Source organism: Flavobacterium maritimum (assembly GCF_040049085.1).
Taxonomy (GTDB): Bacteria; Bacteroidota; Bacteroidia; order Flavobacteriales; family Flavobacteriaceae; genus Flavobacterium; species Flavobacterium maritimum.
The window spans coordinates 346,030-461,372 of the sequence record NZ_JBDLZY010000004.1; the positions used below are offsets into that span (position 1 = coordinate 346,030).

The following is a 115,343-nucleotide window of genomic DNA, read 5'->3' on the forward strand; positions in this document are numbered from 1 at the left end:
AATAGTGACTCCAAACCATTGGATGAATAATTAATTTCATTCAAATAATTTGGTGAAACAGTTGTCACTGCCCAAGCGCATTTCACTCCTGTTGCAAGGGAATTAATAGCATTTCCCCATTCTAAAATATTGATGTGTTCTAAATCAAACTCCGGCAAATAATACAATTTATCAAAACCAAATATACCTTGGTACAAGCCGCTATGGATTGTAATCACTGTTGGTGTGTTCCTTAATTTATCATATTTATATCCATAACGCATCAAAAAGGGTATCAAGCCTGTATGATGGTCATGACAATTGATGATATCAGGAATGTCTCTTCTTCCAATTATCCAATCTAAAGTGGCAATCTGAAACGACAAAAAACGTTCTATGTCATCCTCATAGCCATAAATTTCTTTTCGGTCAAATAATTCAAGGATTTCAACTACGTATAATTCAAATCCAAGCGAATCTGTTTTTTCTTTAAAAACACTAAACGGAAAATTAAATTTCCCCAATTTAACATAACCCCAGTGAACGCACTCAAAATCATTTTCGGTTATAAATTTCGTGTCATACTTTGGAATCACAACTCTTAGGTCATGACCTTCAGTACTTTGATATTTAGGCAATGCTCCTACTACATCTGCTAATCCACCAACTTTGGCAGCAGGATAACATTCTGCACTAATATGAAATATTTCCATTTATGAAATCTTAGCTTTTTTAAATTCTATACAATCTACTCTTTTAAGCAAATACTAATTAATCCGCTAAAAAATTATAAAAAATACTACTTTTATGTTTTCTAAATTTACTAAAAAAAAAACAACATATTAACGAAGATAAAAATTTATCTAAATGACAAAAAAAACAAGAAAATCCACACAATCGTTAAAAATTCCAAGGATTATTATCTTAATAAGTAAATTTTTCTCTTTTATTTCTCCAAAATTAGTTACGCTTTTTGCAGCAAAATTATTTACGTCCCCTATAAAACATAAAGTTCCAAAAAGAGAATTGGAAATGGATCATAAAAGCAAGCAAGTATTAATTCCTGTACCGGCAATTAATAAGCAAGTAATGGTTTACCAATATGGAGAAAGCAACAAAAAAGTGCTATTAGTCCACGGCTGGTCCGGTCGAGGAACGCAATTATTTAAAATTGCCGATGCATTTATAAAAGAAGGCTACTCGACTGTTAGTTTTGACGCTCCTGCCCACGGTAAATCACCAGGAAATAATTCAATAATGGTTGATTTTATAGCTAGTATTTTTGAAATTGAAAAGCAATTTGGACCGTTTGAAGCAGCTGTAGGGCATTCTTTGGGCGGCATGTCTGTTTTGAATGCTGTGAAGAGAGGTTTGAAAGTGGATCAAGCCGTAATTATTGGTAGTGGAGATGTTGTGCAAGATATTATGGACGATTTTATTTCGAAGTTAGAATTAAAACCAGATATTAGTACCAGACTGCGTTTGCATTTTGAAAAGAAATATGGTGAAAAAATGGATAATTATTCCGGTTACAAAGCGGCATCAGAGATATCCATTCCGATTTTAGTAATTCATGATAAAGATGATTTTGAAGTTCCTGTAAAAGCAGGTATTCATATTCACGAACATACAAAAAACGGTACGCTTATGTTAACTGAAGGATTGGGGCATCGGAAAATTTTGGGAGACCATAAAGTTGTCGAAAAAACAGTTCAATTTGTGGTAGGTAAATAATTAATTTACAACACATTGTGAATTATGATTCATTTGTAAAAACAGGATTGTTTGTACTATTATTTAATTAAAAATAAAGCAAGTAATGAAATATCTATTAGAAAAAACAGAACAAGAATGGCAAGAGCAACTAAGCTTGGAACGCTATAGAATCCTTCGCCAAAAAGGAACAGAATATCCGCATACGGGAAAGTATAATTTGCATTATGAAAAAGGAACCTATTGCTGTGGCGCATGTTCAGAGCCACTGTTTGAAAGCAATTCCAAATTTGATGCTCATTGTGGATGGCCTTCATTTGACGAATCTATTCCTGGAAAAGTAGCCTACATTGAGGATACCACTCACGGAATGAAACGTGTAGAGATTGTATGTGCCAATTGTGGAAGTCATTTGGGACATGTTTTTAACGATGGACCAACCCAAACGGGTCAACGGTATTGTGTAAACTCTTTATCTATTGATTTTAAATAATATTAGTATGGATTTATTTGGAAAATCAGACGATTGGGCTAAAAAATTAGAACCAATTTTAATCGAATACAAGGGCAGGAAACATCCCTTAGACTACCATAATTTATATCAACTTTTAGTAATGGTTGTGCTGTCCGCTCAAGATTCGGATGCGCACATTAATAAAATTGCACCTGTCCTATTCGAGGCTTATCCTGATATGGAAAGTCTTTCTGTGTCAAATGTGGAAGCATTAATTTCCTATATTAGTTCTGTCAGGAATTTTGGTACCAAAGCCAATTGGTTATTAGAAATCGCACAGACCATTAAAAAAGACGAAAATATTCCCCTTACTATGGAAGGTCTGACTGCGCTAAAAGGCATTGGAAGAAAATCAGCCAATGTAATTCTTCGTGAGGCTAAAATCCCTGCAGAAGGAATTATCGCAGACTTGCATGTCATCAGAGTTGCGCCCAGAATTGGATTAATTGAGGAAAGTAAGGATGGTAATAAAGTGGAAAAACAATTAATGCAGGTTCTCCCAAAAGCCATTTGGGGAGATATTGGCATGGCTATTTCTTTCCTTGGAAGAGAAATTTGCCGCCCAAAACCCAAATGTGATATCTGTCCGATTAATAGTGTTTGCAAGTATTATAAAACCACTTTTGGAGGTCTATAAATTATTTTGCGATTAAATCAATTCCTTAAAATACTGCAATAAAATCTTGTCATTGTCTAGTGTTGGCGTAAAAACTTCCAGAATACTTGGCTTGTCGTTTTGACCAAACAAAGTTGTAAGCGCATTATCTAAACTACTTTCATCATTGGCTATACTGTATTCCAAGCCGTACATTTTAGCCAGGTGTTCTGCAGTATGACAATGTGAGGTCTCAAAAAACGTATTGAATACGGGTGTTTCCTCATGTCCAGGTAAAATTCTGAAAATCCCCCCTCCTCCATTATTAATTAAAATAATTTTGAAATCTTTAGGTATGTAATTGTTCCAAAGCGCATTGCTATCGTACAAGAAACCAATATCACCAGTTATAAAAACGGTAGGCTTATTATTGGCTACAGCCGCACCAATCGCGGTTGATGTGCTTCCATCAATGCCACTAGTACCGCGGTTGCAATAAACTTCAATCGAAGGATCTATGTCTATTAATTGGGCATAACGAATCGCAGAACTATTACTGATTTGTAATTGGCTGTTTTTCGGTAAACGAGGAATTAGCTTTTCAAAAAATTTAAAATCGCAAAAAGGAATTTTAGATAAATAGTCCTCATGTTTCAATTTACGTAACTTTTTTACGGCGTCTAATTTTTCGAAATAATCACTTTTTGTCTGATTCGTTAAAGGCAAGAATTCATCAAAAAACACATTCGGATTTACTTCGAAATGTTGTGATAACGCACCAAAAGTATCGTAAGCCCTTAAAGTATCAATATGCCAATGATGCTTAGGTTTATACTTTCGTAAAAAAGCTTTTATTCGTTTAGAGACAACCATTCCACCAAAAGTGATTAAAATTTCGGGACGGAAAGTCTCAAAATCATCGGTAGTAAAAGGGGTAATTATGGTGTCGATATTATTGATAAAAGACGGATGATAGAAATTTGAAGTCGTTTCCGTTAAAACAACGACTGATTCATCTTTTGCAAACGCATCAATGGTTTCCTGATTAATCGTATCGGGTTCATTTACTCCCACCAGAATCATTTTTCGGGTAGAATTGTTCCAGATAGTTACAAACTCAGATACATTTTCGATAGAAGTCGTCTGTGTAGTATTTGCGGAAGCGGAAATTAAAGGAGAGACGGAAAGTTCCGTAACCGTTTCGTATAATGGCTCTTCAAAAGGGGCATTAATATGTACAGGCCCTTTTTTCAGTATAGCTGTGTTAATGGCTTCGTTGATTTTTAAATCATTTTCTTCCGAAACATCTTCATGCAAATTGGCATTGTATAATGAATGATTATGAAATACATTTTCCTGACGAATGGTTTGTCCGTCACCGATATCAATTTTGCTTTGCGGTCGGTCTGCAGAAATCACAATCAAAGGAATCTGACTGTAAAAGGCTTCTGCAAAAGCAGGATAATAATTTAGTAAAGCAGAACCCGAAGTACAGACTAATGCTACGGGTTGTTTGGTTTGTTGTGCGATTCCAAGTGCAAAAAAGGCTGCAGTCCGCTCATCAGCAATACTGTAACATTGAAAAGCAGGATTGCTGGCAAAACCAATTGTCAAAGGCGCATTTCGTGAGCCCGGAGAAATTATGATGGTGGTGATTCCTTTGGCTAAACAAATTTGGATGATGCTTTGCGCTAAAGGTATTTTGGGGTAAATCATTATATAAGTTTCAAAGTAGCAAAGATACAAAGTTGTGAAGGTTTTTCTCTATTCTTAGATAGATTTGTTATTTTTGAAAGAAAATTGATTCTCTATGGAAATTAAGATAAGACCAGCCATTTTTGCTGACATTGACACAATATTAGAAATCGTGAATCATCAAATTCTTCACAGTACCTCTAATTATGATTATGAGCCGCATGATTTTGAAGAACAAAAATTATGGTTTGAAGATAAAATGGCAAAGAATTTACCTGTAATTGTTGCTGAATTTGAAAATATGCCGATTGGATATGCTACTTATGGTACATTTAGAGAAAAAATAGGATATCAATATACTGTGGAGCATTCTGTTTATGTTGCCCAAGAATTTATAGGTCAGGGTGTCGGGAAATTATTATTGGGCGAACTTATTCAACTGGCAAAGAAACAGGGTTATCATGTTATGATTGGTGCTATTGATGCGGAGAATGAAGGAAGCATTACATTTCATGAGAAGTTTGGATTCAAAGTGGTAGGAACTATTCGTGAAGTTGGTTACAAATTTGACCATTGGCTGGATTTAGTTTTTATGCAGTTGATTTTAAAATAAAAAGGGATTATTGCTTTAGGTAAAGCATAACCGTGTAAAGAATAGTATATTTGCACGACTTTACATATCATGGACTACACCTTACTTTCATCGCCCTTACAAGGATTTACCGACTTTCGTTTCAGAAATGCACAAAATAAATATTTTGGAGGAATTGACACTTATTATTCTCCTTATATTCGTTTAAACGGAAAACTAATCATTAAAGCCTCTTATGAACGAGATTTACTTCCCGAAAATAATATTGGTTTAGAGGTGATTCCGCAAGTTATAACCAACGATGCCGATGAGTTTTTATTTGTTTCCAAATATGTTCAGGAATTGGGGTATAAAGAATTGAACTGGAATTTAGGCTGTCCCTATCCGATGGTCACCAAGTCCGGTATGGGTTCCGGTCTCATCAGTAATACCGAAAAAATCAATCACATTCTTGACAGAGCCCACTCTGAATCGGACATTATCGTCTCTATGAAAATGCGTTTGGGCTATGATAATACGGAAGAAATTCTGGATGTTCTACCTATTTTAGATACCTATCCTATCAAGAATATTGCAATACATGCGCGCATAGGGAAACAACTTTATAAAGGAGGCGTGCATTTGGATGCATTTCAACAATGTATAGAAAACACCAAACATAAACTGTATTACAATGGTGATATTATTTCGGTAGCTAAATTTCAGGAGATGCAGCAACGCTTTCCTACTATTGACCATTGGATGATTGGCAGAGGATTGATTGCCGATCCATTTTTGCCAAGTATGATAAAAAGCAATTCTTTAGAATATCCTGAAAACAAGATGGAATTATTCAGTGCTTTTCACGATACTCTTTACGAAGGTTATAGTGAGTCGCTTTCTGGATCAGCCCATATTTTATTGAAGATGCATCATCTGTGGGAATATTTCTCTGTGATATTCTCCAATCCACATAAGGTGTTGAAAAAAATAAACAAAACAAAGAGCATTCGGAATTATGAAGCGGCGGTTAAAGAAATTATAGCAGCGGAAAAATAGATTGAGTTGGTTTAAAACTTTTACATTTAGATTTTTATTTGAATTCTATAAGAAATGGAGGTTCATTTACGCTGAAAATTATAAAATTTCATTCATAAAAAAAGAGTTTGACTAGCAAACTCTTTTTTGTGCCACCGAATATTAAAAAATTATCCTTTAATCCAATTCACTACTTCAGGGTCAGTTGGTAATGTTTTTGGAGAAATTACTTTTTCTAACTCCCCTTTTTCATTGATAAGGTATTTTTGAAAATTCCATTCCACTTGTGAATCCTGCAAACCATTTTTGGCTTTTTGTGTTAAAAATTGGTACACCGCACACATATCGTCTCCTTTTACAGAAACTTTGTCCATCATAGGAAAAGTAACTCCATAATTCAATTGACAGAAAGCAGCAATTTCTTCGTTGGTGCCCGGTTCCTGTGAAGCAAAATTATTAGCCGGAAAGCCTACAATCACGAATCCTTTGTCTTTGTACTCTTTGTATAAAGCTTCTAAATCTTTGTATTGAGGTGTTAGTCCGCATTTTGAAGCGGTATTCACGATCATTATTTTTTTTCCTTTTAGAGTTGAAAAATCAAAAGTGTTTCCAGATAAATCTTCTACTTTAAATTGATAAATCGTTTCTTTGGCTATTGGTGTATTCATGTTTTTTTCTGTTTTTTTAGATTGTGCCTGATTTTGACAACTGAAAAGCATAATAGCACAACTGGCTATAAATAATAGATTTTTCATACGCAGATGATATTTGTTTTTATTTTTTATAAAAATAGAACAATTAATTGTTGGTTAAAAAAATATTTTGGTTAAACAGAAGTTAAAAACAAAAAAGCCTGACACACAAACAAACGTCAGGCTTTCAAACAAAGAAACAACAAAATTAAATGATCAATTAAAAACTATAGATTATTTTTCCCTTTATAAAGAAGGGTGTTCCCGGTGTAAAATGTATTTCCTCAACTGGTTTTGGTTCATTTTGTAATCTTGATTCAGTAGCAAACTGGGTTTCATTCCATTCTGTATTAAAAATATTTTCGATGGTTATACCGAAATTGATGTTTTTAAATTGATAATTGATATTCATATCTGATACAAAATAACCTTTGGCAACAATAGAATTGTCTTCATTTGCCGGACGATTTTTCAAATATCGGTAACGAATTCCTCCAGAAAAGCCGTTGGCTTTTTGGAAACTCAACCCTCCGGTGGTGGTGAAATCAGGTGCTAGTGGAATATAATCCTGACCTTTAGGTTCATCCATACTTCTCGCGTAGGTGTAGTTCGCATCAGCATCCAAATACAACCAATCGTATAATTGATAACGAAGTCCTAATTCGGCCCCCATTCGTTTTGATTTTCCGCTAGGCTCTACAATTCCGGCATCGCCCACATAAACAAACTCTTGTTCCAGAAATAAATACCATAAAGCAGTATTAAGAATCAGGTTCGGGAGTGGTTTCCATATAGTACCAACATCGGTTCCAATGGCCGCAGGTAGAATCTGTTTTCCACTATTTTGTACTACAACACGAGTATCATTCGAATGAAAACCCATGCCCGACTTTATGAAAAACTGTAATTTGTTATTCTGAGAATAGATAAAATTCAGTTTTGGAGATAATTTGACTTTTGATTCGGATTGTGTTTCGTATGATGCAGCTAATTTATCCTGATAATTGAATTTAAAATAATCCAAACGAATGCCAGTATTAATCATTAGTTTTCCAAAATTGAATTCCGAATTCAAATACGTAAATAGATTCGATTCATCAATATCGCCCAATTTTATTTGTTCTAAAGTGGTATTTCTGTTTAGAGTATGTGAAAGTTCCGTGTCTTTGGTGGCATCAGCACGGAAACCTAAACCGTATTGAAGCAAAACATCTATTTCATTAATCTTAGTTTTATGATTCAATTCGGCATCCATTCCAAAAATATCTCGATCTTCTTTCTGTCTGATTTGGTCGCCATTAATTGGGTCTTCCAGATAAAAAGTAAAATTTGAATACAATTCGAATCGATAGTTAGAATAAAATGCATTGGATTTCAGGAAAGTATTTTCGTTAATTGGTTTACTTAAGCTAGCGCTAAAATTGGTTCTGGAAGTGTTTCCTCCCTCGGTGTCATCCACAGCGCCAAATCTGGAAATCGTTCCATTGTCCACCAGACGTTGTGGAATCTGACCGGAAGCGTCCCATTTGCTTGAAAAGCGAGAAGCCAAAATTGATAATTTACTGTTATCCGTCAAAATTGCTGAATATTTCCCAAACAGATTCATTCGGTTGAAATTTTGAGGAGAATCAAACGGCCCATCCGTTAGAATATATTCCGTGGCAATGTAAGCGCTTTGTGTTTTTTGGTTCCCCAAAAGATTAAACAAACCTACAGTCCTTAAACTATTGAATTGTCCTATTTCTAAACCAATACTGCTTTTTTCTAATTTATCTTTGGTTTGAAATCCTACATAGCCTGCTGTAGCAAAATTGCCCTTGTTTGAATAATAGGGACCTTTCCCAAAATCAATTCGATCAACCGTTTCCGGAATCAAAAAATGCAAATCGGCATAACCTTGACCGTGAGCATGTGAAACCATATTTACAGGTAATCCATCCACTGAAATAGAAATATCTGTTCCATGATCAATATCAAAGCCCCTAAGGAATAATTGTTCTGCTTTACCTCCGCCGGCATGTTGTCCAATGAATAATCCAGGTACTTTTCGTAATATTTCTTGTGATGAATTTACTGGAGTCGTTTGTAAATCGATTTTAGAAATTATGTTCATGGCAGAAAGTTTTGGCTGAATCACTATTTCATTCAATCTGAAAATATCGTCTTCGAGAACAATTTTTTCATCTGAACCAGTGATGGAAAAATTGGTCTTTTTATAGCCCAAAGCATTTATTTTCAATAGATCACCTACTGCAGTTTTGTCTATACTAAACATTCCAAATTCATTGGTATGTGCATGACTTTGAGATTTTGTATTAACCAAATAAGCGTTTTCCACAGGAATTTCATCAAGATCAACTACTTTGCCTTTTATAACTTGACCATATGTGCAAAATCCTAAAAGGACAATTAGAATTCCTAAAATATTTTTCATTTAATCCTTATAATTGATTTATCTTTTTTTCAAAATTAGGCCCCAATTCGTATAAGCTGGAAAGCAACTCTTCTTTAATAGAGGCTGTTTTTTGGGTTAAATTATTCGATTTATAAATCATAGCAAGATGATATTGCACCTTAGGCTCAAAAGATTTTCCAACAACATATTTTTTAGCAATTTCTAATGATTTTTTATTTTCACCTAAATTGTAATAAGACCAAGCCAGTAAATCATAGGAATCAGCAGTCGGTCTATGGTCTACTTCTATTTTAGCAATTTCTAATGCTTTTGAGGCCGTTTTTTTGTCATCGGCATAAATCAAAGCATTGTATTTGTTGTACATCGCCCCGTAATTATTATTTTTCATCATTGAAAAATAAGCGCTCCTATTTTTTATTTCTTCTGTTTTATTTCCTTCAAATTGAGCAATTTGAGACTTTAATAGATAAAAATCAGGAGTATTGTGAGTACTGGCAATTGCATCAATAATTCTATTGGCCTCTTTTGTATTTCTTTCTTTTGAAAAAACAATCCAGGCAATTCCTTTTAAAGCATAAGAATAATTTGGATCTAAAGCCAATGTTTTCAAATAACAGTCATAAGATTCCTGAATTCTGCCTGCATGTCCGTAAAAATCCCCTAAATTGGAATAAGACCAAATTTTCAGTGTTTTATTATTTTCTTTTTCTGCAATGTCTCCAGCTTTTTCCATAAAAGTAATCGCAGTATCTAAATCCCCTTTATGATCATTCCATTTCGCCAAACGAATCAAATAATCAAAATTATTCATGTCTTTTATGGCATTCAAATTTTTTAGAGCTTCCTCATGATTTCCTAATTCCATCTGAACATCAAATAGTAATTTTTGGGTTTCTTTTTTGCCCTCGCCTATTGCTAATGCTTTGTTAGCTAGAATTAAAGCTTCTTTAAAACGGTGTTGTGAAATATAATTTCGTGCCAATGAGCGAACTGTAGAAACTCTGGAATAATTATATTCCTCGTTAGATTGGAATAATAACTCTTCGGTTTTATATAAAGTTTTTATATCACCAGTATATTCGAAAACTGTGGCATAATTTGCGGCAATTAGACTTAAATAACTGATTTGATTAGGAGCCGCATCGAATTTCTTTTGCCAAAAATCAATTTCTTTTTGAGCAAAAGTCAGTGACTTATTTTCTTTTACATCCAAATAGTTTTCATAATCTGCTTTTTGGGTAATCTGTTCTGGTTTAGAAGTACAAGCGACCATAGATAGGATTGCGAAAACCAAAAATGGAATCATTTTAAAAATTTTCATACTCTAATAATTTTGTTTGTTTGTTTGTTTGTTTGTTTGTTTCTAAAAAAAACAGGGAGCCTTAAATAAGTACGCCCTGTTTTTTAAGAAATATTACCAGGCTGCGGCCAAATATGGGAAAGCTGTTCCGAAAGCTTTATCGTTTGCATCAACATTATCTGAAGTAAGACCTGGATTTGAACCACCTGTAGGGCCTCCGAAAATTAATAACAATTCCACATCAATTACATCATCTGCCAAAGCTCTACCTGTCAAAACATTTGTTCCGTCAAAGAATGTAGTTGGTTTTACTTTAGACACTCCTAAAACATCTGTAGCCAAAATTCCTGTAAAAGCATCAGCATCCAGTCCTAAAGCATTAGTAGTATAGCCCGCATTTAAAGCCAATAATCTGGATTTGAAAATGGGTTGGTATTTTGCTCCCATGGCTGAAGGAATGGCAGCATTAAAATCATCTTTAGGTTGACCTGAAGCGATAAATACAGTATTAATTGCAGGTCTTGCCATTTGATCTTGTTGAACAAAAGTTCCTGAAAAATCCAGACTTGCCATGTTATCATTGTCTGAATCGTTATTATCACAATTTACCGAAACAACCGCAACTATAAGTGCCATTGTTATAATCTTGAATTTATTTGTTTTACTCATGATGTTTGTATTTAGTTTTAAAAAATAAATTAATTATTGTTTTTTCTTAGTTTCTGCCCAAAAATTTAAAGTCTCTGATGTTCCTAGCATTGATTTTGGAACTTCTACAACTAATGAAAGTACATTTGTTCCTGCAAAAGTGTCAGTGCCCGGATTATTAAATCCTGTAGCTGTACCGCCAAGGATGGCTTTAAATTGTCCCAAATCAAAAAAGAAAGGATCGTCTCTAGGTCCTGCAAAAAATTTCATTCCATTTTTTTCTGCTATCAATGCTGTTGATCCATAAGAAGAAATAGTTACACTTCCCGAAGCGGCGGCAGTTTTAACAGTACTTGAAGTTCCCGTTGTTCCAGGAGCTACTGGACCAAAGAAATACATCTTGTCATCTTTTTTAATTGCTTGAATTACTAAATCTTCAACATTGTCACCTGTGTTGTCGATATTTATTTCAATCATAACATTTTCATCAAATGCAGCAGCAGCAGTTGCGTTTGGACTTAACAATCCCTGTGTATTTACAGCAAATACTAAATTGTTTGAATCTTGTCCCTGAAAAGCAAATACATCAGTTATATCTGAAGCATTACCCATTACAGCCGGAGCATCAATATGATCGGCAGCTACTAAAATTAAGCCTGAAACCGCAACCAGCGATAGACCTAATATCATTTTTGTTTTTTTCATTTTGTTAATTATTAAAAGGTTATAAATGCATTTACGGGATTGGATTCGTTTTGGTTTTAAAAATTTTGAAAAAAAATTAAAAAAAACTTAATTTTTAAGTTAAACACCATATATACAGCTATTTAATTATTTAAAAAAAATATAAAATGTTTTGTTTTTAATTATTTTAAGGACGATTGTTATAAAATTTGCCAATTCTGATTAAGATTGTATAAGTTTGTAAAAGCTAAATAAAAAAGCATATGACCCAAGAGGAATTGTTAGTATTGATTTATAAGAAAGATGAAAAAGCTTTTACCTATCTGTATGATATGTATTCTAAAAGTTTGTTCGCGGTGATTAACGTTCTTGTAAAAAATAGAGAAGAATCGGAAGATGTGCTTCAGGAAGTTTTTGTCAAAATTTGGAAAAACATTGATTCTTACCATGAAAGTAAAGGCCGATTTTATACTTGGATTTTAAATATTGCTAGAAACACTTCTATAGATAAATTGCGTTCTAAAAATTTTAACAACAGTCAAAAAAACCTTTCTTATGATAATTTCGTACATCTATTTGACGACAGTAATAAACTGGTCAATAAGATTGATGCAATTGGAATTCAGGAATTTGTAAAAAAATTAAAACCAAAATGCATTCAAATAATAGATTTATTGTTTTTTAAAGGCTATACACAGCAAGAGGCATCCGAGGAATTAGAAATTCCTTTGGGAACTGTAAAAACACACAATCGAAACTGTATTAATGATTTAAGAAATTATTTGAAATTATAATGGATACAAAAGAATATATAGAATCAGGTATTTTGGAACTTTATGTCTACGGCTTATTGAGCGAAGACGAAAATGAGAAAGTGAGCCTTATCGCAAAAAATCACCCGGAAATTAACGATGAAATTATCGCTATAGAAAAGTCTATTGTTGCGTTGTCTTCTAGTTTTTCTCCATTTCATTCTGTAGCTAATTATGAGAAAATTAAGTCTAAGCTGGAACTCAAACATCCAGAAGTAATTGATTTTGAGCCTGGCAGAAATTGGATACAGTATGTTGGATGGGCTGCAGCAATTGTATTTTTTGCAGGTATTGCTTATCAGTACAATCTGTTGGATCAGACAAATACTCAGGTTACCAATGCAGAAATTGAAAAAGCAAAACTCAAAAAAGAATACAATGTTTTGAAGTTGCAAAATAAGGCAAATGAAACAAGCTTAGCAGTAGTCAGAGACAGCAGGAATACTGTTGTGGCTCTTGGCGGACAAACCGTAGCTCCAGAATCTTCTGCAAAAGTATATTGGAATAAAGAAACCCAAACGGTTTATGTTGATGCGTCAGGTTTACCAAAACCACCAAAAGGAATGGTGTATCAAGTGTGGGCGTTGAAATTGACTCCTTTGACTCCTACAAGTATTGGATTGTTAGAAAACTTTGATGCCAATAGTCAAAAAATGTTTGCTGTAAACAATATCGGAGAGGCGGAAGCTTTTGGTATAACACTTGAACCGGCCGGAGGAAGTTTAACCCCTACAATGGAGCAATTGTACACCTTAGGAAAAGTATAATAAACATTTTAAATTGAATGTTGCCCATTAAGATATAAGCGTCCTTAAGTTTTATAGAAATCAAAATAGTAAGATTAGATTTTAATAAGGGCTTAAAAATGAGATGATTTTATTCAGTAATAAAAAAGGTTCAACCGCAAAGTTGAACCTTTTTTATTAAAATAATTTAAACCTTATTTCTTATAATATTTTCTGTATTTTGGATAAGAAATCGCTCCAAATAACAATATTCCTCCCATCGAATACCAGATCCAGTTTAAGGAATGAGCCTCACCACTAGCATAGGAATGTAATCCTACTAAGTGAAAGTTTACGCCATAATAGGTAAATAAGATTGAAATAAAAGCAAACATACTCATCAAATTGAAAATCCATTTGCCTCGTAAAGAAGGTACAAATCGAGCATGAATCACAAAAGCATAAACCATGATACTAATTAAAGCCCAGGTTTCTTTTGGATCCCAACCCCAATAACGTCCCCAACTCTCGTTGGCCCATTGTCCACCTAAGAAGTTCCCGATGGTTAACATAATTAAACCAATGGTCAAAGACATTTCATTGATATAGCTTATTTCTTTAATATTCAAGTCCATTTTGGCTTTGTTTTTTTCATTGGTAAACAAAATCAAAAGTAAAGCAACAGCTCCTAAAATCATTCCCAAAGCAAAAGGTCCATAGCTCGCTACAATTACTGCTACGTGAATCATTAACCAATAAGAATTAAGTACAGGTTGTAAATTTGCAATTTCTGGATCAATCCAGTTCATATAAGCTGCCATCAAAATCATTGCGGTCACAAAGGCGGAAGAAGCAACTGTAAGTTTCGATTTTATATCGAAAGCCAAACCAAAAAACATCGTCGCCCAAGCTACATAAATGATCGACTCATAGGCATTACTCCAAGGAGCATGACCTGAGATGTACCAACGCGCTATAAGTCCGGCGGTATGTAAAGTAAATAGTAACGCAACAATAATATGCATTCCATTAACTAAATAGTTCAAAGCTTTTCTTTCCTTAAATATTTTAAGAATTGTAAATAATAGCATCAAAATAGCCGCCGTCAAGTACCAATACGGCAAGTTCTTGAACACATCGTATTTATTGTAAGCGATTTCTAAGGATATTTTTTCTTCACTCGGTCTTACTTTGGCACCAAATTTTTTCTGGAAACCATTTATACTTTCCAGTAATTCATCAGCCGATTTATAATCATTAGAGACAGAGGCATTGCTTAAAGTGCCGAAATACAATGGTAAAATACTTTTGGTGTAAGTAGAATCCATTCCTTTCATACCGGATTCATTCAGTTCCAGGTAGGAAATCCATTTGTCATTTTCATGATTTGGGATAGGAAAAATTTTCAAGATTCGACCGCTTAAAGCTGATTCCATCAAATTCACTTTTTTATCCGTTTCAATAAAATCTTTTTCGAATTGATTTGGATTGGCTGCTTTAAAAGCCTCTTCTAAATAAGAAGATAATTTGTAATTGCCTTTTTCATCAAAAAAGGCTACAAAAGGAGCGAATTCTGCCTCTTTGTCAATACCTATGATTTTACGGATACTGTCATTTCCGCTTTTTATATAAATAAGAGGAATCTCTATCCAAGCGCTGGCATATTGTGTCATAGACAAAAAGGCCTGATCAGAATTCATTCCGTTATAGGTATCAGAATGACTTACTTTTCGCAACAATTCTGATGAAAAAGTATTAATCGGTTTCATTCGTCCGCCGGCATCCTGAATAATCAAACGTCCAAATTTGGCAGCATGCGCTTCAGAAACTTTAAACTTATTCAACAACGAATCAAGTTGCTTTTGACTTAAAACTTGTTTAGTATGACTCGAATGATTTTCCTGGGCTGTTTCCGTTTCAGCGTGCGCATGTCCGTCGTGAGCGGAATGGTCATGTTCCTGAGCGAAACTGTTAAAACTGAATAGCAGCACTAAAATGGTCAACAATTTTGCTTTTTTGTTTTTCACTACTTCTAATTTTCGTTTTAAATCGGCAAAACGGGAATATTTAGTAAACATAATAGCCATCATACCAAAATACAACAGAAAATAACCAATATAGGTAAGCGTGGTTCCCCAAAAATCATGATTTACAGATAGTACTGTCCCCTTTTCATCCGGATCAAAACTAGATTGAAAAAAGCGGTAGCCTTCGTGATCCAAAACATTATTCATATATATTCTGGCATCAAAAGGTTTAACAGAATCCAAAACGGTAACCTGGCTTTCAAATGAGGAATAACTTTTTTCGGTTCCTGGATATTTTTGAGCGATAAAATCATTCAATTTTATCTTAAAAGGTAAAACATAGGCTTTACTACCGTAGAAAAAGCTATAATCTGTTTTTCCAATTCGTACTGTTTTCGGTTCTCCTATTTGACCTTTAGAACCCAAAATGGTAACTTCTTTTTCCTGTCCTTCAGCCGAAACCTTAACAGTCAAGGCGTCCTGATGATTTTTAGCTTTAAAGTCGTTATCAGACTCGTAAGCAATCACTCCTTTTACAGCCGGATTAGGGAAAACAAATCGTTTTTCACCAATAGTATATAAGGAACGCATCATTAATGGCTGTACAATATCTTTTGTCACCTGACCTTGTAATTTATCTGCCATACGCATGAAATTACCTTCAAATGGAGTTTGAATAGTGTATTCTTTACCTGTGGTGTTTATATTGATGGCGCCATCAGTTGGTTTATTTAAAGCAAATAAAACGTTGTGAATATTTTGAACTTCCCCTTCTTTCAGGAAATGCTCTTCACGGCCACCTTCTCCTGCTTCAACCAACTTTAGATACAAAGTACCTTTTTCATCAGCTTTGATGGTTTCTTTGGCCCCCATTACGAAGTCTTTATATTCCACTTCAAAAGGTGTTTGGTCAAACTGCCCCGAGATAGAAAAGTCATTGTTGGTAACTGGCGACATTAATAAAGGTTGTTCAAAAACTCGACGCTTCATTTCTCCCTTATATTCTCCGTCTACAAAGACAGTAAGAAAGGTTTTATCTGAATAGATTTGATTCTCGGCAGCTCCTTCGCGAATAGGCATCATACCTTCATAACTGATGTATCGAGTTACGAAAGCTCCCAAAAGAATAAAAATAAAAGACAAATGAAGTAATAAAGTAGCCCATTTTTCTTTTTTTAGCAATTGATAACGTTTAATATTACCTGCGAAATTAATCAAGAAGAAAACCATTATGGCTTCAAACCACCAGGAATTATAAACTAAAATTCGGGCAGTATCAGTATTGTATTTGCTTTCGATGAAAGTTCCTGCGCCCATTGCTATTGCAAAAGTTAAAAAAAGTAGGGCCATCAATCGTGTAGAGAACAAAATAGAAAATAATTTTTTATCCATTTGTAAGGAATTACGTTTTTTTAAAAGTGCAACAAAAGTACTTAAAATTGTTGACTTGTATGTGGGCACATTTGTTAATTTAATCCAAAAATAAGGACTTACCATTAGAAGGGATAAATTCTGTTTTCACTGGAATTATACTATAAAATCAATATAATTAATATCGAAACAATCTTCATTTTTTTGTTAATTTTGCCGTATGACTAAAGTAATTATTATTGGTTCCGGAAATGTTGCACAACACTTGATAAGCGCTTTCGCAAAAAGTACTGCGGTAGAACTGATACAAGTCTATTCGAGACAAAAAGAAGCTTTGTCCCACCTGCTCGATGCCGCTAAAATTGCTACTGATTTTAATCAATTATTGGAAGCCGATTTATATATTATTGCGGTATCGGATGATGCTATTGCAACAGTTTCGTCACAACTACCTTTCAAGGATCGCTTTGTGGTTCATACCTCTGGCAGTGTCGCTTTAGATGCTTTGGATACTAAAAACAGAAAAGGTGTTTTTTATCCGTTGCAGACATTTTCAAAAGATAAACCCGTAGATTTTAAAACGATTCCAATTTGTTTAGAAAGCGAAAATGCAACTGATTTTCAATTATTGGAAGAAGTCGCAAAGGATTTATCTGATAAGGTTTTTTCAATTAGTTCAGAACAACGAAAAGCACTTCATGTTGCCGCCGTTTTCGTTAATAATTTCGTTAATCATTTGTATCAAATTGGAAACGAAATCTGTAATGAAAACCAAATTCCTTTTGAGATTTTGAAACCTCTGATATTGGAAACGGCTCTAAAGATAAATACACTTTCTCCTGCAGAAGCCCAGACCGGACCGGCAAAACGAAATGATGTCAAAACAATTGAAGCCCATCAATTGTTTTTATCGAATGAAAAACAAGCAACTATTTATAAAATACTAACACAATCAATACAAGAGAATGGCAAAAAGTTATAAAGAAATAATGAATGAAATTACTACGTTTATTTTTGACGTAGATGGTGTACTTACGGATAGTTCCGTTTTTGTAACCAATGACGGAGATATTTTGAGAACTATGAATATCCGTGATGGTTATGCAATGAAAGCGGCGGTAGAAAGCGGGTATAATGTATGTATCATTTCAGGAGGTAGCAATGAAGGTGTTCGTGTACGTTTGAGAAATCTCGGAATAACAGATATCCATTTAGGAACTCCTAATAAAGTTGAAACATTTGACGAATATACCGATGTATATGGAATAAAACCGGAACAGGTTTTATATATGGGAGATGATATACCGGATTATCACGTTATGAAATTGGTAGGATTAGCGGCTTGTCCACAAGATGCAAGTCCTGAAATAAAAGCGATTTCTAATTATATTTCGCATAAAAAAGGAGGAAAAGGCGCTGCCCGTGATGTTATAGAGCAAGTAATGAAAGTGCAAGGAAAATGGATGGCTCATTTTGACGGGAAACACGATTAATAAAAGTATTACTGTTCGGTCTCAGTATTCAGTCCCCCCTTTATACTGAATATTGAGACTGAAAACTGAGACTGAAAACTAATAAAAACATGAAATACCTCAAACTCATACGTTACCAAAACCTACTCATGCTTGCGTTTATGCAGCTTATTTTTCGTTATGGTTTTTTGAAATTAGAAAATATCCCTTTGGCTTTGAATGATTGGCAGTACCTATTATTGGTGCTTTCTACTGTTTTGCTTGCCGCAGGCGGATACGTTATTAATAATATTTTTGATCAGGCTACAGACAATGACAACAAACCAGATCAAGTAATTATTGGCAGAGGTATTTCTGAAACCAATGCTTATAATATCTATGTAGCGTTAAATATTATTGGAGTTGGAATTGGGTTCTATTTATCAAATGTGATTGGAAAACCAGGTTTTGCTTCGATCTTTATCATGATTGCCGCGGCACTCTATTTTTATGCCACCAGCTTAAAGCAAATGGTACTTATAGGTAATATCATAGTAGCGGCTTTACTTTCAATTAGTGTTATTATCATCGGGATTTTTGACTTGTTTCCGGTGATTACTCCAGAAAACCAACCCATGATGGCAAACTTATTTTCGATACTTTTAGATTTTGCTGTTTTTGCATTTATGATTAACTTTATTAGGGAAATTGTTAAAGATTTAGAAGACGTAAATGGGGATTATAATCAAGGAATGAGTACATTACCTATTGTTTTAGGGATCTCCCGCACGGCAAAAATAACTTTTGGACTAAGCTTTATTCCAATTTTTGTGATTCTGATTTACATCAATACCTATCTGATTCCACTTTTATACGCAACATTGTATATGTTACTTTTTGTTTTGGGGCCTCTACTCTATTTTGTGGTGAAAATTTGGACAGCAAAAAAGCAAAAAGAATTTCGCAGCTTGAGTTTACTTTTAAAATGGATTCTCTTTTTTGGAATATTGTCTGTTCTTGTTATTAGCTTAAATATAAAATACAATGCTTAAAAATAAATTAGAAAAATACTCTTTAATTTTAGCTTCGGGTTCACCAAGACGTCAACAATTCTTCAAGGATTTAGACTTGGATTTTGAAATCAGACTTAAAGAAATTGAGGAAGTTTACCCATTGGAATTAAAAGCGGAGGAAATTACAAACTATTTGGCTGAATTGAAAGCCAGTGCTTTTGAAGGAGAATTGAAACCTCATGAAATCCTGATTACCAGTGATACTATTGTTTGGCATAACGAGAAAGCGTTAGGTAAACCAAAAGACGAAGAGGAAGCATTCACAATTCTTAAATCTTTATCGAATACCACACACGAGGTGATCACATCAGTTTGTTTTAAAACTACAGAGAAAACGGAAGTGGTTAATGAAATGACAAAAGTGACTTTCAATGAATTAAGCGATGAAGCCATTCGATATTATCTTGAAAATTACAAACCTTATGATAAAGCCGGTGCATATGGTATTCAGGAATGGATTGGTTTTATTGGTGTTTCAAAAATTGAAGGTTCTTATGCCAATGTTATGGGAATGCCTACAGATAAAGTTTACGAATATTTGAGTAAATTAGCATAAAACTACAAATGATGACTTTTTTCAATGATTTCACGCGGGAAATAATAGCGACCGGGATTCTATTTCTGTTCATTTTGGTGATGCGTGTGATGACTTCTAAATTAGTCAGACGTTATGCCAAATCAAGTCAGACAATAGAACGTCGTACGAATCTAGTTATCAAGTATATTCATTTATTGATTAATATATTAGCAGTAGCTGCATTGATTATTATTTGGGGGGTTGATACCAAAGATATCTTTATAACGCTTTCTTCAATAGCAACTGTCGTTGGTGTTGCCATGTTTGCGCAATGGTCTATTTTGAGTAATATAACTTCGGGAATTATTTTGTTTTTTTCTTTTCCGTTTAAAATTGGAGACACAATCAGAATTCATGATAAAGATTTTCCTATTTTAGGTGTAATTGAAGACATTAGTGCATTTCATGTTTATTTAAGTACCAAAGACGGTGAGAAGATTATCTACCCTAATAATTTGCTTTTGCAAAAAGGGATATCAATTTTGGGAAACCATTATGAACAAAAAGAATTTATGGATTAATTTAGTTTGACTCCCTGTGAAACTAAATTAATTCTCAAAGAAAAAGACTGGACATGATATTGTAGAGTAGTATCAAACACAATAAAAAAAGAAGATTAATATTTTAATTTTTAATTTTTTTGAGATGTTTCAAACGCAAAAACTGATTCTTTTTTTTCTGTTATTCAGTTGCTATCAGGTTTCTTTTTCGCAAATAGCCCAAATGAAATCAGAGCCTTCTGGAGAACGTGAAGATTTTCAGTTATATGGTACAAAAACATCGGATGAAAAAGAAAAGCCTGTCCGTAATAAATACAAAGAATTTGAAGGTAAGATTATTCGAAAAATAACGATCGAAACACTCGATCCTTTTGGATATTCAGAAATTGATTCTACCAAAAAACCTACTAAAAAGATTCTGGAAACGGGAAACAGAATGCATATTAGAACCAAGAAATATGTCATTCGGAATTTATTGATTATAAAAAGAAATACGCGCTTGGACTCCTTGTTGGTAAAAGAATCCGAACGTTTAATCCGAACCCAGAAATACATTCGAAGTGTTCATACTACCTTAACACTACCGAATGAGAAATCGGATTCAGTTGATGTTTATTTTCGGGTACTGGATTCTTGGAGCTTAATTCCAAAAACGGCTTTTTCAAGTTCAAAGGCTTCAATAGATTTCAATGAAAATAATTTCATGGGGATTGGCCATGAGTTTAACAATAAATACATAAATAATTACAGCGAAGGCAAAAACACCTATGCTTTGCTTTATATTATACCCAATATCAGAAATACTTTCATTAAGACATCTGTAAACTATGCTGTTGATTCAGACAATTATTATAGTAAAGGTTTAGATATAGACCGTCCTTTTTACTCTCCTTTTGCAAAATGGGCAGGTGGTATTACTTTCAGGCAACAATTTCTACAAGATACGCTTCAAGATTCCAATTTGATCTATGCCAAACAAAATTTCAAGTACAATTCACAGGATTACTGGGTTGGACTAGCTTTTAGAATCTTTAAAGGAAATACTGAGACCAAAAGAGTTAGTAATCTCATTGTGTCAGCTCGTTTTTTGGATATAAAATACCCGGAAAGCCCTACTGTAGAATATGATCCCATTGATTTTTATTCGAATGAGAAATTCATTCTTTCCGGTATTGGCATCACTTCTCGAAAATTTGTCCAAGACCGCTATATTTTCAGAAATGGAATTATTGAAGATGTCCCCATAGGAAGAATATATGGTATTACCGGCGGTTATCAATACAAAAACAATTTAGATCGCTACTATTTAGGTGGTCAGGTTTCTTTTGGAGATTATCATAAATGGGGATTTTTAAGTACCAATTTTGAAGTTGGTACTTTTTTTGAAAAATCAAAAACGATTCAGACAGCATTCACTTTACAGGCAAATTATTTTACGAATCTATTTGAATTTGGAAATTGGAAGTTAAGACAATTCGCTAAGCCGGAACTCATAATAGGGATAAATCGTTTAGATTCCAATGGAGATCAAATAACCATTAATGAAGGTTATGGGATTTCAGGTTTCAACAGTGCTTTATATGGTACTGAAAAAATGGCCCTAACATTACAGACACAAACTTATTCGCCTTGGAATTTATGGGGCTTTCGCCTGAATCCTTATTTGAATTATGCAATCGCTGTATTGGGAACTCCTGAAAATGGATTGTTTCAAAGCAGGGCCTATTCCAAAATTGGAATAGGATTTAGTTTTTCCAACGATGCTTTGGTTTTTAGTAATTTGCAAATATCCCTTTCTTACTACCCTTATATTCCCGGACTTGGTCATGACGTTTTTAAAACCAATTCTTTTGAATCCTCCGATTTTGGCTTTCAGCACTTTGAATTAGCCAAGCCAAGAACTGTAATATATAAATAAAGGCTACTATCTCTCGATGCCATTTTGTTTTCTAAAATTAGAGTTTTAACTCTAAAATAGATTAGGTGCTTAAATTGTTGAATATGTGAATTTTACAAGTTTTAGCAAGAAAAATGAAACAAAAGCAGTGCTATGTGTTTTTATCTTTACCCTAACAATAATGTTAGACTAAAAACCAAAAATAAGATGAAAAAACTAAGCTTATATTTAATGATGATGGTGTTGTCGTTAAGTATTTATCCGATGGAAATGATGGCTACTGAAAAAAATACAACGGCGATTTCAGATAATCCTAAAGAAGTTCCGGAGGAGGTTAAAGTATTGCTCAATCGCTTAAATGAAATTAAAGCAATGGACAAATCAGAACTAAAATCCTCAGAAAAAAAAGCATTGCGTAAAGAGGTTCGTGCCATTAATGCAGAATTAAGATCTACAGGAAACGGTGTTTATTTATCAGTAGGTGCCATTATCATTGTAATTCTTTTGCTGATTCTTTTATTATAAAATTATTTTTTTTGAGGCAGATAAAAACCTAAGCAATAGATATTTATCTTTTTATTCTTTTAAATATAGCAACTAAGTAAATTGGGAACATTTAGATTGGCACAGTTGTTGGTTTTAGAACCAAAGTTTTTCCCCAAAGACTACACATAAATTATTATTAATTAAAAACAAAAAAAATGAAAGCATTAAAATTAATAGCAGTAGGAGTAATTCTTTTAGTATCTAGTTCGATACATGCGCAAATTTCGGTAAATGTAAATATAGGAACACCACCAGCTTGGGGTCCAGTAGGATATGCAAATGTAGAATATTATTATTTGCCTGATGTCGAAGCCTATTACGATATTCGTGCAACCCAATTCATTTATTTTGGAGGAGGCAAATGGACTCGTTCAAGATACTTACCTGGTCACTACAGAAATTATGATTTATACAATGGGTATAAAGTTGTTTTAAATGATTATCACGGCTCAAGACCATACACCCATTATCATGACCATAAAAGAAAGTACTATAAGGGATATAAAGGGAAACCACAAAAAAATTATAGAGATGACCGTAACGATTATGATGATCATGATCATGACAACCATAAGAGTAAAGGAAATAATGGACACGGAAACGGGAATGGACACGGGAATGGACACGGAAAACACTAATTCCTTGTTTGTCTAAAGTAAAAAGAGAGTATTTAATCGATACTCTCTTTTTTTATGCCCTTTATTTTCGTCACAGATTTTTGTTCAGCCAATCAAAAACAATTCTGTAAACAGTAGCACGAACTGGCTTTTTTGAAAGGACCATATCGTGAACAGCTCCGTCTACCGAAATAATGTTTTTTTGAGGAGCTTCGATTTTAGTAGCTTTTTCTTGAATATCTTTTACATTCAAAATAGCATCACCAGTAAATATTTTTTCATCCCATCTATTAAGAAAAAATGATTTTTCGGAATGTAGTATCAAGATGGGTTTATTAATTTTTACCCCCTCATCTATTCTCAAATGACCTTGATGAATGGCATTAATCCAACCCGCAGTCAAATAAGGTGCTACATGAGGTTTCCAACTTAGATTATAATCCCATTCGCCATGATCATTTTTATGCAAACTTTTTCCATAAAATTCTGAAAAACCACCAGGTACAGGTAAATCAGGTAGCAATTTGCCTATAACGGATATTAAAGGAATAAGGATTTTTTTCTGATACAAAGGCTTGTTCATATCATAAAATGGACTGTTACAAAACAAAACATCAAATTGTTCTTCTCCTTTTCGATCCGCAGCATACAAACTAACTATCAATCCTCCGGTCGAATGTCCTGAAAGTACTATTTGTTCATTTCCCTCCTTTTTGAGAATTGAAAGAGCCTCATCCAAATCGGGATAATATTCCGATAAATCCCTCATCGTATTCATTTTCTGATGCGAAAGTATGGAGCGTCCGTATTTTCTCAAATCGATGGCATAAAAATTAAATCCATGTTGAATAAATTCTTCTGCCATTTCTTTTTGGAAGAAATAATCATTAAAACCATGTACATGAAGCACTGCTTTTGTAGTGGGACCCGAATTTCGTTTTCTAATAAGTGTTGCTATCACTTTACCTTCGTAATCATCAGGCTGAATGATAGTTGTTTGTTCAAAACCATTCTTTAAAACATCTTCAATATATTTTATTTCAGGCATAATCAAATAGTTATTTAGTATTGAAAACGATACAATACCAAATTTAGCATTCTACTTTTAGATTTTAATATTTTGGTCATGTTTTTTTGAACAATCAATGACTTACAAGACTTTCAGAAATCCAATGTAATTTTCCCGAATTACTCCCAAAATATTAACATAACCTTTTGAATATTGGTCTATTTTCCTATAATTTAATTAGTATTTTTGAAGCTAGTCCAAAAAAACACATACGGTATGCGAAAGATTCCTATAAAAATACTTTTCATTTTCTTATTTCCCTTCTCAATAGTTCTTGCGCAGCAACCTCCCAAACCCAATTCAGTTGAAATTTACAATCAAATCCGAAAGCTTAATTTTTTAGCTTCGGTCCTTTATATAGCAGCTCATCCAGATGATGAAAATACCCGATTAATTTCCTATTTGGCTAATGAGACCAAAGCTAGGACAGGTTATTTGTCTTTGACACGCGGCGATGGCGGTCAAAATCTTATAGGATCCCAATTACGGGAATTACTTGGGGTAATTCGAACGCAAGAGTTGATTGAAGCCAGAAAAATAGATGGTGGTGAACAGTTCTTCTCACGAGCCAATGACTTTGGTTATTCTAAGAATCCAAGTGAAACTTTGGAAATCTGGGAGAAAGAAAAAGTACTGGCAGATGTAGTTTGGGCCATTAGAAAATTTCAACCCGATGTGATTATCAATCGTTTCGACCATCGTTCACCAGGAACTACCCATGGTCATCATACCGCTTCTGCAATGCTTAGTGTAGAAAGTTTTAATTTAGCCAATAACCCAAACACCTATCCAGAGCAACTTAAGTTGGTACAACCTTGGCAGCCCAAACGTCAGTTCTTTAATACTTCATGGTGGTTTTACGGAAGTCAGGAAAAATTTAACAAAGCAGATAAAACCAATTTGATTGCGATGCAAACAGGAGTTTACTTTGCTTCGGTAGGGAAATCCAATCAGGAGATTGCCGCTCTAAGTCGCAGTCGTCATCAATCACAAGGTTTTGGAAGTACCGGAAGTCGTGGCGAAGAAACAGAATATTTAGAGTTTATCAATGGGGATCCTTTAAAAGATAAATCCTCACTTTTTGAAGGTATTGATACAAGTTGGAACCGAGTAAAAGGCGGAAAACCTGTCGGCGATTTGTTGGCAAAAATTGCTTCAGAATTTGACTTTAACAATCCATCGGCCAGTATTCCGAATTTGGCGAAAGCCTATACCATGATGCAGTCTTTAGGTGAAAATCATTGGACAACTTTAAAATCGGAAGAGATAAAAAAAATAATTGCCGCTTGTTCGGGATTATATCTTGAAGCGGTAGCTCAAAATCAGGAAGCAACTCCCGGAAGTATTGTAAAACTAAAACTGGAGGCTATCAATAGAAGTCCAATACCAATAGAATTGGTTCGTGTAACGACATTACCGGACGAAACATCAAGTATTCAGAATAAGACCTTAAAAAACAATATTGTAGAAAATATAAATCTTGATTTACAACTACATCCAGCTATAAACTACACACAGCCTTATTGGTTAGATGAAAAAGGAACTACTGGAATGTATACTGTAATCGATCAAAAAAATATTGGAATTCCGGATATTATCCGTCAAGCAAAAGTGTTGTTTTTTGTAAAAATCAACGGAATTGAAATACCGTATGAACGTACTGTTGTCTATAAATACAACGATGATGTAAAAGGGGAAGTATATAATTATTTGGATATTGTTCCGGACGTAACCTCTTCTATTTTAGACAAGGTTTTGCTTTTTAAAGATACGAAAAGCAAATCTGTAGGTGTAAGAATTAAATCAGGGAAAGATAATGTTAAAGGGGACTTACAATTAGAATTACCAAAGAATTGGATAGTTTTCCCAAAAGCAATTCCTTTTCAATTGGACAAAAAAGGAACAGAGCAAATCTTTTATTTTGATGTGACCCCTCCTAATAAATCGGATGAAGCTGTCGCCAAAAGCGTTGCCATTATTGATAACAGACGATACGATAAGGAACAGATTATTATTGAATACAGCCATATCACCAAACAGCAGGTGTTAAAATCTGCTGAAGCAAAATGTATCAAAATAGATCTGAATGTGAATGAAGAAAAAATTGGATACATTATGGGAGCTGGCGATGAAATCCCTAAAAGCCTGACACAAATGGGATATAAAGTAACGCTGTTAAAACCAGAAGAAATATCCGCTGAGAAACTTTCTAATCTGGATGTGGTTATCACAGGAATTCGTGCCTATAATACAGTACAGACATTGGCAAACAAGCAAACCATTCTTTTTGATTTTGTAAAAGAAGGAAAAACTATGCTGGTACAATACAATACACCTGACGATTTGGTGACACCTGCTATTGCTCCGTTTCCAATGAAAATTTCACGTGATCGTGTGACAGAAGAAAATGCAGAAGTACGATTCTTAGCTCCTGAACATCCTGTTTTGAACACACCGAACAAAATTACAGCTAAAGATTTTGAAGGATGGAAACAAGAGCAAGGTCTGTACTATCCGAATGAGTTTGATGCTGCCTTCACTCCTGTTTTATCATCTAATGACAAAGGGGAAAAACCTAAAAACGGTGCTTTATTGGTGGCTCCTTATGGGAAAGGATATTATATTTATACCGGTTTAAGTCTTTTTAGAGAATTGCCTGAAGGTGTTCCCGGGGCTTACCGACTATTGTCAAATATCATTTCCTTGAAATCCCCAGTTGTATTGCCTGCCCAAAATATAAAGCCTTAACACATTCAAAAAAAATGGAAACTAAAAAAATAAAAACCTGGAAAAGAAGCTACACTTGGGTTTTGGTAGCGAATGTTATTTATATTTTGATTTTTTGTCTCATTATGCAATTATACTCTTAACCTATGCAATTATTTGATTGGATCGTACTTATAGTCACACTACTGTTTATTGTTATTTATGGCTCTTGGAAAACCAAGGGAAGTAAAAATGTCGAGGACTTTATTTTAGGGAATAATGAAACGCCATGGTACACCGTAGGACTTTCTGTAATGGCAACACAAGCGAGTGCGATAACCTTTTTGTCTACACCGGGACAAGCCTATCATGACGGTATGGGGTTTGTGCAATTTTACTTCGGACTGCCTATTGCCATGGTGATTATTTGTGTCACTTTTATTCCGATTTATCATAAATACAAGGTTTTCACCGCTTACGAATACCTCGAAAAAAGATTCGATTTAAAAACACGTTCCTTAGCAGCCTTACTTTTCTTGTTTCAAAGAGGATTGGGAACCGGACTTACCATTTATGCGCCAGCCATCATTTTATCAGCGATATTGGGTTGGAACCTTACATATATGAATATTGTAATAGGTGTTTTGGTGATTATTTATACCTTTTCGGGAGGAACAAAGGCGGTAAATGTGACCCAAAAACAGCAAATGTTTGTCATAATGTCTGGAATGTTTATCACTTTTTTCCTGATTTTACATTACTTGCCAAACGATATGACCTTTAACAGCGCCTTACATATCGCTGGAGCAAATGACAAAATGAATGTCGTTGATTTTTCATTTGATCCTGAAGAAAAATATACGTTCTGGAGTGGTATTACGGGAGGTTTTTTCTTGGCCCTGGCATATTTTGGAACGGATCAATCTCAGGTGGGCCGATATTTATCCGGAAAGTCGGTTAAGGAAAGTCAGATGGGATTAATCATGAATGGCTTATTAAAAGTACCTATGCAATTCTTCATTTTGCTTACCGGAGTGATGGTTTTTGTTTTCTTTCAATTTAATCCTGTTCCTTTAAATTTTAATCCGAATAATAAACAGATTGTTGAAAAATCGGCATTCAAGGAAGAGTATCATGTTCTGGAAAAGAAATTGGAAGCATTATCGGAAGACAAAAAAGTGATTAACTTATTGTATATCGAACAGTTGAATCAAGATTATGACAATCCTATTCTTCGAAAAGAATTAGTGGCACTTTCTAATAAAGAGAAAGATTTGAGGGATCGTGCCAAAGAAATTATCTCAAAAGCGGATAGCAACAGTGAAACGAATGACAAGGATTATGTATTTTTTCACTTCATTCTAACTTACTTGCCGAAAGGACTTATCGGATTATTACTTGCTGTAATCATCTCTGCTGCGATGTCATCTACAGCATCCGGATTGAATGCCTTGGCGTCTACAACGGCTATTGATATTTACAAACGCAATCTCAAAGAGGAAAAATCAGAAAAGCATTATCTGAATGCGACCAAATTTTTCACCTTAGTTTGGGGAGTCATTGCTATACTCTTTGCATGTATTGGCACCTTGTTTGAAAATTTGATTCAATTGGTTAATATCATTGGTTCTATTTTCTATGGAACTGTTTTAGGGATATTTTTGGTTGGTTTTTATATGAAACAAGTACAATCCAAAGCGATTTTTTATAGTGCGGTTTTTAGCCAACTCACGATTTTTGTAATCTATTATTTTGCGATTTATATTTATCCAAGCGGGGAAGAAAAATTGGGTTATTTGTGGCTTAATTTTATTGGTGCGATGCTTACAGTGCTAATGTCATTGTTGTTGCAGTGGACAATTTTCAGGAATGAAAAAGAGTTGTCATAACTCTTTGATTTTTTAGTATTTCTATCTTTTTGGGATTTATTATTGGTAGAAAAATAGGACTCGTTGCTTTTTGTCCAGTAAAGGATTATTACATTTAACCTAATTGGTTTAGTTCCTTACGATAGAAATACCGACCCTATTTGATAGCATGGTATTGAAACCCTTGTAAAAAAAAAAATGGGGAATCGGACTCAGGAAGTTATTAATTTAATGGATAGTGTAAATAAAAAAATCCCGTCTCAAAATTTATTGAGACGGGATTTTTAGTATTAAAAAAAGACAAATTATTACTTACTCCATTCAGCAATACTCTCTTTATTCATTTTTACATAATCTTGATTTTTGGCTACTTCTGATGCTGCAAGGGATAATTTAGCAGTTTCGATAGCTCCTTTTTTGTCACCTTGTCTGGCCTGAATCAATGATTTCAAACGTAGATACCAGAAAGGTTTTTCAGTACTCATATCCAAAGCTTTGTTTACATATGTTAATGCTTTAGTATTATCACCATTTGATTGGTATGTAAATTGAGCTGCAGAAAAATAATCACCTGCTGTTGGGCCGGCTAATGCTTTCTCGATGTTTGCGATAGCTAATTGTTGCGTTGGAACTTCAAATTTTAAAGCTACATGAGAATTTTCCCAAGAAATTTCCAAAAAAGCATAATTAGCATCCAATCCGTTAATGCCGATAGTAAGTGTTTCCACTGGTTTTGGCAAAGCTTCTTCTTTTACTGTAGTTCGAAGAGCAACATTTGCTTCATTAAACTCCGGTGGTAATCCCCAATTATTAGTTTCTGTATAAAAAATTATTTCCCAGCTTTCAATTTTAGGAATAGTATACAAAGCATATTTTCCTTTTTTTAATGTTTTTCCGTCAATAACCACATCATCGCTGAAAGAGATAGTTGTGTTTTCATTGGCTCCGGTTCTCCATAATTTTCCAAAAGGAACCAAATTTCCAAAAACAGCTCTACCTCTGGCACCAGGTCTTGAATAGTTCACTTCAACATCTGTTAAACCTACCGTTTGAAATACTGTAGCTTTAGGACTGGCCTGCGGTGTTTTTACCTGTGCCTCAATAGTAAAGTTGGCAATAATAATGGCCAATGCGATAATTATTTTTCTCATAAAGTATATATTAAGTTATCTTTCAAATTTACAAATTCAGATAGTTCCAAATGTTAATTATTACTTAATTTAGAATCAATCTTTGCGACTTCCTCAAAACTCAATTCTGCAAAATGATTAATAACGATATCTGCTTCTGTTAAATCTTGATCTTTAGAGTGAAGACTGTTGTAACCCACACAAAAAATTCCTGCAGCTTTTGCAGCTTTCACTCCATTGGTACTGTCTTCAATCACAATGCAGTTCTCTTTTGGGGCAATTGACAATGAGGCGGCATGCTCAAAAATAGCTGGGTGTGGTTTCGATTTCGGGAAATCTTCGCCGCTCACAATGTGACTAAAATATTCATGCAGACCAAAACGGGTGAATACACGATCAATAGTAACCTTTGAAGCCGAAGAAGCCACAATTAATTGCATACCGTTGGCATGTAGGTCTTGGATTAAATTTTTAACGCCTTCCAATAAATCTAAATCTTCTTTACTGTCGAAAGCATCGTTAAAAATAGTTCTTTTTCTTTGAATCAAATCTTCCACTTCTTGTTCCAATTGAAAAGCTTCTTTCAATGTCTGAAAGGTGTTTCGGGTTGAAAATCCTGTAAATGAGGTATACATTTCATTAGGAACTGTAATATTCAATTCTTTAAATTGTTTGTAATAGGCATAATGGTGTACCGGCTCTGTGTCTACAATTACACCATCCATGTCGAAAATTACTGTTTGTATCATTTTTTTAGATTATGTGGGTCTAGGCATCGAAGCTTTTGAGTAGCTAAGATTCAAAATCACCAAGTTTTTTTTTAAATTATTATTATCATTTTTATCTGTTTACTGAGGCTGCAAACTCTGCATTCTTTTCTAATCACTGGCTGCCACAACTGAGACTGTAAACGGAGACTAAAAGCTAATTATTCTTTCTTAAGCAAATAACGGATTACAGTTTCTGCGGCATACAGGCCGAATAATCCAGGCATATAGCTGTTGGTACCGTAAAAAGATTTTTTGAAATTTTTCCCGTCTGTCATTCTAAGACTGCTTTCGTCTTGAATTTCAGAAGAAAAAACCACTTTCAATTTATCAATTTTCACTTCTTTTAATCGTCTTCTTATGGTTTTTGAAAAATAACAGTTAATGGTATTGGATATATCTGTTACTTTCACTTTTGAGGCTTCCATTTTACCACCGGCGCCCATACTGCTTATGATTTTAACTCTTTTTCGTTTGGCAGCGATAATCAAATTCAGTTTGGGTGTCACACTGTCAATACAATCCAAAACATAATCAAAATCTTCTGTGACGATATCAAAAGCACGCTCTGGTGAAAGGAATTCTTGTACACGTGTTAATTTCAATTCGGGATTAATATCCATTAATCGGTCACCAACGACCATCACTTTAGGCTGTCCAACTGTAGAATGCAAAGCAGGTAATTGTCTGTTAATATTAGTAATATCAACCACATCACCATCTACAATCGTCATATTCCCCACTCCTGCCCTTGCCAAAAATTCTGCAGCAAAGGAGCCTACACCGCCTAATCCTACCACTAATACGTTTGCATTTTGCAATTTGTTTAATCCTTCTTTTTTAAATAAAAGTTCGGCTCTCTCTGTCCACTCTGCCATAATAAAGTTTATTCGTTAATTTGGTTATCTCTTTATTTGTTTAAAAACAGTTTCAAAATTACTGTTTACTTGTTTTTGAATTGCTTCTATCGTAATTCCTTTATATTTTGCTGCTAAAGCGTATACTTCCTGAATTCCTTCTTCTACAGTATCTGTTTCCAGAAAAAAACGGTCGTCGGGCATGCTTTTAAAAACCGATTCCAATTCCGGATTAAGTAACAGGTACTTTCCAAAGGAAATATAAAATCCATTATCCAATAATTGCTTAGCCAATTGTTCCTTTTTTGAAAATCCATGAATCAATATAGGAACAGTAATTTGCAGCCTATTTACGGTATCAATCAGTTCCTGAAAAGCAGCCACACAATGGATAACGACAGGTTTTTGGTATTTCTCGGCCAAAAGTAATTGTTTTTCAAAAACAGATTGCTGCAATTCCATTGGGATATCGATTCGTTTGTCCAATCCACATTCTCCCGCAGCCAGACAATTCGGTTCCTGTAATTTACTTTCAATAATCTGTAAATCCGACTCCAGACGTTCCTCCACAATAAACCAGGGGTGAATCCCTATCGAATAAAAGGCTATCGATGCATCAAATTCCTGCGGATATTGATTAACTAATTCCAGTATATTGGGTTGGTTCGTAAAAACGTGTGTATGTAAGTTAAAAAACTCCATTAATCGTGAAATTTTTTGACACCTGCATTTATTTCGATATTCAAATCATTTTCTAAAGGTACTTTCGGACAGGAATATTTATGATTATACGCGCAATACGGATTGTATGAAGTATTAAAATCAATGGTAATCGTATCTCCTTTTGGAACTCTGGTGTCAATATATTTTCCTCCGATGTAACTTTCTTTTCCAGAACTCAAATCAGAAAATGGCAAAAACAGATAGTCTTTGTATTCTTCTTTTTTCGAAAGTTCAATATTTCTGTAAATATTCAGCTTAAAATCAGAACCATCGATCGTGAAATAGGCCTCTCCATATTTTACATACATAGGTTTCCTGTCGGTCGAAGTTGGCATTTCAAACGGTTTTTCATTTTCAGTTCTGACAAACTTAGCGGTCACAAAGAATTTTTCATTGATGGGATAATAATCCAAACCTTTAAAAGTAGCCAAGTCTTCTGCTGTTAACGGACTTGTTTTGGCATCAGCATATTCCGAATTCAATTCTTTTTGGAATTTTTCGACCAAAGCCATGTCAAATTTATCTTGGCTAAAGCCAAAATGAAATACCACCAAAAAAAACAAAAGGACTATCTTTCTCATTTTTTATATTTTACGCAAAAATAGTTTAAAAGTTGCAATGCCACAAAGACGCATAGCCACAAACTTGCTTACCTTTGCAAAAATTGAATTTTATACATGCTTAAAACCGCAATCCATCGCTACATAAACAACTTCAAAGGTTTTTCAAGAGAAGTTTGGATCCTGGCTATTATTACTTTTATCAATCGCGCCGGTACAATGGTTTTGCCTTTTTTATCTAAATATTTAAAGGAAGACTTAAATTTCACCTATAGTCAGGTGGGTTGGATTATGGTGGCATTTGGTATTGGCTCCATGCTTGGTTCTTGGTTAGGAGGTAAACTATCAGATAAGATAGGGTTTTATAAAATAATGATTTTCAGTCTTTTTACTAGTGGAGTTATGTTTTTTGGTATTCAATACATTACCAGTTTTTGGGGATTGTGTATCGGAATGTTTGCTATCATGACTATTGCAGATATGTTTCGTCCGGCTATGTTTGTTTCACTTGGAACCTATGCCAAACCCGAAAACAGAACAAAGGCATTGACATTAGTTCGTTTAGCAGTGAATCTCGGTTTTACGGCCGGCCCTGCACTGGGAGGTTTAGTTATTATGGGATTAGGTTATAAGGGTTTGTTTTGGGTAGATGGAACCACTTGTATCGTTTCGATTTTGATCTTTGCATTTTTGATAAAAGAGAAGAAAGGAACGGTGGAATACGAGCGTGAAAACGAAAAGAATGTCGAATATACTTCTGTTTTCAAAGATAAAATATTTTGGATATTTCTGTTTATATGCTTTGTAACAGCGGTCCTTTTTTTCCAGATTTTCACTACTCTGCCTTTGTACCACAACGAGAAATTTGGACTGACCGAATTTCAAAGCGGTCTTTTATTATCGTTGAACGGTCTGATTATTTTTCTTTTGGAAATGCCTATTGTAAGTATTGTTCAAAGAAAGAACATCAGTAAGCTTAAAGTTATTCTTTACGGATGTCTTTTGATGGCTATCAGTTTCTACATATTACTGATTAATATTTGGGCTGGAATTTTAATCGTAAGTATCATTTTTGTTACGTTTGGAGAAATGTTTATTTTTCCGTTTTCCAATTCGTTTGCGTTAAGCCGCGCGCCCAAAGGTCATGAAGGACGTTATATGGCTTTGTTTACCATGAGTTTTAGTTTGGCGCATATTGTGAGTTCCAAAACCGGAATGGATATCATCAGTCATTTTGGATATCAGATCAATTGGCTGCTCATGGGAACTTTGGGGCTTATTGCCTTGGCTTGTTGCATCTGGTTGCAAAAGTTATTGTTTGAGGAAAATAAGTAGTCCAATTTTTCACCTTTTTACCTTCCATTTTCCTTTCTAAAGAATGAATTTTTCTGATGAAACTTAAATTTTAGTTAAATAACTATATTTTTAGTTTGCAAACTATAAAAATAGTTGTAAGTTTGATTCAAATTTAGAAATCATGCAAAAACTAACTAATAAAGAAGAAGAAATCATGCACATCTTATGGAAGCTTAAAAAAGCATTCGTAAAAGAAGTCATGGCTGAAATCACTGAAGAACAACCACATTACAACACCCTTTCTACCATTGTACGCAATTTGGAAGAAAAAGGATATGTAGCGCACAATGCCTTTGGGAACACCCATCAATACTACCCTATCGTAAGTATTGAAGACTACAGAAAAAAATTCATGAATACAGCAATTGATAATTTTTTCAATAGTTCCTATAAGAATATGGTATCCTTTTTTGCCAAAGAAGAAAAGATTTCAGCTGCTGAATTGCGTGAGATTTTGGCAATGATTGAAACTCAAAAGCAAGAGAAATAATTCTTTTGTAAAAAATTAAACTTTAGTACAGCGTAAATAGTATAACCTTCGAAGAAACCACAGCTATGGAAGCATTGTTTATATATCTTATCAAATCAAGCGGATTAATTGGACTGTTTTATGTGGCCTATTTTTTTATGTTGCGAAAAGAGACCTTTTTCAATAGCAATCGTTGGTTTTTGTTGGCGGGCCTATTTACTTCGGTTATTTTGCCATTGGTTTTTATCACCAAAATAGTGTGGATAGAACCAGCGCCAACCGATATCGATTGGTCCAATGTTCCTATGAACACATATGCCGAAGAAAAATCATTTGAGGATTATTTGCCTATGATTACAGCGGCCGCTTACGGAATCGGGCTACTACTTTTATTGGCTAAATTTGCTTTCGATTTTTATAGTTTGAATTCCGTATTAAAAGGTAAAACTATTCAGCATCAAGCCGATTTTAAATTTGTAGATGTTAGAGAAAATTTGGCTCCTTTCTCTTATTTTAATACTATCGTTTACAATTCCACTTTATATAATGCTTCCGAATTAGAAAATATTTTAGAACACGAAAAAGTACACAGCGAACAAAATCACACGGCTGATGTATTAATTTCAAGATTGTTTTGTGTTGTTTTTTGGTTCAACCCATTCATCTGGTTGTATAAAAAAGCAATTCTTCAAAACCTTGAATTTATTGCTGATAGCGAAGCTTCCAAAAAAATATCAGATAAAAAAGCCTATCAAATCACGCTTTTAAAAATAACAACACAGGAAAATTGTGTTGCCATCACCAATCATTTTTATCAATCATTAATCAAAAAACGAATCGTTATGTTAAACAAAAATCAATCAAAAAAGAGAAATTTATGGAAATACGCCTTTGTATTACCGGTCTTAGTCGCCTTTGTGTTTTTATTCCAAATAAAAGTTATTGCAAAGGAAAGAGAGAGTCAGACTGTGTCAAAAACTGTATTGGATGTCGTTACCACTATTAGCAAGAATTTTTCAGATGAAGATTTAAAAAAGAAAGCTGAATTTTTCAAAAAAGAGTTTAATTGTGATTTAGTCTTTTCTGAAATTGAACGCAATTCCAAAAATGAAATCATTGGAATAACAGTAAACTATAGTGGAAGCGAGTACGGTAATGGTACTTATAAACAACATAGTTCGAATGCAATCAAAGATATTTACATCAAGCATGACGGATCAGGAAAAATCAATATCACTGATGCTGAAATCGATGCTAGAATTAAAAATAATGATGCTAAGATTGCACTTTCAGAAGCTCAAGAACTTGCTGTTGAAAAAGAAATCTTTATTAATGGAGAAAAAGTAAGTCAAAATGATTTGGATAAATTAGATCCGAATGAGATTACCACTATAAATGTCAATAAGAATGATGACAAACAGGAAATCCGAATCATTACGAATAAGTATGCTAAAATGGCTAATGAGAATGACATTTATATCAATGGTCAAAAAGTATCTCAAAATGAGTTAGATGTTTTAGATCAAAATACAATTGAGAGAATGGATGTGAATAACAATGAGAAAACCATCCGAATTGTAACCAGAAATGGAATACAACATCCTCAAGACAGAAATTTGCCAGTTCCCCCGACTCCTCCAACCCCACCAGTTTTAAATATTAAAACTCCTGCTCCGCCTGCGTTTCCAAAAGCGCCCAAAGCACCAAAAGGAGATCCAGTGAATGGTGATAAAAAAGCTTGGAAAGAGTTTGAAAAGAAAATGGAAGACTACGAAGCTAAGATGAAAAAATTAGAACCTCAGATGGAAGCTTTCGATAAAGAGATGGAAGAATTTGATAAGAAAATGGAGCCATTCAATAAAGAAATGGAGGCTTTTGAGAAAAAAATGAAAGTGTACGAACAACAAATGGAAGAATATCATTCTAATTTGGAACACGAAAGAAAAAAATAGAATTCTTATAAAAACCCAAAAAGACGGTCCCTCATCAAGACCGTCTTTTTTTATATCTTTGAAAAAAAAAATAACTATGTTTAAAATCCTGGCTCAAATCAACAAAATAATTCTACCCAGTTTTACCAAAAAAAGATTGGATGTCTCCAAAGCTAAGAAATGGCAATTGGCTATTATTGGCTACCGATATTATGTGACCTCTCGCGCTTTAGATTAAGGAAAATTAAGATGGATGATTAACGTCATGAAGCTTCGGAATTGGTTTCGGATTTAAAACGTCCTCTAATTTTATACAATCTTAATTTTGCACCACATTCTGAAAAACGTGGAATCGGTAATCTGATCACTGACCAGTTCTTAATAGGTAATCGCCGCAAAAATATCATTTCCTTTGATCTTTGCCCTACCATTTAGGAAAGCGAGCTCCATCAGGAAATTGCATTGTACGATTTCACCACCCAACCGTTCGACCAATTCGCAAACGGCCTTGGCTGTTCCTCCTGTTGCCAAAACATCATCATGAATCAGGATACGGTCTCCTTTTTGAATGGCATCCACATGAATCTCTAAGGTGTCAGTACCATATTCTAAATCATATGTGGCAGAAATGGTTTTATAGGGTAGTTTTTTAGGTTTTCGTACCGGAACAAAACCCACGTTCAGTTCCTGGGCGATTAGCATTCCGAAGAAAAAACCCCGACTTTCCACTCCTATTACCTTATCAATTTTTTTATCCTTGAGGGTAGAAACCAATAATTTTAGGCATTTATTTCTGGCTTCGGGATTAATTAATAAAGGAGTGATGTCTTTAAATAAAATTCCTTCTTTTGGAAAACCTTGAATATCACGTATATAATTTTCTATTGGCATATTTTTTTGATTTTATCTAAAATTTGACTTGCAAGTTACACAATTATCCCTATATTTGCACCCGCTAAGACGATCAATAACGACTGAATTAGCAATCATTAAGGCCTCGTGGCGCAACTGAATAGCGCATCTGATTACGGCTCAGAAGGTTACTGGTTTGAATCCAGTCGAGGTCACTCTTAAAAAAAGTTAAAACGAAAGTTTTAGCTTTTTTTTTGGCCTTTCCCTATCTATTTAACCAGTTAATACCACTAAAAAGAAATGGTTTGGGTGTCCTATAGAGTTGACCTTATTGGATTCAAACCGCTTCCAAAGCCTGTAAATATGATACTTGCAGAAATTCCTTGTCTTTATATTAACAATAATTTAGGTTTATAGAATCTGAGGAAGAAAAGGTCATAGGAAAATTACACCCTCAGAAGGCTCAAAAAAATGCTTAATGATGAAGGAATGAATGTTACTTTGGAATAAGCTGTAGAAATTTTGAGTTTCTTAAAAAACATGGCAAATGCTGTAGTAATAAAATTTTTAAATGAAAAAGACAAAGATTTGTAAACATGAATCACATAATAATTTACATAGCTGAATGGTCTATTTTTTTTTAGAATTAAAAGGACTGTAATGCAAAAACTGTTATAGACATGTTCAAATATAAAACTTGCTTCAGTAAAGTTATTTACTCTATATAAATAAAGCAGGATATTATTGAATGTGTTAGCTTAGCTTGTGCTCTGAATTTTGCTTGAAAATTCAGTTAGGAATTTTTATTTGTAATCTTTTATTATAAATTTACGCAACTGTCACAAAGGGCAAACCGTTAGTTAGAATTCAATAAAGAATCAAAAAAATATGAAATCAATTCAATCAATAACTTTTATTTTATTATTTATAACACAATTGGTTTTTGCACAAAGTAAGAAAGAAAAATTAGAACAACTTTTTGAATTTTACAATCAACAAAATCTATTTAACGGTTCTGTTTTTATTTCTGAAAAAGGAGAAACTTTGCTAAATAAAGGTTATGGACTATCAAATGTAGATTTAAAAAAGGAAAATAACGCTAACAGCATTTTTCAAATATATTCCATTACAAAAACTTTTACAGCAACGGTAATTTTAAAGTTAGTAGAAGAAAAAAAACTTTCATTACAGGATAAACTTTCAAAGTTCTATCCAGATTATCCCGATGCAAGTGCTATTTCAATTGAAAGTTTGTTAACCCATACCTCTGGAGTTTATGACTATACCAGAGGAAATGATATGAAAGACCAAACGGAAAAATCATTTATTGAATTTCAAAAAACAAAACCTTTGGATTTTCCAGTTGGAACTGATTGGAGTTATTCTAACTCGGGATATTATTTTCTAGGCTATGTAATTCAAAAAGTTACTGGAATGAGTTACGAAAAAGCAGTTGAAAAATACATATTTAAACCATTGAAAATGAAGCAAAGTGGTTTTGCTTTTAAAAATCTAAAAAGTGAAAATAAAGTCATTGGCTATGAGATTTTTTCTGAAAAAGAACAAAAACCATCGATTGTTTATGATCCACCTATGCCTTTTGCAGCTGGTGGAATATACTCAACTGTTGAAGATTTAAACAAATATTATAATGGACTAAAAAATTACAAAATTATCTCCAAACAAAGTTTAGAAAAAGCATATACACCTTTCAAAAAAAATTATGGTTATGGTTGGATTACAATGCCAATGTTTAAAAAAATGACAGTTGGTCATAGTGGTTATGGAGCCGGTTTTTGTAGCAATTTTGTCCAAATTCCCGAAGATGATATCTGCATTATACTGCTTACAAATACAGAAAGAGGTTTAAACACAGCCACTTATGCTATTATGAAAACTTTGTATAATTTATATGATAAAGATTACAAAATTCCAGTTGTAGCCAACATAAGCTCAGAAACTTTAAAGCAATATGAGGGAACTTATCAAGTAGAAAACAATTTTGTAATTTACCTTACAGTTGAAAACAATAAATTAAAATTGCAAAGTGGAAACGGACCCACAACTATTCTATATCCTGTAAAAGAAAATTTATTTTTCGCTGAAGAATTAATGGGTGATGTAATTTTTGAAAGAGACAAGACTTCACAAATAGAGTCATTAAGTTTTCATGTAGGAAATCAACTAAAAAAAGCAAAAAAAATATTTCCTTCTTGGGGAATTGTAGGAAGTGCCACAGAAAAAGGCTGGGAAGGTCCTGATGCAAAACTTTTTGAAACTGAAACAAAAGGAATTTGGACAATTAAAAATGTAGCTTTAAAAACAGGAGAGCTTAAATTTCGTTTTAATGACGATTGGACTTTAAATTTTGGAAAAGATATGAGCGACGGAATAATGCCAAAAGGAGATAGTATAGAAATTTTAACAGGCGTTTATGATATTATTTTGGACATAGCTGATTACGAAAAACCAAAATACAAAATTTTCAAGAAAAGTTAAAAAACAGCCTACAACAGCTAAGGGATTCGTTGCCGTGCGTAGCACGAACAATGATGGACTTGATACTATTTCTGCCACAAAAAGCTAAGGCGAATTAAGGACAAATATGTTGCAATTCTATACGTTTTTAACTTTCTTGACAAAATCATGGCACACAACTTAATAAATATTTATAAATGCAACTTAGTCATGGGGCAAATGCTTAGGTTTCGAATCATCCTCTCTACTCTAAACCTTAGCCATGGGTAAAAAAATAAAATTGTCATCAAATTTTGACTTGAATAGTTTAATGATAATAGTTTAATTTTACTTGATCAAGGTAAATTCTATGAAGCATTGCTTTTCCTCAAGTAGATGTTTTTTTACTTGACTTTATTTAATCAAAAATTTTAATTTTAACTTTTTTAACATTTAATCCCTACGATACATACAAACCTCTCTTGAATAAAAATTCAAAATAATTATCTTACAAATTCACTTGAAAATAGGCTAATTTCTTTAAATCGTTCATAAAATGGTTTGTAAATTGTTCAGTTAGGGTCACAAATTTAAAGCCCATTTCATTACGAAATGGGCTTTTTTTATGTTTTTTTTTTAATATTATACATTTTTAATTTTTAGAGATCAAGTTCAAAAGTTGGGGATTAAATAAAAAGATTGGAAGAGACTCGATTTCAAATCTGTGTTATCTGCGTGCCGATAAGTATAAGGGGGTGAACCGTAACTAATTAATATATCGATAAACAAACAAATAAATCTTTCACAGGTATCGTAATTTATAATTAAGAACAATATCTTATATTGCGGAGCCATAAAATCAGTCACGATGAAAGATCTAAAAAATTACAGTAATAAAATAAAAGCTGCTTTTGTTTTATTGGTTGTTATGCTTATTATCCTATTGAGTAATTTCAATACATTACACAATTCCAAAAAAGCAAATGAGGATATCAATACCATCTATAATGACCGATTAGTTGTAGCTCGTTATATCTTCCAGTATGCGAATGAACTTCATTTCATAAAAACAAACGCAGCACAATCAGAACTAAATGATTCCCAAAAAAAAGATAAGATTACGGCTGCCTTAAAAAACATTTACAGCATAGATAAATTATATCTAAAAACTGTTTTGACGCCAAAAGAAAAAATATCATTTGAGTCATTTTTGGCTTCATGTTTTGAGATTAATAAACAGACCCAAAATAAAAATTGGACTCAAGTTGCTGACTCAAGTAATCAGGCTCTACAAACGCTGGAGCTGCTATCACAAATTCAAATCGAGGAAGGTAGATCAAAATTGGCTAACTCCAATTCCTTGCACAAAGGGAATAATACTCTAGGCGAACTTCAGATCGCTTTACTGGTAGTTTTGGGTGGTATAACCTTATATTTATTAATAGCTAAGAAAAAGAAAATAACGGTCAAAATACCTCAATCTCCAAGTTTGAATTAATAGATAACCTTTGTCTAAAATAAGGTATTGAATAATTAATCTGTCTTTTCATTTTTCAATACCCTAACAATACAAGCTTACTTCATGAATCTTTAAACAATTTGCGTGCAATAACCAGTTTCATAATTTCATTTGTACCGGCATAAATGCGAGCAACGCGATTATCGGCATACATATGGGCTATTGGGTAGTCCCACATATATCCGTAGCCGCCAAATAACTGCAAACATTCATCAACCACCTTTCCGCACATCTCGGTTGCTGAATATTTAATCATGGAGGCACTTTCGGCAGTCAATTGATGAACTGTTACTAATTCGATACAACGATCTAAAAAAGCCTGATGAATTTGTAATTGTGTAGCACATTCGGCCAGTTTGAATTGAGTGTTTTGAAATCCAGAAATGGTGGTGTCAAAAGCGGTTCTTTCGGTAGTATAAGCAATGGTATTTTCGATGGCTCCTTGGGCAGTCCCCACTGCTGTAATCCCAACAGATAAGCGTTCACGGGCCAATTCCTGCATCATAATTTTAAAGCCTGCTTTTTCATCTCCCAATCTATTCTCTTTTGGCACTTTTACATTATCAAAAAACAACTCTGCGGTATCCTGAGATTTCATTCCAATTTTTTTAAGAGGAACGCCTTTATAGAAACCAGGCATTGACGATTCAATAATAAGTAAGGTGACGCCCTCCTCCGCTGTGTTGTGATTGGTTTTTACGGCTACTATCGCCATATCGCACATAAAACCATTGGTAATGAAGGTTTTTTGTCCGTTGACCAGATAATGATCTCCTTTGTCTTCGGCTGTGGTGCGAAGCGCTTTCAGGTCACTTCCACAATTAGGTTCGGTCATGCCAATAGCAGTTATAATCTCACCTCTGGCCATCAGCGGCAAATACTTTTGTTTCTGTGTCTCAGTGCCATATTTCAATAAATAAGGCGCCACAATATCAGAATGCAGTGAAAATCCGGGACCGGTTATCCCCTTTTTGGCAAACTCTTCAATCAACAAGGCATTAAAGGTAAAATCCAATCCTCCGCCTCCATAGATTTCAGGCATATCCAAACACAACAATCCTAATTCTCCGGCTCTTTGCCAAATGTCACGGGATACCATTCCGTTTTTCTCCCACTCTTCTAAATGATCGATAATCTCATGGGCAATGAATTCCTGAATCATGGTCTGCATCATCTTATGCTCTTCGGTCGCATATATTTTTCGCTCGATTAATAGATTTTGTAGCATTTTTTTATACATTTTTGGTTGAGAGAATGCTTGAGGTTCTGCAATCTGAATGGTTGATTATTAGCCATAATTGCTTTCTAAAGTTACATAATTTTCGTTTTAAAAAATCTGTCAGGAATACAAAATAAAAAGCAATCATCAAATTAACTGATAATTGCCTTTTCACTGGGGATATTATTTACTAAATTTAGTTTCTTCCGCTTCAAAAGGAAGTGGTAAATTTATATTTTTGAATGCTAGTAAACCGATAATCAATTGTATAAAATCAGCGCTACCTTTTTTTTCTTTATACTCCTCCTTGTTTGGGAGATGCCTGTTTTTGGGCAAGTGCAAAAGGATACCATTGCTCTTTCGGAAGTTATCCTTCAGGCCCCTCCTATTAAAACTTCCATTCAAAATACGGCAGCTGCTGTTTCGCTCATTGAAAGAAAGGATCTGAATGAAATAGATGGCGTGATATTGACCTCTGTCTTAAATAAAATCCCCGGCGTTTATATGCAGCAAGGTTCTTTGAATACTAACAGAATTACGATTCGAGGAATTGGCGCCCGAACACAATATGGAACCAATAAAATAAAAGCCTATTTTGAAAATATTCCATTGACAAATGGCGAAGGCGAAACCGTGATTGAAGATATTGATTTGGAAACCATTGGAAGTATCGAAATAATTAAAGGACCAAATTCCACCGGTTTTGGCGCAGGATTAGGAGGTGTTATTCATTTGTCAGCAAGAGAAACTCCTTTTCAGGAATCCTTTGGAAAAACAGTAAGTACTTATGGCAGTTTTGGTTTGATTAAACAAACGCTTTCTGCAGGTTATAGTGACGCCAAATCCAATCTGTTTTCCGGTTATACCCATTTGCAAAGTGATGGATTTAGAGACAATAGTGCTTATAACAGGAAATCGTTTAACTTTCAGGGAAATCAAAAAATAAGTATGGATGGAACTTTGTCTTTTATTGGGATTTATACACGTTTGAAAGCTTTTATACCCAGTTCAGTAAATGAAAAAACGTACAATGAACATCCCGAAAAAGCGGCAGCCAATTGGGAAGCAGCCCAAGGATATGAGTCTTATGACAAATGGCTTATGGGAATTGGGTACAATCATCATCTCTCGGAAAAATGGTCTCTTAACGCCAGTGTTTTTTCAAATTTGAAAACCGGAGAAGAAGCCAGACCCTTTGATATTATAGAAGAAGAAAATACCTCCATAGGAGTACGTGCCACGATAAATTACAAAGACGATTTGTTTTCGCTCCCTTTTGAAGCTAGTTTTGGAACAGAAGTATTACTGGATAAGTACGCCTTTTCCCTATTCGAAAATTTATATTTATCGCAGCCTGGTCAGGGAAGTATTGCCGGTGATGAATTCAGTAAAATAGAACAAAGTAGGGACTATAGCAATTATTTTGTTCAAATAGGACTGGAATTTTTGAAAAATCTTTATCTGGAAAGTGGCCTGGCATGGAATACAACCAATTATTCTTTAAAAGATGTTTTGCAACCCAATACGATCAACTCATCTGATACTTTCGGAACGGTTTGGTCACCCCGACTGGCACTTTCTTATAAAGTAAGAGAGGGCAAAAACATTTATGCTTCTGTTAGTAAAGGATTTTCAATACCATCGGTTGCGGAATCCCTGACTCCAGAAGGAACTATCAATACCAATTTAAAACCGGAAATAGGTTGGAATTATGAAGTGGGTTTCAAAGGGAATTGGCTGGATACCAATTTATATACAGAACTGACATTCTTTAGTACACAAATCAGCAATTTATTGGTGGCCAGACGTACTGCTGAGGACCAGTATGTTGGAACTAATGCAGGCGAAAGTAGTCATAAGGGCATAGAATTTTTTATGAATTATAAACTTCTTGAAACATCCCAATGGCAAGTTATTTCCTATTTATCTGGGGCTGTTAATAATTTTAAATTCAAAGATTTTGTGGATGGAGATAATGATTATTCTGGCAATTCACTGACGGGCGCTCCTGATTTGCAATGGAGTTTGGGATTAGACTTGAGTATAGCCGCAGACTTTAGTTTAAATACTTCGTACAGGACTGTAGGTGAAATTCCGATGAACGATGCAAATTCAAAATTTACAGATACTTATAGCTTATTGGATATTAAAGCAACCTATAGATTTAAAATCTTAAAAAGCATCTACACCGAATTATATTTTGGAGTTAACAATACCTTAGATACTCATTACGCGGCCAGTATTTTACCTAATGCGGTTGGTTTTGGTAGTGCATCGCCCAGATATTATTATCCAGGAAATCCAAGGAACTTTTATGGAGGTGTTTCACTTTCTTATCTGTTTCTATAAGGATTTAAAAATTAGTAAAGTAGCCTTAAGGTAAAGCTTTAACAATGATTTAATTAAGATAAAAATAAATTTCATAACTTTATAATGAATTGTAATTTAAATAGTTATGAGTTATAATGATATAAAAGAAATACTGGGAACAGAAGCAGAAAGTCTTCTTGATTTTAGAAATCCAAAAATATCGAAAGAATTACTACATGAACCTTCAGCTGAATTTATCGATGCTATTTTTGGATTGAGTAATCGTAATCCTCAGGTTTTACGGAGTTTAAGTAGCTTATACAACCATGGAAGGCTGGCAAATACAGGTTATTTGTCTATACTTCCGGTTGACCAGGGTATCGAACATACCGCAGGCAGCTCATTTTCTCCAAATCCACTCTATTTTGATCCAGAAAATATTATAAAATTGGCCATGGAAGGTGGCTGTAATGCCGTAGCTACCACATTTGGGAACTTGGCAATGATGTCCAGAAAATATGCGCATAAAATTCCTTTCATTGTCAAAATAAATCATAATGAACTCCTTACCTATCCTACAAAATACGATCAGATTATGTTTGGAAGTGTTTTGGACGCCTGGAATCTTGGAGCCACTGCTGTTGGTGCTACAATCTACTTTGGATCTGAAAATTCAAACCGGCAAATCATAGAGGTAGCTGAAGCTTTTGAAAGAGCTCATGAGTTAGGAATGGCTTGTATATTGTGGTGTTATACGCGAAACAATAATTTTACAAAGGATGGCACAAACTATGAAGTGGCCGCAGATATTACGGGTCAGGCCAATCATTTGGGTGTAACTATTCAGGCAGATATCATTAAACAAAAATTACCAGAAAATAATGGTGGATTTACAACGCTAAAATTCGCGAAGAGTAATCCCAAAATGTATACGGAACTTTCCTCAGACCATCCCATTGATTTATGCCGTTACCAAGTCCTTAATTGTTATGCCGGTCGCGCCGGATTAATAAATTCTGGTGGCGAATCAAAAGGTGCCTCCGATTTGGCCGAATCGATTAGAACGGCTGTAATCAATAAAAGAGCTGGCGGAACCGGACTTATATTAGGAAGAAAAGCTTTTCAACGCCCCTTTAGCGAAGGTGTTAAACTCCTTAATAGTGTTCAGGATGTCTATCTAACAAAGGAAATTGATGTAGTATAGGATTTTCGCTCAGATAAAGTCTGCCTGATTTACAGTTTATCCTATTTGTTTTTCTTTTGGAATTATTCTTTCAAAAGGATTTTTAAATTCATTTGAATTCGATACGCTTTCAGTTGCAAAATTTTGTTTCTTTGTGGCGATACCAAAATCTAAAATCCTTAAATGCCAGAATATTTTCTTGACATAACTTACGAAAACATAATTTACGATACGGAAGAAGTCAATTTTAAGGAATTTGAGAACTGTACTTTTAGCAATTGTAATTTTTCTGACTGCAACTTTATAGCGGTCACTTTTATCGATTGTATTTTTAATGATTGTATTTTCAGTAATGCAAAAATTAATCATGTCGCTTTTAGGACTGCAACTTTTAATCGTTGTGAAATTAAAGAAGTTAATTTCGCTATGTGTGATAAATTGATTTTTGAAATTGCTTTTAACGACTGTGTTTTAGACTTTTCAAAATTTTACGCTTTAAAAATAAAGGGAACGGTTTTCACCAATTGCAGCTTAATCGCATTAGATTTTATGGCAACGGATTTGACCGAAGTTGTTTTTGAAAATTGTGATCTGTACCGCTCCGAATTTGATAAAGCAATCGCCAATAAAACCAATTTCAAAACCAGTTACAACTACTCTATTAACCCAAAAACTACCAAATTGAAAAAGGCGATTTTTGCAGTAGAAGGATTAAAAGGCTTGCTTTATAAACATGATATCATTGTAAAGTAATAAATTAGAGCGGCTTTCTGATCACCTATTTTTTGAAACCAGTAACTATTGTTCCGCTAACATTTTGTCAAATCGTTTTTGCATTTCCTCAAAACTCATATCTTCTTGATGAGTGGTTATCATCCACTTATAGCCAAAAGGATCCATTACTTGCCCGACACGATCTCCATAAAACATATCTTCAACTGCCATTACAACAGTGGCACCTGCATCAATCGCTTGTTGATATACTGCGTCGGCATCTTTAACATACAATCCAAAAGACATAGGATTTCCACCAATGGTTAAAGGGCTTTTGTTACCCCATTCCAGATTCTCGTCAGCCATCATTAGTAAGGAGCCTTCAATCACTATTTCTGCGTGACCAATTAGTCCATTGGGCATCAATAAACGACCCCGTTCTGTGGCACTAAATGCTTTCTTGTAAAAGTCAATAGCGTCACTGCATCCTTTGATGGTTATGTATGCATTCAATGTGTACGCTCCTGGGTAAATGTGTGAAGTTTGCATAAATTCAATTTTTTAAGTTTAATTTTTAGTTCATAAACGGAACATTAAAATTACTCATTTTATTGAATTACAATATATTACGATAAGCAATTTAACAAAAACATAAGCTTGTTTTTCCATGTTTCAAAACAAAACGGCAAAAAAAAACCGAGGCTTATCGGTTTCGTTTTTTTTGCTTTTAAATATATACATTCGATATTGGTAGCTTCAATAATTACGAAACCAAATATTAGATAGAAATTCTTTAAAATCAAACTAACGATTTTTTCACCAAATCTTTTTTATTACGTGAAACAGGAATCCTAATTTGATCATAAAGCAGCAAAGTATATCCATCTTCTTTTAGCAGGCTTTTTACATGTTTTTTATTAACCAAATGCGATTGATGACAACGAATGAATCCATAAATACTTAACATTTCGTCATATTCGTAAAGAGGTACCGTAGAAATTATGGTTTCTCCTTCATCAGTAAAAAATAAAGTATAGCTATTTTCGCTTTCGCACCGAACTATATTTTTCACATATACAAAACGGGTTTCTTTTAGCGATGAAATGGCAATTCTGTGTTCCGAACTATTTTTACTTTCTTTTAAATGATGAAGCAAATTTTGCAATTGCAAATTTTGATTTTTATGTTTCAATCGATCGCTTGTTTTACTAACCGCTTTTTTTAACTCTTCAATATCAATAGGTTTCAAAAGATAATCAATAGCAGAAAATTTAATAGCCTGAATTCCATATTGACTAAAAGCTGTCACAAATATCACTTCAAAATCATACGAATTAAGATCTTGCAAAACCTGAAAGCCATCCTTTTCAGGCATTTGAATATCCAAAAAAACCAAATCGGGCTGACTGTTTTTAATTAATGCTATTCCTTCATTTGCTTCTGTCGAACAACCAACAATAATTACCTCTGGACAATATTTTTCCAACAATCGTTGGAGATTGATAACATTATGTGGTTCGTCGTCGATGATGACACCTTTAATCATTTTTAAGCCAGTTTTTATAATAAACAGTAATTTGTGTTCCTGATAAATTACTTTGGATCTTCATTTCAATTTTCATCTTTTTTGTAGATTGATTAAATAAAGTAATTCTGTCTTTTACCAGTTTTAAACCAAATCCTTTTTGCTCCGCTAATGTATCAAATCCTTTTCCGTTATCGGCTAATTCATAAATTAAGTCATCTCTTTTCTTTGAAATTGTAAGTGTTATTTCAGCGTTTTCTTTATTTGAAATTCCGTGTTTTATGGCATTTTCTATCAAAGGCTGAATCAAAAGAGGAAGCGTTTGTACTTCATGAACATTGATTTTTTCATCTATTGTTAAATGAAACCTAAAAGGATTTCGCAACTGTTCTAACTCAATGTAATTGTTGATGCCTTTTATTTCTACTTCAAGGCTATGTGTTTCTTTTTCACTAGAAGTAAGTGTATTTCTAAGAAGTGAACCAAAACCTACCAAATATTGATTTGCTTTTTCTATTTGATTATCGTTAAGTAAACCCTGAATAGAACCTAAAGCATTGAATACAAAATGCGGATTAAGTTGAGCATACAGCATTTTTATTTTTGATTTTTGTTCCAATCGTTTTCTTTTAGTTGTTTTCCTCATCCATAAAATATAAATGACAGAAAAAATCAAGAGAGAAAGTATTCCAACAGTAATCTTAAACCATAATGTTTGGTACCAATTTGGTTCGGTAGAAAATTTATAGACAGCGACATGCTGTGGATTGTCTTTGTAACGGACTTCAAGTTTGTACTGCGTTCCAGGTTCTTTCAAATCCAAGAAAATGATACCATTCGAGTTTATCCACTCACCGGTTTTTGAATTTATGCTAGTATGGTATTCAAAACTATCATAAGTTCTTTTTTTACCGTTAGGCTTTCTAAAAACCAAACAAAACTTTTCGTTTTTAAAATGTCTGTTTGTATTTCCTATAATTCTTGGAGCATAATCTTCAGGCCAATCATCATAAAAATTTGATTTATCTAAAAATCTATCTCTATGTAATTTGTCTATAGATTCTTGAATAAAATTTTCAAAACTTTTAGGATTTTTTAAATCTTCCGAAATTGTGCTTATAATGAAAGGTTTTCGAGCACTTTCTTTCTTCTCAAGGTGCAATTTTAAAAAAATTTCCTGTCCTTTTTTTCTAAATAAAATCAGAAGTTTATCACCGTTAACTAATGAATCCGTGTAAGGGAAATAGCCTTTTTCAAAATACTCTTTCCCGTTAAAAACATTACTTTCATTATAACTTTTTGTTTGAGTAACTAAAGCCCAATTTTTAATTATTTTATTATTTTTTAAAATCTGAATTTCCAGATTTTCAATTCTATATAAATCTTTATTTGCTTTGAGACTATCAAGGTATATAAGTCCTATAATATGTGACTTAAAATCAGTTATCTTAAGATTAATTTTTTCTCCTAATACCGTAAAATAAAATTCTCTATCTGATAAATTAGTAAAAGGTGCTAAATTATTATAAAGTCCTCTACCTTCATTAGGCGAGATATATTTATTAAGAATGAAATTATTTTCAAATCGAACAGATGTTTTGTTTAAAACAAAATAAGCACTAGTTGCAGGCTTCTCAATTACCTCTTTTGATTGGGCTAAACATAGCGAAGAAATGAACACCAATAAATAAAGGAAATTTTTCATGATTTTGATTTTTTAGTGAATAATACATTTTTTATAAAGCAAATGTAAATGCACTATTGCTAAGAAATCTGGAGTTCTTGAATTGGGTAATATTGGTCTTGAATCAAACAAAATAATAATAAATTAGAGCTTTTTCTCCATTCGGTAGTCTTCCATCAAATAGCCATTGCCGATATCAATATTTTCTTCAGCAACGATTTTAAAACCTATTTTTTGATAAAAAGTCAGTGCTTTATTAAAACGATTCACGTTTAAAGAAAGTGATACCGAATTATTTTCAGTTGCTAATTTTTGTACTTCGTCAATTAATAATTTACCAATTCCTTTGCCTTGAGTTTCCGGCAAAATATAAATTTTGTGAATTCGGGTTACTGCTTCATTCTTATAATGATGCTCGATTGCTATAAATCCAACAACTGAAGATTCGTCATAAGCAATATAAAACAATTGTGTTTTTTTTTGAATTTGACTGATTAAAGACTCTTCTGAATAAATCAGATCCATCATATAGTCTAATTGCTCTTTCGACAAAATTTCACCATATGTAATTGGCCAAGTTTTATTAGCAATTTCTTGAATGGTCTTGATATCAGCTATTGAAGCTTCTTTGATTGTAATCATTTTTAGAATATTGTATTTTTAGATAATAAGATGAGCAGAAACCTATATCAGAGGTATTTCTCTGAATACTGCTACTGAAATTGTAAACTGCAACAATTTAAACCTAGCCGTGAATCGTTTCGCTTTTTCCGTAATTTGCAATAACAGATTCTTCAAATTCCAACCATTCTCTCCAACGTTTTTCTACATCTATTCCCACACCATATTTTCTGGCATAGGTAATAAAAGTAGTATAATGACCTGCTTCGCTTTCCATTAAATCTCTGTAAAAAGCAGAAAGCTCTTCATCCTTTATGTTTTCGGAAAGTACTTTGAAACGTTCACAACTTCTGGCTTCGATCATGGCAGAAAACAACAAGCGTTCTACTAATCCCGAAACTCTGCTACCGTCGCCACTTTTTTTCATGTATAAGTACAATTCATTGACATAATCGTCTTTGCGTTCGCGACCCAGTTTCAGACCACGTTTGATGATAATATTGTGAACCTGCTCAAAATGATCGATTTCTTCCTTGGCCAAAGCCAATAAATCCTGAACCAAATCCTGATGTTCGGAATTGTTTGTGATAATTGTAATGGCATTAGTAGCCGCCTTTTGCTCACACCAGGCATGATCGGTAAGAATTTCTTCGATGTTTTTTTCTACAATGTTTACCCATCTCGGATCAGTTGGTAATTTTAATCTTAATACTGACATTACAAAATTTGTTTAAAGTTTAAAAATAGTTTAAGGTTCAAAGTCACGTTAAAAACGAAAAAAGTTTAAAGTTCAAAATTTTGTGATACTATTCGAAGCACAAAACTTTAAACTTTAAACCTTAAACCTTTAAACTAAAAAAATTAGTATACGAAAATAGCTCTTTCGCTCATCATTTCGTTTACTGCAGCTGCTACTTCTTCGATAACATCTTCATTAGTGTGATCCACTAAAACTTTATCGATTAAGGCAACAATAGTTTCCATATCTTCTTCAACTAATCCACGAGTGGTGATAGCTGCAGTTCCAACACGGATTCCTGAAGTTACAAATGGTGATTTGTCATCAAAAGGAACCATGTTTTTATTTACGGTGATTTCTGCTTTTACCAATGCATTTTCAGCATCTTTTCCAGAAATGTTTTTGTTTCTCAAGTCAATCAACATCATGTGATTGTCAGTTCCGCCAGAGATGATTTGGTACCCTCTTTTTACAAAAGCATCTGCCATAGCATTAGCATTTTTTTGTAATTGTAAAGCATAAGTGAAAAATTCATCTTTCAAAGCTTCACCGAAAGCTACCGCTTTAGCGGCAATGATGTGCATTAATGGACCACCTTGATTTCCAGGGAAAACAGCTAAATCCAATAAAGAAGACATCATTCTGATTTCTCCTTTTGGAGTAGTTAAACCAAATGGATTTTCGAAATCTTTACCCATCATGATCAAACCACCACGAGGCCCACGTAATGTTTTGTGAGTTGTTGTTGTTACAATATGACAATGAGGTAATGGATCATTCATCAATCCTTTTGCAATAAGACCAGCAGGATGAGAAATATCAGCCATTAATATTGCTCCTACGCTATCAGCAATAACTCTGAAACGCTCAAAATCCATATCACGAGAATAAGCCGAAGCTCCAGCGATGATTAATTTTGGTTGCTCTTTAGTAGCAATTTCTTGAATTTTATCATAATCTAATCTTCCAGTTTCTTTGTCTACACCGTAGAAAACCGGACTATATAAACGACCTGAGAAGTTTACTGGTGAACCGTGTGTCAAGTGACCTCCGTGTGATAAATCGAAACCTAAGATTTTATCACCTGGTTTAAGACAAGCGTGGTAAACAGCTGTATTAGCTTGTGAACCAGAGTGTGGTTGCACATTTGCGTAAGCAGCACCAAACAATTCTTTAGCTCTGTCAATAGCAATTTGTTCAATAACGTCAACTACTTCACAACCTCCGTAGTATCTTTTGCCAGGATATCCCTCAGCGTATTTATTGGTTAAAACAGATCCGGCAGCTTCCATTACTTCGTCACTTACAAAGTTCTCTGAGGCAATAAGTTCCAATCCGTGTATTTGTCTTTCTTGTTCTTCTAGAATAAGGTCAAAAATTTGTTCGTCGCGTTGCATTTCTTTGATTTTCGTTAATTTGATGCAAAAATACAAAAAAACGTTTGGTAAACAGTTAGATTATAATATATTTGATGAGTATTTTTTAACAAAATAATTAACATTCAAATGCCGATAACAGCCAACAATACTAATAGGAAGTCATGGTTAGAAGTTTCTGACAAAAGCGATTTCCCAATCCAAAATATTCCTTTTGGTGTTTTTCTTACGAAAGAAAACATAGTAACTGTAGGGACTAGAATTGGTGATTATGCCATCGATTTAGGAGCTTTACAGCAACTAAATTATTTTGAAGGTATTGAATTGACTGATGATATGTTCATGCAGGACACCTTAAATGATTTTATTTCTGATGGAAAAAAAACATGGAGATTGGTGCGCAACCGAATAGCAGATATCTTTGATGAAAAGAATCCAAAATTACGTGATTCTATGAAACATCGTGATATTGTTATTTTCAATATAGAAGATGTTGAAATGCAACTTCCTGTTTTAATAGGTGATTATACCGATTTCTATTCCAGTAAAGAACATGCTACTAATGTGGGTAAAATGTTCCGTGATCCGGCAAATGCTTTATTACCGAACTGGCTTCACATTCCGGTAGGGTACCATGGAAGAAGTTCTACCATTATTCCTTCAGGAATTCCTGTACACAGACCTATGGGACAAACTTTGCCAAATGGAGAAACTACTCCTGTTTTTGGTCCTTCCAGATCAGTAGATTTTGAGCTTGAAACAGCTTTCATTACAACTGATGCTAATATTATGGGTGAAAACATTCCTATAAGTGAAGTAGAAGATTATATTTTTGGAATGGTACTACTAAATGATTGGAGTGCGCGGGATATTCAAAAATGGGAATATGTTCCACTTGGTCCCTTTTTGGCAAAAAACTTTGCTTCTTCAATTTCACCTTGGATTGTAACGATGGATGCTTTGGAGCCATTCAGAACCAAAGGACCTAAACAAGTGCCAACACCTTTTCCTTATTTGCAACAAAAAGGGAAACATTCTTATGATATTAATTTAGAAGTAGCTATTCAGCCTGAAAATTCAGAACCTACTGTCGTTTCTAAAACCAATTTTAAATATTTATATTGGACTATGAACCAACAATTGGCACACCATACATCTAATGGTTGTCGTGTAAATTCAGGTGATATGATGGGATCCGGTACTATTTCCGGTCCAACTGAAGATAGTTTCGGTTCTATGCTGGAATTAACTTGGGGCGGAAAAAATCCAATTAAAATGGCAGATGGAACGGAACGTAAATTTATAAATGATGACGACACTGTTATTATGAAAGGTTTTTGTCAAAACGGACAATTACGAATTGGTTTCGGTGAAGTTTCCAGTAAATTGTTACCTCCTTTTGTAAGAAAATAATATTCTATTGATTAACTATATGAAAACCTAACATTTATTCTATTCGTGTTAGGTTTTTTTATAGTACTTTTTTAAAAATTAAATAAAAACCCAAATACCACTACCTACACTAAGCATATGAAAAAAATTACCTTATTATTAAGTCTTTTTGTCTTGATCTCATCCTGTGGCGTAAAGCAGACACAAAACCAATTGAGTTCGGGAAATTATGATGAAGCGATCAATACAGCTCTTTCAAACTTGCGTTCCAATAAAGATAAAAAAGGCAAACAGGATTACGTTTATTTACTTGAAGAGGCTTTTGCAAAAGCCAAAGATCGTGATTTGAATACTATAAATCTTTTGGTTAAAGAAGCTAGTCCAGCGCAATTGGAAAAAATATACACTACTTATTTGCAATTAAATGACCGTCAGGAAAGAATCAAGCCAGTTCTTCCTTTGAAATTATTAAAAGAAGGGAGAAATGCAATATTTCCATTTGATAATTATAATGACGAAATTATTGCATCTAAAACAGCCTTGTCTAATTATTTGTATACGAATGCTAAGGGGTTAATGAAAACTTCAAATAAATTGAATTTTCGTGCGGCATATGATGATTTAGTTTATTTAAATGAGATAAATCCAAATTACAAGGATGTTTCCAAATTGATGGATGAAGCGAAATTCAAAGGATCTGATTACGTTACGGTTTATACCAAAAACGAAACCAATATGATTATTCCTGTAGCCTTGCAAAACGATTTAATGGATTTTAGTACCTATGGATTGAACGACAAATGGACCGTTTACCACAATTCAAAACAAAAAGGAATTGATTACGATTACACGATGCTGATTAATTTTAGACAAATAAATATTTCACCGGAACAGGTTAAAGAAAAAGAGTTCATAAAAGAGCGTCAAATTAAAGATGGTCAGAAGAAGCTGATTGATGCCAACGGTAAAGAAGTTGTGGACGAAAAAGGAAAAGTGGTAATGGTTGACAATCTTAGAAATGCAACTGTTCAAATTTATGAATTCAGACAATTTAAAGCCTGTCAGATTACTGCAAAAGTGGATTACATCAACTATAAAACTAATCAATTGATACAAACCTTCCCTATTGCCAGTGAGTTTGTTTTTGAAAATGTTTACGCTACTTATAAAGGAGACAAACGCGCATCTGACGATAATTACTATTCTTATTTTGATAAAAAAGCAGTTCCGTTTCCTAGCAGTGAGCAAATGGTTTACGATACCGGAGAAGATTTAAAAGCTAAATTGAAGGATATATTGAATAAGAATCAGTTCAGAAAATAAAGTATTTGATGTTTATTATAATCAAAAAAGCAACCCGATTGGAGTTGCTTTTTTTGTATCAAACAAAAAGATTTAAACCTACGCATACCCATAAACTATATTAAATAATCTGTTTTGATCAACTGGCTATTGATACATTTCTGGGGTCAATGTGATGTTAAAAAGTTTTTTTTGGTTTCTATCTTTGTAGTTGTAAATCACAGTGGAATTATTATCTCTAAAAAGTTCAAGACTTGGATTCGTTTTAGAAATCGCCATTATTTCTTTTTCCACTTCCGTTTTCAAGGCTTTGACATCAATACTTTCTTTTTGAATGTGTACTAATGTAAAATCGTATTGAACTATATTATTTGGAAGCGAATTTACACTCTCCATGCGAATATCATTACTAATCATTATTGGGCAGGCTGTATTGTATTTAGTCACCAATGAAGTAATTATTTCAGCTGACTTATCCTTAATAAAATAATGTTGAGCGATACTAATCAAAATCACAACAATGATGATTTGGACTATTTTTCGAATGAGTAGTTTCTTTTTTCTTTCCATTTTTTAAATTTTAAATGGGTGATTTATATTGATTTACAAGTCCTAGTATTCGCTTCTGCCTGAGTGAGCAATAGACTATCTGTTACCTAAACCTTAACTGATTAATTAAGTCTATTATCGGATTGTTTTAGTAAAATGCTAATTCACTTCTTCAAATATATCTAATATAGTAATAAATCTTAAAATGACCTTTTATTTATTATGCTTTATTGGTTTTAAAAAGTCATAATTTCTCGCTTCTTAAATACTGTTGTGTATGTCCGCCACCCGTGCTTTAACGAACTGACGAAGTAAATGATTTTGAATATTTATTTTCTAATTTCTATTGACCTCCTTCTTGAAAAAGAAAAAATAAGATGAGAAAAGAGTATTTCAGGGATGTAATTTCTTTTTTATTACAAAAACAACCTGATTTGTTAAAAAATTGACTTTTACAAAAAAATTAGTATTTCGTTTCAAAAATAGTTGTACTTTTGCGGTCGATGAATAAAACTAGTTTACATATAACTTCTTTATCACGGATAAACACACTTTCGACTTCTCCCGAAGTACGGACACTATTCCTATAGTATCCAATAGAGTGTTTTATTTTTTTATTCATTTTTCATTTTACCGTTTTGAAAATACCTCAATTTTATATTGGATTTTCATATCCTAAAAATACTTATATTAACAGCTTACTTTTACTAACATTCGTTTGTGGTTCAATGAGTTATGCTTGTCAATTTGTGTTTGGTTTTTTAAAACTCATTTCTATTCTATTTTTTAACTTAAAATTCAACTCTTGAAATGAATATTTCTATTGTAGTAACTCAGGAAGAACATTATAAGTATGCGCAGGAAATATGCGATACCATAGAATCATCTGCCCTGTTGAGAGGTACTGGAATTGCCAAAAGAACGCCGGAATACATCCAAAAAAAGATGGAGAAAGGAGATGCTGTTATCGCTCTTAACGATGGGAAATTTGCTGGTTTTTGCTATATCGAAAGTTGGCAGCACGGTCAGTTTGTGGCACACTCTGGTTTAATTGTACATCCGGATTATAGAAATTTGGGACTTGCCAAAAAAATAAAATCGTTTGTCTTTGACTATTCATTACAAAAATATCCCGATGCAAAAGTGTTTGGAATCACAACTGGCTTGGCAGTTATGAAAATCAATTCTGATTTGGGGTACAAACCGGTTCCTTTTTCGGAACTCACAAACGATCCTAGTTTTTGGAAAGGCTGTCAGACGTGTACCAACTTTGAGATCTTGAAAAGCAAAGATTATAAAATGTGTTTGTGTACAGGGATGTTGTATGACCCGAAAGAAAAACCAAAAGATCCACCAAAACACCCTTTCAACGTTAGGATTTGGAATCGTCTAAAAGAAATCAAACAAGCACTTTTCTTGAAAAAGTAAACAACCAAAAGTTAAAAATATAATTATAAAATCGGAGTTTTTGAAGCTCCAAAAAACAATATAAAATGGGAAGTAAAAAAGTAGTATTAGCGTATAGTGGAGGATTAGACACATCATACTGTCTAAAATATTTAAAAAACGAAAAAGGATATGAAGTTCATACAGTATTAATCAATACAGGTGGATTTGATGATGAAGAACTAAATGCGATTGAAGAAAGAGCTTACGAATTGGGAAGTGCAAAACATGCTAATCTGACTATCGTTGACAAATATTATGATAAAGCCATCAAATATTTGATTTATGGAAATGTATTAAAAAACAATACTTACCCATTATCGGTAAGCGCAGAACGTGTTTTTCAAGCTATTGAAGCTATTAAATATGCAAAATCTGTTGGTGCAAGTGCAATTGCACACGGAAGTACAGGAGCTGGAAATGACCAAATTCGTTTTGATTTGATTTTCCAAACTATTGCTCCGGAAATTGAAATCATTACTCCTATCAGAGATTTGAAATTATCAAGACAGGAAGAAGTGGATTACTTATCAAAAAATGGCGTGCATTATTCTTGGGAAAAAGCGCAATACTCAATCAATAAAGGACTTTGGGGAACTAGCGTTGGAGGTAAAGAAACATTAACTTCTAACCAAGCGCTGCCAAGTGAGGCCTACCCTTCTCAATTGCAAAAAGAGGGTGAAGAAAAAGTGACTTTACAATTTGAAAAAGGAGAATTGGTTGGCGTTAATGACATCATGAATACTCCTCCAAAAAACATTGTTATTCTTGAAAAATTGGCTAATGCTTACGCTATTGGTAGAGATATCCATGTGGGTGATACGATCATTGGAATTAAAGGAAGAGTTGGTTTTGAAGCTGCTGCGCCATTGATTATTATCAAAGCACACCATTTATTAGAGAAACATACTCTTGGAAAATGGCAACAATACTGGAAAGAACAATTAGGAAACTGGTACGGAATGTTATTTCATGAAGGTCAATTTTTGGATCCTGTAATGAGAAATATTGAAACTTTCCTTGAAGATACTCAGAAAACAGTTAATGGTACTGTGATCGTATCTTTGAAACCATATCATTTTTCGCTTGACGGAATAGAATCTGAAAACGATTTGATGAATACCGGTTTTGGTCAGTATGGAGAAATGAACAACGCTTGGACATCTGATGATGCTAAAGGATTTATTAAGATTCTTGGAAATGCCCAAAACATATTTTCATCCGTAAACAAACTGAGCCATGATTAATATTGGAATAATTGGAGGTTCTGGTTATACAGCAGGCGAACTCATCAGAATATTGATGTTTCATCCAAATGCAAATATTGATTTTGTGTTTAGTACCACCAATGCGGGAAAACCACTTTCAATAGCACACCATGATTTGCTTGGTGACATTGAAATGAATTTTACTGATACAGTCAATCCAAATGTAAACGTTGTTTTCTTGTGTTTAGGTCACGGTAAATCAAAAGCATTTTTAGAAAATAATCAATTTGCCAGCCATACTAAAATTATTGATTTAGGAAATGATTTCAGATTGCTAAAAGATAAGGTTTTTGACGGGAAATCGTTCATTTACGGCTTACCGGAATTAAATAAAGCAAGTATCAAGAATGCGCAGTTTATTGCAAATCCAGGTTGTTTTGCAACAGCAATTCAATTGGCTTTATTGCCGTTAGCTAAAAATGAAATGCTTACGACTGATGTTCATATTAATGCTACAACCGGAAGTACCGGAGCCGGAGTAACACCTTCAGAAACCACACATTTCAGTTGGAGATCCAATAATATGTCGCATTATAAAGCGTTTGATCATCAGCATTTGGGCGAAATAAACCAAAGTGTTAATCAATTGCAAGCGAGTTATACAGACGAATTGATTTTTGTACCTAATAGAGGTGATTTTGCCAGAGGAATTTTCGCAACATTATACACGACTATCGAGGAAAGTTTAGAAGATGTGGTTGCGAAATATGAGGCTTTTTATAAAGATCAACCATTCGTAACTGTTACTACCACCGCTATCAACATGAAACAGGTTGTACAAACGAATAAATGCATCATTAGTTTATTAAAAAAAGGAAACCGGCTTTTGATCACTTCTGTTATTGATAATTTAACCAAAGGCGCCTCAGGACAAGCCATTCAAAACATGAATTTGATGTTTGGATTGGAAGAAACCACAGGATTGCATTTGAAACCAAGTGGATTTTAAAAAAGTTGATTCGGTTAATCGGTTATTTGTTTAATCGATTAACCAAATCAACGACTAACCGATTAAACAATAAAAAAAAATGAACTTATTTGACGTTTACCCTTTATATGATATTACTCCAGTAAAAGCTGTTGATTGTACAATTATTGACAAAGATGGTGTAGAATATTTAGACTTATATAGCGGTCATGGTGTAATTTCCATTGGCCACACCCAACCAGATTATGTAGCCAAATTAAAAAATCAATTGGATAACATTGGGTTTTATTCGAATGCGATTCAGAATCCATTGCAAGTCGAATTGGCTGAAAAATTAGGCAAATTGTCAGGATGCGAAGAGTACAGCTTATTCTTGTGCAGTTCTGGGGCTGAAGCCAATGAAAATGCTTTGAAACTGGCTTCTTTCCACAACGGAAAATCAAGAGTAATTGCTTTTGACAACTCCTTTCATGGAAGAACATCTGCAGCGGTTGCAGTGACTGATAACAAAAAAATTGTTGCTCCAATCAATGCGCAACAAGTCGTTACTTTTTTGCCTTTAAACAACATTGATTTGGTGGAAACAGAATTGAAAAAAGGGGACGTTTGTTCAGTAATTATCGAAGGAATTCAAGGTGTTGGAGGATTAGACGAAGGAACAACCGAATTTTTCCAAGGATTAGAGAAACTTTGTAAACAATACGATGTAGTTTTAATTTTAGATGAAGTACAATCAGGTTACGGAAGAAGCGGGAAGTTTTTTGCCTTTCAACACCATAACATCAAACCAGATATTATTTGTCTTGCTAAAGGAATGGGGAACGGTTTCCCAATTGGAGGTATTATAATTTCACCAAAATTCACTGCCAGCCATGGATTACTGGGGACTACCTTTGGAGGAAGTCATCTTGCCTGTGCTGCTGGAATTGCTGTTTTGGATGTGATTGAGAATCAAAAACTAATAGACAATGTCAATGACGTTTATGCCTATTTCCTAGAAGCGATCCAACAAATTCCTGAAATTATCAAAGTGAAAGGAAAGGGATTAATGCTAGGTGTAGAATTTGATTTTGAAGTAGGTGCTTTACGCAAAAAACTGATTGTTGAGAAGCTGATTTTTACAGGAAGTGCTAATAATAAAAATTTGTTAAGAATTCTTCCGCCATTGACAATCAAGAAAAAAGACATTGATACCTTTATTATTGCTTTAAAAGAAAGTTTAGCAGAATTGAAAGCCTAGTAATTTAAATGTTATTATTTTTAAACCTATAAACTAACCAATTATCTTAAAATAGACTTGCATACTTAAATGGTTAAGTTTTATTTTTTGCTTTTGTAACCAAAAACCAATGAGTCATTTACTACCAATAGAAAAAAGAAATGCCGTTTTGAAACGAATGGCTGAACTGCTTGAACAGGAAAGAGAGAATATCAAAACTGTCAATCAACAGGATTTGAATAATTATTCTGGAGATGATTTGGCTATGGAAAAAAGGCTATTAGTTGATGATGGCAAGATTGACGGAATGATTCTTTCTTTGCAACAATTGTTTGTTCAGGAGGATCCTGTAGGTCAGGTCCGATTTGATTTCACACATGATAATGGTTTAAAAATCTACAATAAAACAGCTGCTTTTGGTACTATTCTGATTATTTACGAATCGAGACCGGATGTAACGGTTGAAGCTGGTGGAATTGCCTTTAAATCGGGAAATAAAATCCTATTGAAAGGTGGAAAAGAATCCTTGCAATCCAACTTAAAGATAGTAGAATTATGGCATCAAGCCCTGAAAGAAAATAATGTTGCTACAGAATGGGTAGAATACTTGAATTACAATAGAGACGAAACTCAGGCATTTTTAGAAAAGCCAACGCAAAGGGTAGATTTAATAGTACCAAGAGGAGGTGAAAATCTAATCAACTTTGTGAAAAAGCATGCTACTTGCCCAGTCATTGTTAGTGGAAGGGGAAATAATTTTGTGTATATTAATGCCGAAGCCGATTTAGATCAGGCTCTTGCTATTATCATCAACGGAAAGACCTCAAACATATCTGTTTGTAATGCTTTAGATAAAGTTTTAATTGATACTAATCTTGAGAATTGGGAAGTATTCGCAAAGAAAGTTATTCAGGAATTACAAAGCAGAAACGTAACAGTTTTGGGAGACCAAACCATTTCTAAAGTGGCAAATGTTCCTCAGATTGAGTCAGATTTGGTTTGGTATGAAGAGTTTTTGGATTATAAAATAGTTATCGGTACAATCAATTCTGATCAGGAAGCGATTGATAAAATAAATAAATATTGTGGAGGACATTCGGCTTCCATAATAACAAAGAATGATGCATTGGCCCAGGAATTTATGGAAAATGTGGATACAGCGGCTGTTTATCAAAACGCTTCTACCCGATTTACAGATGGAGGGCAATTTGGTTTGGGCGGTGAACTAGCGATCAGTACTGACAAACTACACCAACGCGGACCAATAGGATTGCAACATTTAGTTACTAATAAATGGTATATTTACGGAAATGGACAAATCAGGTAAGAAAAGAATTTTATTAAAAATTGGCAGCAATACATTAACCAAAGAAACCAATCATATTTCGAGAGGAAAGATTGAAGATATTGGTATGCAAATAGCTGCTTTGAAAGACGATTATGAATTTGTAATCGTAAGTTCGGGCGCTATTGCAGCAGCAAAACAATTTGTAAAACTGGAAGCACCAGATAACGAAATTTTTGTTAAACAAGCCTTAGCTTCTATCGGTCAACCTCACTTGATGCGGATTTTTCACGAAAACTTCAGCGATTTGGGTTTACATACGTCGCAATGTTTGCTTTCTTATTCTGATTTCGAAAAAAAGCAGACTAAAGTAAATATTGTAAACACGATAAATGTATTGGTCAAAAACAGCTACATTCCTATTATCAATGAAAATGATACGGTTGCAACTGACGAGATCAAGTTTGGGGATAATGATAAATTAGCGGCTTTAACAGCTGTTTTATTAAATGTTGACATTCTGATCATTGCTACGAACACAAACGGAATTTATACCAAAGCCTCCATCCATGATGAAGTTCCCGAAACGATTACTGTAGTAAACGATTTGCAATCGCTACAGAATGAAATTGGCGATTCTAAATCCTCACACGGTACTGGTGGTATGCAATCTAAAATTGATTCAGCAGCCATAGCCAAAGCAGCGAATATCGAAACTTGGATTGTCAATGGTCTGGAAGACAACTTTATATTAAAAGCATTAAAGAACGAAATATCTTTTACAAAGATTATTTAAAAAATGTTAATTTGATTAATCGTTAATTCGGTTAATCGATTAAACAAATAACTGATTAAAAAAATAAACCAATGAATTATACTTCCATAAAAAATATTGATTCGCTCTCCAAATGGGTGAAACAAGCATTAAAAATCAAAAAAAATCCGCTTAAAAACCAGAATCTGGGTAAAAATAAGACTCTGGGAATGTTGTTTTTTAATCCGAGTTTGAGAACCCGTTTGAGTACCCAAAAAGCGGCTTTAAATTTAGGAATGAACGTTATGGTAATGAATTTTACCAATGAAGGCTGGACACTTGAATTTGAAGATGGAGCAATTATGGATTCGGGTGCTTCAGAACACATCAAAGAAGCGGCGAAAGTAGTTTCACAATATTGTGATATCATTGCTATCAGAGCTTTTGCCGGACTAACGGATAAAGAAAAAGACAATGCAGAAACTGTACTTACAGGCTTCTTGAAATATGCCACAGTACCTGTCGTTAATATGGAGAGCGCTACAGGTCATCCATTACAATCACTGGCCGATGCAATTACTATGGAGGAACACAAAACCAAACACAGGCCAAAAGTGGTTTTGACTTGGGCTCCGCATCCTAAAGCATTACCTCAGGCTGTAGCCAATTCATTTGTGGAAATGATGCAGTTACAAGATGCTGATTTTGTGATTACACATCCTGAAGGTTACGAATTAAATCCTGAAATTACCAAAGATTCTAAAATCGAGTACAATCAGGACAAGGCTTTTGAAAATGCAGATTTTATCTATGCCAAAAACTGGAGTAATTACAAGGAATACGGAAAAATCACCAATTCCGATCCAAATTGGACAGTAACAGCCGATAAAATGAAGTTGACCAATAATGCCAAATTCATGCATTGTTTACCAGTTAGACGTAATGTAATTGTTACAGATGAAGTAATTGACAGCGAAAATTCTATTGTGATAGAACAAGCGAATAACAGAACCTATTCAGCACAATTGGTTTTGCAAAAAATATTAAAAAAAGCGGCTAAGTAGTTAAGATCCTGAGGAAATAAAACTTCAAGAACTTAAAGCCTTGGTAACAAAGAACTTTATTCAAATGGAAAATAAAAAACCAGTTACTATAATAAAAATTGGTGGAAATATTATTGATAACCCCGCCGAATTATCACAGTTTTTATCAGATTTTTCAAAAATAGAAGGCTACAAAATCCTTGTTCATGGCGGAGGAAAATCGGCTACCAAAATGGCACAAAGCATTGGTTTAGTTCCGCAAATGATTGACGGAAGAAGAATTACAGATGCGGCCATGTTGGATGTTGTTGTCATGATTTATGCAGGACAAATCAATAAAGATATTGTTGCCAAATTACAAGCCAATGGTACTAATGCAATGGGTTTTTCTGGGGCAGATGGAAATTTAATCCAATCAGACAAAAGAAATCATCCAACAATTAATTACGGTTTTGTAGGTGATGTGAAGAAAGTAAACACCAAATTATTGGCAACTTTACTTTCCGATGAAATTGTACCTGTATTTTGTGCCATTACGCATGATGCCAAGGGACAATTATTAAATACCAATGCGGATACCATTGCAAGCGAATTGGCTATTGCTTTATCTGAAGTTTTTGATGTAACTTTGAACTATTGTTTCGAAAAGCCAGGAGTTTTATTCGATGCTGAGGATGATAGCTCAGTAATTACAGCAATAAATCAAGAGTTGTATGCCAAATTAAAAGAAGAAAAAGCGATACATTCGGGCATGATTCCAAAGTTAGACAACTGTTTTAACAGTCTGTCCAAAGGAGTTCAAAAAATAAAAATTGGTCATCATCGTATGCTACAAGACAAAACGGCTTTGTACACCACAATTACACTATGAAGAGTATAGAAATCCTTACACAAGAAGCCATTGCGCTATTAAAATCCTTAATTGAAACACCTTCATTTTCTAGTGAAGAGGATCAAACGGCCCTTTTAATTGAAAATTGGTTTACACAAAATAATATCCCTTTCGAGAGAGAAAACAATAATATTTGGGCTTTCAATAAGAATTTTGATAAAAGAAAACCAACACTTTTACTGAACTCACATCACGATACTGTAAAACCGAATCAAGGTTATACTAACGATCCATTTGAAGCTATCGTAAAAGATGGTAAACTATTCGGATTAGGGAGTAATGATGCAGGAGGTTGTCTGGTTTCTCTTTTAGCCACATTTGTTCATTTCTATTCTAATGAAAATCTTCCTTACAATATTGTAATAGTTGCTTCTGCGGAGGAAGAAAGCAGTGGAAAAAAAGGACTTAACAGCGTTCTGAAACATTTGCCGGAATTAGAGTGCGCCATTGTGGGAGAACCGACTCTGATGCAATTGGCCGTGGCAGAAAAAGGATTATTGGTATTGGATGTTATTGTGAAAGGTACAGCCAGCCATGCTGCTCACAACAATCCTGACAATCCAATTTATAATGCGATACCCGTGATTGAATGGTTTAAAAACTATCAATTCGAAAAAATATCAGAGGTTTTAGGTCCTGTAAAAATGACTGTTACGCAAGTGTCAGCAGGAAAACAACACAATGTTGTACCTGCAGAATGTCATCTTGTAGTCGATATTCGAGTAAATGATTGTTATAGCAATCAGGAAATTTTGGATACGGTGAAGAAACATCTGACTGTTGAAATCAATCCACGCTCTATGCATTTGAACGCATCCTCTATTCCTGTTCACCACGGATTGGTACAAGCTGGTCTAGCATTGGGCAGAACCACTTATGGCTCTCCTACCCTTTCAGATCAATCTGTTTTGAGTTGCCAATCCTTAAAATTAGGACCCGGAGAAACTTTGAGATCGCATTCAGCTGATGAATTTATATTTATAAACGAAATAGAAGAAGGAATTCAATTGTATATCAAAATACTAACTGATTTTTTCAAAATATAAGTACAGCTTTTTTATTAGAAGCTATTCCCGCTATCCGTTGCAATCTTTTTATTTTTAAAGAAAAAATAAAAAGGATTTCCACTTCTATCGGGGCTAAAAACACATAACAACAAAAGTTTAGATCTAAGAATCTAAAAATCCAAACATCTAAAAATCCAATTATGAAACTTTGGGAAAAAGGAATACCAACTGATAAACAAATAGAACATTTTACTGTTGGTAACGATAGAGAATTAGACTTAGTTCTAGCTAAATACGACGCATTGGGTTCTATTGCTCATGCTAAAATGCTTGGTCAGATAGGTCTTTTAACTGATTCGGAAACTGTTTCTTTAGTTTTGGCTTTAGAAGAGATCATTAAAGATGCTGAAAACGGTAATTTCGAAATCGAGGATAGTTTTGAAGATGTACATTCAAAAATTGAATACCTGCTAACAGTAAAATTAGGAGATGCCGGAAAAAAAATCCATACCGCCCGTTCCCGTAATGACCAAGTTTTAGTTGATGTTAATTTATATCTGAAAGATGTTGTAAAGGAACTAAAGGACCAAGTAAAAACTTTATTCGATTTACTAATGCAATCTGCTGAAAAACATCAAAATGTTTTGCTGCCAGGTTATACGCATCTTCAAATTGCTATGCCATCTTCTTTCGGTATGTGGTTTTCTGCCTATGCCGAAAGTTTAATTGATGATATTACAATGCTGAATGCGGCGTTGAAAATTGTGGATCAAAATCCATTAGGTTCCGCTGCCGGTTACGGGAGTTCATTTCCTATCAACCGAACATTCACAACACAGGAATTAGGGTTTGAAACCTTAAAATTCAACGCCGTTGCTGCTCAAATGAGCCGTGGTAAGTCAGAGAAAACTGTTGCTTTTGCCATGAGTAGTGTTGCTGCTACCCTTTCAAAATTCTCTATGGATGTGTGTTTATATATGAGTCAGAATTTTGATTTCATTAGTCTGCCATCACATCTTACAACAGGTTCCAGTATTATGCCACACAAGAAAAATCCGGATGTTTTTGAGTTAATTCGTGGTAAGTGTAATAAAATTCAAGCTTTGCCTTACGAAATCACTTTAATTACAAACAACCTTCCTAGTGGTTATCACAGGGATTTGCAATTATTGAAAGAAGGGTTATTCCCTGCTATTCAAAATTTGAAAGCCTGTTTAGATATTGCTATTTTTTCGATAAAAGACATAAAAGTAAAAGAACATATTTTAGACGATAAGAAATATGATTATCTATTTACTGTAGATTCACTAAATGAAATGGTGGTTGCGGGCGTGCCTTTTAGGGATGCTTATAAAGCGGTTGCTGAGCAATTAGAAAATGGTACTTTCAAATCTCCAAAAGAGACCAAACACACTCATGAAGGAAGTATCAATAACTTATGTTTAGATGCTATAAAAGATAAAATGAAACGTTCTTATTAATTCAAATGATAAAGTTTTATTATAAAAAAAAGCTCCGATTTCTCGGAGCTTTTTTCTTTATGCTACTTTGTTTTTTACAACTAATCTAAAACCTTCACCGTGGATATTTAGGATTTCCACATCTTCGTCAGGTTTAAGGTATTTTCTAAGTTTGGCGATATATACATCCATACTTCTAGAAGTAAAATAGTTGTCATCTCTCCAAATTTTCGTTAATGCTAATTCTCTCGGCATTAAATCATTTTCATGAAGAACTAACATTTTCAATAGTTCATTTTCTTTTGGAGACAATTTAATAGGTTCTTCATCACCATAAGTCAAAAATCTAAGTTTTGAATTCAAGTGAAATTTACCGATATTAAATTCATATTGAACTTGCTCCGCTTTAGTATCAGAAGATTTTCTTTGTATAATAGCCTTGATTTTCATCAGCAATACTTCAGAATCAAAAGGTTTATTAAGATAATCATCAGCACCAGCCTTGTATCCTTTTAATACATCTTCTTTCATAGATTTTGCAGTAAGGAAAATGATCGGCACTTCATTATTTTTTTCTCTGATCTCTTTTGCCAAAGTGTATCCGTCCTTATAAGGCATCATTACATCAAGAATACATAAATCATAGGTGTCTTTCTTAAATTTTTCGAAGCCTTCCATACCGTTTTTAGCCAAAGTGACATCAAAATCATTTAGCATTAAGTAATCTTTTAAAACAGCACCAAAGTTAAGGTCATCCTCGACTAAAAGTATTTTTTTATTTACATTTTCCATATTCTAATTTATTAGTGGTATTTTTATTATAAAGGTACTGCCTTTTCCCTTTTCGCTTTCAACATAAACTTGACCATTATGGTCTTCTACAATTCTTTTTACATAGGCTAAACCTAAACCGTGCCCTTTAACATTGTGAATGTCTCCTGTATGTTCTCTGTAGAATTTCTCGAAAATTCTTTTTTGGGCAACTTTACTCATACCCAATCCATTATCTTTTACTTTTATGAGAATCATATCCTTTATGTTCTCCGTATATATGTCAATTTTTGGTTTATCAGGTGAATACTTGATCGCATTTTCCAAAATATTTACAATCACATTAGTGAAATGTACATCATTAATTAAAACTGATGTTCTGGCGGCATCAAAATGACTGGTTATCGTTCCTTGTCGGTCCTCCAGAATCAAATTAACATGCTCTATCGCATCATTTATAATATCTTCTATATTGCTGGATTCTTTTTCAATATCCAATTCTTTTTTCTCCAGTTTGGAGATTCTTAATACATTTTCAACTTGAGCATGCATTCGTTTATTTTCATCCCGTATCATTTGAAGATAACGTAAAACCTTTTCCTTATCCTCAATTATTTTTGGATTTTTTATAGCATCCAATGCTAAATTGATAGTGGCAATCGGCGTTTTAAACTCATGCGTCATATTATTGATAAAATCCGATTTTATCTCAGATATTTGACGTTGACGAATCAGTTGACTTAATGCACTCGAATAAGCAATAACAATAATCAAAGTAAAAATAATTGACAGTATTGTTATACTAACCAACTCTGACAATAAGAATTTCTTTTTATGTGGAAATATCACCAATAACTGGTATTTTTCATTTCCTTCATTATCTGTCAATATCGGAATGGAATAGGCATTATTTTTATCATAAACAAATTCATCCGACTTTACTTTTGTTGCTATACCATTACTATAAATACCAAACTCAAATTTGGTATTAACGCCATATTCTTCTAATTCTTTCTTAATGAGCTTTTTCAGTGTTTCTTTGGAAACCCTTTCCTGAAGCGGCATTGCTGATGTTATATCCTTATAGAAGATCTCGAATTGTGCATTATCTAAAATATCCAAATTTCCAGATTTTTCAATCCTTACATCAGGAGTCAAACTTTGATTTAGAATAGAATTGTCAATCTTATTATTGTTATATACTTCAGTTACTCGTTTGGAACTAAAGCTTTTAAACTTTACACTGTCAAATTTTTTATTAAAGAGCGAACCATTGATATTGTAATCTTCTGCTATAATACTGTTTGAATAAACAATCGTTTTATTGGTTCTTGGATTTTTCTGAACGTAATAAAACTCTAATAAATCATCCTTTTTTGGAACTTTCCCTATACTGTCTTTAAGATGATTGTATTTATCATAAAAACTGTAAGCTTCCTGTTTTTGTAGTTTATCGGCCACATTACCAATAACTTGCTTTACGTGAAATTTAAACTGTTCGTCATTGTTTTTAAACGAATTATTGAACCAATATACCTGAACAAGTATTATCCCTATCAGGGACAAACTCATCAACAAAACCAACAGCCTAAAAAAAAGTTTATTCATCGAAACAAAATTAGTATTTTAACAATATATTAAATAATACATTAACCAAATATTAACATCTAACATTCATATTGTTGAATCTTTAAAATTTTAAGAATTTTTTCAACTTCCAGTTTTGTGGTTTCAATCGTCGTGTTCTCAATTATAAAATCACTTTTAGAAATGCGTTGTTCATCATTCCATTGTGCTTCCATTCTTTTTAAAACATGTTCTCTATTAGTTTTATCTCTTTCTATAACTCTTTGAATTCTAGATTCTAAGGGTGCTATTACGGTAATTATTGAATCACAATTCTTATAACTTCCACTTTCAAATAAAATAGCAGCTTCATAAATTATAAATGGATAAAACTGATGATCCAAAAGCCATTTGTCAAAATGTCTTTTTACTGCAGGATGAACAATTGCATTAAGTTGTTTTAGTTTTTCAGGATTGTTAAAGACGATTTCGGCCAGCTTTTGTCTGTTTAACAATTCATTTTCAAATATAGTATCACCAAATGTTTTCTTAATTAGATTTAAAACTTCTGGAGTTTGCATGATTTTTTTTGCTTCATCATCAGCAATATATACTGGAATTCCCAATGATGAAAAATGATTGGCAATTGTGGTTTTACCACTTCCAATTCCTCCCGTTAAACCGATTATTTTTGTCATTTTAAATTTTGAAAAACAATTCAGGAAATGCTTCTTGAGGTTTTTGCTTCAAAATAATTACTTTTATATATGATTTCAAAAAACCGGTTCCATAACCATAAAATTGTTTCCAAACGGCAATCAAAGATAAATAGCCTATTTTTAAGCTCTTGTTTTGAATAGTAGACACCAAAAACAATACCACAAAATAAAGAAAATACAATTGAAGAAGGATATCTTGATTAAAAAGCAGTAAAACTATTGATAAGAAAAATCCAATAATAAACACAGATGGAAAGAAAAATGTCAGTTTGTTGTATTGCGGATACCAGCTATTCAAAATTGGTCTTGCTTTACCGAATTTATTAACCTGTACAGAAAATTTATCCCAGTCTATTCTTCTTTTATGGTAAACGTAAGCATTTGGAAAAAGTTTAGTTTCAAATCCTAAATTCCATAAACGAATCGATAAGTCCGGGTCTTCGCCAGGGTGTATGTTACCAAACCCTTTAGAAGCTTCAAATGCTTTACGGGACAATCCCATGTTAAAACTTCTGGGCTGAAATTTATCAATCTTCTCTGATCCTCCTCTGATTCCGCCCGTAGTAAGAAAAGAAGTCATTGCAAAATTGATTGCTTTTTGTATATCTGAAAAACTATCCAATGCTCGATCCGGCCCACCAAAACAATCTACATAATTTTGCTTTAGAGCTTTGTCAACTTCGGTTAAATACTGTTTAGGGATGATGCAATCGGAATCAAAAATGATAAAATAATCCCCACGTGCTTTTTTCATTCCGTAATTCCTGGAATCTCCAGGACCTGAATTTTCTTTATAATAATATGAGATATCTAACCTGTCACCATATTTTTGGGCTACATCTTGACATCTTAAAGTAGATCCATCTTCTACTAACACAATTTCATAAATTTCGGTATAATCAGATTTTGACAAGCTTTCTAATAGTTCATCAACTTCATCTGGACGATTGTAAACAGGTATAATTAAAGAAAATAGCATATTATTAAATGTGGTATTTTTAGATATTATTCGGTGATTTAAAAAATTTTAACAAAGATATGCTTTATCCATAAAAAAACCATCAACTATTAATTGATGGTTTTGTAAAAAATGCGACCCCGATTTCGTTTGTTATTCAAACATTTCCATAACTTCCTGACTAACTCCAATGTTTGAAAAGCCACCATCGTGAAGTAAATTTTGCAAAGTCACTTTTCTGGTGAGATCAGAGAACATAACGATGGCGTAATTAGCGCAATCTAATGCAGTTGCATTCCCTAATGGTGACATTTTTTCAGCAAAAGCTATAAAACCATTAAATCCTTTTACGCCGCTACCTGCTCTTGTAGGAGTTGGTGACTGCGAAATGGTATTCACCCTAACTTTTTTATCTTTTCCAAAGAAATAACCGAAACTACGGGCAACCGATTCTAAATACGCTTTGTTGTCAGCCATATCATTGTAGTCCGGAAAAACACGTTGTGCTGCCATGTAAGACAAAGCAATAATACTTCCCCATTCATTCATGGCATCTTTCTTATATAAAACCTGCATAACTTTATGGAAAGAAAGAGCTGATACATTCCACCCTTTTTCAGTATAATCATAGTTTTGATTAATATAGCGATTTCCCTTTCTGACATTTACAGACATGCCGATAGAATGAAGAACAAAATCAATTTTTCCTCCAAGTATTTCCATTGCTCTGTCAGTTAAAATTTCTAAATCTTCTATTGAAGTAGCATCCGCAGGGATAATTTGTGAACCTGTTTTTTGCGCTAATTCATCGATAGTACCCAATCTCATAGCAGCAGGAGCGTTTGAAAGTACAAAAGTCCCGCCCTCTTCATGAACACGTTCGGCTGTTTTCCAAGCTATTGAATTTTCATCTAAAGCTCCGAAAATAATTCCTCTTTTTCCTTGTAATAAGTTATACATATAAAATTATTTTATGTCTATTTATAAAAGTAATGCACCTTAATTTCTAAAGGATTAAACCAATATGAAATTAAGATGCATTACAGAAACTAAATTTTAATTTAGTAAAATATAATTATGCGATACTTGAAATACCAACCACTTCATTGGTATCGGCTAAATAATCAACTTCTTTAAATCCAAAACCAAACAGATTAAGGAAATCTTGTTTATAACCAGCTAAATCACCTATTTGCGGTAAAGTTTCGGTCGTTGCTTCCAACCATAATTTAGCTACTTTTGCTTGAACGTCTTCTCTCATTTCCCAATCATCGATGCGGATTCTTCCTTTATCATCTGTTGGAATTGGTTTTCCTGTATACAATCTGTCTTGGTACAAACGTTGAATTTGTTCGATACATCCTTCGTGAATTCCTTCTTCTTTCATGATTTTATACAACAAAGAAATATACAAAGGAATTACAGGAATAGCAGAACTAGCTTGTGTAACTAATGCTTTATTTACAGAAACAAATGCTTTTCCGTCAATATCTTTCAAGCTGTCTGCGATTGAAAAAGCAGTGGCTTCTAAATGATCTTTTGCGCGACCAATAGTTCCTTTTCTATAAACTGCTTCCGTTAATGAAGGTCCAATATACGAGTAAGCAACTGTTGTAGCGCCCGGTGCCAGTAAATTTTCAGCTTTTAAAGCATCCATCCACATAGACCAATCTTCGCCACCCATTACAGCTATAGTATTGGCAATATCTTCTTCATTACAAGGCTCAATTGAAATTTCAGAAACAATTCCTGTATGGAAATCAACCGTTTTATTGGTAAAGGTACTTCCTATTGGTTTCAAAACGGAACGATGTAAAACACCAGTAACCGGATGTAAACGAACCGGAGAAGCCAAACTGTAAATAACCAAGTCAACTTGACCTAAATCCTTTTTGATAAGGTCGATTGTTTGTTGCTTAATCTCAGTTGAAAAAGCATCTCCATTAATACTTTTTGCATACAAACCTGCTTTATTTGCTTCTTTCTCAAAAGCAGCAGAATTATACCAACCCGGAGATCCTGGTTTTCCTTCAACAGGAGGTTTTTCAAAAAACACACCAATAGTTGCAGCATCAGATCCAAAAGCACTTGCAATTCTGGAAGCCAAACCAAATCCGGTTGAAGCTCCAATTACTAATACTTTTTTAGCACCATCTATCGGTCCTTTAGACTTTACGTATGCTATTTGATTTTTAACATTTTGTTCGCATCCTTCTGGGTGAGATGTCAAACAAATAAATCCTCTCATTCTAGGTTCTATAATCATATCGGGCTATTCGTTAATTTATTTGTTAATCGGATGTAAGTAAATCCGTTAATTATATTTTACTTTTTTTGATTAAATTTTATTGAATTTGAATGGCAAATATAGCTCATTGTTTTTAGTTCAACAAGGCTTTTGCATGATTTAAGGCGGAATCAGAAACAACAGCTCCTGATAGCATTTGTGCTATTTCAACTACCCTTTCTTCGCTAGACAATAACTTCAATTCAGATTGTGTATCTTCATCAACAGTAGATTTATATACTTTGAAATGTGCTGTTCCTTTTGCTGCGATTTGAGGTAAATGTGTAATGGCAAATATTTGCATTTCGCTACTCATTTCTTTCATAATTTCTCCCATTCGGATTGCTATTTCACCTGAAACGCCTGTATCTATTTCGTCAAAAATCAACGTTGGTAACTTTGAATATTGTGCTAAGATTGCTTTTACAGCCAACATAATTCTTGACATTTCACCACCTGAAGCTACTTTTTTCAATAAACCAAAATCAGTTCCTTTATTGGCAGAAAACAAAAACTGGATTTCATCTTTACCATTCGGAAAATAGTTTGAAGTTTCGTTAACATCAATATTAAAACGAACATTAGGCATTCCTAAGGTTTCCAAAATGGTAATTAGCTTTTGCGATAAAACTGGAATGGAACCAACTCTATTCTTATGAATAGAATCAGCTAAAGAATCTAAGGCTGTTGTTTTTTCTTGGATTGAATGGGTTAATGCCAAAATCTCTTCCTCTAAATTCCCTATTTCTAATATAGAGTTTTCCAGTTTAGATTGAATTTCTAATAATTCATCAACCGTAGTGACTTGATGCTTCTTTTGCAAATTAAAAATTAGCTGCAGCTTCTGGCTAATTAAATCTAATTGTTCCGGATCATTAATTAGCTTCTCAGAACAACGAGTCAATTCATTTGCAATATCATCAACTTCAATAGTAACACTTGTTATTCTTTCAAACAACGAATGATATTCAGTAGAAAAAGGAGCAATCTTTTGTAAGGCTATTTTAATTTCTTTTAAATTATCAAGAACTCCAATTTGTTCTTCATTAGCTATAGCTAAAGATTTATCAATGGATTCTTTTATAATTTCAACATTGTTTAATTTCTCAAAATCAGCTTCAAGGACTTCCTGTTCCCCAGATTTTAATTTTGCAGCTACTAATTCCTCCAATAAAAAAGTATTGTATTCCTGTTCTTTGGTAGCATCTCCTTGTTTTTTAAGAAGTGAATTTAAAAGTGTTTTATCGGCCTTATAGCTTTTCAAAAGTGCTTGATAAGCCGTAATTTCTTCTTGATTATTTGCGATCGCATCAATTATTTTAAATTGAACGTTCTCATCCGAAAGTTCCTGAGTTTGTTGTTGCGAATGAATATCGATCAAGAATAAGCTTAATTCTTGTAATTCCTGAAGATTTACAGGACTGTCGTTTATAAATGCCCTTGATTTTCCGGAAGGCAGAATTTCACGTCTAATAATCGTTTCGTCTTCGTAATCCAAATCATTTGCTTCAAAGAAAGGAAGTAAATTATATTTTGAGATTTCAAAATGTGCTTCAATAACACATTTTTCTTCTTTGTTTTTTAGAGAGGTCAGATCGGCTCTTTTTCCCAAAACCAAACCTAAAGCGCCTAATATTATCGATTTACCAGCCCCTGTTTCTCCAGTAATTATTGAAAAACCTTTTGAAAAATCGATAGTTAATTTTTCTATCAGTGCATAGTTTTTTATCGATAGCGATGTTATCATTTATGTATTTTTTTAAGATGGGAAATTTGAATTTAGCAAATGATTTAAAATTAATTAAAATTTAATTAAGGCCCATTTGCTTGTGTTCATTGGAGACGTTTTATTAAGACTTTCGACTAAGTCTGATATTTGAATACTTGGACCACCTGAAAAAATGGATACAATCTCATCAGATTTGGCATCGAAAAAAACACGGGTTAAAAAAGCATTTGATCGTATAGCCTGTACTTTGTTGAGATTGAGTAATGAAGCTTTTATTTTTTCTTTTGCTCCTTTCAAATCCTGATGCATAATATCCAGTCCTGCATGGTAGTCGAAAGAAGTGTTTCTTACTTCATTAAAAGTTGGGGATAGCATATCATTTATTAGAAAATATCTGTTCTGAGGGCCGTCCATTTGATTCCATCCTTTATATCCGCCTTGTTGAGCAACATTGGCGATATTCTGGGCCACATTAAAATAGGGATTCCCTCCTAACGGTAAAAAAGTATCAGCGTCCATTCCTAGTATCATATAGCAATAATAAGACATAACAGAGACCAAATTTGACTCAAATACAGAGGGATTGAAAAGCAGAGATTCGAATTCTGTATAATTAAAATTAAAATCTTTATCGTTATAATTAAAAACTGGTGAAGCGTAAGTGGAATTAAAAACAAGTCTTGAAGATTGCACTTGAATTGTTGCAACAAATTCATCTGAATTATTTGATGAAATAGTGATATACATCGAACAATTTATTTTTTCATTTTGTTTCACCGATTGTCTGGTCCAATCCGTTTTATTTACAAATTCATTTAACGAAGTTTCCAGGGTTTTAAAGACTTGTTGATTTGCATTAGAAAGCCTCTCGGCATTTACCGTAACAGTACAATTTAATTGTTGTGCTTGCGAAAAACTGCAAACGAACAGTACGAAAAAAGCAACTATTTTATTCATAAAAAAAAGCTATTACTTTATTAAGTATATCATCTGCTACTGCTTCTTTAGACTTTAAATCCATAGGTTCGATATTAAAAAACTTATCTATAAAAGTCACTTTATTGGTAGGTTTGCCAAAACCGGCACCTATATCCTGCAGCGAATTTAAAACAATCAAATCTAAGTTTTTTTTCTGGATTTTCAGCTTTGCATTTTCGATTTCATTTTCAGTTTCTAAGGCAAATCCAATCAAAAACTGTTTTTTCTTAATAGCCCCTAAAGAGGCAAGTATATCTTTTGTTTTTTCAAGTTCTATTGTAAACTCTTCCGCTGCTTTTTTTATTTTTTGGGAAGCCATTATCTTTGGTCGGTAATCAGCAACAGCAGCTGCAGCAATCGCCACATCAACATCTGCATAATACTCATGACATGCTTTGTACATTTCTTCTGCTGAAACGACAGGAATCACCTCTATAAGAGAACTTTGAACCGTGCAATTTGTTGGTCCTGAAACTAAAATAACTGAAGCCCCTAAATTTGCAGCACTTACAGCAATATCATATCCCATTTTTCCCGAAGAATGATTACCTATGAAACGCACAGGATCTATTGCTTCGTATGTGGGACCGGCAGTAATTAGTATTTTTTTTCCTTTTAGAGGTAGTCTACTCTCTAAATCAGCCTCAAGAAAGGAAATAATGCTTTCTGGTTCAGCCATTCTTCCTTCGCCAGACAAACCGCTTGCCAACTCGCCGCTCTCAGCAGGAATAATGGTATTACCAAACTGCTGTAATGCTTCAAAACTGGCTATTGTTGATGGATGTTTATACATGTCCAGATCCATCGCTGGTGCGAAATAAACGGGACATTTTGCTGATAAATAAGTAGCAATCAAAAGATTATCGCAATTACCATTGACCATTTTAGACAATGTATTAGCAGTTGCAGGAGCAATAATCATTAAATCAGCCCAAAGAGCTAATTCGACATGGTTATTCCACTTTTCATTTTCTTCATCATTATTGTAGAAAGTGGAATGTACAGGATTTTTTGATAAGGTAGATAACGTAAGTGGCGTTACAAAATCCTTAGAAGCAGGTGTCATGACCACTTGGACATGTGCACCTGCTTTTATGAAAAGACGCACCAATGACGCTGTTTTATAGGCAGCAATTCCACCAGAAATTCCTAGCAAAATTTTCTTGCCGTTTAAAACTGACATGGTGACTATTATTTATTTGAATCTCTGTGGTAAATTTTACCGTCTAGCCATTCTTGAACTGCTAAAGCATGTGGCTTAGGCAATTTTTCATAAAATTTTGAAACCTCAATTTGCTCTTTGTTCTCAAAAACTTCTTCAAGACTGTCATTATATGTAGCAAATTCTTCCAATTTTTCAGTCAATTCTTTTTTGATTTCAGAATTGATTTGATTTGCTCTTTTAGCCATAATGGTTATCGCTTCATACACATTACCGGTTGGTTCTTCAATAACAGTTTTATTGTATGTTATTGTATTTACCGGAGCATTCGTCTTTTTTAAATCCATGACTTTATTTATTTAGTAAATTTTTGTAAATCGTTTTCAATTCGGGCTAACATTTCGTCCGCTTTTCCTCTGTACTGAGTGTCAGTTTTGAATTTTATTAAACTAGTATACGCTCCTTTTGCAACGTTTAATCTTTCTTCCATTTTTGCAGGAATACTATTGATTGCCAATTGATATGCTGAATCTAGTTTGTAATACAATGCATCTTCTTTAAAAGGTGTTCCTGGGTAATCAGCAAGAAAATTATCAAAAGCAACTAGAGAAGCTTTATAATCCGAAATGGTATTATACTGCTTTGCATTTTCGAATACCTTTTTCTCTATTTTCTCATTTAACACTTTCATTGTAGCATTGGCCTCTGCCAAATACTCTGAATTTGGGTAATTATCTATGAACGTCTGCAATTTATCAATTGCTTTTGTCGTATCTGTTTGATCCAAGCTATAAACAGGTGATAACTTTGAATAACTTTTTGCTCCCAAATAAGCTGCTTCCTGTATTTTTTCACTTTTTGGATAACCTGAAACAAAACTTTCAAATTGATAACCCGCTAAATAATACTGTTCTGTCTTATAATACGATTGTGCAAACATGTAAAACAACTTTTCAGCCTGCGGTTTACCTCTGTAAGAAGGGGCAATTTGTTCAAACAGACGAATGGCTTTTGCATACTTTCCAGCATCATATAATTGAGTGGCCATTTCGAATTTTACTGCAACATCTTCGGTTTTTAGTGCTTTTTGATATTCGTTACAAGAACAAAAAAAGACAACAACAAGCAATAGAGATACTATTTTTTTCATTTTTTTACTTTTATTATGATTTTCCGGAAAAGTTTAACCTATAAAAAATCATACCGAAGTTTCGGTGGCAAATTTAGTTATTAATTTAGCTACTACAAAATATTTTTTTGCTTAAAAAAAAGCAATGATTTCGACCTTTATTTGATGATACTCTTAACAAATTGATCGATTCGATTTGCTAATGATTCGTCTACGGTCACTAGTGGTAAACGTACGAAATTTTCTGCTATTCCCAATGAGAGAAAGACTTGTTTGATTCCGGCCGGGTTTCCTTGTTCGAAAATCATGTCTATACAATCGGCCAAAAGATATTGGGTTTTGAAAGCTTCATCCACTTTTCTGTTCAAACCTAATCGGATCATTTCTGAAAATTCTTTTGGAAAACCTTGGCCAATTACAGATATAACGCCAGATCCACCTGCTAAAATCATTGGTAAAGCAATCATATCATCACCGGAAATTACAAGGAAATCTTTTGGTTTGTTTTTTAATAACTGCATGGCCTGTGCTAAATCTCCGGCAGCTTCTTTAATTGCAACAACATTTTTGAAGTCATTAGCCAATCTTAGAACAGTTGCCGGTAACATATTACTTGCAGTTCTGCCTGGTACATTATATAAAATAACAGGAATTGGAGACGCTTCTGCAACAGCTTTAAAATGTTGGTAAATCCCTTCTTGAGTAGGTTTGTTGTAATATGGTGAAACGGAAAGAATGGCTACAAATGGAGATAAATCTCTTGTTTTTAGTTCTTCAACCACTTTTAAGGTGTTATTACCCCCTACTCCAAGTACTAATGGCAATCTTCCATTATTAGCTTCGATTACAGTCTGGATTACTAGTTCTTTCTCATCCTGAGACAAAGTTGCATTTTCGGCTGTTGTTCCCAATACCACAAGATATTCAATTCCATTATCGATTGAAAAATTTACAATTCTTTTTAATGCTTCGGTATCAATTGAAAAATCCTCTTTAAATGGAGTTACAAGGGCAACACCAGTTCCTATTAATGATTGCATATTAGATTATATTTTGTTTAATATTTTTAAATATCTGAATAATTCGTGTACAAAAACTTTATAGTTTTCTGCATTGGTATTTATCATCAAATGATTCAATCTTTTGTCTATTGACGAAAACCCTACCTTAAATCGCGCTTTTGAATTATGAGTTATTAGAAGTAAAATTGCTTTCTCCACATCGTAATAACTAATTAATAAATCCAATTTTTCATTGATAAAATCATTTATTACGGTTTCTGAAATAGTTCCATTCCAACTGAGGTGCTTTGCTCCAAAAGTAGGTTGTGTGTAGACCTCATTTTTCTTGAACTTATCCCTGTAAACAATAATTTTAATGTTTTTCTCTAAAATTCCATTGGCGATTAGCTCTTTCACCAGGGCTTCCTTTTCAGAAAAATAACTTTCATCTATAAGCAAGCCAACTGTTTGAATAACATCTGAAATTGCATTAGTTTTTACATTAAGCAACTTGTTTTTTAATGTTTTTTTTACAATAAAATCCTTTATATAGTTTAAAAACATATTACTTTTACTCGTTTACAAAATTAATTAATTAAGTCGCATTAAAAATGGTAAATCTAAAAAAGTATAACGATGTTTTAAAACTTTTTGTTATATTCTTAACACTTTTTTTTGTTGTTTCTTGTAGCAAGCAAAATTATTATGTTACTAAAATAGAAGGAAAGCGAATTCCTATTACTGAAAAAGAAAATCAAGTTCTTCAAACGAGCCAAGAAGGTGAACAGCTGAAGCAAATAGAAAACTTTATTAAACCATACCGTGAACACATCAACAAAGACCTGGATAGTGTTCTGGCCTATTGCCCAGAAACATTGGATAAAAGTTCAGGGAAATGGCAGACAACCATTGGGAATTTGATGGCAGATGTAACTATGCAGCGCGGAAACATGGTTTTTAATGCCCGAGAGAAAAAGAATATTGATATTTGTTTACTTAATAACGGTGGTATTCGTGCTATTCTTCCAAAAGGGAACGTGACTACCAGAACTGCCTATGAAATTATGCCTTTTGAAAACAGCCTTGTTGTAATTGCTTTGAAGGGAGAACAAATTTTTGAAATAGCCGATTATTTCATAGCAGAAAAAAAACCACATCCATTAGCCGGAATGTCTTTTACAATCGGTCAAAATAATCTTGCCAAAAATATATTGATACAGGGAAAACCTGTCGAAAAAGATAAGATTTATTATGTTGGGACTAATGACTATTTAGCGAATGGGGGTGATAATATGAATTTCTTTAAAAAAGGAATTCAAAAGTTTGATTTGGATTACAAATTAAGAAATATTCTGATTGATTACTTTAAGGAAGTAGATACTATTGCAGTCATCAATGATACCCGAATTACTGTTGAATAAATAGAAGCGTATTAATCCCCAATTCCCAAGCCCCGATAGTAGCGGCATCCCACGCTTTTTTGCGTGGATATAGCGGATAGCGGGAAATAGCTCCAAAAAACACAAAAATGAAAAGAAGAGATTTTATAGAAAAAACGGCTGCCGGTACAGCTTTAATGAGTTTAGGATTATCGTTGAGTAGTTTTGAATCAATCGATAGTAAGCATTTGACCATTCTGCATACTAATGATGTACATAGTTATATTGATCCATTTCCTGCAGACCATCCCCGAAATCCAAATATGGGAGGTGTTGTCCGAAGAGCTGCTTTGATTGAAACCATAAGAAAAGAAAATCCAAATGTATTGCTGCTTGATGCCGGTGATATCTTTCAGGGAACTCCTTATTTCAATTATTATGGAGGTGAATTGGAATTTAAATTAATGAGCATGATGCAGTATGATGCCTCGACTATTGGGAATCATGATTTTGATAATGGCATAGAAGGCTTGCGTGCGCAAATGCCGCATGCTACTTTCGAATTTATTTCGGCTAATTATGACTTTAAAAACACCGTGATGGATGGTTTTGTAAAGCCTTACAAAATTTTCAATAAAAATGGGATAAAAGTGGGCGTTTTTGGCCTTGGAATCGAACTTGATGGTTTGGTAGATAAAAGAATGTATAAAGAAACTGTTTATAATAATCCGATTGAAACAGCACAGGATATGGTTCGCATTTTGAAGAAAGAACAAAAATGTGATCTAGTGATTTGTCTGTCGCATCTGGGATATAAATACAAGGACGATGCTACAAAACTTTGTGATTTAAAATTGGCCGAGCTAACCCAAGATATTGATTTAATCATTGGTGGACATACCCATACTTTTCTGGACAAACCGACAGTTGTGAAAAATCTTGCAGGCAATGATGTATTAGTCAATCAAGTTGGTTGTTATGGAATTAATCTGGGCAGAATTGATTTTCACTTTGATAATAACAAACAAAATAGTGCTCAAGGAAAGTCAATTATTGTTTAACTTTTTTAGAAATTTATCTTGTTCAATAAAATAGGTTACCAAAAAATAATAGGATAAAACTTGTGTACTGCTTCCTAATATCCTAAATGTTGATAATGTAAAGTAGAAATTATCCAGCATATAGAAAATATCCGAGATTATAAAGCAAGTTGACATCAAAATTAAATTCAAAAAACTGTAGGATGGTTTTGATATGAAGCAAGCAAAAGACAAAAAACTCAGGAAAGCTAATACAGAAGAGTAAATTACAATAAATGAAAAATCAATTTCCATTCGTTCAAATTGTAAATTTAAAATAGTGCAAAACAAGATAAGAATCAAAAGTACTGCAATCAGAATTGGAGAAAAGTCTTTTTTGTATAATTTAATTTTCTTAAAATCGCTGATGACATACTTCAAAATAAATATATAAACCAGCAAAAAACTTACAATAGGTATCATTTCGGTATAGGTGTTATCTATTAGAAAATAGACTTCACCACAGAAACTAAAAATAAAAATTAATATTTTTAGGAGATCAATTTTGTAATTATTGGTAATCAAATAATAGATAAAAATAGAAGGTACCAAAACTCCTTTTGAATAAATGGCAGATGTATAATCTCCCATCGCATTAAAGGATACTGCAGCAACACAACTAAAAAAATAAAGGAGTAAGGACGGTGTTTCAGGCTTCATTCAACATTTTTAAAAAGTCCTCTTCAGAAATGATAGGGACATTCAATTTATTTGCTTTTTCAAGTTTAGCGGGCCCCATGTTATCTCCTGCAATTACATAGTCAGTTTTTGCAGAAATAGAACTCCCTACTTTTCCTCCATTATCTTCAATTGCTTTTTTCAAATCATCTCTTGAAAACATTGAAAATACACCTGAAACCACAAAGGTTTTTCCGGAAAGTTTGTCTGTGGCATCCGGATTAATATTTTCAATAATTTCGAATTGAACTCCATGCTTTTTTAATCGTTCAATTGTATTTCGATTTTCAGGATTTTCAAAAAAGTCGATTACACTTTGAGCTATACGTTCACCGATCTCGTCTACCAAAATCAAATCCATTAAGGACGCCTGACTTAATGCATCTATGTTTTTATAATGCTTGGCTAATTTTTTGGCTACAGTTTCACCCACATAACGAATTCCAAGAGCAAACAAAACACGTTCAAAAGGAATCGTTTTTGAGTTTTCAACGCCTTTGACTAAATTTTCAGCTGATTTTTGGGCCATTCGCTCTAAAGGAAGAATTTGTTCAACTGTCAATTCATACAAATCGGCATAATTATGAACTAATCCATTATTATAAAGTAAGGCTACCGTTTCTCCGCCAAGGCCTTCAATATCCATTGCTTTTCTTGAAATATAATGCTGAATCCTACCAATAATCTGTGGCGGACAACCGTAAAAATTTGGGCAGTAATGATTTGCTTCCCCTTCTGTTCGTACCAAAAGAGTGCTGCATTCAGGACAATGTGTAATATATTTTGTTGGTTCAGTATTTTCAGGACGTTTACTCAAATCAACAGCTATAATTTTAGGGATAATCTCCCCTCCTTTTTCTACAAAAACTGTATCATTGACACGAATATCCAGTTTTTCGATTTGATCTGCATTATGCAAAGAGGCTCGTTTCACAATCGTTCCTGCCAATTGCACCGGTTCTAAATTAGCTACAGGTGTAATTGCCCCTGTACGTCCTACCTGATAGGAAATAGAATTTAATTTTGTTGAAACCTGTTCTGATTTAAACTTAAAAGCAATTGCCCAACGTGGAGACTTGGCTGTAAATCCTAATTCTTCCTGGTGTTGAAAAGAATTTACTTTTACAACGACACCATCAGTCTCATAAGGCAGATTATGTCTATGAATGTCCCAATAATCTATGAATTGGAAAACTTCTTCTAAACTATTGGCCAATTTTGCTTCTTTGGGAGCTTTAAATCCCCAATTTCTGGCTGTTTCCAATCCTTCAAACTGAGAATTAAAAGGCAATTTATTTCCGATAATAAAGTATAATAGACAATCCAAAGGTCTTTTAGCAACTTCGGCACTGTCTTGTAATTTCAAACTTCCAGAAGCTGTATTTCTTGGGTTAGAATAAGGAGTTTCTCCAATTTCTATTAATTCCTGATTCATTTTTTCGAAACCGGCAAAAGGCAAAATGATTTCACCACGGATATCAAATTTATCAGGAAAATTTCCTTTTAATTTTAGCGGAATAGATTTGATGGTTTTTATGTTATTGGTCACATCATCCCCTTGAAATCCGTCACCACGCGTAACAGCACGTTTTAAAGCCCCATTTTCATAGGTAATACTTATGGATGCCCCATCATATTTTAACTCGCAGGTATATTGCAAAGGAACATCTCCTAAGACTTTTTGAATTCTTTTTTCCCAATCAACCAATTCTTCTTTAGAATAGGAATTATCCAAAGAATACATCCGGTATTCGTGAGTAACAGTTTGAAAGTTTTTTGTGATGGTACCTCCCACCCTTTGGGAAGGAGAATTTTCATCAAAAAACTCGGGATGCTTATTTTCTAAATCTTGGAGTTGTTTTAATTTCAAATCAAATTCAAAATCGGAAATTGTGGGTTTATCCAACACATAATAATTATAATTATGCTGATTTAATTCTTCCCGTAGTTTTTGAATTGTACTTTGAATATCCATAGAAAATGTAAATTGGCAATTTTAGATTTTTGAAATAGGGCACGAAAATAACGTATTCCGTATTAATAAGTAATATAATTACGACTTAATAATTGAATTTATTTGTTGGTATAGTTGTCCGTCACTCAAAAAAGCACCTTGCTGAATTAATTGAAAAATAGATAAATTTCGTTCTTCCGTAAATTCTTTTTTCCCAATTTTCATTTCAATAGTATCAGTAAACATATTATCACTAAGCCATTGCAAACCTTCGCGGGTCAGAAAATCAGTTTCGGGAACTAGTGATTTTAAAACGATGGATTGAACATAAGTGTCAAAGCATTGAAAAAGAAAAATATGATTTTTTGAAAAATGTTCTAAATACTCTGCTTTTGAAAGAACACCTTCCCAAATCAAATCCGAAAAAACATCTAATTCCTGTTCAGCAACTTCTGGGGTTGCTGTTTTAATAGTATCCCATTCTGCTTTGTCAATTGCTTGAGTAGCCAGAAAAGTACTGAATTCCTGATTCAATTCCTCAAATTGTTCTTTAGTTAATCTTGTATATTTCATATATGCTGAATTTATTTCAGTTTCTTAATCTTAAAAGAATCTGAACCAAGTTCAGATTAAAAAAAAAGCCCTCTCAAACGAGAGGGCAAATTTAATATATTTTTTATTTTATTTTTTAGAAAATATATCTAATACCAAATTGTGCTTGCCATCTTGAAGCTAAACTGGCATCATAAGAAAAAGTTTTCGTTTGGGTACCGTTAAATGTATAGGTAGGAACATTGGTAGCTGGATCAACAGTTACACCAATTGGCTGTACACTTATAGGATTTTGAACCAATCCCCAGTCAGAATTTAACAGATTACTAAAATTCAAGACATCAATACTGAATTGAATTGTATTCTTTTTCTCAGAAGCAGATGAAACTCTGAAGTTATAATCTTGTAATATTTTTAAATCCCATTTTCCTCTCCATGGAGATAAGGCGCCGTAACGTTGTGCATATTGGCCTCTTCTGTCATTTAAATAATCATCTTGAGAAATAAAACTATCGTAAGCACTTCTTTGTGCAGCAATTTCCGTTGCACTACCAGTAAAAGTCATAGTCCCAATTTGTGCAGTAGTCGGAATAAAAATTAAATCATTGGCACCTGAACCATCAAAATTGATATCTCCTCCATAAGTATAGCTAAAACGACCTCCTTGAGCATATTCAAATACGGTAGAAACGGTTGTAGCCCATTTATCATTACCATATTTCCATTTTTTAGAACCTACACCAATGAAACGATTATTATCGCCATATTTTGAATTGGAAAGTACAGCATCATTTACATTTCCTAAAGCTGGATTAAATGCAAATGCATCACCCGTAATTTCAGCTTCAATAGAGTTTACGTCTTTAGATTTCAAGTAATTATAGGCAACACTGGCATACAATCCGTTATCAAAAGTTTTTTGCACTTTAACAGAACCATTGAAAGCACTGCCTTTGTCAGAATTTGTCATAACGTAAGCATTATTAGCTCCTTTATCTGCAGCAGTATAGATCATTCTATTATCAGCACCTGCCAAAGTTCCTGTTGGAGTTTTTAATCCCCAGTTTTGAACGTGAACTCCATTGATATCTTTGTTATAAGACATGTCGACAGTTACAATGTAATCACTATTAAACCTATGATCGTAACCTAAACTTGTTCTCCAAACTTGTGGCCATTTGTAATCCGGATCCATAATTTGGAAAAAAGAGTCATCCGCACCACTTACCTGATTTCCTAACCAAACGAAAGGAATTCTACCTGTAAAGATTCCGGATCCACCACGAAGTTGAGAAGTACTAGCACCATTAACATCCCAGTTAAAACCAATTCTTGGAGACCAAAGTAATTTATCAGTCGGTAATTCAGTAGAAATTAATTTTACAGCTTCTCCAGTTTCCGGATCAAAGTAATCAATAGTAGTATCTCTTACTGAACCGCTGGCAGCATTAACATCTATATATTTTTGAATTAAATCAGCAGTATTGAAGTATAATGGTTTATCTGCTCTTAAACCTAAAGATAATTTAAAATCATCATTGATATTCCAATCATCTTGAGCATAAAAAGCAACTTGTCCTACATTCAATTCAGATAATTTCCAACCATTGATTTCTCCTGGTTCAAAAGAATTTTTTGAATTAAATGTGTCTTGTGCATATTGTAAATTTTGCGCAACAATACTAGTTGCAAATGGTTGTGCAGCATCAGCTAAGAAAGCATCTACATTTGAGTAAGGAGTATAAAACAAACCTGCGTATCCGTTAGGGTTACCAAAGTTTTCATATCCTGTTAGGTTAAATGAATTTTTAAATTGAAATTTTTCAAAAGAACCTCCGAAAGTAAATGAATGATTCCCTACAGTATAACTCAAGTTATCAGTAATTTGAAAAACTTTTTGATCTAATGTATTGTGGATTGAAAATGGTTCATGTCCTGCAATAATATAGTTAGCACCTGCTCCATCCTGAATATTAATAACTGGTGCAGGAGAAGAAAATGGATTTCTAAAATCATCAAAATGAGTATACCCAGTTTGTAATTTATTAGAAACAGTTTCACTGAATTTTGAATTCAATTCAACCAAAAAAGAACTTAATTTATTGTTGATTTCGTAACCAGATTTTTCAAACTGAAGAATAGAGGCATTTGGTCCTCTAAATCCTAATGCAGTTGGGTGCGCAGGTTTATCTTTGGAAGCATCCAAGAAATTATAAATGACTGCCAATTTATGATCGTCATTAATGTTCCAATCTAATTTAATAATTCCTTTATTAGAATCTGAATCATGAGTGAATCCCTGATAAGCACCTGTATCATAACCTAAAGCAGCTAAAGCATTAGAAACATTAATTAAATCAGCTTCTAAAACTCTTGATTCGTTTACCCCTGTAACACCGTCTCCATTGTTTGCGACAAAGTTTGATCCTAAATCACTTCTGGTATCAATTTCATAGTTGGCGAAGAAGAATAATTTATCCTTAATGATCGGACCTCCAATACTAAAACCAGCTTGAGTTTGCTCTAATGAAGGAACAAATATTTTTTCCCCATGTACTTTGTCACCAGTCATATTTTCATTTCTGTAATAACCATAAGCTGTACCGTGAAATTCATTTGTACCTGACTTGGTAACTGCATTTACTGAAGCACCAGTAAAACCGGATAAGGTAACATCATAAGGAGCTGTAGCTACCTGAATTTGGTCGATTGCATCTAATGAAATAGGTTGTGAGCCAGTTTGCCCACCTGGAGTCGCAGCATCCAATCCGAAAGGATTGTTAAAAACGGCACCATTCAAAGAGTAGTTATTATACTGATCGTTTCTACCTCCAAAAGATCCACCACTAGCGGTTGGCTCCAAACGTGTAAAATCTTCCGCAGATCTAGAAATAGAAGGTAATGCAGACAATTCTTTTCTACCAATAGTAGTTTCTGCTCCTGTCTTGCTGTCTTGAAAAACTTTACTTTTAGAAGAAACTTTTACTTCTTGCAATTGTTGATTTTCATCTGCCATAAGAACATCAAGGTTAAAAGCTTTACCTAAATCAAGGTAAACATCATTGATTTCTTGTGTTTGCAACCCTACGAAGGTTACTACAATTTTGTACGGACCACCAATTTTCATATTCAACAGATTGAATCGTCCATCTGCGTTTGATAAGGCAGAATACTTTGATCCTGTTGGTGTATGGGTTGCCTGAATTGTTGCTCCTGGAAGCAACTCATTATTGGACATTTTTACAGTTCCTTTAATACTGGAAGTTGTAGTCTGTCCCATCATGGAATGAAGGCTGCATACAATAAATAATAAAGTAATGATTTTTTTCATTTGTTTGAGTGTGAGTTATTTTGGGTCAAAATTAGCCAAAAAAAAACCACCCTCAGAAGTGATTAAAATATTTTATTAACAAAATGTTAACGCAATGTTATTTTTATATAGTACTTTTGTAAGATATTTTTTATATAAATTCTTTAAATGAAAAAGTTATGAAAGAATGGTTACAATTTTTCTAGAGGTCAATTTTTAAAGTACTTAATTGATGAAGATTTTCAATTGTTACATAATTGTTATTCTTAATGGAGAAAAAATAATATAAAAAAAAATCACTCCTGAGTTAGGAGTGATTCTTATTATTTATCAAATAGTTTATCTGATATTATTTTTCAGCTACGATTTCGTAAGGTAATTCTACGATAACATCTCTGTGTAAACGAACGCTGGCAGAATATTTACCAGTACGTTTAACGATTCCGCTAGTGATGAATTTTCTTTCGATTTCTTGACCTCCTTTTGCTAAAGCTTCTGCGATATCAATATTCGTGATTGAACCGAATAATTTTTCACCACCCGCTTTTGCGAAGATTTTAATTTCGATAGCTTTTAAAGTTTCAGCCAATGCTTTAGCATCGTTTACTACTTTAGCTTCTTTGTGAGCTCTTTGTTTTAGGTTTTCAGCCAATACTTTCTTTGCAGAAGAAGTAGCTAAATGAGCAAATCCTTGTGGAATTAAAAAGTTACGACCATAACCGTTTTTCACAGTTACTACATCATCTTTAAATCCTAAATTCTGAACGTCTTTTCTTAAAATAAGTTCCATGTTGTTGTCCTTTATTTGAGAAGTTAGGTTTCATGTTTCAGAAAACCAACAACTGTTAATTTTTAATTATTTTAATAAATCGGCCACGTATGGCATTAAAGCTAAATGACGTGCTCTTTTCACAGCTACAGACACTTTTCTTTGGTATTTCAATGAAGTACCTGTTAAACGACGAGGAAGAATTTTCCCTTGTTCATTAACAAATTTCAATAAGAAATCAGCATCTTTATAATCGATATATTTGATACCTGATTTTTTGAAACGACAATACTTTTTAGTTTTGTTTGTTTCTATGTTCAAAGGCGTAAGATATCTGATATCTCCGTCTTTTTTTCCTGAAGCAGATTGTTGTAATGTTGCCATGATAATTAAGCTTTTTGAGATTTAAGTTTTGCTCTTCTTCTTTCAGCCCAAGAAATAGCATGTTTGTCAAGACTTACAGTTAAGAAACGCATAACTCTTTCGTCACGTCTAAATTCAGTTTCAAAAGCGATAAGAACTTCTCCTGATACTTTGAATTCGAACAAGTGGTAAAATCCACTTTTTTTGTTTTGAATTTCGTAAGCCATTTTTTTAAGGCCCCAATCTTCTTTCGATACCATTTCTGCTCCTCTGCTAGTAAGAAAATCTTCAAATTTGCTTACTGTTTCCTTCACCTGAACTTCAGATAAAACGGGATTTAAAATGAAAACAGTTTCATAATGATTCATAAATATGTATTTATTTGTTAAATTGGCTGCAAAAGTAATTCTTTTTTTTGATTTAGCAAGCGCTTTTTTACTTTATTCGTTGTAATGCAAAAATATCCAGTTAAACATTGGTATTTATGAAAATTTAATAGTAAGTTTACATATCCAAATCATAAAAATAGATAATTATGAAACTAAATTGTGTTGTTGTAGATGATAGCTCCATACAAAGGATGATCATTGCAAAATTAGTGAATAATCATCCTAATTTACATTTAATAGGCGATTTTTCTAATGCAATTGAAGCTCGAAGTTGTATGTCTATTCATAATGTTGATTTAATATTTCTGGATATAGAAATGCCTGTTATAAGTGGTTTTGATTTTTTAGATGGTTTAAAAGTAAAACCTCAGATTATTTTTATCACCTCCAAAGCGGAATACGCTATGAAGGCCTTCGATTATGATGCGACAGACTATCTTCAAAAACCAATTGCTGTGGATCGTTTTAATGCTTCTGTAAAAAGAGCCATTGACATGCATCTACTTAAAAGAGAGAACAAAGAAGATGAAGGAGAACATATTTTCATTAAAAGCAATCTGAAAAAATTAAAAATTTTTACGGCTAAAATAAAATGGATTGAAGCTTTTGGGGATTATGTTAGAGTCGTTACCGAAGAAGACAGTAACTTGGTTCTTTCAACCATGAAATCTTTTGAAAATGATTTATCGAAGGATAAATTTATCAGAGTTCACAAATCATACATTATTAATATAGATAAGGTAGAACGTTTCAATAGTAAATATGCTGAAATAGGAGTTACAAAAATTCCATTGAGCAGAAACAAAAAAGAAGATTTAGTAAAAGCACTTTCTTTTGCTTAAGGAAGCAATTGTTTTAGTAAAAATCTACATTGATCGTAACTTTTATAGCTCTATATAAAGATACAGCCTCAAAACTATTCAATATTTTTTGAATAGTTTTTTTTGTGCTTCCTATTGAAGTATTTTGAGGTATCTTGATCATTATTGTTCTAATGTACTCATTTCTTATTCTACTGATACCTGGTTCCTCAGGACCTAATACCGGCATATTTAGATTTTGACTCAATACCTGATACAACCACATGGAACCCTCCTTTAGTTTATCAAAGTCACGTTGTTTCAATGTAAGTTTTATGATTCTGAAATAGGGAGGATATTTATATATTTTTCGATCATACAACTGTTCCTTATACATTCCGGCATAATCATTATTAGTGACTTGCTGAATCGTATTATGATTAGGATTATAAGTCTGAATAACTACTTTTCCCTGTTTTTCTGATCTACCTGAACGCCCCGCTACCTGGGTCATCATTTGAAAACTTCTTTCGAATGCCCGAAAATCAGGATGGTATAACATATTATCTGCATTCATAATACCTACCAAACTCACATTGTCAAAATCCAAACCTTTGGCAAGCATTTGTGTACCAACCAAAATATCAATCTCTCTATTCTTGAAACTATCTATAATTTTTTCAAAACCAAATTTACCACGGGTAGTATCCTGATCCATTCTTCCTGTTTTTGCATTTGGGAAAATAGAGATCAATTCCTGTTCAATCTGTTCAGTACCAAATCCTTTTGTTGTTAAATCAACACTGGAGCATGAATGACAATGCGTCGGTTTTGCCATGGTATAACCACAGTAATGACAACGCAGTTGATTTTTATGTTTGTGAAACGTTAAACTCACGTCACATTGCTGACATTGTGGTACATGACCACAAGTTATGCATTCTATTATAGGAGAATACCCTCTTCTGTTTTGAAATAAAATTATTTGTTCGCCAAAAGACAAAGCTGTAGTGATCTCATCAATCAGCGTATCACTAAAATGACCCGTCATTTTTTTACGGAAATATTTATCCTTTAAATCGACCAATTCAATGTCTGGCATGCGTACATTTCCAAAGCGTGCCGACAGTTCAATCAAACCGTATTTTCCTGATTGGGCATTGAAATAGGTTTCTATACTTGGTGTAGCTGAACCCAAAAGCACTTTTGCTTTATGTGAATGAGACAAAACAATTGCCGCATCTCGAGCATGGTATCGTGGTGCAGGATCAACCTGCTTAAATGTTTGCTCATGTTCTTCGTCAACAATAATAAAACCCAAATTATGAAAAGGCAAAAACAAGGCAGACCTTGCCCCTATCACTACCTGAGCTTTAGGAGAATGTCCTAACACTTGATTCCATACTTCGACACGCTCATTGTTATTGTATTTCGAATGAAAAACAGCTACTTTATTTCCGAAATAAGCCCTTAACCTTCCCACTAATTGGGTAGTCAAAGCAATCTCCGGTAATAAATACAAGACTTGTTTTCCTGTGGCAATATATTCTTCAATAAGCTTGATATAGATTTCTGTTTTTCCACTTGATGTAACGCCGTGCAACAGGCAAACTTCTTTTTGAGTGAAATTATTTTTAATTTCGTCAAAAGCGTTTTGTTGTGCCGAACTTAATTGCAGTTGTTCCTCTTGTGCTTTCCCCGCAAAATTCACGCGGTCTTCCTGAAGAAAATATTCTTCAAATATTTCTTTTTCGATTAAGGCTTTTACAATTGCAGCAGAAGAATTAGACGCTTCAACCAATTTTTTTACCGTGATGGGTTTAGCTACGCTCAGTTCGGATTTACTTCGGGTCTTTTCAGACGCGCTGAGTTGAAAATAATTCATGACTATTTCCCTTTGTTTAGCAGCGTTTTTTAAAGCTTCCAATAATTCTCCTAAACCGGAATCTGAATTGTACTTAGGATGCAAGCGCACATAACGAACAAACTTTGGTTTGTAACTTTCCTGGATTTCTTCCTGCAGTACTAATATATTTTTATCAATCAATTTTTGAATAACTGGAAATATATTTTTCTTATTTAGAATTGCGATTATATCTTGCACTTTTAAAGAACTTTGCTGTTGCAAAGCTTCATAAACCAAAAATTCCTCATCAGAAAGTTGAGTTTCATCAACAAATACATCTTGTTTTTGGGAAATTAAGGTTTCGCTTTCCAATAATAATGCGCTCGGCATTGCTCCTCGATAGACATCTCCTATTGCGCACATATAATAAGAAGCAATCCATTCCCAATGAGCAATTTGAATTTCGGTGACAATTGGTTTTTCATCAAGAATCTGATGAATTTCCTTTGCCTCATAAAGATTAGGTTTGTTTTGATGAATTTCAATCGTCAGCGCTGTATACATTTTACTTTTGCCGAAAGGCACAACCACACGCATTCCTTTTTTGATATAATGGAATTCAGCTTCTGAAACCTGATAAGTAAAGGTTTTGGCCAGAGAGAGCGGTAAAATTACTTCGACAAAATACATTATTGGCTTTTAGGTGTTTAATAACAGGTCTAACATAAATACTAATTCTTTACTCTGTACCAATATTGTGTTCTTCCAAGTAATGATATACCATAAAAGCCACGGACTTTAAGTTTATCCTTCGATTCTAATGTGATTGTACACTTATAGAGATTTCCATTTTTAGGATCTAAAATTTTACCGTCGCTATATTCATTCCCATCTTTTGTTAATCCTTTAATAATAATCATACCTAAAATAGGTTTATTTTTATCCTCACCTGAACAATTAGTGCAAAGCTTTTTTTTATTTTCTTCTTCCAGAATTTCAATTACTTTTCCGTAAATTTTTCCTGATTTCTCATAAATTTCTATAATTGATTTTGGTTTGCCTGTTTCATCATCAATAGTTTTCCATTTTCCTAAAACAGTTAGGTTTTGAGCGTAAAAAAACGTTGAAAATAAAATGGCAGCAATCGATAAAATATATTTTTTCATGTTTATGTTTTTGAAACCTTCTGCGGACAGCTTTAGGTAAAGTTAATTTACTATGCACGCATAGAACATACAAATATAAAAGGTGAAAGCTAAAAATCCCTATAATTGGTGTTTATTTTTCTTTTTTAATTTGTTAATCGAAGCATTCAACTCGAATCCGAGCAACAAAATCATACAGTTTATCCAAATGTAAAACATCATAATCAACAAAGTTCCTATAGAACCATAAAGTTCATTGTATTTCGAAAATTTTATTACCCATATTCCAAAAAAATAGGATGAAATAACTATCAGTACGGTTGTAAAAATAGATCCTGTACTTATAAACGGTGGTTTATGGGATTGTTTGGTACCAAATCGCAACAGAATAGAAGATGTTACTAAAATCATAAGAATTACAAATGCATATCTTCCTAAAATAATTAGCGGAATACGATCACTTAGTACATCCTGAATAACAGTTATTTGAATAAAAACCTCGAAAACCACAATTATAGCGACGGTTACCAGTAATAGAAAAGAAAGAACTAATGACATTCCTAAAGCTACTAAATACTGGTGAAGGAATCCCCTTTTAATCAATACATGTTTTGATGATTCAAAACCACCAAGAATCCCTGATAAACCATTTGCCATCAAAAAAATAGATAAAATAAAACCTGACGAAAGCAAGCCGGTCTGACTATTATTCAGAATATCATTGATGATTTTATAAATTGCGTCATAGGTATTAGGAGGAACGCCTTCCTTAACAAATTCAAGAAAATCGTTTTGAAAACCTTCAATAGGAATGTAGGGAATCAAATTCAATATAAAAAGTGCAAAAGGAAACAAGGCCATAAAAAAACTAAACGCAACTGCACTGGCGTGGTATGAAAAAGCTCCTTCAATAATTCCCAGAACATATAATTCCAGTAAATCATAAAATGACATTCCTTCTAACCTCGCTAGTTTTATTTTTTTTAAACCACGGACAAGAGGTCGTACAATTGGAATTTTTTCGAGTTTAGCTTCAATTTCTACAGACATAAACTATATCGCTTTTAGGCTCAAATCCATATTAGACACAGAATGAGTTAAGGCACCAGATGATATATAATTAACGCCACATTCAGCATAATGACGAATCGTAGTTTCATTTATATTTCCAGAGGATTCTGTTTGACATTGGTTTCCAATCAAAGCCACTGCTTTTCGCGTATCCTCATAATTGAAATTGTCTATCAGAATTCTGTAAACCCCTTCGCTATCAAGTATTTCTTTGATTTCATCGAGGTTCCTGGCTTCAACAATAATTTTTAAATCCAGATTGTTTTCTTTAAGATATGCTTTAGTTTTGGCTATAGCCAACGTAATACCACCAGCAAAATCATTGTGGTTATCCTTAAGCATAATCATGTCATAAAGGGCAAAACGATGGTTTTCTCCCCCTCCTATTTTCACTGCCCATTTTTCGGCGGCACGAAAACCAGGTGTAGTTTTACGGGTATCTAGAATTTTGGTATTAGTACCTTCCAAAAGATCAACATATTCTTTAGTTTTAGTAGCAATGGCAGACATCCGTTGCATCGAATTCAGCACCACACGCTCAGATTTCAGAATGGATTGAGAACTTCCCGAGACATGAAAAACAACATCTCCTTTTTTTACTGCTGTTCCATCTTCAATAAATGTTTCTATTTGCAGGTTTGAATCCACATATCCGAAAATCATTTTAGCCAAAGCCACACCGGCAATAATTCCGTCTTCTTTTACCAGGAGCTTTGCTTTTCCGGTGGCTGTCGAAGGAATACAGGCTAACGAACTATAATCGCCAGGACCTACATCTTCGCGTATTGCATTAGAAATCAGGATTTGTAACTCATTCTTAAACTGGGCTTCACTAATCATTTTTTTGGTACTTTATGAAATGCTAAAGTAGGATATATTTTGCGAATTCTAAAATTTGTTAGCTTGCTTCTTTTTAAAAAACAAGAGAACAAATTGGGTACGGTTATTCAGAACTTTTAAAACGAAATGCTTCTGTATAACAAGTAACGGAAATGAAGTATTACGGAAAGATAAAACACATTAAAGGTATTTAATTAGATTTTTAAGAGAAAATTATTGGTGTATTTCTACTAGGAAATATTTAGTATTTATTAATCTATTACAAAAATTAAAAAATAATTTAAGTGTATTATTTAAAATCCTACATTTGAATTTCATACTAAAAAAACGTTTATGAGATCTTTTTTAAGCCTACTTTTTGTATCAGCAGTCCTATTCACTTCTTGTAAAAAAGAAACTGAAGCTGAAAAAAGCAACGTAACTAAAAACGTGGTTCCTTTTACTCAGATAAATCAGACTACTCAAACTGCTCCTGCCCCGGTTCAAAATCAATCTGTGATGTCGCCGCAGGTGCAACAAGATCCCAATATTGTAAATCAAAATATTGCTTTAGCGGCTTCGGCTCCTGTTGCGCCAGGAATGAATCCGGTGCATGGTAAACCAGGTCATCGATGTGATATTCCTGTAGGTGCGCCATTAAATTCTCCTTTAAAAACTGTACAAAGTGTACCGCAACAAAGCAAACCGATTACGACTGTTAGTCCTAGTCCAAATGTAAATCAGACTCCGGCACTTTTAGCGGCTCCTACTCCTGAAGGAATGAACCCTCCGCATGGACAAACAGGACACCGTTGTGATGTTGCCGTTGGTGCACCTTTACCGAAAGAATAAGTATTTTTAAAGTATAAAAAATAAAAGGGCAACATTTCAATTATTGAATGTTGCCCTTTTTGGTTTACTTCTCTTGCTAGTTCAAGAAGCGAAATTGGTAAGTGGTTAGTTGTGTGATTGTCTAGCTACTTCACCGTGGTAAAGAATATCTAATCCTACGGTTTGGTCCTCTTCGTTGATGCGAACTGGAATAAACGTATTGATGATTTTAAATAAGAAAACTGTAAAAACAAAGGCATAAGTAGTGGCAAAAAGGATTGCAGCACATTCTTTGAAAAGTAACCATCCATCACCGCCGTAAAACAGTCCATTAGGAATTGCTTCATTAATAGAGCTATTAGCAAAAAAACCCAAACAAATAGTTCCAATTATGCCTCCCATTCCGTGAACACCCCATACATCAAGCGCATCATCCCAACCTTTGTGCTCTTTAAATTTAACAGCTGCAAAACAACCAAAAGCGGCAATAATTCCAATAAGAGCAGCTGAGTAAATATCTACATATCCGGCAGCAGGCGTAATTGTAGCCAAACCTGCTACAGCTCCGGTCATTAATCCAATAAAAGTTGGTTTCTTTTTACCGGTATTCCATTCAATTAACAGCCAGGTAACAGCTGCAAAGGAAGCGGCAGTGTCTGTATTTAAGAAAGAGGAAACGGTAATAGAATTTACTGCCAATTCGCTTCCTGCGTTAAATCCGTACCAACCAAACCAGAGTAAAGCTGTTCCTATGGCTACCAAAGGAATGTTGTTTGGTTCATGCTTGTTTTGTCTTTTACCTACAAAATATACTGATGCCAAGGCCGCAAATCCGGCTGTTGCATGCACCGTAATTCCTCCTGCAAAGTCAAACACACCCCATTCAGCTAATATTCCTCCTCCCCAAACCATATGAACAAATGGATAGTACACTAATATCTGCCATAGAATAAGGAAAACCACATAGGACTTAAAAGAAACTCTGTTAATGAAAGCTCCTGTAATCAAAGCCGGAGTAATAATAGCAAACATCATTTGGTATGCTATAAAAATATATTCAGGAAAACGTTTATCTGGTGAATACAAAGTAGAAGGTGTAATTCCGTGATAAAAAGCTTTATCAAAATTACCTATTATTCCAAAAAAATCAGTTCCGGCTTCCATGTTTCCACTAAAACAAACTGAATAACCGAAAGCAAACCAAAGCACAGTTCCAATTCCCATAGAAACAAAACTTTGCATCATTATGCTCAAAATATTTTTATTACATCCCAATCCTCCGTAAAAAAAAGCAAGTCCGGGTGTCATCAGCATCACTAAACTAGTGGCAAGAATCATAAAGGTGGTTAATCCTACATCTAACATAATATATTTTTTTATTTTTTCGCAAAACTATACAAATCCTCCAATATTTTTTTCTCGATTTTTATCAATATTGTGATTTTTATAAAAAACAGGAGGGTTCTGAATTTTATTTTATATAAGATAAGATAGATACCCCCTAAAAATTAGTGGCATGTATCAAAAATACATGAACAGCAAAAAAGCAGAAGAACCGAATTTTTATAAGTCTTTCAAATCCTTTATATTTACCAAAATTTACTCTTTTTTTGTTTAAAAACCTTTTAAATTATACTTGTTCTGACAAAATTCACTACTATGAAATTCTTTTATACGCTCACTTTTTTTACTTTTATTCATCTTGGTTTTTCACAATCTGCAAATTCTTATTTTGAAAAAATCAGAAACAATGAAGTGGCTTTAACAGCATTCTTTTCGCAAATGCCAAAAGGAGGCGATTTGCACCATCACTATTCCGGATCAGTATATGCAGAACCGATTTTGCAATATGCCATACTTGAAAATTTCTATTTGAATACAGAAACCATGATGGTTGCCAGAGAAAAACCATTTAATGGGAATTGGGAACAATTTTCAACCTTAAGAAGCAAAGGACAATTGGAGGAATTCAAACAAAAAATTATACATAAATGGTCAGTGAAAGATTATAATAATGTAGATTATCCTTCCGATAAATTGTTTTTTGAAGCTTTCGAGAAGTTCATGCTCGCTTCAGACGAAATGTTCAAATCGGGTTTATTAGAGCTTAAAAACCGGGCTGTAAAAGAAAATTTAAGTTACATAGAAACGCAATTATCAACCATTCCTGCAGCAGTAAATATGGAGGAGTTGACCAAATTAGATCCCCAATTACGCACTATGGCAGCGGAGAAAGACGAAAAAGCCATCATGGAACTTTTGGATAAGGTTTATAAAGAGTTGATGAAGAAGAATGTTGGAATTTACGCTAAAGATTTCAATACTAATTTTGTTGGAAAATTACATTCCGATTTAAAGATTGACGATGATCGTTTTACCATGCGGTACCAGAATTTTGTATTACGGTTTATGGAACCGACAGAATTATTCAAGAATTTAGTTGTAGCATTTATTTCAGCCGATACAAGTCCGCTAATGGCCGGTGTTAATATTGTTTCTCCAGAAGATGGTGAAACATCAATGAAAGATTATTGGCTTCATATGATGATGTTTAAGTATTGCCATTCCCGTTTTCCAGATGTAAAATACACTTTGCATGCGGGAGAACTTACTTTGGGATTGGTACAGCCTGAAGATCTGACTTGGCACATTAGTTCGGCTGTTTATGATGCAGGAGCCAATCGTATTGGTCATGGCGTTGATATGGCATACGAAGAGAAACCCTATGAATTGTTGCGTTACATGAAAAAAAACAAAATTGCGATTGAAATCAATTTGGTTAGTAATGAATTTATTTTAAAAGTAAAGGAAAATCGTCATCCAGTAACTTTATATAAGGAATTTGGTGTTCCAATAGTTATCAGTACTGATGATGCAGGGATTTTGAGAACCAATATGACCGAACAATATGTGTTATTAGCCAAAAGATACAAAGATATTTCCTATTCGGATATCAAGCAATTTGTATACAACAGTATTAATTATAGTTTCATAAAAGAGGAATCCGTAAAGAAGGAACTGCTTAAAAATTTAGATAAAAGATTTAAAACATTTGAAGCTAATTTTGAAACCAAATAATTAAGGATCACTTTATTTTTGGCTTTTTCTATCTTTGTACTTTTGAAATATTACACAAATGAATATTAAACTCATCGCTATTGGCAAAACCGATAACAAAACATTGCAATCTTTAATAGACGATTACACCAAGCGTTTGTCTTTTTATATCAAATTTGAATTGGACATTATTCCCGATATCAAAAATGTAAAAAACCTATCCGAAAGTCAACAAAAAGAAAAAGAAGGGGAATTGATTTTGGCAAAAATAAGCCCGACCGACCAACTTGTTTTATTGGACGAAAACGGAAAAAACTTCTCCAGCGTTGGATTTTCAGAAGAATTACAAAAGAAAATGAATTCGGGTATTAAAACTTTGGTTTTTGTGATTGGTGGCCCTTATGGTTTTTCGGAAACAGTCTATGCAAAAGCACAAGGAAAAATTTCACTTTCGCTGATGACCTTCTCCCACCAAATGGTTCGTTTGTTTTTTATTGAGCAATTGTATCGCGGTTTCACTATTTTGAGAAACGAACCCTATCATCATCAGTAATTTTCAGCTTTTTGCAATTTATATTTTTTAATAAAAATTATATTTTGAATTTATTTTTTACTGATAATATGGTGTTTTTTAACTTCGCTCAAAAAACCCTAATAATTATTTTTTTTATTAACAATTTGGAAATAAGTATTTTAACTTAATTTTATTCCTGATTAAAGATTAAAACTTCTAACTTTATCATACACAATTGCAGATGTTTTGCAATAAACCGTTCATTAAATATTTGTGTTGCAAAAAATCACTTGCTTTCTAATCGCATTTGATTTATTTCTTTAACCTTTAAAATATTTTGTTATGAAACGTTCAATTAAGTTTTTAGTTATTTTTGCCATTTTATCAGCGTTTATTTCATGTAATAATGATGATAATAATGATCCTACTCCGTCGCACATTATAGTTACTTTTAATGCTGATTTAGATGGTCCAAGCGAAGTTCCTCCTAATACTACGACAGACGCTTATGGAACTGCTGTTCTTAAATTTGATAAAACCACAAAAATATTCACATTAAGAGTTATATATACAGGTTTAACTGTCACAGAGGCTCATGTTCATAAAGGAGCTGTAGGAGTTGATGGGGGAATTGTCTTTCCTATCACAGATTTAAGCTCTCCAATGGACTATACAAGCCCTCCTTTAAATGCAAGCCAAGAAGCTGATCTATTAGCCAATCTCTATTATGTTAACTTGCATAGTGCTGCATCCCCAGGAGGAGAAATAAGAGGGCAACTTATCACTACAAATCCAGGTGGTTCCGGTGGCGGTGGCGGAGGCGGTGGAACCTATTAGCTAATAATTCTGGCGCTAAAAAAAAAGGCTTTCTTTTACGGGGAAGCCTTTTTTTTATTTAGTAAACAAATTCTTGATTGATAATAACCGGTGTTAGTTCAGATTTTCTAAAATTCAAACTTCTAATAAAAATTTTATTTTGGATGTAACTTCCATACTTCAAGTTTTTATCAAAACAAAATATCGTTTTACTCTTTTTATCAATTACTAATGCACTGAGATAGTTTGCTAATTCTTCTCTTTTAACCGCTACATTATCCACTGAAATATCATTATTCTTGTCAAAAAATACAATAAGCCCAGATTTTGGTTTTTCTAATTTATAATACACTTCCGTGAAAGGAATAAAAGCTAAGTTTTTCCCAATACTATCTGCGTACGAATAATAATTCTGCGCTGCTTCGTTCTTATGTGCTTTTTCTCCGCGTTTTTTTTCTTGTAATTTCATCACTTCCGGAATTACCAATCGTAAAGGCAAACGTTTGTCAATATTCAAAATCCAATTGGTTGAAATGATACTGTTTTTTCTGTTTACCTCGGCCAATGTATCTTTGTCTTTAGTCCTGAAAAAAATATAGATAGGTGAATGATCCTGAATGTCTTTTACGATAGTCACATTTGACTTTGGTAATAATATCTCTTCTTTATTTTCGCAAGAAACAAAGATGAACAAAACCAATAGGCTTAAATATTTCATTTATTGACTGATTTTATTGAATAATGTAACGCATTCCATGGCTTGTTTCACATCGTGGACACGCAATATTTTTGCACCTTTAGTTAATGCTAAAGTATTTAAAACTGTAGTTCCGTTTAAAGCTTCTTCAGCATTGCTGCTCAGGGTTTTATAAATCATTGACTTTCTGGAAATCCCTATCAGCATGGGTAACTCTAAAGTTTCAAATAATTCCAATTTTTGAAAAACTTCAAAATTTTGTTGTAATGTTTTGGCAAAACCAAAACCGGGATCAATAATTAAATCGTTAATTCCCAAACGTCTTGCAGCGGCAACTCGCTCCGAAAAATAAAACAACATTTCTTTTACAATATCATTATAATCAGTAAGCGTTTGCATAGTTTGCGGTGTTCCTCTCATATGCATCATAATATAAGGGACTTTGTATTTTGCTATTATCTCCAACATGTTTTCATCTAAAAGCCCGGCAGCGATATCGTTTATAATTGCTGCTCCATTTTCGATACAAGCCTTAGCAACTTCACTTCTAAAAGTATCTATTGAAAGAATGGTTTCCGGAAAATGTTTTAGAATTAAATTCACAACGGGAACAATTCTTTCAATTTCTTCCTGCTCAGAAACAAACTCCGCACTGGGTTTACTGGAGTAAGCGCCAATATCTACAAATGTCGCTCCATCTGTAATCATTTTTTCTACCCTTGTAAGTATTTCACTTTCGTTTTTATACTTTCCTCCGTCAAAAAATGAGTTGGGAGTAATGTTTAATATTCCCATTACCGTAGGAGTGGTTAAATCTATTAGTTTGCCTTTACAATTTATAGTCATTCTTTTTGGGTTTTAAAACTTGAGCATTCAAAAATCGATAATCTTCAATCTTCATTCTTTTATCATTCTTCAATCAAAAAATTATCCTTATTTTTGAAAAAATTTGAATACAAATATACACCAATAATGAAGAATACTTCACAAGAATACGATTCTGTAATTGCAATTTGTCGCTCTTTATTTATCAACAAAATGAAAGATTATGGTAGTGCTTGGCGCATACTCCGTTTGCCTTCCCTTACCGATCAGATTTTTATAAAAGCACAAAGAATAAGAAGTTTACAGGAAAACGAAATCCGCAAAATAGACGAAGACGAAACTGGTGAATTCATTGGAATTATCAACTATTCTATCATGGCATTAATCCAATTGGAGTTAGGTGTTGTGGACCAGCCTGATTTAAACGTCGAAGAAGCGACTCAATTATATGATTCAAAAATAAAACTGACCAAAGAGTTGATGGAAGCCAAAAATCATGATTATGGTGAGGCGTGGCGTGATATGCGCGTAAGTTCTTTGACTGATTTGATTCTTCAAAAATTGCTTCGTGTTAAACAAATTGAAGACAATAAAGGAAAAACCTTAGTTTCAGAAGGAATTGATGCTAATTATCAGGATATGATTAATTATGCGGTTTTTGCCTTGATTTTAATGACCAAAAAATAAAATTCAAATAACTTCCTAAATCTATGATTAATCTAAGAAATCTAATTACCCAATTTTCTCGCATCTTCGTTGGTATTTTATTTATAATATCCGGTTTAATTAAGTTAAATGACCCTGTCGGCTTCTCTTATAAATTAGCAGAATATTTTAGTGAACCTGTCTTCAATCTGCCTTTTTTCGTACCATTTTCATTAGCTATAGCCTTGTTCATCGTTATTTTTGAAGTGGTTTTAGGGATAATGTTGCTCATTGGTTACAAAACAAAATTTACGGTTTGGAGTCTGTTGCTTTTAATCGTCATGTTTACTTTCTTAACCTTTTATTCTGCCTACTTTGATGTGGTAAAAGATTGTGGTTGTTTTGGAGACGCTTTAAAACTGACACCTTGGCAATCCTTCACTAAAGATGTTGTATTGTTGTTTTTTATTCTGATTTTATTTCGAAATAAAAAGTTAATCAAACCATTATTTAGAAATAGTGTTCAAAACATTGTCATTTACGCCAGTTTCGCCTTGTGTTCTTTCATGGGTTTCTGGGTTTTAAATCATCTGCCAATCATAGATTTCAGACCTTTTAAAGTTGGAAACAACATTCAAAAAGGAATGAGAATTCCTGATAACGCTCCAAAATCAGTGGTTGAAATGATTTTTATCTACAAAGTTAACGGTGTTGATAAGGAATTTACTGAAAAGCAATTAATGTCACTTCCTGCGGGAGCCACTTTTGTTGATAGAAAAGATAAAATAATCACTGAAGGTTACATCCCTCCTATCCATGATTTCACGATGGAGAAAGATGGTTCTGATTACAAAGACGAATTTTTAAATGAGCCTAAATTAGTTGTATTTGTTGCTTATGATTTGACGACTTCTGATAAAAATGGCTTATCAAAATTGGAAAAATTAAAACAGACCGCTACATCGAAAGGTTATAAAGTGATTGGAATGACTGCATCTACTCCAGAGCAAATCGCCAAAACAAAAAAAGAATTTGGTTATACGTTTGATTTTTATTTTTGTGATGCCATTGCTTTAAAAACTATTGAAAGAGCTAATCCAAGTATTGTAATTCTTGAAAAGGGAACGATCAAACAGAAGGTACATCACAACGACAGTAATGACCTGAAACTGTAAATAAATTAAGGTCATGCCTTTTAGGTGCTATTTTTTGGTTTTTTATTAACTATAACGATATTGCTTGGTATTTTTGAGAATCTGGTTTCAAAATTCATAAATCTACCTACCACTTTTCATATCTTTGATTAACTTTGTAAAAATAAAATTAAATGAAAAAATTACTAATCTTATTCATTGCTCTCATTACCTTTTCTTGCTCTAACGCACAAAAATCTGCCTTTTCAAAAGAAGCTTTAGCAGAGACATTATTAGCTGCTGACGGAAATCAAATAGCCTTTCAAGATATTATAAAAAAACATGAAGGAAAAACTGTTGTAATAGAAGTTTGGGCTTCCTGGTGTGGTGATTGCGTAAAGGCAATGCCCAAATTAAAAGAATTACAGGCGAACAATCCAGATGTGGCCTATATATTTATTTCTATGGATAAAACCGTTGATAAATGGAAAAGCGGAATTGAAAAACACCAATTAAAAGGAGATCAGTTTATGGCAAATGACCAAATGAAAGGTGTTTTTGCGAAAGCGATTGATTTAGACTGGATTCCAAGATATATCATTTTGGATAAAACTGGAAAAATTGTTTTGTATCGTGCTATAGAAACTGATTTTGACAAAATAAATGAGACATTAAAAAGCTTAAAATAAAAACTAAAATTTAATATAAACACAACTAAGATGAGAAAGAAGATTGTTGCAGGAAACTGGAAAATGCATAAAAACGCAGAGCAAACTGAAGATTTATTGAACGAATTGATAGAAAAAATACCAACTGACAGTAACGCACAAATAATCGTTGCGCCAACATTTGTTAACTTGGCTTCTGCAGTTGACCATTTAGAATTTACAAATATTGATGTTGCTGCGCAAAACGTACATCAAGCAGAAAGTGGAGCCTTTACAGGTGAGATCTCAGCTGATATGTTAAAAAGCGTTGGTGTAAATACAGTAATTCTTGGACATTCAGAGCGTAGAGCTATTTTTCATGAAACAGATGCTTTAATCGCCAGCAAAGTTGATACTGCTCTTGAGCATGACATGACTGTTATTTTTTGCTTTGGTGAAGAATTAAAAGACAGACAATCTGGAAATCATTTTAACGTAGTTGAAAACCAATTGAAAGATGGTTTATTCCATATCGATGCTAAAGACTGGGAAAACATTGTTTTAGCATACGAGCCTGTTTGGGCAATCGGAACAGGTGAAACTGCTTCTCCGGAACAAGCGCAGGAAATGCATGAATTCATTAGAGAAACTGTTCGTAAAGCTTACGGAAGTGATATCGCTGATGATGTTTCAATTCTTTATGGAGGAAGTGTAAAACCAGATAATGCAAAAGAAATTTTCTCTAAACCAGATGTAGACGGTGGTCTTATTGGTGGAGCAGCATTAAAAGCAGATGATTTTGTAGCAATTGTGAACGCTATCTAAAAAATAAAATACTTTTTTATAATTTAAAATCCTGTGTAACAACAGGATTTTTTATTTGCGACTATGCAAATTATGGAATTGAATAATTTTGCAATTCACTTGAAATTTTTGGATAAATGACTGAAATTTGCAGCATCTTAGAATTCTTTCCAGAACCTTATAAAACGCTATTTTAAACTCATTTTTATCTTTGCATACTCTTTAATATTTACAATTAATAATTCATGAATCTTCCCAACTCAGTTAAAAAATCATCAAGAAAAATTTGGCAAAAATGGTCCATTGCCATCCGAATCACCCCTTTTATCATTTTGATTGGTATCTTAAAAGCTCTTTCTCATAATTTTGCATTAGAAGTAATTGAGCTTAATGCCCTTTTTACAAGTCTGGTAGCCGGTACAATCTTTCTAATAGGGTTTCTTATTAGCGGCGTATTATCTGATTATAAGGAGAGTGAAAAACTACCGAGCGAACTTTCGGCCTCAATGAAGTCATTATTTGACGATACTTATACTATTTACAAAAGCAAGGACACCCAAACTGCTGCTGAATTTTTAGAATTTCAAAATTCTTTCTGCAGCTCACTTTTAGATTGGTTTTACAAAAATGAAAAGACTGAATCCATACTCTCGAAAATAAGTGATATGAACCATTATTTCATAGAATTAGACAAAGAGGGAATTCAGATGGGGTATATCATAAAAATGAAAAACGAGCAAAATAGCCTTCGAAAAATGATCTTAAGAATTGATACTATAAGAGATACGGATTTTATAGGGTCTGCTTATGCAATCTTAGAAGCGATGGGTATTTTGATAGGCTGTTGTCTTCTAATTATAAAAATTGAACCATTTTATGCGTCTTTGTTTTTCACATTAGTAGTTACATTTTTAATTACTTATATGTTTAAATTGATTAAAGATCTTGATAACCCGTTTGATTATTCCTCTAATGGAGAAAGTGGAACGGAGATATCCTTAAAACCAATTCATGATCTTAAAAAGGCACTTAACAATTTTATGAAGAAGATCTAAAAAGGGTATCTGTCAAATACTTATAAAGGTCTGAACATTTTGTTAAACCTTATGGTTATTACTGTTGTGCTTAAATTTTACTGGATTATTTACTTACCTTTGCAAAAAAAAACAAACATGTCAAACATTTATATTGGATATCATTTTGCCATAGAACCAAAAGAACTAGGTTCAGAAATATTAATAGCGGAATTGGGAGAAAAAGCATTTGAAAGCTTTACTGAAACTGAAACCGGAATTTCTGCCTTTGTTCAAAAGGATTTATGGGATGAGAACATTCTTGACGATATCTTCATATTACAATCAGAAGAATTTAAAATAGCCTATACTTTCGAAGAAATCGAACAAGTAAATTGGAATGAGGAATGGGAAAAGAATTTTGAACCTATTGATGTTGAAGGAAATTGTCATGTACGCGCTCCTTTTCATCCTAAAACCAATGCCGAATTTGATATTGTTATAGAACCAAAAATGAGTTTTGGAACGGGGCATCACGAAACAACTCACATGATGATTCAACATTTATTGGAAACAGATGTGACTGGGATGAAAACTCTTGATATGGGTTGCGGAACTGCAATTTTAGCTATTCTAGCAGAAATGAAAGGAGCTCAGCCAATTGATGCTATTGACATTGATAACTGGTGTTATCTAAATTCTATCGAAAATGCTGCACGTAATAATTGCAAACATATTAGCGTTTATGAAGGTGAAGCAGCTTTGTTAGAAGGGAAAAAGTATGATTTAATTATTGCTAATATCAACAGAAATATTTTGTTGAATGACATGCAAAGTTATGTGAATTCCTTAAATCCAAAAGGAACCCTACTATTAAGCGGTTTTTATGAAGAAGACATCCCTTTTATTGATGCTTCCTGTACTGAAAAAGGCTTAACGTATGTTAAAAAATTTCAAAGAAACAATTGGGTTTCTTTAAAATACGTAAATTAGTGTAAATTAATTAATTACGAAAGTACAAAAACCTACCAAAATGAGTACTAAAGAAAAAGTAAGAGAAAGAGTCAGTGTCAAAGAAATTACTTCTCTCGACAATGAGATCGTTGTTTATAACGACGATGTAAATACTTTTGATCACGTTATTGATACTTTAATCCGTGTTTGCAATCATACGCCCGAACAAGCTGAACAATGTTCATTGATTGTGCATTATAACGGAAAGTGTACCGTGAAAACGGGTCCTTATGATAAATTAAAACCACAATGCACACAGCTACTTGAAGCTGGATTAAGTGCAGAAATAGTATAATATCAGATTGGCATTGCATAAAAAATTAATTACTGTTAATAATTCAAAAAATATATACTTTTATTCTATATTTGAATAAAATTATATGAATTATGGAAGAATACGGTAAAATTTTGGTTATTGCAATGCCAATCTTTTTAATATTAATACTGCTTGAAAAACTATACGGACGTTACAAAGGAGAAGATACCGCTCCAAATATGGATTCTGTATCCAGTATAAGTTCTGGAATGGTCAATTCTGTAAAAGACGTCTTAGGTCTTAGCATTACTTTAATTTCATACGATTGGATTGTTTCCAAAATTGCTCTTTTCCAAATGGAGGCAACCATCCTCGCCTATATTGTTGGTTTTATAGCAATTGATTTTTATGGCTATTGGAGTCACCGCTTGTCTCATCAAATCAATTTCTTATGGAACAAACATGCCATTCATCACAGCAGTGAGGAGTTTAACTTGGCGTGTGCTTTGCGCCAACCTGTTTCCAGTTTTGTCAATTTATTTACTTTTTTACTGATTCCTGCAGCTCTTTTAGGAGTTCCTGCAAAAGTAATAGCAGTAACATTGCCTATTCATTTGTTTCTGCAGTTTTGGTACCACACCAAACACATCAAGAAAATTGGTTTTCTTGAAAATATTCTGGTTTCGCCATCTCACCACAGGGTGCACCATGCTATTAATCCTGAATATATGGACAAAAACCATTCGCAAATCTTTATAATTTGGGACAAGTTATTTGGTACTTTTCAGGAAGAATTAGAAACTGTTCCTCCCGTTTTTGGTATCACAAGACCTGCTCAAACATGGAACCCGATTCGGATTAATTTCCAGCATCTTTGGTTACTTATTACTGATGCCTGGAGAGCCGAAAATTGGAAAGATAAATTGACTATTTGGTTTAAACCGACTGGTTGGCGTCCCGAAAATTTCGAAGAAAAATTCCCGGTAAACAAAATTTCTAACGTATATACTTTTGAAAAATACGGAACTCAAAATTCTAATAAATTAATATTTTGGTCCATTTTTCAGGCTGTTGTAACACTATTATTTATTAGCTATTTATATAGTTCTATTGCGATAATTGGTTTACCTAACGTATTTATTTATGGTGCCTTTATTTTTATCTCCGTTTACAGTTATACCGAACTGATGGATACTCGAAAATTTTCTTTGTTTTGGGAAGGAATTCGTTTTCTGTTTGGAATTGCCATTATCGCTTATTTTGGAGATTGGTTTAAAATGAATGAACTATTCCCTTTCGCAAATTATTTGGTTATAAGTTATTTAATACTGTCTTTAGTAGTCAACATTTATTTCGTCAGCGTCAATTTCGAAAAAGAAAAACTAGCTTTAGCCTAATCTTAAAATTAATCCATGGAAAATAAATTAGTATTGAAAAGTTATATAGGTTTTAGTGTTCTTTATCTTTTAATAATTCTTTTCGGATATGAAAATATTGCTTGGTATTTGAAACCATTTTTAATTCCTTTTTTGATTTTAGCGGTCTATATATCTGAAAATTTTGCTTCAAAAAAAATTCTCATGATTGCTTTGCTTTTTTCTTGGATCGGAGATGTGATCTTAATGTTTTCTGATCGTGCTGAGTTGTATTTTATATTAGGATTAATTGCTTTTCTAATTTCCCATATTGTTTACATTTTGCTATTCAGTAAACAAGAAAAAGCCAGAACCATTGAAAATAAATCAAAATATTGGATTGGTATTTCTTTAATTCTTGTTTATTTTGCAGTGATGGTGTTTACCTTATTTCCTAAACTAGGTCCTTTAAAAATTCCAGTTTTGGTATATGCCACAGTAATCACCAGTATGCTTTATTTTGCATTTAAAGGCAGTTTTATTTGGGTAAAGTTATCTGACAATCCAATTTTAGTGGGCGCTGTTTTTTTTGTGAGTTCAGATAGTATTCTGGCTTTCAATAAATTTTACAGCCCAATTCCTTCGGGTTCTTTCTTAATCATGCTGACTTATATTGCTGCACAATATTTTATTGTGAATGGTATCTTAAAGTTAAATCAAAAAAAAATAGCATTCTCTTTTTAAGAAAATGCTATTTTGTAGCCCAAGATATATAGTTTTAATGTGGTAATTTATCTTTCAATAAGCCATAGATAAATGTTCCGATCAATGCGCCAATAAAAATAAAAATTACAGGAAAAAATCCAGCTCCAATAAGAATAAATATAGGTCCTGGACAAGAACCAACCAATGCCCATCCCAATCCGAAAAACAATCCTCCAATCCAGTATCGAGTGGATCCTTTTTCTTTATCAAGAATTTCTATTGGTAATCCTTTAATGTTTTTTAATTTATTTCTTTTTATTATTTGGATACCAGTCAATCCCGTTGCAACCGCCACTCCTATAATTCCGTACATATGAAAAGATTGAAACTGAAACATTTCATAAATTCTATACCAGGAAACTGCTTCAGATTTGGTCAGTACAATCCCAAAAACAAATCCAACAAGCAAATATTTTAATATATTCATAATTTAAAAAATTAAGGGTAATAAAAAATGAGCCATAATCAATCCGCCAATAAAAAATCCGATTACAGCTTTTAAAGACGGAAGTTGTAAGTTACTCAATCCTGAAATAGCATGGCCTGAAGTACAGCCGCCAGCATAACGTGTTCCGAAGCCAATTAAAATCCCACCAATGACCAATATTAAAATACTTTTTGGGGAATCCATAATCTGTTTTCCAAAAAGTGCGTCAGGCAGTAATTTCCCGTTTGGTGCATCTATTCCCAGTTCAGACAACTGAGAAATTGTTTTTGGATTAATAGTAACATTTGAAGGGTCGCTCATAAAATGAACTGCAACAAATCCTCCTAACATAGCGCCTAAAACTACTACCAAATTCCAACGTTGTGATTTCCAATCATAATTAAAAAATGGGACCCTCTTCCCTATTCCAGTCATAGAACACAAAGAATGCAAATTAGACGACATTCCGAAGGTTTTACCAAAATAAGTTAAACAAAGCATAATCATGCCGATTAAAAAACCAGAAACATACCATGGCCAAGTCTGAAAAATAAAATTCATGTGTATTTTTTTTGCAAAAGTAAGGAATATGTTATTTAATATTATCACAATTAGTCCGGCAAATTTAGTTTTGAGTAACCAACCTCAAAAAAGTTCTTTTATATTTGTAGTGTTGTCATGGCTTATGACTTTGCATTAAAAACGCTTTATCTAAAATTAAGGAAGAAAATAAATAAAACAATTATGAAAAAATCAATAGTTTTTATCGCTATACTACTCTTTTCCGCTTCTTGTGTAAGCACAAAATCAACTTTAAAAAATGTTGACGATAATGCTCCTAATCCTAAACTTACAGCAGAGAATACTTTTGTAATCACACAATTTAGCACTGATAAAAGATACGGTTATGATAAAGACTATCCTATTAATATTTTTTTCAGAAACAGTAAAGATGAAAGCATTAATCAACAACGCTATCTCAATGCGTTAGCAGGGCCAAAAGGTGAGAAATTAACCTATACGAAATTAGAAAGCTGTTGTCCATTTCCAACAAAAAGAAGTGATATGGGAGCCGGTTTTCTGGATGTTTATGAAGTAAAGTGGGAAGGTCAAAAAAGTCCTATCCTACTCTATTTGAATATTTATGAGAAAGGTGTTTTGATGGTACCGGTAGGTCTTAGCCTAAAAAAATAAAAATATTTTACTTATAATTTACTGCTTCGTTTGCTATAAATATACTCGTTATGAGCTGTCTTTTAAGACAATAAATAATTTCTAAATTTAATATAAATCTTTTTTATTATTATCTTTAGGACTGCTTATGACTACGGATATGCTTAATACGGCCTTCAAACTTTTAGCGGGTATCGGATTATTCCTTTTTGCCATGCATTTGCTTGAGGAATCATTAAAAAACCTTTCCGGCAGGAATTTTAAACTTTTTCTGCAACGCATTACCAAAAACAATATTGGTGCAGTTGCGGGTGGTGTTGTTATAACGGTTGTTCTTCAAAGTAGTTCCATGGTCTCTTTAATGGTCTTAGCTTTTGTAGGTGCAGGCGTCTTTAGCATGAAAAATGCCATGGCCATTATTTTGGGAGCTAATCTAGGAACTACGCTTGCCAGTTGGTTAGTCGCTACTTTAGGTTTTGGGGTAAACATTGAAGTTTTTGCTTATCCGGCTGTTTGCTCCGGAGGGCTTTTACTAATCTTTTTTGGTAATCGTAAAAAAATTAAATACCTGTCTTATTTTCTTTTTGGATTTGGATTATTATTTATCGGGATTTCCTTTATGAAAATGGCTATGGAAAGTCAGGTAAGAGATTTTGATTTTACACAATACGCACAAATGCCTCTGATTGTTTTCTTGATTATAGGTTTTATTATTACTGTACTTGTTCAATCCAGCTCTGTCACCATGGCACTTACACTTAGTGCCCTTTATGCCGGAGCTATAAACTTTCCTAATGCTGCTGCTCTTGTACTGGGTTCTGAAACCGGAACAATTATCAAAATTTTGCTCAGTGCTTTAGGAGGAAATGCATCCAAAAAAAGAGTTGCACTAGGTAATTTACTTTTCAATATTTTTATTACTGCTTTAGCTTTTCTGTTTCTAAAGCAAATCTTGACGCTAATTACGGATATTTTTAAAATTAAAGACCCACTGATAGGATTGGTTACTTTTTCAAGTCTAATTAATCTATTAGCCATTGTAATTTTTCTCCCGATACTGAATTTGTTTTCAAAGTTTTTAGAATATTTTTTCAAAGATACTGACTCTTCCACTGCCGCTTTTATTGGTCATGCCAATATCACCGAACCCGAAACAGCATTAGATTTATTTCGAAGAGAAACAAAATATTTCATTCATAATTCAATGATTTTTAATCTGGAACTTTTTAAAATTGATACAAAATCATTTCGTGAACAGGCTGATTTTAAGAAAATCAACGAAAAAAGAAACTATTTTTCGAAGAATGAGGAAGAAAAATATGAATTTTTAAAACAGTTGCAAGGAGAGATACAAACCTTTTATTTGAAACTGAGAATTAAATTGCAACCGGAACAAAACTCAGAGCTTAATCTGCTAATTTCGGCCGTACGAAGTTCTATGCATTCTGTAAAAAGTATAAAGGACATAGGAACTAATATTTCAAATCTCAGAAGTTCCTCAAAAGATATTAAATACAATTTTTTTATACATCATAAAAAAGAAACTGAAAAACTGTACCTTGAATTAAATGCTTTTCTAACACGAGAGGAATTGGTCAGTTTTGAAAAACTGCAGTCTATTTTTAATACTATCCAAAATAATTACACAAGTGCTTTAAACGATTTCTATCTAAAGGCACAACACGAGCCTATTGAAGACATTGACATAACCACAGTGATTAATTTTAACCGTGAACTTTTTACTTCAAATAAAGCAATGTTAATGTCTGTAAAAGACACATTATTGGATGAAAAACAAGCAGCAGAATTTAATGAGATACCTATATACAGAACCTAAATTCTGTACTATGAAAGCTCTTAATTTTTCAAATAAAAACAGCTAATTTATTTCCTTGTTGGAAAGTTAAATATGGCTCTTATAGTTTTAAAAAATCAGCGGTTTGCTTTAGCATTTAAAATTGCAATTTCGGTTTAAAATGGCTAATTTTAAACCTAAAATGTTTTCATTTGAAAAAGAACTTAAAGAAAATAGTAAAAATTTTCCTAAGAATAATAGCAGCGATTTTCGTATTGCTATTCCTGTTAATACTTGTAATTCAAATTCCTTCTGTGCAGCATTTTATTAAAGATAAAACTGTAAACTATATTGAAGGTAAAATCAAAACCAAAGTAAGTATAGATTCCCTCAAGATTGGCTTTCCGGAAAAAGTAATTCTTAAAGGTGTTTATTTTGAAGATCAAAAAAAAGATACGCTTTTGGCTGGCGAAAAATTAGCTATTGATATTAGCCTATTCCAATTGTTAAATAACAAAGTAGAAATCAATTCGCTGGAAATAGAAGGAATTACATCCAATTTAAAACGTGACGCAAAAGGTATTTTTAATTTCGATTATATTGTTAAAGCCTTTACTGCTAAAGAAAAACCTAAGAAAGAGGATGCTACACCCCTACAGTTTTCGCTGGGCGAAATTAACCTGAATCGAATAAAAGTAAATTACAAAGACGCTCTTTCAAAGGACTATTTTTATATTAACCTAAAACATTTCAATACCGCTATTGAAACTTTTGATCTTGATAAAATGAACTTTGAAGTTCCAAAAATCACAATCAATGGATTAGAATTAAAATTGAAGCAAGGTTTAGCTAAAACCGCAAACAAAACTATTCGGGATAGAGGATCCTCTAAAATTCCTTTAAAGTTACAATTAGGAGAAATTGATTTCAGGAGACTTGCAGTTGATTATTCGGATGAAAATTCAAAACTCAGCACTACAATAGCCTTAAAAAATCTATTGGTCAAATTTGATAAAATTGATCTCAATAAACAATTTTTGCTCATCAAAAGCATCGATTTGTTGGATACCAAAGGAGTTTTAGCATTGGGAGAAACAAATAAATCCAGTGCAAAGCAAGAAAAAAATGCAAATGGATCAAATAATTGGGAAATTAAAATAAATAAAACGAGTTTCAAACAAATTGATTTTCGTTATGATGATAATAATGCAATTGTCTTAAAAAAAGGATTTGACTACAACCATTTGAACCTTAAAAATCTAAATTTAGAAGTTGAAAATATCAATTACAATCCCGAAAATATTTCCGGAAATGTAAATTCTTTTAAAGCTGCAGAACAAAGTGGCTTGATTGTTCAGTCTTTTACAACTGATTTTTTCTACGGCAAAAAAAATGCTTATTTGAAAAAATTATATTTGAGAACTCCACAGACTTTATTGAAAGATGAGATTCTAATTGGGTATCCATCGATAGCATCCTTGACTAAAAAATTGGGAGAATT

At 33.4% G+C, this 115,343-nt stretch carries 109 protein-coding genes and 1 tRNA gene (2 of these 110 only partly in view); 58 read left to right on the top strand and 52 right to left on the bottom strand.

Annotated features, from left to right (window positions below; translation table 11 throughout):
- Window positions 1-692: the 5' portion of a glycogen synthase gene (locus tag ABEB23_RS10840; RefSeq protein ID WP_348812616.1), read on the bottom strand. Its footprint begins 730 nt before the window's first position; 692 of the gene's 1,422 nt are visible here — the first part of the coding sequence; the start codon lies at window positions 690-692; the stop codon falls past the left edge of the window.
- Window positions 693-846: 154 nt separating this feature from the next.
- On the opposite strand from ABEB23_RS10840, the gene ABEB23_RS10845 reads away from it, so the two are divergent.
- From ABEB23_RS10845 to ABEB23_RS10855, 3 genes are all read left to right on the top strand, one after another.
- Window positions 847-1,713, top strand: a complete 867-nt coding sequence (locus tag ABEB23_RS10845; RefSeq protein WP_348812617.1) for an alpha/beta fold hydrolase — start codon at window positions 847-849, stop codon at window positions 1,711-1,713.
- An 85-nt stretch (window positions 1,714-1,798) separates the two neighbouring features.
- On the top strand, window positions 1,799-2,185 hold the full coding sequence (gene msrB, locus ABEB23_RS10850) for a peptide-methionine (R)-S-oxide reductase MsrB (protein WP_348812618.1): 387 nt from the start codon (window positions 1,799-1,801) through the stop codon (window positions 2,183-2,185).
- Window positions 2,186-2,192: 7 nt separating this feature from the next.
- Entirely contained in the window at window positions 2,193-2,843 is a 651-nt protein-coding gene (locus tag ABEB23_RS10855; protein WP_348812619.1) for an endonuclease III domain-containing protein, read from the top strand.
- Between the two features lie 12 nt (window positions 2,844-2,855).
- Here ABEB23_RS10855 and menD read toward each other — a convergent pair whose 3' ends face one another.
- The gene (gene menD / locus ABEB23_RS10860; protein WP_348812620.1) at window positions 2,856-4,517 is read right to left on the bottom strand and encodes a 2-succinyl-5-enolpyruvyl-6-hydroxy-3-cyclohexene-1-carboxylic-acid synthase; all 1,662 of its coding nucleotides are present in this window, start codon (window positions 4,515-4,517) and stop codon (window positions 2,856-2,858) included.
- A 94-nt stretch (window positions 4,518-4,611) separates the two neighbouring features.
- On the opposite strand from menD, the gene ABEB23_RS10865 reads away from it, so the two are divergent.
- Both ABEB23_RS10865 and ABEB23_RS10870 read left to right on the top strand, forming a co-directional pair.
- On the top strand, window positions 4,612-5,109 hold the full coding sequence (locus ABEB23_RS10865; protein ID WP_348812621.1) for a GNAT family N-acetyltransferase: 498 nt from the start codon (window positions 4,612-4,614) through the stop codon (window positions 5,107-5,109).
- Between the two features lie 69 nt (window positions 5,110-5,178).
- Complete coding sequence (locus ABEB23_RS10870; RefSeq protein WP_348812622.1) at window positions 5,179-6,126, top strand: tRNA dihydrouridine synthase; 948 nt, start codon at window positions 5,179-5,181, stop codon at window positions 6,124-6,126.
- 149 nt (window positions 6,127-6,275) lie between these two features.
- Here the strand turns inward: ABEB23_RS10870 and ABEB23_RS10875 are convergent, their stop codons facing one another.
- From ABEB23_RS10875 to ABEB23_RS18360, 5 genes are all read right to left on the bottom strand, one after another.
- Entirely contained in the window at window positions 6,276-6,860 is a 585-nt protein-coding gene (locus tag ABEB23_RS10875) for a glutathione peroxidase (RefSeq protein ID WP_348812623.1), read from the bottom strand.
- Between the two features lie 157 nt (window positions 6,861-7,017).
- Complete coding sequence (locus ABEB23_RS10880; protein WP_348812624.1) at window positions 7,018-9,231, bottom strand: TonB-dependent receptor; 2,214 nt, start codon at window positions 9,229-9,231, stop codon at window positions 7,018-7,020.
- 7 nt (window positions 9,232-9,238) lie between these two features.
- Window positions 9,239-10,534 (bottom strand): tetratricopeptide repeat protein, encoded by a 1,296-nt coding sequence (locus ABEB23_RS10885; RefSeq protein ID WP_348812625.1) that lies wholly within the window; start codon window positions 10,532-10,534, stop codon window positions 9,239-9,241.
- 93 nt (window positions 10,535-10,627) lie between these two features.
- Window positions 10,628-11,182 carry a DUF4331 family protein gene (locus ABEB23_RS18355; protein ID WP_348812626.1) on the bottom strand — a complete coding sequence of 185 codons (555 nt, stop codon included), beginning with the start codon at window positions 11,180-11,182 and terminating at the stop codon, window positions 10,628-10,630.
- Window positions 11,183-11,215: 33 nt separating this feature from the next.
- Window positions 11,216-11,866, bottom strand: a complete 651-nt coding sequence (locus tag ABEB23_RS18360) for a DUF4331 family protein (RefSeq protein WP_348812627.1) — start codon at window positions 11,864-11,866, stop codon at window positions 11,216-11,218.
- A gap of 242 nt (window positions 11,867-12,108) precedes the next feature.
- On the opposite strand from ABEB23_RS18360, the gene ABEB23_RS10900 reads away from it, so the two are divergent.
- On the top strand, window positions 12,109-12,639 hold the full coding sequence (locus ABEB23_RS10900; protein ID WP_348812628.1) for an RNA polymerase sigma factor: 531 nt from the start codon (window positions 12,109-12,111) through the stop codon (window positions 12,637-12,639).
- Window positions 12,639-13,424: an anti-sigma factor gene (locus tag ABEB23_RS10905; protein WP_348812629.1), complete on the top strand. Its 786-nt coding sequence runs from the start codon at window positions 12,639-12,641 to the stop codon at window positions 13,422-13,424. Before ABEB23_RS10900 ends, ABEB23_RS10905 begins: the two co-directional genes overlap by 1 nt.
- Window positions 13,425-13,597: 173 nt before the next feature.
- On the opposite strand, the gene ABEB23_RS10910 is transcribed toward ABEB23_RS10905, so the two are convergent.
- A complete protein-coding gene (locus ABEB23_RS10910) occupies window positions 13,598-16,801 on the bottom strand; it encodes a cytochrome c biogenesis protein CcsA (protein ID WP_348812630.1) in 3,204 nt (1,067 codons plus the stop codon).
- A 199-nt stretch (window positions 16,802-17,000) separates the two neighbouring features.
- Here ABEB23_RS10910 and ABEB23_RS10915 point away from each other — a divergent pair, with 199 nt between their 5' ends.
- The 8 genes from ABEB23_RS10915 (at window position 17,001) to ABEB23_RS10950 (ending at window position 23,462) form a co-directional block, all read left to right on the top strand.
- Window positions 17,001-17,762, top strand: coding sequence for a Rossmann-like and DUF2520 domain-containing protein (locus tag ABEB23_RS10915; protein ID WP_348812631.1), 762 nt, complete (start codon window positions 17,001-17,003; stop codon window positions 17,760-17,762).
- Window positions 17,746-18,273, top strand: a complete 528-nt coding sequence (locus ABEB23_RS10920) for a KdsC family phosphatase (RefSeq protein WP_348812632.1) — start codon at window positions 17,746-17,748, stop codon at window positions 18,271-18,273. The genes ABEB23_RS10915 and ABEB23_RS10920 overlap by 17 nt, the downstream gene beginning before the upstream one ends.
- 89 nt (window positions 18,274-18,362) lie before the next feature.
- Window positions 18,363-19,283, top strand: coding sequence for a geranylgeranylglycerol-phosphate geranylgeranyltransferase (locus ABEB23_RS10925; protein ID WP_348812633.1), 921 nt, complete (start codon window positions 18,363-18,365; stop codon window positions 19,281-19,283).
- Window positions 19,276-19,860, top strand: coding sequence for a Maf-like protein (locus ABEB23_RS10930; RefSeq protein ID WP_348812634.1), 585 nt, complete (start codon window positions 19,276-19,278; stop codon window positions 19,858-19,860). The genes ABEB23_RS10925 and ABEB23_RS10930 overlap by 8 nt, the downstream gene beginning before the upstream one ends.
- An 11-nt stretch (window positions 19,861-19,871) precedes the next feature.
- On the top strand, window positions 19,872-20,402 hold the full coding sequence (locus ABEB23_RS10935) for a mechanosensitive ion channel domain-containing protein (protein WP_348812750.1): 531 nt from the start codon (window positions 19,872-19,874) through the stop codon (window positions 20,400-20,402).
- Between the two features lie 202 nt (window positions 20,403-20,604).
- Window positions 20,605-22,299, top strand: a complete 1,695-nt coding sequence (locus ABEB23_RS10940; protein ID WP_348812635.1) for a BamA/TamA family outer membrane protein — start codon at window positions 20,605-20,607, stop codon at window positions 22,297-22,299.
- A 186-nt stretch (window positions 22,300-22,485) separates the two neighbouring features.
- Window positions 22,486-22,803: a hypothetical protein gene (locus ABEB23_RS10945; protein WP_348812636.1), complete on the top strand. Its 318-nt coding sequence runs from the start codon at window positions 22,486-22,488 to the stop codon at window positions 22,801-22,803.
- Window positions 22,804-22,979: 176 nt separating this feature from the next.
- On the top strand, window positions 22,980-23,462 hold the full coding sequence (locus ABEB23_RS10950) for a hypothetical protein (RefSeq protein ID WP_348812637.1): 483 nt from the start codon (window positions 22,980-22,982) through the stop codon (window positions 23,460-23,462).
- 70 nt (window positions 23,463-23,532) lie between these two features.
- On the opposite strand, the gene ABEB23_RS10955 is transcribed toward ABEB23_RS10950, so the two are convergent.
- Window positions 23,533-24,489 (bottom strand): alpha/beta hydrolase, encoded by a 957-nt coding sequence (locus tag ABEB23_RS10955; RefSeq protein WP_348812638.1) that lies wholly within the window; start codon window positions 24,487-24,489, stop codon window positions 23,533-23,535.
- Window positions 24,490-24,726: 237 nt separating this feature from the next.
- Between ABEB23_RS10955 and ABEB23_RS10960 the strand changes: the two genes are divergently transcribed.
- Together ABEB23_RS10960 and ABEB23_RS10965 are read left to right on the top strand one after the other, a co-directional pair.
- Window positions 24,727-27,258, top strand: coding sequence for a PIG-L family deacetylase (locus ABEB23_RS10960; protein WP_348812639.1), 2,532 nt, complete (start codon window positions 24,727-24,729; stop codon window positions 27,256-27,258).
- Between the two features lie 125 nt (window positions 27,259-27,383).
- The gene (locus ABEB23_RS10965) at window positions 27,384-29,105 is read left to right on the top strand and encodes a sodium:solute symporter family protein (protein WP_348812640.1); all 1,722 of its coding nucleotides are present in this window, start codon (window positions 27,384-27,386) and stop codon (window positions 29,103-29,105) included.
- A 287-nt stretch (window positions 29,106-29,392) separates the two neighbouring features.
- Here the strand turns inward: ABEB23_RS10965 and ABEB23_RS10970 are convergent, their stop codons facing one another.
- The 5 genes from ABEB23_RS10970 to ABEB23_RS10990 all read right to left on the bottom strand — a co-directional run bounded on the left by ABEB23_RS10970 (window position 29,393) and on the right by ABEB23_RS10990 (window position 33,142).
- A complete protein-coding gene (locus tag ABEB23_RS10970) occupies window positions 29,393-30,235 on the bottom strand; it encodes a DUF2911 domain-containing protein (protein WP_348812641.1) in 843 nt (280 codons plus the stop codon).
- A gap of 53 nt (window positions 30,236-30,288) precedes the next feature.
- Window positions 30,289-30,963 (bottom strand): HAD family hydrolase, encoded by a 675-nt coding sequence (locus tag ABEB23_RS10975; protein ID WP_348812642.1) that lies wholly within the window; start codon window positions 30,961-30,963, stop codon window positions 30,289-30,291.
- Between the two features lie 179 nt (window positions 30,964-31,142).
- Window positions 31,143-31,859, bottom strand: a complete 717-nt coding sequence (locus tag ABEB23_RS10980; RefSeq protein ID WP_348812643.1) for a tRNA threonylcarbamoyladenosine dehydratase — start codon at window positions 31,857-31,859, stop codon at window positions 31,143-31,145.
- 24 nt (window positions 31,860-31,883) lie between these two features.
- On the bottom strand, window positions 31,884-32,540 hold the full coding sequence (locus tag ABEB23_RS10985) for a TatD family hydrolase (RefSeq protein ID WP_348812644.1): 657 nt from the start codon (window positions 32,538-32,540) through the stop codon (window positions 31,884-31,886).
- Window positions 32,540-33,142, bottom strand: coding sequence for a DUF1684 domain-containing protein (locus tag ABEB23_RS10990; RefSeq protein ID WP_348812645.1), 603 nt, complete (start codon window positions 33,140-33,142; stop codon window positions 32,540-32,542). The genes ABEB23_RS10985 and ABEB23_RS10990 overlap by 1 nt, the downstream gene beginning before the upstream one ends.
- Window positions 33,143-33,238: 96 nt before the next feature.
- On the opposite strand from ABEB23_RS10990, the gene ABEB23_RS10995 reads away from it, so the two are divergent.
- The 4 genes from ABEB23_RS10995 to ABEB23_RS11010 all read left to right on the top strand — a co-directional run bounded on the left by ABEB23_RS10995 (window position 33,239) and on the right by ABEB23_RS11010 (window position 37,115).
- On the top strand, window positions 33,239-34,456 hold the full coding sequence (locus ABEB23_RS10995; RefSeq protein WP_348812646.1) for an MDR family MFS transporter: 1,218 nt from the start codon (window positions 33,239-33,241) through the stop codon (window positions 34,454-34,456).
- Window positions 34,457-34,598: 142 nt separating this feature from the next.
- Window positions 34,599-34,967, top strand: coding sequence for a BlaI/MecI/CopY family transcriptional regulator (locus ABEB23_RS11000; RefSeq protein ID WP_348812647.1), 369 nt, complete (start codon window positions 34,599-34,601; stop codon window positions 34,965-34,967).
- Between the two features lie 65 nt (window positions 34,968-35,032).
- A complete protein-coding gene (locus ABEB23_RS11005) occupies window positions 35,033-36,898 on the top strand; it encodes a M56 family metallopeptidase (protein ID WP_348812648.1) in 1,866 nt (621 codons plus the stop codon).
- Between the two features lie 76 nt (window positions 36,899-36,974).
- Window positions 36,975-37,115 carry an SsrA-binding protein gene (locus ABEB23_RS11010; protein ID WP_348812649.1) on the top strand — a complete coding sequence of 47 codons (141 nt, stop codon included), beginning with the start codon at window positions 36,975-36,977 and terminating at the stop codon, window positions 37,113-37,115.
- A gap of 140 nt (window positions 37,116-37,255) precedes the next feature.
- On the opposite strand, the gene ABEB23_RS11015 is transcribed toward ABEB23_RS11010, so the two are convergent.
- Complete coding sequence (locus ABEB23_RS11015; RefSeq protein WP_348812650.1) at window positions 37,256-37,768, bottom strand: adenine phosphoribosyltransferase; 513 nt, start codon at window positions 37,766-37,768, stop codon at window positions 37,256-37,258.
- A gap of 102 nt (window positions 37,769-37,870) precedes the next feature.
- Between ABEB23_RS11015 and ABEB23_RS11020 the strand changes: the two genes are divergently transcribed.
- From ABEB23_RS11020 to ABEB23_RS11030, 3 genes are all read left to right on the top strand, one after another.
- Window positions 37,871-37,944 (top strand) — tRNA-Arg (locus tag ABEB23_RS11020).
- A 673-nt stretch (window positions 37,945-38,617) separates the two neighbouring features.
- Window positions 38,618-40,228, top strand: coding sequence for a serine hydrolase (locus ABEB23_RS11025; protein WP_348812651.1), 1,611 nt, complete (start codon window positions 38,618-38,620; stop codon window positions 40,226-40,228).
- 826 nt (window positions 40,229-41,054) lie between these two features.
- Window positions 41,055-41,684, top strand: a complete 630-nt coding sequence (locus tag ABEB23_RS11030) for an MCP four helix bundle domain-containing protein (RefSeq protein WP_348812652.1) — start codon at window positions 41,055-41,057, stop codon at window positions 41,682-41,684.
- Window positions 41,685-41,766: 82 nt separating this feature from the next.
- On the opposite strand, the gene ABEB23_RS11035 is transcribed toward ABEB23_RS11030, so the two are convergent.
- Window positions 41,767-42,933 carry an acyl-CoA dehydrogenase family protein gene (locus ABEB23_RS11035; RefSeq protein WP_348812653.1) on the bottom strand — a complete coding sequence of 389 codons (1,167 nt, stop codon included), beginning with the start codon at window positions 42,931-42,933 and terminating at the stop codon, window positions 41,767-41,769.
- 255 nt (window positions 42,934-43,188) lie between these two features.
- On the opposite strand from ABEB23_RS11035, the gene ABEB23_RS11040 reads away from it, so the two are divergent.
- From ABEB23_RS11040 to ABEB23_RS11050, 3 genes are all read left to right on the top strand, one after another.
- Window positions 43,189-45,273, top strand: a complete 2,085-nt coding sequence (locus tag ABEB23_RS11040; protein WP_348812654.1) for a TonB-dependent receptor — start codon at window positions 43,189-43,191, stop codon at window positions 45,271-45,273.
- Window positions 45,274-45,379: 106 nt separating this feature from the next.
- Window positions 45,380-46,438, top strand: a complete 1,059-nt coding sequence (locus tag ABEB23_RS11045) for a class I fructose-bisphosphate aldolase (RefSeq protein ID WP_348812655.1) — start codon at window positions 45,380-45,382, stop codon at window positions 46,436-46,438.
- Between the two features lie 162 nt (window positions 46,439-46,600).
- A complete protein-coding gene (locus tag ABEB23_RS11050; RefSeq protein WP_348812656.1) occupies window positions 46,601-47,170 on the top strand; it encodes a pentapeptide repeat-containing protein in 570 nt (189 codons plus the stop codon).
- Window positions 47,171-47,215: 45 nt separating this feature from the next.
- On the opposite strand, the gene ABEB23_RS11055 is transcribed toward ABEB23_RS11050, so the two are convergent.
- From ABEB23_RS11055 to glyA, 6 genes are all read right to left on the bottom strand, one after another.
- Complete coding sequence (locus ABEB23_RS11055) at window positions 47,216-47,680, bottom strand: VOC family protein (protein WP_348812657.1); 465 nt, start codon at window positions 47,678-47,680, stop codon at window positions 47,216-47,218.
- 250 nt (window positions 47,681-47,930) lie between these two features.
- The gene (locus ABEB23_RS11060; RefSeq protein ID WP_348812658.1) at window positions 47,931-48,677 is read right to left on the bottom strand and encodes a LytR/AlgR family response regulator transcription factor; all 747 of its coding nucleotides are present in this window, start codon (window positions 48,675-48,677) and stop codon (window positions 47,931-47,933) included.
- The gene (locus ABEB23_RS11065) at window positions 48,670-50,361 is read right to left on the bottom strand and encodes a sensor histidine kinase (RefSeq protein WP_348812659.1); all 1,692 of its coding nucleotides are present in this window, start codon (window positions 50,359-50,361) and stop codon (window positions 48,670-48,672) included. The genes ABEB23_RS11060 and ABEB23_RS11065 overlap by 8 nt, the downstream gene beginning before the upstream one ends.
- 123 nt (window positions 50,362-50,484) lie before the next feature.
- The gene (locus ABEB23_RS11070) at window positions 50,485-50,982 is read right to left on the bottom strand and encodes a GNAT family N-acetyltransferase (protein ID WP_348812660.1); all 498 of its coding nucleotides are present in this window, start codon (window positions 50,980-50,982) and stop codon (window positions 50,485-50,487) included.
- Between the two features lie 103 nt (window positions 50,983-51,085).
- A complete protein-coding gene (locus tag ABEB23_RS11075) occupies window positions 51,086-51,679 on the bottom strand; it encodes a MiaE family protein (RefSeq protein WP_348812661.1) in 594 nt (197 codons plus the stop codon).
- Window positions 51,680-51,822: 143 nt separating this feature from the next.
- On the bottom strand, window positions 51,823-53,097 hold the full coding sequence (gene glyA, locus ABEB23_RS11080; protein ID WP_348812662.1) for a serine hydroxymethyltransferase: 1,275 nt from the start codon (window positions 53,095-53,097) through the stop codon (window positions 51,823-51,825).
- Window positions 53,098-53,205: 108 nt separating this feature from the next.
- Between glyA and fahA the strand changes: the two genes are divergently transcribed.
- Window positions 53,206-54,489, top strand: coding sequence for a fumarylacetoacetase (fahA, locus tag ABEB23_RS11085; protein ID WP_348812663.1), 1,284 nt, complete (start codon window positions 53,206-53,208; stop codon window positions 54,487-54,489).
- 117 nt (window positions 54,490-54,606) lie between these two features.
- Entirely contained in the window at window positions 54,607-55,791 is a 1,185-nt protein-coding gene (locus ABEB23_RS11090) for a hypothetical protein (RefSeq protein ID WP_348812664.1), read from the top strand.
- A 126-nt stretch (window positions 55,792-55,917) separates the two neighbouring features.
- On the opposite strand, the gene ABEB23_RS11095 is transcribed toward ABEB23_RS11090, so the two are convergent.
- Window positions 55,918-56,340: a DUF8479 domain-containing protein gene (locus ABEB23_RS11095; RefSeq protein ID WP_348812665.1), complete on the bottom strand. Its 423-nt coding sequence runs from the start codon at window positions 56,338-56,340 to the stop codon at window positions 55,918-55,920.
- A gap of 789 nt (window positions 56,341-57,129) precedes the next feature.
- Here ABEB23_RS11095 and ABEB23_RS11100 point away from each other — a divergent pair.
- The 10 genes from ABEB23_RS11100 to argH all read left to right on the top strand — a co-directional run bounded on the left by ABEB23_RS11100 (window position 57,130) and on the right by argH (window position 67,642).
- Window positions 57,130-57,747, top strand: coding sequence for a GNAT family N-acetyltransferase (locus tag ABEB23_RS11100; RefSeq protein WP_348812666.1), 618 nt, complete (start codon window positions 57,130-57,132; stop codon window positions 57,745-57,747).
- Between the two features lie 65 nt (window positions 57,748-57,812).
- Entirely contained in the window at window positions 57,813-59,012 is a 1,200-nt protein-coding gene (locus ABEB23_RS11105) for an argininosuccinate synthase (RefSeq protein ID WP_348812667.1), read from the top strand.
- A complete protein-coding gene (argC, locus tag ABEB23_RS11110) occupies window positions 59,005-59,982 on the top strand; it encodes an N-acetyl-gamma-glutamyl-phosphate reductase (RefSeq protein ID WP_348812668.1) in 978 nt (325 codons plus the stop codon). The genes ABEB23_RS11105 and argC overlap by 8 nt, the downstream gene beginning before the upstream one ends.
- Window positions 59,983-60,061: 79 nt before the next feature.
- Complete coding sequence (locus ABEB23_RS11115; protein WP_348812669.1) at window positions 60,062-61,201, top strand: aspartate aminotransferase family protein; 1,140 nt, start codon at window positions 60,062-60,064, stop codon at window positions 61,199-61,201.
- Window positions 61,202-61,310: 109 nt separating this feature from the next.
- Entirely contained in the window at window positions 61,311-62,507 is a 1,197-nt protein-coding gene (locus ABEB23_RS11120) for a glutamate-5-semialdehyde dehydrogenase (protein WP_348812670.1), read from the top strand.
- Window positions 62,491-63,261: a glutamate 5-kinase gene (gene proB / locus ABEB23_RS11125; protein ID WP_348812671.1), complete on the top strand. Its 771-nt coding sequence runs from the start codon at window positions 62,491-62,493 to the stop codon at window positions 63,259-63,261. Before ABEB23_RS11120 ends, proB begins: the two co-directional genes overlap by 17 nt.
- Window positions 63,262-63,332: 71 nt before the next feature.
- Window positions 63,333-64,283, top strand: a complete 951-nt coding sequence (locus ABEB23_RS11130; RefSeq protein WP_348812672.1) for an N-acetylornithine carbamoyltransferase — start codon at window positions 63,333-63,335, stop codon at window positions 64,281-64,283.
- A 64-nt stretch (window positions 64,284-64,347) separates the two neighbouring features.
- Window positions 64,348-65,133 carry an acetylglutamate kinase gene (argB, locus tag ABEB23_RS11135; RefSeq protein WP_348812673.1) on the top strand — a complete coding sequence of 262 codons (786 nt, stop codon included), beginning with the start codon at window positions 64,348-64,350 and terminating at the stop codon, window positions 65,131-65,133.
- Window positions 65,130-66,200 (top strand): M20 family metallo-hydrolase, encoded by a 1,071-nt coding sequence (locus ABEB23_RS11140; protein WP_348812674.1) that lies wholly within the window; start codon window positions 65,130-65,132, stop codon window positions 66,198-66,200. The genes argB and ABEB23_RS11140 overlap by 4 nt, the downstream gene beginning before the upstream one ends.
- Window positions 66,201-66,361: 161 nt before the next feature.
- Window positions 66,362-67,642, top strand: coding sequence for an argininosuccinate lyase (argH, locus tag ABEB23_RS11145; RefSeq protein ID WP_348812675.1), 1,281 nt, complete (start codon window positions 66,362-66,364; stop codon window positions 67,640-67,642).
- Between the two features lie 57 nt (window positions 67,643-67,699).
- Here the strand turns inward: argH and ABEB23_RS11150 are convergent, their stop codons facing one another.
- The 13 genes from ABEB23_RS11150 to ABEB23_RS11210 form a co-directional block, all read right to left on the bottom strand.
- Window positions 67,700-68,413: a response regulator transcription factor gene (locus ABEB23_RS11150; RefSeq protein WP_348812676.1), complete on the bottom strand. Its 714-nt coding sequence runs from the start codon at window positions 68,411-68,413 to the stop codon at window positions 67,700-67,702.
- Between the two features lie 3 nt (window positions 68,414-68,416).
- Window positions 68,417-70,000 carry a sensor histidine kinase gene (locus tag ABEB23_RS11155; protein WP_348812677.1) on the bottom strand — a complete coding sequence of 528 codons (1,584 nt, stop codon included), beginning with the start codon at window positions 69,998-70,000 and terminating at the stop codon, window positions 68,417-68,419.
- Between the two features lie 59 nt (window positions 70,001-70,059).
- Window positions 70,060-70,656, bottom strand: a complete 597-nt coding sequence (coaE, locus tag ABEB23_RS11160; protein WP_348812678.1) for a dephospho-CoA kinase — start codon at window positions 70,654-70,656, stop codon at window positions 70,060-70,062.
- A gap of 1 nt (window position 70,657) precedes the next feature.
- The gene (locus ABEB23_RS11165; protein WP_348812679.1) at window positions 70,658-71,656 is read right to left on the bottom strand and encodes a glycosyltransferase family 2 protein; all 999 of its coding nucleotides are present in this window, start codon (window positions 71,654-71,656) and stop codon (window positions 70,658-70,660) included.
- 132 nt (window positions 71,657-71,788) lie between these two features.
- A complete protein-coding gene (locus ABEB23_RS11170; protein WP_348812680.1) occupies window positions 71,789-72,595 on the bottom strand; it encodes an enoyl-ACP reductase FabI in 807 nt (268 codons plus the stop codon).
- Between the two features lie 115 nt (window positions 72,596-72,710).
- Window positions 72,711-73,901, bottom strand: coding sequence for an enoyl-ACP reductase FabV (fabV, locus tag ABEB23_RS11175; protein ID WP_348812681.1), 1,191 nt, complete (start codon window positions 73,899-73,901; stop codon window positions 72,711-72,713).
- Window positions 73,902-74,016: 115 nt separating this feature from the next.
- Complete coding sequence (recN, locus tag ABEB23_RS11180; RefSeq protein WP_348812682.1) at window positions 74,017-75,669, bottom strand: DNA repair protein RecN; 1,653 nt, start codon at window positions 75,667-75,669, stop codon at window positions 74,017-74,019.
- A 54-nt stretch (window positions 75,670-75,723) separates the two neighbouring features.
- Window positions 75,724-76,608 carry a type IX secretion system protein PorD gene (porD, locus tag ABEB23_RS11185; protein WP_348812683.1) on the bottom strand — a complete coding sequence of 295 codons (885 nt, stop codon included), beginning with the start codon at window positions 76,606-76,608 and terminating at the stop codon, window positions 75,724-75,726.
- The gene (gene coaBC, locus ABEB23_RS11190) at window positions 76,601-77,812 is read right to left on the bottom strand and encodes a bifunctional phosphopantothenoylcysteine decarboxylase/phosphopantothenate--cysteine ligase CoaBC (RefSeq protein ID WP_348812684.1); all 1,212 of its coding nucleotides are present in this window, start codon (window positions 77,810-77,812) and stop codon (window positions 76,601-76,603) included. The genes porD and coaBC overlap by 8 nt, the downstream gene beginning before the upstream one ends.
- Before the next feature lie 8 nt (window positions 77,813-77,820).
- The gene (locus ABEB23_RS11195; protein WP_026709525.1) at window positions 77,821-78,138 is read right to left on the bottom strand and encodes a DNA-directed RNA polymerase subunit omega; all 318 of its coding nucleotides are present in this window, start codon (window positions 78,136-78,138) and stop codon (window positions 77,821-77,823) included.
- A gap of 8 nt (window positions 78,139-78,146) precedes the next feature.
- Window positions 78,147-78,941, bottom strand: a complete 795-nt coding sequence (locus tag ABEB23_RS11200) for an outer membrane protein assembly factor BamD (protein ID WP_348812685.1) — start codon at window positions 78,939-78,941, stop codon at window positions 78,147-78,149.
- Between the two features lie 137 nt (window positions 78,942-79,078).
- Complete coding sequence (gene dapA, locus ABEB23_RS11205) at window positions 79,079-79,960, bottom strand: 4-hydroxy-tetrahydrodipicolinate synthase (RefSeq protein ID WP_348812686.1); 882 nt, start codon at window positions 79,958-79,960, stop codon at window positions 79,079-79,081.
- A gap of 6 nt (window positions 79,961-79,966) precedes the next feature.
- The gene (locus tag ABEB23_RS11210; protein WP_438861676.1) at window positions 79,967-80,485 is read right to left on the bottom strand and encodes a DUF6913 domain-containing protein; all 519 of its coding nucleotides are present in this window, start codon (window positions 80,483-80,485) and stop codon (window positions 79,967-79,969) included.
- A gap of 47 nt (window positions 80,486-80,532) precedes the next feature.
- On the opposite strand from ABEB23_RS11210, the gene ABEB23_RS11215 reads away from it, so the two are divergent.
- Together ABEB23_RS11215 and ABEB23_RS11220 are read left to right on the top strand one after the other, a co-directional pair.
- Complete coding sequence (locus tag ABEB23_RS11215) at window positions 80,533-81,342, top strand: 5'-nucleotidase C-terminal domain-containing protein (RefSeq protein WP_348812688.1); 810 nt, start codon at window positions 80,533-80,535, stop codon at window positions 81,340-81,342.
- 107 nt (window positions 81,343-81,449) lie between these two features.
- A complete protein-coding gene (locus ABEB23_RS11220) occupies window positions 81,450-82,361 on the top strand; it encodes a bifunctional metallophosphatase/5'-nucleotidase (protein WP_348812689.1) in 912 nt (303 codons plus the stop codon).
- Here the strand turns inward: ABEB23_RS11220 and ABEB23_RS11225 are convergent.
- The 7 genes from ABEB23_RS11225 to rpsF form a co-directional block, all read right to left on the bottom strand.
- Window positions 82,347-83,039 (bottom strand): lysoplasmalogenase, encoded by a 693-nt coding sequence (locus ABEB23_RS11225; RefSeq protein ID WP_348812690.1) that lies wholly within the window; start codon window positions 83,037-83,039, stop codon window positions 82,347-82,349. The genes ABEB23_RS11220 and ABEB23_RS11225 overlap by 15 nt on opposite strands.
- Window positions 83,029-85,032 (bottom strand): NAD-dependent DNA ligase LigA, encoded by a 2,004-nt coding sequence (ligA, locus tag ABEB23_RS11230; protein WP_348812691.1) that lies wholly within the window; start codon window positions 85,030-85,032, stop codon window positions 83,029-83,031. The genes ABEB23_RS11225 and ligA overlap by 11 nt, the downstream gene beginning before the upstream one ends.
- Before the next feature lie 78 nt (window positions 85,033-85,110).
- A complete protein-coding gene (locus tag ABEB23_RS11235; RefSeq protein ID WP_348812692.1) occupies window positions 85,111-85,584 on the bottom strand; it encodes a DUF6495 family protein in 474 nt (157 codons plus the stop codon).
- Window positions 85,585-85,699: 115 nt separating this feature from the next.
- Window positions 85,700-88,894: a TonB-dependent receptor gene (locus ABEB23_RS11240; RefSeq protein ID WP_348812693.1), complete on the bottom strand. Its 3,195-nt coding sequence runs from the start codon at window positions 88,892-88,894 to the stop codon at window positions 85,700-85,702.
- Window positions 88,895-89,222: 328 nt separating this feature from the next.
- Complete coding sequence (gene rplI / locus ABEB23_RS11245) at window positions 89,223-89,663, bottom strand: 50S ribosomal protein L9 (protein WP_348812694.1); 441 nt, start codon at window positions 89,661-89,663, stop codon at window positions 89,223-89,225.
- A 66-nt stretch (window positions 89,664-89,729) separates the two neighbouring features.
- Window positions 89,730-90,026, bottom strand: a complete 297-nt coding sequence (rpsR, locus tag ABEB23_RS11250; RefSeq protein WP_007138295.1) for a 30S ribosomal protein S18 — start codon at window positions 90,024-90,026, stop codon at window positions 89,730-89,732.
- A gap of 5 nt (window positions 90,027-90,031) precedes the next feature.
- Window positions 90,032-90,373, bottom strand: a complete 342-nt coding sequence (gene rpsF, locus ABEB23_RS11255) for a 30S ribosomal protein S6 (protein WP_077370382.1) — start codon at window positions 90,371-90,373, stop codon at window positions 90,032-90,034.
- Between the two features lie 167 nt (window positions 90,374-90,540).
- Here rpsF and ABEB23_RS11260 point away from each other — a divergent pair, with 167 nt between their 5' ends.
- Window positions 90,541-91,236 (top strand): LytR/AlgR family response regulator transcription factor, encoded by a 696-nt coding sequence (locus ABEB23_RS11260; protein ID WP_348812695.1) that lies wholly within the window; start codon window positions 90,541-90,543, stop codon window positions 91,234-91,236.
- Window positions 91,237-91,249: 13 nt separating this feature from the next.
- On the opposite strand, the gene priA is transcribed toward ABEB23_RS11260, so the two are convergent.
- The 4 genes from priA to nadC all read right to left on the bottom strand — a co-directional run bounded on the left by priA (window position 91,250) and on the right by nadC (window position 96,096).
- Window positions 91,250-93,730: a replication restart helicase PriA gene (gene priA, locus ABEB23_RS11265; protein ID WP_348812696.1), complete on the bottom strand. Its 2,481-nt coding sequence runs from the start codon at window positions 93,728-93,730 to the stop codon at window positions 91,250-91,252.
- A 41-nt stretch (window positions 93,731-93,771) separates the two neighbouring features.
- Window positions 93,772-94,206 carry a DUF2147 domain-containing protein gene (locus ABEB23_RS11270; RefSeq protein WP_348812697.1) on the bottom strand — a complete coding sequence of 145 codons (435 nt, stop codon included), beginning with the start codon at window positions 94,204-94,206 and terminating at the stop codon, window positions 93,772-93,774.
- Window positions 94,207-94,305: 99 nt separating this feature from the next.
- A complete protein-coding gene (locus ABEB23_RS11275) occupies window positions 94,306-95,235 on the bottom strand; it encodes a YihY/virulence factor BrkB family protein (RefSeq protein ID WP_348812698.1) in 930 nt (309 codons plus the stop codon).
- A 3-nt stretch (window positions 95,236-95,238) separates the two neighbouring features.
- Window positions 95,239-96,096, bottom strand: a complete 858-nt coding sequence (gene nadC / locus ABEB23_RS11280; RefSeq protein WP_348812699.1) for a carboxylating nicotinate-nucleotide diphosphorylase — start codon at window positions 96,094-96,096, stop codon at window positions 95,239-95,241.
- Window positions 96,097-96,429: 333 nt separating this feature from the next.
- On the opposite strand from nadC, the gene ABEB23_RS11285 reads away from it, so the two are divergent.
- Window positions 96,430-96,927, top strand: coding sequence for a hypothetical protein (locus tag ABEB23_RS11285; protein WP_348812700.1), 498 nt, complete (start codon window positions 96,430-96,432; stop codon window positions 96,925-96,927).
- A 105-nt stretch (window positions 96,928-97,032) separates the two neighbouring features.
- On the opposite strand, the gene ABEB23_RS11290 is transcribed toward ABEB23_RS11285, so the two are convergent.
- Window positions 97,033-98,271: an ammonium transporter gene (locus ABEB23_RS11290; RefSeq protein ID WP_348812701.1), complete on the bottom strand. Its 1,239-nt coding sequence runs from the start codon at window positions 98,269-98,271 to the stop codon at window positions 97,033-97,035.
- Window positions 98,272-98,565: 294 nt separating this feature from the next.
- Between ABEB23_RS11290 and ABEB23_RS11295 the strand changes: the two genes are divergently transcribed.
- From ABEB23_RS11295 to ABEB23_RS11305, 3 genes are all read left to right on the top strand, one after another.
- Window positions 98,566-99,984, top strand: coding sequence for an adenosine deaminase (locus ABEB23_RS11295; protein WP_348812702.1), 1,419 nt, complete (start codon window positions 98,566-98,568; stop codon window positions 99,982-99,984).
- A 58-nt stretch (window positions 99,985-100,042) separates the two neighbouring features.
- Window positions 100,043-100,516 carry a 23S rRNA (pseudouridine(1915)-N(3))-methyltransferase RlmH gene (gene rlmH, locus ABEB23_RS11300; RefSeq protein WP_348812703.1) on the top strand — a complete coding sequence of 158 codons (474 nt, stop codon included), beginning with the start codon at window positions 100,043-100,045 and terminating at the stop codon, window positions 100,514-100,516.
- A gap of 303 nt (window positions 100,517-100,819) precedes the next feature.
- Window positions 100,820-101,314, top strand: coding sequence for a CHRD domain-containing protein (locus ABEB23_RS11305; protein WP_348812704.1), 495 nt, complete (start codon window positions 100,820-100,822; stop codon window positions 101,312-101,314).
- 58 nt (window positions 101,315-101,372) lie between these two features.
- Here ABEB23_RS11305 and ABEB23_RS11310 read toward each other — a convergent pair whose 3' ends face one another.
- Complete coding sequence (locus ABEB23_RS11310) at window positions 101,373-102,011, bottom strand: hypothetical protein (RefSeq protein ID WP_348812705.1); 639 nt, start codon at window positions 102,009-102,011, stop codon at window positions 101,373-101,375.
- Window positions 102,012-102,836, bottom strand: coding sequence for a dihydropteroate synthase (gene folP / locus ABEB23_RS11315; RefSeq protein ID WP_348812706.1), 825 nt, complete (start codon window positions 102,834-102,836; stop codon window positions 102,012-102,014).
- Between the two features lie 126 nt (window positions 102,837-102,962).
- Here folP and ABEB23_RS11320 point away from each other — a divergent pair, with 126 nt between their 5' ends.
- The 9 genes from ABEB23_RS11320 (at window position 102,963) to ABEB23_RS11360 (ending at window position 110,426) form a co-directional block, all read left to right on the top strand.
- Window positions 102,963-103,502 (top strand): DUF1599 domain-containing protein, encoded by a 540-nt coding sequence (locus ABEB23_RS11320; RefSeq protein ID WP_348812707.1) that lies wholly within the window; start codon window positions 102,963-102,965, stop codon window positions 103,500-103,502.
- Between the two features lie 23 nt (window positions 103,503-103,525).
- Complete coding sequence (locus tag ABEB23_RS11325) at window positions 103,526-104,635, top strand: BT_3928 family protein (protein ID WP_348812708.1); 1,110 nt, start codon at window positions 103,526-103,528, stop codon at window positions 104,633-104,635.
- A gap of 152 nt (window positions 104,636-104,787) precedes the next feature.
- Window positions 104,788-105,282, top strand: coding sequence for a TlpA family protein disulfide reductase (locus ABEB23_RS11330; RefSeq protein ID WP_348812709.1), 495 nt, complete (start codon window positions 104,788-104,790; stop codon window positions 105,280-105,282).
- A 30-nt stretch (window positions 105,283-105,312) separates the two neighbouring features.
- Complete coding sequence (gene tpiA, locus ABEB23_RS11335; RefSeq protein ID WP_348812710.1) at window positions 105,313-106,065, top strand: triose-phosphate isomerase; 753 nt, start codon at window positions 105,313-105,315, stop codon at window positions 106,063-106,065.
- Window positions 106,066-106,289: 224 nt separating this feature from the next.
- Window positions 106,290-107,099 carry a hypothetical protein gene (locus ABEB23_RS11340; RefSeq protein WP_348812711.1) on the top strand — a complete coding sequence of 270 codons (810 nt, stop codon included), beginning with the start codon at window positions 106,290-106,292 and terminating at the stop codon, window positions 107,097-107,099.
- A 117-nt stretch (window positions 107,100-107,216) separates the two neighbouring features.
- The gene (gene prmA / locus ABEB23_RS11345; protein WP_348812712.1) at window positions 107,217-108,050 is read left to right on the top strand and encodes a 50S ribosomal protein L11 methyltransferase; all 834 of its coding nucleotides are present in this window, start codon (window positions 107,217-107,219) and stop codon (window positions 108,048-108,050) included.
- 40 nt (window positions 108,051-108,090) lie between these two features.
- The gene (locus tag ABEB23_RS11350) at window positions 108,091-108,366 is read left to right on the top strand and encodes an ATP-dependent Clp protease adaptor ClpS (protein ID WP_348812713.1); all 276 of its coding nucleotides are present in this window, start codon (window positions 108,091-108,093) and stop codon (window positions 108,364-108,366) included.
- 92 nt (window positions 108,367-108,458) lie between these two features.
- Window positions 108,459-109,724: a sterol desaturase family protein gene (locus tag ABEB23_RS11355; RefSeq protein WP_348812714.1), complete on the top strand. Its 1,266-nt coding sequence runs from the start codon at window positions 108,459-108,461 to the stop codon at window positions 109,722-109,724.
- A 15-nt stretch (window positions 109,725-109,739) separates the two neighbouring features.
- Window positions 109,740-110,426, top strand: coding sequence for a lysoplasmalogenase (locus ABEB23_RS11360; protein ID WP_348812715.1), 687 nt, complete (start codon window positions 109,740-109,742; stop codon window positions 110,424-110,426).
- Window positions 110,427-110,460: 34 nt separating this feature from the next.
- Here the strand turns inward: ABEB23_RS11360 and ABEB23_RS11365 are convergent, their stop codons facing one another.
- Together ABEB23_RS11365 and ABEB23_RS11370 are read right to left on the bottom strand one after the other, a co-directional pair.
- Window positions 110,461-110,874: a DUF6691 family protein gene (locus tag ABEB23_RS11365; RefSeq protein WP_348812716.1), complete on the bottom strand. Its 414-nt coding sequence runs from the start codon at window positions 110,872-110,874 to the stop codon at window positions 110,461-110,463.
- 3 nt (window positions 110,875-110,877) lie between these two features.
- On the bottom strand, window positions 110,878-111,435 hold the full coding sequence (locus ABEB23_RS11370; RefSeq protein ID WP_348812717.1) for a YeeE/YedE family protein: 558 nt from the start codon (window positions 111,433-111,435) through the stop codon (window positions 110,878-110,880).
- A gap of 183 nt (window positions 111,436-111,618) precedes the next feature.
- On the opposite strand from ABEB23_RS11370, the gene ABEB23_RS11375 reads away from it, so the two are divergent.
- The 3 genes from ABEB23_RS11375 to ABEB23_RS11385 all read left to right on the top strand — a co-directional run.
- A complete protein-coding gene (locus ABEB23_RS11375) occupies window positions 111,619-112,068 on the top strand; it encodes a 2-dehydro-3-deoxyphosphooctonate aldolase (RefSeq protein ID WP_348812718.1) in 450 nt (149 codons plus the stop codon).
- A 139-nt stretch (window positions 112,069-112,207) separates the two neighbouring features.
- Window positions 112,208-113,884 carry a Na/Pi cotransporter family protein gene (locus ABEB23_RS11380; protein ID WP_348812719.1) on the top strand — a complete coding sequence of 559 codons (1,677 nt, stop codon included), beginning with the start codon at window positions 112,208-112,210 and terminating at the stop codon, window positions 113,882-113,884.
- Between the two features lie 170 nt (window positions 113,885-114,054).
- A protein-coding gene (locus tag ABEB23_RS11385; protein WP_348812720.1) for a translocation/assembly module TamB domain-containing protein crosses the window boundary here: on the top strand, window positions 114,055-115,343 show its beginning. The gene runs 3,709 nt beyond the window's last position; the window shows 1,289 of its 4,998 coding nt (coding positions 1-1,289); it begins with the start codon at window positions 114,055-114,057; its stop codon lies beyond the right edge, outside the window.

Bases quoted from the DNA above. Each gene is read 5' to 3' on its own strand.
- ABEB23_RS11025 (WP_348812651.1), top strand. From the start codon at position 38,618: ATGAAATCAATTCAATCAATAACTTTTATTTTATTATTTATAACACAA.
- ABEB23_RS10930 (WP_348812634.1), top strand. From the start codon at position 19,276: ATGCTTAAAAATAAATTAGAAAAATACTCTTTAATTTTAGCTTCGGGT.
- ABEB23_RS11120 (WP_348812670.1), top strand. From the start codon at position 61,311: ATGAGTCATTTACTACCAATAGAAAAAAGAAATGCCGTTTTGAAACGA.
- ABEB23_RS11260 (WP_348812695.1), top strand. From the start codon at position 90,541: ATGAAACTAAATTGTGTTGTTGTAGATGATAGCTCCATACAAAGGATG.
- ABEB23_RS11030 (WP_348812652.1), top strand. From the start codon at position 41,055: ATGAAAGATCTAAAAAATTACAGTAATAAAATAAAAGCTGCTTTTGTT.
- ABEB23_RS11200 (WP_348812685.1), bottom strand. From the start codon at position 78,941: ATGAAAAAAATAGTATCTCTATTGCTTGTTGTTGTCTTTTTTTGTTCT.
- fahA (WP_348812663.1), top strand. From the start codon at position 53,206: ATGCCGATAACAGCCAACAATACTAATAGGAAGTCATGGTTAGAAGTT.
- ABEB23_RS10960 (WP_348812639.1), top strand. From the start codon at position 24,727: ATGCGAAAGATTCCTATAAAAATACTTTTCATTTTCTTATTTCCCTTC.
- proB (WP_348812671.1), top strand. From the start codon at position 62,491: ATGGACAAATCAGGTAAGAAAAGAATTTTATTAAAAATTGGCAGCAAT.
- ABEB23_RS11170 (WP_348812680.1), bottom strand. From the start codon at position 72,595: ATGTATAACTTATTACAAGGAAAAAGAGGAATTATTTTCGGAGCTTTA.
- ABEB23_RS11220 (WP_348812689.1), top strand. From the start codon at position 81,450: ATGAAAAGAAGAGATTTTATAGAAAAAACGGCTGCCGGTACAGCTTTA.
- argH (WP_348812675.1), top strand. From the start codon at position 66,362: ATGAAACTTTGGGAAAAAGGAATACCAACTGATAAACAAATAGAACAT.
- ABEB23_RS11365 (WP_348812716.1), bottom strand. From the start codon at position 110,874: ATGAATATATTAAAATATTTGCTTGTTGGATTTGTTTTTGGGATTGTA.
- coaBC (WP_348812684.1), bottom strand. From the start codon at position 77,812: ATGTCAGTTTTAAACGGCAAGAAAATTTTGCTAGGAATTTCTGGTGGA.
- ABEB23_RS11165 (WP_348812679.1), bottom strand. From the start codon at position 71,656: ATGCTATTTTCTTTAATTATACCTGTTTACAATCGTCCAGATGAAGTT.
- ABEB23_RS10995 (WP_348812646.1), top strand. From the start codon at position 33,239: ATGCTTAAAACCGCAATCCATCGCTACATAAACAACTTCAAAGGTTTT.
- ABEB23_RS11105 (WP_348812667.1), top strand. From the start codon at position 57,813: ATGGGAAGTAAAAAAGTAGTATTAGCGTATAGTGGAGGATTAGACACA.
- ABEB23_RS11320 (WP_348812707.1), top strand. From the start codon at position 102,963: ATGAAGAATACTTCACAAGAATACGATTCTGTAATTGCAATTTGTCGC.
- ABEB23_RS11285 (WP_348812700.1), top strand. From the start codon at position 96,430: ATGAGATCTTTTTTAAGCCTACTTTTTGTATCAGCAGTCCTATTCACT.
- ABEB23_RS18355 (WP_348812626.1), bottom strand. From the start codon at position 11,182: ATGAGTAAAACAAATAAATTCAAGATTATAACAATGGCACTTATAGTT.
- ABEB23_RS11295 (WP_348812702.1), top strand. From the start codon at position 98,566: ATGAAATTCTTTTATACGCTCACTTTTTTTACTTTTATTCATCTTGGT.
- rlmH (WP_348812703.1), top strand. From the start codon at position 100,043: ATGAATATTAAACTCATCGCTATTGGCAAAACCGATAACAAAACATTG.
- glyA (WP_348812662.1), bottom strand. From the start codon at position 53,097: ATGCAACGCGACGAACAAATTTTTGACCTTATTCTAGAAGAACAAGAA.
- ABEB23_RS11010 (WP_348812649.1), top strand. From the start codon at position 36,975: ATGTTTAAAATCCTGGCTCAAATCAACAAAATAATTCTACCCAGTTTT.
- ABEB23_RS10950 (WP_348812637.1), top strand. From the start codon at position 22,980: ATGAAAGCATTAAAATTAATAGCAGTAGGAGTAATTCTTTTAGTATCT.
- argC (WP_348812668.1), top strand. From the start codon at position 59,005: ATGATTAATATTGGAATAATTGGAGGTTCTGGTTATACAGCAGGCGAA.
- ABEB23_RS11000 (WP_348812647.1), top strand. From the start codon at position 34,599: ATGCAAAAACTAACTAATAAAGAAGAAGAAATCATGCACATCTTATGG.
- ABEB23_RS10925 (WP_348812633.1), top strand. From the start codon at position 18,363: ATGAAATACCTCAAACTCATACGTTACCAAAACCTACTCATGCTTGCG.
- rplI (WP_348812694.1), bottom strand. From the start codon at position 89,663: ATGGAACTTATTTTAAGAAAAGACGTTCAGAATTTAGGATTTAAAGAT.
- ABEB23_RS11355 (WP_348812714.1), top strand. From the start codon at position 108,459: ATGGAAGAATACGGTAAAATTTTGGTTATTGCAATGCCAATCTTTTTA.
- rpsR (WP_007138295.1), bottom strand. From the start codon at position 90,026: ATGGCAACATTACAACAATCTGCTTCAGGAAAAAAAGACGGAGATATC.
- ABEB23_RS11235 (WP_348812692.1), bottom strand. From the start codon at position 85,584: ATGAAATATACAAGATTAACTAAAGAACAATTTGAGGAATTGAATCAG.
- ABEB23_RS11015 (WP_348812650.1), bottom strand. From the start codon at position 37,768: ATGCCAATAGAAAATTATATACGTGATATTCAAGGTTTTCCAAAAGAA.
- ABEB23_RS11225 (WP_348812690.1), bottom strand. From the start codon at position 83,039: ATGAAGCCTGAAACACCGTCCTTACTCCTTTATTTTTTTAGTTGTGTT.
- ABEB23_RS10975 (WP_348812642.1), bottom strand. From the start codon at position 30,963: ATGATACAAACAGTAATTTTCGACATGGATGGTGTAATTGTAGACACA.
- ABEB23_RS10970 (WP_348812641.1), bottom strand. From the start codon at position 30,235: ATGAGAAAAATAATTATCGCATTGGCCATTATTATTGCCAACTTTACT.
- ABEB23_RS11330 (WP_348812709.1), top strand. From the start codon at position 104,788: ATGAAAAAATTACTAATCTTATTCATTGCTCTCATTACCTTTTCTTGC.
- ABEB23_RS11310 (WP_348812705.1), bottom strand. From the start codon at position 102,011: ATGAAATATTTAAGCCTATTGGTTTTGTTCATCTTTGTTTCTTGCGAA.
- coaE (WP_348812678.1), bottom strand. From the start codon at position 70,656: ATGACAAAAATAATCGGTTTAACGGGAGGAATTGGAAGTGGTAAAACC.
- ABEB23_RS11065 (WP_348812659.1), bottom strand. From the start codon at position 50,361: ATGAAAAATTTCCTTTATTTATTGGTGTTCATTTCTTCGCTATGTTTA.
- ABEB23_RS10870 (WP_348812622.1), top strand. From the start codon at position 5,179: ATGGACTACACCTTACTTTCATCGCCCTTACAAGGATTTACCGACTTT.
- ABEB23_RS11380 (WP_348812719.1), top strand. From the start codon at position 112,208: ATGCTTAATACGGCCTTCAAACTTTTAGCGGGTATCGGATTATTCCTT.
- ABEB23_RS11350 (WP_348812713.1), top strand. From the start codon at position 108,091: ATGAGTACTAAAGAAAAAGTAAGAGAAAGAGTCAGTGTCAAAGAAATT.
- prmA (WP_348812712.1), top strand. From the start codon at position 107,217: ATGTCAAACATTTATATTGGATATCATTTTGCCATAGAACCAAAAGAA.
- ABEB23_RS11155 (WP_348812677.1), bottom strand. From the start codon at position 70,000: ATGAATAAACTTTTTTTTAGGCTGTTGGTTTTGTTGATGAGTTTGTCC.
- ABEB23_RS10865 (WP_348812621.1), top strand. From the start codon at position 4,612: ATGGAAATTAAGATAAGACCAGCCATTTTTGCTGACATTGACACAATA.
- ABEB23_RS11215 (WP_348812688.1), top strand. From the start codon at position 80,533: ATGGTAAATCTAAAAAAGTATAACGATGTTTTAAAACTTTTTGTTATA.
- ABEB23_RS10880 (WP_348812624.1), bottom strand. From the start codon at position 9,231: ATGAAAAATATTTTAGGAATTCTAATTGTCCTTTTAGGATTTTGCACA.
- argB (WP_348812673.1), top strand. From the start codon at position 64,348: ATGGAAAATAAAAAACCAGTTACTATAATAAAAATTGGTGGAAATATT.
- dapA (WP_348812686.1), bottom strand. From the start codon at position 79,960: ATGCAATCATTAATAGGAACTGGTGTTGCCCTTGTAACTCCATTTAAA.
- ligA (WP_348812691.1), bottom strand. From the start codon at position 85,032: ATGGATATTCAAAGTACAATTCAAAAACTACGGGAAGAATTAAATCAG.
- menD (WP_348812620.1), bottom strand. From the start codon at position 4,517: ATGATTTACCCCAAAATACCTTTAGCGCAAAGCATCATCCAAATTTGT.
- ABEB23_RS11055 (WP_348812657.1), bottom strand. From the start codon at position 47,680: ATGCAAACTTCACACATTTACCCAGGAGCGTACACATTGAATGCATAC.
- ABEB23_RS10920 (WP_348812632.1), top strand. From the start codon at position 17,746: ATGGCAAAAAGTTATAAAGAAATAATGAATGAAATTACTACGTTTATT.
- ABEB23_RS11210 (WP_438861676.1), bottom strand. From the start codon at position 80,485: ATGTTTTTAAACTATATAAAGGATTTTATTGTAAAAAAAACATTAAAA.
- ABEB23_RS10955 (WP_348812638.1), bottom strand. From the start codon at position 24,489: ATGCCTGAAATAAAATATATTGAAGATGTTTTAAAGAATGGTTTTGAA.
- ABEB23_RS10875 (WP_348812623.1), bottom strand. From the start codon at position 6,860: ATGAAAAATCTATTATTTATAGCCAGTTGTGCTATTATGCTTTTCAGT.
- ABEB23_RS11370 (WP_348812717.1), bottom strand. From the start codon at position 111,435: ATGAATTTTATTTTTCAGACTTGGCCATGGTATGTTTCTGGTTTTTTA.
- ABEB23_RS11140 (WP_348812674.1), top strand. From the start codon at position 65,130: ATGAAGAGTATAGAAATCCTTACACAAGAAGCCATTGCGCTATTAAAA.
- ABEB23_RS11075 (WP_348812661.1), bottom strand. From the start codon at position 51,679: ATGTCAGTATTAAGATTAAAATTACCAACTGATCCGAGATGGGTAAAC.
- ABEB23_RS10900 (WP_348812628.1), top strand. From the start codon at position 12,109: ATGACCCAAGAGGAATTGTTAGTATTGATTTATAAGAAAGATGAAAAA.
- ABEB23_RS10935 (WP_348812750.1), top strand. From the start codon at position 19,872: ATGACTTTTTTCAATGATTTCACGCGGGAAATAATAGCGACCGGGATT.
- ABEB23_RS11325 (WP_348812708.1), top strand. From the start codon at position 103,526: ATGATTAATCTAAGAAATCTAATTACCCAATTTTCTCGCATCTTCGTT.
- ABEB23_RS18360 (WP_348812627.1), bottom strand. From the start codon at position 11,866: ATGAAAAAAACAAAAATGATATTAGGTCTATCGCTGGTTGCGGTTTCA.
- ABEB23_RS10910 (WP_348812630.1), bottom strand. From the start codon at position 16,801: ATGGATAAAAAATTATTTTCTATTTTGTTCTCTACACGATTGATGGCC.
- folP (WP_348812706.1), bottom strand. From the start codon at position 102,836: ATGACTATAAATTGTAAAGGCAAACTAATAGATTTAACCACTCCTACG.
- ABEB23_RS11050 (WP_348812656.1), top strand. From the start codon at position 46,601: ATGCCAGAATATTTTCTTGACATAACTTACGAAAACATAATTTACGAT.
- ABEB23_RS11115 (WP_348812669.1), top strand. From the start codon at position 60,062: ATGAACTTATTTGACGTTTACCCTTTATATGATATTACTCCAGTAAAA.
- fabV (WP_348812681.1), bottom strand. From the start codon at position 73,901: ATGATTATAGAACCTAGAATGAGAGGATTTATTTGTTTGACATCTCAC.
- recN (WP_348812682.1), bottom strand. From the start codon at position 75,669: ATGATAACATCGCTATCGATAAAAAACTATGCACTGATAGAAAAATTA.
- ABEB23_RS10985 (WP_348812644.1), bottom strand. From the start codon at position 32,540: ATGGAGTTTTTTAACTTACATACACACGTTTTTACGAACCAACCCAAT.
- ABEB23_RS11045 (WP_348812655.1), top strand. From the start codon at position 45,380: ATGAGTTATAATGATATAAAAGAAATACTGGGAACAGAAGCAGAAAGT.
- ABEB23_RS10915 (WP_348812631.1), top strand. From the start codon at position 17,001: ATGACTAAAGTAATTATTATTGGTTCCGGAAATGTTGCACAACACTTG.
- ABEB23_RS11240 (WP_348812693.1), bottom strand. From the start codon at position 88,894: ATGAAAAAAATCATTACTTTATTATTTATTGTATGCAGCCTTCATTCC.
- ABEB23_RS11290 (WP_348812701.1), bottom strand. From the start codon at position 98,271: ATGTTAGATGTAGGATTAACCACCTTTATGATTCTTGCCACTAGTTTA.
- ABEB23_RS11150 (WP_348812676.1), bottom strand. From the start codon at position 68,413: ATGGAAAATGTAAATAAAAAAATACTTTTAGTCGAGGATGACCTTAAC.
- ABEB23_RS11070 (WP_348812660.1), bottom strand. From the start codon at position 50,982: ATGATTACAATCAAAGAAGCTTCAATAGCTGATATCAAGACCATTCAA.
- ABEB23_RS11340 (WP_348812711.1), top strand. From the start codon at position 106,290: ATGAATCTTCCCAACTCAGTTAAAAAATCATCAAGAAAAATTTGGCAA.
- ABEB23_RS11360 (WP_348812715.1), top strand. From the start codon at position 109,740: ATGGAAAATAAATTAGTATTGAAAAGTTATATAGGTTTTAGTGTTCTT.
- priA (WP_348812696.1), bottom strand. From the start codon at position 93,730: ATGTATTTTGTCGAAGTAATTTTACCGCTCTCTCTGGCCAAAACCTTT.
- tpiA (WP_348812710.1), top strand. From the start codon at position 105,313: ATGAGAAAGAAGATTGTTGCAGGAAACTGGAAAATGCATAAAAACGCA.
- ABEB23_RS11100 (WP_348812666.1), top strand. From the start codon at position 57,130: ATGAATATTTCTATTGTAGTAACTCAGGAAGAACATTATAAGTATGCG.
- ABEB23_RS10990 (WP_348812645.1), bottom strand. From the start codon at position 33,142: ATGAGAAAGATAGTCCTTTTGTTTTTTTTGGTGGTATTTCATTTTGGC.
- ABEB23_RS11005 (WP_348812648.1), top strand. From the start codon at position 35,033: ATGGAAGCATTGTTTATATATCTTATCAAATCAAGCGGATTAATTGGA.
- ABEB23_RS11305 (WP_348812704.1), top strand. From the start codon at position 100,820: ATGAAACGTTCAATTAAGTTTTTAGTTATTTTTGCCATTTTATCAGCG.
- ABEB23_RS10885 (WP_348812625.1), bottom strand. From the start codon at position 10,534: ATGAAAATTTTTAAAATGATTCCATTTTTGGTTTTCGCAATCCTATCT.
- ABEB23_RS11095 (WP_348812665.1), bottom strand. From the start codon at position 56,340: ATGGAAAGAAAAAAGAAACTACTCATTCGAAAAATAGTCCAAATCATC.
- ABEB23_RS10855 (WP_348812619.1), top strand. From the start codon at position 2,193: ATGGATTTATTTGGAAAATCAGACGATTGGGCTAAAAAATTAGAACCA.
- ABEB23_RS11060 (WP_348812658.1), bottom strand. From the start codon at position 48,677: ATGATTAAAGGTGTCATCATCGACGACGAACCACATAATGTTATCAAT.
- ABEB23_RS10905 (WP_348812629.1), top strand. From the start codon at position 12,639: ATGGATACAAAAGAATATATAGAATCAGGTATTTTGGAACTTTATGTC.
- ABEB23_RS10965 (WP_348812640.1), top strand. From the start codon at position 27,384: ATGCAATTATTTGATTGGATCGTACTTATAGTCACACTACTGTTTATT.
- ABEB23_RS11270 (WP_348812697.1), bottom strand. From the start codon at position 94,206: ATGAAAAAATATATTTTATCGATTGCTGCCATTTTATTTTCAACGTTT.
- ABEB23_RS11035 (WP_348812653.1), bottom strand. From the start codon at position 42,933: ATGCTACAAAATCTATTAATCGAGCGAAAAATATATGCGACCGAAGAG.
- ABEB23_RS11090 (WP_348812664.1), top strand. From the start codon at position 54,607: ATGAAAAAAATTACCTTATTATTAAGTCTTTTTGTCTTGATCTCATCC.
- ABEB23_RS10845 (WP_348812617.1), top strand. From the start codon at position 847: ATGACAAAAAAAACAAGAAAATCCACACAATCGTTAAAAATTCCAAGG.
- ABEB23_RS11375 (WP_348812718.1), top strand. From the start codon at position 111,619: ATGAAAAAATCAATAGTTTTTATCGCTATACTACTCTTTTCCGCTTCT.
- ABEB23_RS11195 (WP_026709525.1), bottom strand. From the start codon at position 78,138: ATGGATTTAAAAAAGACGAATGCTCCGGTAAATACAATAACATACAAT.
- rpsF (WP_077370382.1), bottom strand. From the start codon at position 90,373: ATGAATCATTATGAAACTGTTTTCATTTTAAATCCCGTTTTATCTGAA.
- ABEB23_RS10945 (WP_348812636.1), top strand. From the start codon at position 22,486: ATGAAAAAACTAAGCTTATATTTAATGATGATGGTGTTGTCGTTAAGT.
- ABEB23_RS10980 (WP_348812643.1), bottom strand. From the start codon at position 31,859: ATGGCAGAGTGGACAGAGAGAGCCGAACTTTTATTTAAAAAAGAAGGA.
- msrB (WP_348812618.1), top strand. From the start codon at position 1,799: ATGAAATATCTATTAGAAAAAACAGAACAAGAATGGCAAGAGCAACTA.
- ABEB23_RS11130 (WP_348812672.1), top strand. From the start codon at position 63,333: ATGAATTATACTTCCATAAAAAATATTGATTCGCTCTCCAAATGGGTG.
- nadC (WP_348812699.1), bottom strand. From the start codon at position 96,096: ATGATTAGTGAAGCCCAGTTTAAGAATGAGTTACAAATCCTGATTTCT.
- porD (WP_348812683.1), bottom strand. From the start codon at position 76,608: ATGAATAAAATAGTTGCTTTTTTCGTACTGTTCGTTTGCAGTTTTTCG.
- ABEB23_RS11275 (WP_348812698.1), bottom strand. From the start codon at position 95,235: ATGTCTGTAGAAATTGAAGCTAAACTCGAAAAAATTCCAATTGTACGA.
- ABEB23_RS10940 (WP_348812635.1), top strand. From the start codon at position 20,605: ATGAAATCAGAGCCTTCTGGAGAACGTGAAGATTTTCAGTTATATGGT.